The 114490-nt window shown below is 63.7% G+C and carries 102 protein-coding genes, 2 tRNA genes and 3 pseudogenes (1 of these 107 cut by a window edge); 62 read left to right on the plus strand and 45 right to left on the minus strand.

Annotated elements, in window-relative coordinates:
- Positions 1-85: 85 nt before the first annotated feature.
- The 3 genes from VQ044_RS06830 to VQ044_RS06840 form a co-directional block, all read right to left on the minus strand.
- Entirely contained in the window at positions 86-361 is a 276-nt protein-coding gene (locus VQ044_RS06830; protein ID WP_327626294.1) for a helix-turn-helix domain-containing protein, read from the minus strand.
- Positions 354-614 (minus strand): BrnT family toxin, encoded by a 261-nt coding sequence (locus VQ044_RS06835; RefSeq protein WP_327648844.1) that lies wholly within the window; start codon positions 612-614, stop codon positions 354-356. The genes VQ044_RS06830 and VQ044_RS06835 overlap by 8 nt, the downstream gene beginning before the upstream one ends.
- 86 nt (positions 615-700) lie before the next feature.
- Positions 701-1666: a small ribosomal subunit Rsm22 family protein gene (locus VQ044_RS06840; RefSeq protein WP_327648845.1), complete on the minus strand. Its 966-nt coding sequence runs from the start codon at positions 1664-1666 to the stop codon at positions 701-703.
- 183 nt (positions 1667-1849) lie between these two features.
- Between VQ044_RS06840 and VQ044_RS06845 the strand changes: the two genes are divergently transcribed.
- Complete coding sequence (locus VQ044_RS06845) at positions 1850-3295, plus strand: homospermidine synthase (RefSeq protein ID WP_327648847.1); 1446 nt, start codon at positions 1850-1852, stop codon at positions 3293-3295.
- A 114-nt stretch (positions 3296-3409) separates the two neighbouring features.
- Entirely contained in the window at positions 3410-3856 is a 447-nt protein-coding gene (locus VQ044_RS06850) for a nuclear transport factor 2 family protein (protein ID WP_327648849.1), read from the plus strand.
- A 22-nt stretch (positions 3857-3878) separates the two neighbouring features.
- On the opposite strand, the gene VQ044_RS06855 is transcribed toward VQ044_RS06850, so the two are convergent.
- Positions 3879-4646 (minus strand): STAS/SEC14 domain-containing protein, encoded by a 768-nt coding sequence (locus VQ044_RS06855; RefSeq protein ID WP_327648851.1) that lies wholly within the window; start codon positions 4644-4646, stop codon positions 3879-3881.
- An 803-nt stretch (positions 4647-5449) separates the two neighbouring features.
- Here VQ044_RS06855 and hemH point away from each other — a divergent pair.
- The 3 genes from hemH (at position 5450) to VQ044_RS06870 (ending at position 8099) form a co-directional block, all read left to right on the plus strand.
- A complete protein-coding gene (gene hemH, locus VQ044_RS06860; RefSeq protein ID WP_327648852.1) occupies positions 5450-6511 on the plus strand; it encodes a ferrochelatase in 1062 nt (353 codons plus the stop codon).
- Between the two features lie 122 nt (positions 6512-6633).
- On the plus strand, positions 6634-7638 hold the full coding sequence (locus VQ044_RS06865) for an SPFH domain-containing protein (RefSeq protein WP_327648853.1): 1005 nt from the start codon (positions 6634-6636) through the stop codon (positions 7636-7638).
- On the plus strand, positions 7635-8099 hold the full coding sequence (locus VQ044_RS06870; RefSeq protein WP_327648854.1) for an NfeD family protein: 465 nt from the start codon (positions 7635-7637) through the stop codon (positions 8097-8099). The genes VQ044_RS06865 and VQ044_RS06870 overlap by 4 nt, the downstream gene beginning before the upstream one ends.
- A 24-nt stretch (positions 8100-8123) precedes the next feature.
- Here the strand turns inward: VQ044_RS06870 and VQ044_RS06875 are convergent, their stop codons facing one another.
- Positions 8124-9119, minus strand: a complete 996-nt coding sequence (locus VQ044_RS06875; protein WP_327648862.1) for a KpsF/GutQ family sugar-phosphate isomerase — start codon at positions 9117-9119, stop codon at positions 8124-8126.
- Positions 9120-9586: 467 nt separating this feature from the next.
- Between VQ044_RS06875 and VQ044_RS06880 the strand changes: the two genes are divergently transcribed.
- The gene (locus VQ044_RS06880) at positions 9587-11065 is read left to right on the plus strand and encodes an outer membrane beta-barrel protein (RefSeq protein ID WP_327623380.1); all 1479 of its coding nucleotides are present in this window, start codon (positions 9587-9589) and stop codon (positions 11063-11065) included.
- Between the two features lie 22 nt (positions 11066-11087).
- On the opposite strand, the gene galU is transcribed toward VQ044_RS06880, so the two are convergent.
- Entirely contained in the window at positions 11088-11993 is a 906-nt protein-coding gene (galU, locus tag VQ044_RS06885) for a UTP--glucose-1-phosphate uridylyltransferase GalU (protein WP_327623381.1), read from the minus strand.
- Between the two features lie 235 nt (positions 11994-12228).
- On the opposite strand from galU, the gene VQ044_RS06890 reads away from it, so the two are divergent.
- Positions 12229-13449, plus strand: a complete 1221-nt coding sequence (locus VQ044_RS06890) for a lytic murein transglycosylase (protein ID WP_327623461.1) — start codon at positions 12229-12231, stop codon at positions 13447-13449.
- Positions 13450-13474: 25 nt separating this feature from the next.
- Positions 13475-14914 carry an SGNH/GDSL hydrolase family protein gene (locus VQ044_RS06895; protein ID WP_327648857.1) on the plus strand — a complete coding sequence of 480 codons (1440 nt, stop codon included), beginning with the start codon at positions 13475-13477 and terminating at the stop codon, positions 14912-14914.
- A 74-nt stretch (positions 14915-14988) separates the two neighbouring features.
- On the opposite strand, the gene VQ044_RS06900 is transcribed toward VQ044_RS06895, so the two are convergent.
- Together VQ044_RS06900 and gltB are read right to left on the minus strand one after the other, a co-directional pair.
- Entirely contained in the window at positions 14989-16443 is a 1455-nt protein-coding gene (locus tag VQ044_RS06900; protein ID WP_327623383.1) for a glutamate synthase subunit beta, read from the minus strand.
- A gap of 259 nt (positions 16444-16702) precedes the next feature.
- Positions 16703-21325 (minus strand): annotated as a pseudogene (gene gltB / locus VQ044_RS06905) (glutamate synthase large subunit); the annotation flags it as partial.
- A gap of 535 nt (positions 21326-21860) precedes the next feature.
- Between gltB and VQ044_RS06910 the strand changes: the two are divergent.
- Complete coding sequence (locus VQ044_RS06910) at positions 21861-22706, plus strand: PAS domain-containing protein (RefSeq protein ID WP_327648859.1); 846 nt, start codon at positions 21861-21863, stop codon at positions 22704-22706.
- On the opposite strand, the gene VQ044_RS06915 is transcribed toward VQ044_RS06910, so the two are convergent.
- Complete coding sequence (locus VQ044_RS06915; RefSeq protein ID WP_327648861.1) at positions 22698-23525, minus strand: hypothetical protein; 828 nt, start codon at positions 23523-23525, stop codon at positions 22698-22700. The two genes, VQ044_RS06910 and VQ044_RS06915, sit on opposite strands and share 9 nt — an antisense overlap.
- Before the next feature lie 282 nt (positions 23526-23807).
- Between VQ044_RS06915 and VQ044_RS06920 the strand changes: the two genes are divergently transcribed.
- On the plus strand, positions 23808-24236 hold the full coding sequence (locus VQ044_RS06920) for a DUF262 domain-containing protein (RefSeq protein ID WP_331827656.1): 429 nt from the start codon (positions 23808-23810) through the stop codon (positions 24234-24236).
- 72 nt (positions 24237-24308) lie between these two features.
- Here the strand turns inward: VQ044_RS06920 and VQ044_RS06925 are convergent.
- Positions 24309-24455, minus strand: a pseudogene (locus tag VQ044_RS06925) (transposase); the annotation flags it as partial.
- A 17-nt stretch (positions 24456-24472) separates the two neighbouring features.
- Here VQ044_RS06925 and VQ044_RS06930 point away from each other — a divergent pair.
- Positions 24473-25843: a DUF262 domain-containing protein gene (locus VQ044_RS06930; RefSeq protein WP_327646578.1), complete on the plus strand. Its 1371-nt coding sequence runs from the start codon at positions 24473-24475 to the stop codon at positions 25841-25843.
- Here VQ044_RS06930 and VQ044_RS06935 read toward each other — a convergent pair.
- Positions 25833-26234, minus strand: coding sequence for a hypothetical protein (locus tag VQ044_RS06935; protein WP_327646580.1), 402 nt, complete (start codon positions 26232-26234; stop codon positions 25833-25835). The genes VQ044_RS06930 and VQ044_RS06935 overlap by 11 nt on opposite strands.
- Before the next feature lie 64 nt (positions 26235-26298).
- On the opposite strand from VQ044_RS06935, the gene VQ044_RS06940 reads away from it, so the two are divergent.
- On the plus strand, positions 26299-26880 hold the full coding sequence (locus tag VQ044_RS06940) for a sensor histidine kinase (RefSeq protein ID WP_327646581.1): 582 nt from the start codon (positions 26299-26301) through the stop codon (positions 26878-26880).
- On the opposite strand, the gene VQ044_RS06945 is transcribed toward VQ044_RS06940, so the two are convergent.
- A complete protein-coding gene (locus VQ044_RS06945) occupies positions 26875-27963 on the minus strand; it encodes a lysylphosphatidylglycerol synthase transmembrane domain-containing protein (protein ID WP_327623385.1) in 1089 nt (362 codons plus the stop codon). The two genes, VQ044_RS06940 and VQ044_RS06945, sit on opposite strands and share 6 nt — an antisense overlap.
- 200 nt (positions 27964-28163) lie before the next feature.
- Between VQ044_RS06945 and VQ044_RS06950 the strand changes: the two genes are divergently transcribed.
- Together VQ044_RS06950 and VQ044_RS06955 are read left to right on the plus strand one after the other, a co-directional pair.
- Positions 28164-29213 (plus strand): threonine aldolase family protein, encoded by a 1050-nt coding sequence (locus tag VQ044_RS06950; RefSeq protein WP_327623386.1) that lies wholly within the window; start codon positions 28164-28166, stop codon positions 29211-29213.
- Between the two features lie 278 nt (positions 29214-29491).
- Positions 29492-29716, plus strand: coding sequence for a ribosome modulation factor (locus VQ044_RS06955; protein WP_327623387.1), 225 nt, complete (start codon positions 29492-29494; stop codon positions 29714-29716).
- Positions 29717-29776: 60 nt separating this feature from the next.
- Here VQ044_RS06955 and VQ044_RS06960 read toward each other — a convergent pair whose 3' ends face one another.
- Positions 29777-30244, minus strand: a complete 468-nt coding sequence (locus tag VQ044_RS06960; protein ID WP_327646583.1) for an Hsp20 family protein — start codon at positions 30242-30244, stop codon at positions 29777-29779.
- 588 nt (positions 30245-30832) lie between these two features.
- On the opposite strand from VQ044_RS06960, the gene VQ044_RS06965 reads away from it, so the two are divergent.
- Positions 30833-31804 (plus strand): alpha/beta hydrolase, encoded by a 972-nt coding sequence (locus VQ044_RS06965; RefSeq protein ID WP_327646584.1) that lies wholly within the window; start codon positions 30833-30835, stop codon positions 31802-31804.
- Positions 31805-31823: 19 nt separating this feature from the next.
- On the opposite strand, the gene hisN is transcribed toward VQ044_RS06965, so the two are convergent.
- Both hisN and VQ044_RS06975 read right to left on the minus strand, forming a co-directional pair.
- On the minus strand, positions 31824-32597 hold the full coding sequence (hisN, locus tag VQ044_RS06970) for a histidinol-phosphatase (protein WP_327623390.1): 774 nt from the start codon (positions 32595-32597) through the stop codon (positions 31824-31826).
- A gap of 271 nt (positions 32598-32868) precedes the next feature.
- Entirely contained in the window at positions 32869-33768 is a 900-nt protein-coding gene (locus VQ044_RS06975; protein WP_327623391.1) for an N-formylglutamate amidohydrolase, read from the minus strand.
- A gap of 157 nt (positions 33769-33925) precedes the next feature.
- Between VQ044_RS06975 and cpdR the strand changes: the two genes are divergently transcribed.
- The 6 genes and pseudogenes from cpdR to prfC all read left to right on the plus strand — a co-directional run.
- Positions 33926-34291: a cell cycle two-component system response regulator CpdR gene (gene cpdR / locus VQ044_RS06980; RefSeq protein ID WP_327623392.1), complete on the plus strand. Its 366-nt coding sequence runs from the start codon at positions 33926-33928 to the stop codon at positions 34289-34291.
- Between the two features lie 107 nt (positions 34292-34398).
- Positions 34399-34473 (plus strand) — tRNA-Val (locus tag VQ044_RS06985).
- A gap of 184 nt (positions 34474-34657) precedes the next feature.
- Positions 34658-36289, plus strand: coding sequence for a peptide chain release factor 3 (locus VQ044_RS06990; RefSeq protein ID WP_327646634.1), 1632 nt, complete (start codon positions 34658-34660; stop codon positions 36287-36289).
- Between the two features lie 209 nt (positions 36290-36498).
- The gene (locus VQ044_RS06995) at positions 36499-36981 is read left to right on the plus strand and encodes a methyltransferase family protein (RefSeq protein WP_327646585.1); all 483 of its coding nucleotides are present in this window, start codon (positions 36499-36501) and stop codon (positions 36979-36981) included.
- Positions 36878-37507: a methyltransferase gene (locus VQ044_RS07000; RefSeq protein WP_327650750.1), complete on the plus strand. Its 630-nt coding sequence runs from the start codon at positions 36878-36880 to the stop codon at positions 37505-37507. The genes VQ044_RS06995 and VQ044_RS07000 overlap by 104 nt, the downstream gene beginning before the upstream one ends.
- A gap of 12 nt (positions 37508-37519) precedes the next feature.
- Positions 37520-37873: pseudogene (gene prfC, locus VQ044_RS07005) on the plus strand (peptide chain release factor 3); the annotation flags it as partial.
- A 525-nt stretch (positions 37874-38398) separates the two neighbouring features.
- Here the strand turns inward: prfC and VQ044_RS07010 are convergent.
- Positions 38399-38809 (minus strand): tellurite resistance TerB family protein, encoded by a 411-nt coding sequence (locus VQ044_RS07010; protein WP_327646587.1) that lies wholly within the window; start codon positions 38807-38809, stop codon positions 38399-38401.
- Positions 38810-39002: 193 nt separating this feature from the next.
- Here VQ044_RS07010 and VQ044_RS07015 point away from each other — a divergent pair, with 193 nt between their 5' ends.
- Positions 39003-40667, plus strand: coding sequence for a lysine--tRNA ligase (locus VQ044_RS07015; protein WP_442873809.1), 1665 nt, complete (start codon positions 39003-39005; stop codon positions 40665-40667).
- Positions 40668-40715: 48 nt separating this feature from the next.
- On the opposite strand, the gene mntR is transcribed toward VQ044_RS07015, so the two are convergent.
- Positions 40716-41177 (minus strand): manganese-binding transcriptional regulator MntR, encoded by a 462-nt coding sequence (gene mntR / locus VQ044_RS07020; protein WP_327623464.1) that lies wholly within the window; start codon positions 41175-41177, stop codon positions 40716-40718.
- 184 nt (positions 41178-41361) lie between these two features.
- Between mntR and VQ044_RS07025 the strand changes: the two genes are divergently transcribed.
- The 3 genes from VQ044_RS07025 to VQ044_RS07035 all read left to right on the plus strand — a co-directional run bounded on the left by VQ044_RS07025 (position 41362) and on the right by VQ044_RS07035 (position 44009).
- Positions 41362-42513, plus strand: coding sequence for a multicopper oxidase domain-containing protein (locus tag VQ044_RS07025; protein WP_327623395.1), 1152 nt, complete (start codon positions 41362-41364; stop codon positions 42511-42513).
- A gap of 5 nt (positions 42514-42518) precedes the next feature.
- Positions 42519-43673 (plus strand): ZIP family metal transporter, encoded by a 1155-nt coding sequence (locus VQ044_RS07030; RefSeq protein ID WP_327623396.1) that lies wholly within the window; start codon positions 42519-42521, stop codon positions 43671-43673.
- A 102-nt stretch (positions 43674-43775) separates the two neighbouring features.
- On the plus strand, positions 43776-44009 hold the full coding sequence (locus tag VQ044_RS07035) for an MJ0042-type zinc finger domain-containing protein (RefSeq protein WP_327623397.1): 234 nt from the start codon (positions 43776-43778) through the stop codon (positions 44007-44009).
- Positions 44010-44033: 24 nt separating this feature from the next.
- Here VQ044_RS07035 and VQ044_RS07040 read toward each other — a convergent pair.
- The 6 genes from VQ044_RS07040 to VQ044_RS07065 all read right to left on the minus strand — a co-directional run bounded on the left by VQ044_RS07040 (position 44034) and on the right by VQ044_RS07065 (position 49578).
- Positions 44034-44108, minus strand: a tRNA-Gly gene (locus tag VQ044_RS07040).
- 140 nt (positions 44109-44248) lie between these two features.
- Positions 44249-44893 carry a 2-dehydro-3-deoxy-phosphogluconate aldolase gene (locus VQ044_RS07045; protein ID WP_327646589.1) on the minus strand — a complete coding sequence of 215 codons (645 nt, stop codon included), beginning with the start codon at positions 44891-44893 and terminating at the stop codon, positions 44249-44251.
- Positions 44894-45064: 171 nt separating this feature from the next.
- Positions 45065-46243, minus strand: a complete 1179-nt coding sequence (locus tag VQ044_RS07050; RefSeq protein WP_327623399.1) for a cell wall hydrolase — start codon at positions 46241-46243, stop codon at positions 45065-45067.
- A gap of 120 nt (positions 46244-46363) precedes the next feature.
- Positions 46364-47782, minus strand: a complete 1419-nt coding sequence (gene der, locus VQ044_RS07055) for a ribosome biogenesis GTPase Der (protein ID WP_327646590.1) — start codon at positions 47780-47782, stop codon at positions 46364-46366.
- A 167-nt stretch (positions 47783-47949) separates the two neighbouring features.
- The gene (locus VQ044_RS07060; protein ID WP_327646591.1) at positions 47950-48879 is read right to left on the minus strand and encodes a tetratricopeptide repeat protein; all 930 of its coding nucleotides are present in this window, start codon (positions 48877-48879) and stop codon (positions 47950-47952) included.
- A 117-nt stretch (positions 48880-48996) separates the two neighbouring features.
- A complete protein-coding gene (locus VQ044_RS07065) occupies positions 48997-49578 on the minus strand; it encodes an NnrU family protein (protein WP_327650839.1) in 582 nt (193 codons plus the stop codon).
- A gap of 231 nt (positions 49579-49809) precedes the next feature.
- On the opposite strand from VQ044_RS07065, the gene VQ044_RS07070 reads away from it, so the two are divergent.
- On the plus strand, positions 49810-50226 hold the full coding sequence (locus VQ044_RS07070) for an MAPEG family protein (protein WP_327646593.1): 417 nt from the start codon (positions 49810-49812) through the stop codon (positions 50224-50226).
- 47 nt (positions 50227-50273) lie between these two features.
- On the opposite strand, the gene VQ044_RS07075 is transcribed toward VQ044_RS07070, so the two are convergent.
- The gene (locus VQ044_RS07075) at positions 50274-51275 is read right to left on the minus strand and encodes a glycine betaine ABC transporter substrate-binding protein (protein ID WP_327646594.1); all 1002 of its coding nucleotides are present in this window, start codon (positions 51273-51275) and stop codon (positions 50274-50276) included.
- Positions 51276-51508: 233 nt separating this feature from the next.
- Between VQ044_RS07075 and VQ044_RS07080 the strand changes: the two genes are divergently transcribed.
- The 8 genes from VQ044_RS07080 to VQ044_RS07115 all read left to right on the plus strand — a co-directional run bounded on the left by VQ044_RS07080 (position 51509) and on the right by VQ044_RS07115 (position 59221).
- On the plus strand, positions 51509-51859 hold the full coding sequence (locus VQ044_RS07080; protein ID WP_327623404.1) for an I78 family peptidase inhibitor: 351 nt from the start codon (positions 51509-51511) through the stop codon (positions 51857-51859).
- A gap of 152 nt (positions 51860-52011) precedes the next feature.
- Positions 52012-52830, plus strand: coding sequence for a FadR/GntR family transcriptional regulator (locus VQ044_RS07085; RefSeq protein ID WP_327623405.1), 819 nt, complete (start codon positions 52012-52014; stop codon positions 52828-52830).
- A gap of 117 nt (positions 52831-52947) precedes the next feature.
- On the plus strand, positions 52948-54252 hold the full coding sequence (locus VQ044_RS07090) for an ABC transporter substrate-binding protein (protein WP_327646595.1): 1305 nt from the start codon (positions 52948-52950) through the stop codon (positions 54250-54252).
- 78 nt (positions 54253-54330) lie between these two features.
- Positions 54331-55227 carry a branched-chain amino acid ABC transporter permease gene (locus VQ044_RS07095; RefSeq protein ID WP_327623407.1) on the plus strand — a complete coding sequence of 299 codons (897 nt, stop codon included), beginning with the start codon at positions 54331-54333 and terminating at the stop codon, positions 55225-55227.
- The gene (locus VQ044_RS07100; protein WP_327646596.1) at positions 55224-56219 is read left to right on the plus strand and encodes a branched-chain amino acid ABC transporter permease; all 996 of its coding nucleotides are present in this window, start codon (positions 55224-55226) and stop codon (positions 56217-56219) included. The genes VQ044_RS07095 and VQ044_RS07100 overlap by 4 nt, the downstream gene beginning before the upstream one ends.
- Positions 56216-56968 carry an ABC transporter ATP-binding protein gene (locus VQ044_RS07105; RefSeq protein WP_327623409.1) on the plus strand — a complete coding sequence of 251 codons (753 nt, stop codon included), beginning with the start codon at positions 56216-56218 and terminating at the stop codon, positions 56966-56968. Before VQ044_RS07100 ends, VQ044_RS07105 begins: the two co-directional genes overlap by 4 nt.
- Positions 56969-56972: 4 nt before the next feature.
- A complete protein-coding gene (locus VQ044_RS07110; RefSeq protein WP_327646597.1) occupies positions 56973-57623 on the plus strand; it encodes an ABC transporter ATP-binding protein in 651 nt (216 codons plus the stop codon).
- Positions 57620-59221: a class I adenylate-forming enzyme family protein gene (locus VQ044_RS07115; RefSeq protein ID WP_327646598.1), complete on the plus strand. Its 1602-nt coding sequence runs from the start codon at positions 57620-57622 to the stop codon at positions 59219-59221. The genes VQ044_RS07110 and VQ044_RS07115 overlap by 4 nt, the downstream gene beginning before the upstream one ends.
- Before the next feature lie 15 nt (positions 59222-59236).
- On the opposite strand, the gene VQ044_RS07120 is transcribed toward VQ044_RS07115, so the two are convergent.
- From VQ044_RS07120 to mobB, 3 genes are all read right to left on the minus strand, one after another.
- A complete protein-coding gene (locus VQ044_RS07120; RefSeq protein WP_327650840.1) occupies positions 59237-60811 on the minus strand; it encodes a bifunctional aminoglycoside phosphotransferase/ATP-binding protein in 1575 nt (524 codons plus the stop codon).
- 49 nt (positions 60812-60860) lie between these two features.
- Complete coding sequence (locus VQ044_RS07125) at positions 60861-61712, minus strand: universal stress protein (protein ID WP_327623413.1); 852 nt, start codon at positions 61710-61712, stop codon at positions 60861-60863.
- A gap of 247 nt (positions 61713-61959) precedes the next feature.
- Complete coding sequence (mobB, locus tag VQ044_RS07130) at positions 61960-62466, minus strand: molybdopterin-guanine dinucleotide biosynthesis protein B (protein ID WP_327623414.1); 507 nt, start codon at positions 62464-62466, stop codon at positions 61960-61962.
- Between the two features lie 164 nt (positions 62467-62630).
- Here mobB and VQ044_RS07135 point away from each other — a divergent pair, with 164 nt between their 5' ends.
- The gene (locus VQ044_RS07135) at positions 62631-63518 is read left to right on the plus strand and encodes a helix-turn-helix transcriptional regulator (protein ID WP_327646600.1); all 888 of its coding nucleotides are present in this window, start codon (positions 62631-62633) and stop codon (positions 63516-63518) included.
- A gap of 120 nt (positions 63519-63638) precedes the next feature.
- Here the strand turns inward: VQ044_RS07135 and VQ044_RS07140 are convergent, their stop codons facing one another.
- The 3 genes from VQ044_RS07140 to VQ044_RS07150 are packed head-to-tail and all read right to left on the minus strand — an operon-like array spanning position 63639 to position 66006.
- Positions 63639-64466, minus strand: coding sequence for an extracellular solute-binding protein (locus VQ044_RS07140; RefSeq protein ID WP_327623416.1), 828 nt, complete (start codon positions 64464-64466; stop codon positions 63639-63641).
- 33 nt (positions 64467-64499) lie between these two features.
- Positions 64500-65306: an ATP-binding cassette domain-containing protein gene (locus VQ044_RS07145; RefSeq protein ID WP_327646601.1), complete on the minus strand. Its 807-nt coding sequence runs from the start codon at positions 65304-65306 to the stop codon at positions 64500-64502.
- Positions 65284-66006, minus strand: a complete 723-nt coding sequence (locus VQ044_RS07150) for an ABC transporter permease (protein ID WP_327646602.1) — start codon at positions 66004-66006, stop codon at positions 65284-65286. Before VQ044_RS07150 ends, VQ044_RS07145 begins: the two co-directional genes overlap by 23 nt.
- Before the next feature lie 159 nt (positions 66007-66165).
- Here VQ044_RS07150 and VQ044_RS07155 point away from each other — a divergent pair, with 159 nt between their 5' ends.
- From VQ044_RS07155 to VQ044_RS07210, 12 genes are all read left to right on the plus strand, one after another.
- Complete coding sequence (locus VQ044_RS07155) at positions 66166-66906, plus strand: TorD/DmsD family molecular chaperone (RefSeq protein WP_327646603.1); 741 nt, start codon at positions 66166-66168, stop codon at positions 66904-66906.
- A 92-nt stretch (positions 66907-66998) separates the two neighbouring features.
- Positions 66999-67196: a twin-arginine translocation signal domain-containing protein gene (locus tag VQ044_RS07160; protein WP_327646604.1), complete on the plus strand. Its 198-nt coding sequence runs from the start codon at positions 66999-67001 to the stop codon at positions 67194-67196.
- A 58-nt stretch (positions 67197-67254) separates the two neighbouring features.
- Positions 67255-70245: a formate dehydrogenase subunit alpha gene (locus VQ044_RS07165; RefSeq protein ID WP_327646605.1), complete on the plus strand. Its 2991-nt coding sequence runs from the start codon at positions 67255-67257 to the stop codon at positions 70243-70245.
- Positions 70246-70261: 16 nt separating this feature from the next.
- On the plus strand, positions 70262-70858 hold the full coding sequence (gene fdh3B, locus VQ044_RS07170) for a formate dehydrogenase FDH3 subunit beta (protein WP_327623422.1): 597 nt from the start codon (positions 70262-70264) through the stop codon (positions 70856-70858).
- 166 nt (positions 70859-71024) lie between these two features.
- Positions 71025-72185, plus strand: a complete 1161-nt coding sequence (locus VQ044_RS07175; protein WP_327646606.1) for a formate dehydrogenase subunit gamma — start codon at positions 71025-71027, stop codon at positions 72183-72185.
- Positions 72186-72204: 19 nt separating this feature from the next.
- Entirely contained in the window at positions 72205-73590 is a 1386-nt protein-coding gene (locus VQ044_RS07180) for a cytochrome C (RefSeq protein WP_327646607.1), read from the plus strand.
- A gap of 16 nt (positions 73591-73606) precedes the next feature.
- Positions 73607-73732, plus strand: a complete 126-nt coding sequence (locus tag VQ044_RS07185) for a hypothetical protein (protein WP_327623425.1) — start codon at positions 73607-73609, stop codon at positions 73730-73732.
- Entirely contained in the window at positions 73732-74718 is a 987-nt protein-coding gene (locus VQ044_RS07190; RefSeq protein ID WP_327623426.1) for a S1C family serine protease, read from the plus strand. The genes VQ044_RS07185 and VQ044_RS07190 overlap by 1 nt, the downstream gene beginning before the upstream one ends.
- Positions 74715-74906: a DUF6494 family protein gene (locus VQ044_RS07195; protein WP_327623427.1), complete on the plus strand. Its 192-nt coding sequence runs from the start codon at positions 74715-74717 to the stop codon at positions 74904-74906. The genes VQ044_RS07190 and VQ044_RS07195 overlap by 4 nt, the downstream gene beginning before the upstream one ends.
- Positions 74906-75667: a biotin/lipoate--protein ligase family protein gene (locus VQ044_RS07200; RefSeq protein ID WP_327646608.1), complete on the plus strand. Its 762-nt coding sequence runs from the start codon at positions 74906-74908 to the stop codon at positions 75665-75667. The genes VQ044_RS07195 and VQ044_RS07200 overlap by 1 nt, the downstream gene beginning before the upstream one ends.
- Positions 75667-76716 carry a DUF6352 family protein gene (locus tag VQ044_RS07205; protein WP_327646635.1) on the plus strand — a complete coding sequence of 350 codons (1050 nt, stop codon included), beginning with the start codon at positions 75667-75669 and terminating at the stop codon, positions 76714-76716. Before VQ044_RS07200 ends, VQ044_RS07205 begins: the two co-directional genes overlap by 1 nt.
- Before the next feature lie 13 nt (positions 76717-76729).
- A complete protein-coding gene (locus VQ044_RS07210) occupies positions 76730-77029 on the plus strand; it encodes a hypothetical protein (RefSeq protein WP_327646609.1) in 300 nt (99 codons plus the stop codon).
- Positions 77030-77062: 33 nt separating this feature from the next.
- Here the strand turns inward: VQ044_RS07210 and VQ044_RS07215 are convergent, their stop codons facing one another.
- Positions 77063-79102, minus strand: a complete 2040-nt coding sequence (locus VQ044_RS07215) for a 4Fe-4S binding protein (RefSeq protein ID WP_327646610.1) — start codon at positions 79100-79102, stop codon at positions 77063-77065.
- Positions 79103-79212: 110 nt separating this feature from the next.
- On the opposite strand from VQ044_RS07215, the gene VQ044_RS07220 reads away from it, so the two are divergent.
- Together VQ044_RS07220 and VQ044_RS07225 are read left to right on the plus strand one after the other, a co-directional pair.
- Positions 79213-79737: a DUF3305 domain-containing protein gene (locus VQ044_RS07220; RefSeq protein WP_327623431.1), complete on the plus strand. Its 525-nt coding sequence runs from the start codon at positions 79213-79215 to the stop codon at positions 79735-79737.
- Positions 79730-80422, plus strand: coding sequence for a DUF3306 domain-containing protein (locus VQ044_RS07225; protein WP_327623432.1), 693 nt, complete (start codon positions 79730-79732; stop codon positions 80420-80422). The genes VQ044_RS07220 and VQ044_RS07225 overlap by 8 nt, the downstream gene beginning before the upstream one ends.
- A 34-nt stretch (positions 80423-80456) precedes the next feature.
- On the opposite strand, the gene VQ044_RS07230 is transcribed toward VQ044_RS07225, so the two are convergent.
- A complete protein-coding gene (locus VQ044_RS07230; protein ID WP_327623433.1) occupies positions 80457-80747 on the minus strand; it encodes a DUF3144 domain-containing protein in 291 nt (96 codons plus the stop codon).
- Positions 80748-80869: 122 nt separating this feature from the next.
- Between VQ044_RS07230 and VQ044_RS07235 the strand changes: the two genes are divergently transcribed.
- On the plus strand, positions 80870-82036 hold the full coding sequence (locus VQ044_RS07235; protein ID WP_327623434.1) for an Mrp/NBP35 family ATP-binding protein: 1167 nt from the start codon (positions 80870-80872) through the stop codon (positions 82034-82036).
- An 81-nt stretch (positions 82037-82117) separates the two neighbouring features.
- Here VQ044_RS07235 and VQ044_RS07240 read toward each other — a convergent pair whose 3' ends face one another.
- Positions 82118-82366 carry a sulfurtransferase TusA family protein gene (locus VQ044_RS07240; RefSeq protein WP_327646611.1) on the minus strand — a complete coding sequence of 83 codons (249 nt, stop codon included), beginning with the start codon at positions 82364-82366 and terminating at the stop codon, positions 82118-82120.
- Positions 82367-82410: 44 nt separating this feature from the next.
- Entirely contained in the window at positions 82411-83667 is a 1257-nt protein-coding gene (locus tag VQ044_RS07245) for a molybdopterin molybdotransferase MoeA (protein WP_327646612.1), read from the minus strand.
- Between the two features lie 157 nt (positions 83668-83824).
- On the opposite strand from VQ044_RS07245, the gene VQ044_RS07250 reads away from it, so the two are divergent.
- Positions 83825-84718: a formate dehydrogenase accessory sulfurtransferase FdhD gene (locus VQ044_RS07250; RefSeq protein WP_327646613.1), complete on the plus strand. Its 894-nt coding sequence runs from the start codon at positions 83825-83827 to the stop codon at positions 84716-84718.
- Complete coding sequence (gene mobA / locus VQ044_RS07255; RefSeq protein ID WP_327646614.1) at positions 84708-85337, plus strand: molybdenum cofactor guanylyltransferase MobA; 630 nt, start codon at positions 84708-84710, stop codon at positions 85335-85337. Before VQ044_RS07250 ends, mobA begins: the two co-directional genes overlap by 11 nt.
- Before the next feature lie 3 nt (positions 85338-85340).
- Here the strand turns inward: mobA and VQ044_RS07260 are convergent, their stop codons facing one another.
- The 4 genes from VQ044_RS07260 to VQ044_RS07275 form a co-directional block, all read right to left on the minus strand.
- Positions 85341-87311 carry a molybdopterin biosynthesis protein gene (locus tag VQ044_RS07260; RefSeq protein ID WP_327646615.1) on the minus strand — a complete coding sequence of 657 codons (1971 nt, stop codon included), beginning with the start codon at positions 87309-87311 and terminating at the stop codon, positions 85341-85343.
- On the minus strand, positions 87308-88435 hold the full coding sequence (locus tag VQ044_RS07265) for a molybdopterin-binding protein (protein ID WP_327646616.1): 1128 nt from the start codon (positions 88433-88435) through the stop codon (positions 87308-87310). Before VQ044_RS07265 ends, VQ044_RS07260 begins: the two co-directional genes overlap by 4 nt.
- Positions 88436-88589: 154 nt before the next feature.
- Entirely contained in the window at positions 88590-89360 is a 771-nt protein-coding gene (locus VQ044_RS07270) for an SDR family oxidoreductase (protein ID WP_327623440.1), read from the minus strand.
- Positions 89361-89374: 14 nt separating this feature from the next.
- Positions 89375-90088 carry a GntR family transcriptional regulator gene (locus VQ044_RS07275; protein WP_327646617.1) on the minus strand — a complete coding sequence of 238 codons (714 nt, stop codon included), beginning with the start codon at positions 90086-90088 and terminating at the stop codon, positions 89375-89377.
- A 183-nt stretch (positions 90089-90271) separates the two neighbouring features.
- Here VQ044_RS07275 and VQ044_RS07280 point away from each other — a divergent pair, with 183 nt between their 5' ends.
- From VQ044_RS07280 to VQ044_RS07300, 5 genes are all read left to right on the plus strand, one after another.
- Entirely contained in the window at positions 90272-91531 is a 1260-nt protein-coding gene (locus tag VQ044_RS07280; protein WP_327646618.1) for an ABC transporter substrate-binding protein, read from the plus strand.
- Positions 91532-91623: 92 nt separating this feature from the next.
- Entirely contained in the window at positions 91624-92496 is an 873-nt protein-coding gene (locus tag VQ044_RS07285) for a branched-chain amino acid ABC transporter permease (RefSeq protein ID WP_327646636.1), read from the plus strand.
- 9 nt (positions 92497-92505) lie between these two features.
- Positions 92506-95025: a branched-chain amino acid ABC transporter ATP-binding protein/permease gene (locus VQ044_RS07290; RefSeq protein WP_327646619.1), complete on the plus strand. Its 2520-nt coding sequence runs from the start codon at positions 92506-92508 to the stop codon at positions 95023-95025.
- 16 nt (positions 95026-95041) lie between these two features.
- Entirely contained in the window at positions 95042-95989 is a 948-nt protein-coding gene (locus VQ044_RS07295; protein ID WP_327646620.1) for a 3-hydroxyacyl-CoA dehydrogenase, read from the plus strand.
- A gap of 11 nt (positions 95990-96000) precedes the next feature.
- Positions 96001-96930, plus strand: coding sequence for a 3-keto-5-aminohexanoate cleavage protein (locus VQ044_RS07300; RefSeq protein ID WP_327623445.1), 930 nt, complete (start codon positions 96001-96003; stop codon positions 96928-96930).
- A gap of 30 nt (positions 96931-96960) precedes the next feature.
- Here the strand turns inward: VQ044_RS07300 and VQ044_RS07305 are convergent, their stop codons facing one another.
- From VQ044_RS07305 to VQ044_RS07320, 4 genes are all read right to left on the minus strand, one after another.
- Positions 96961-98733, minus strand: a complete 1773-nt coding sequence (locus tag VQ044_RS07305) for a DEAD/DEAH box helicase (RefSeq protein WP_327646621.1) — start codon at positions 98731-98733, stop codon at positions 96961-96963.
- A 169-nt stretch (positions 98734-98902) separates the two neighbouring features.
- Positions 98903-99274 carry a response regulator gene (locus VQ044_RS07310; RefSeq protein WP_327646622.1) on the minus strand — a complete coding sequence of 124 codons (372 nt, stop codon included), beginning with the start codon at positions 99272-99274 and terminating at the stop codon, positions 98903-98905.
- Positions 99275-99278: 4 nt separating this feature from the next.
- Entirely contained in the window at positions 99279-101744 is a 2466-nt protein-coding gene (locus tag VQ044_RS07315; protein ID WP_327646623.1) for a hybrid sensor histidine kinase/response regulator, read from the minus strand.
- Between the two features lie 302 nt (positions 101745-102046).
- Positions 102047-105949: a PAS domain S-box protein gene (locus VQ044_RS07320; RefSeq protein WP_327646624.1), complete on the minus strand. Its 3903-nt coding sequence runs from the start codon at positions 105947-105949 to the stop codon at positions 102047-102049.
- 503 nt (positions 105950-106452) lie between these two features.
- Between VQ044_RS07320 and VQ044_RS07325 the strand changes: the two genes are divergently transcribed.
- The 4 genes from VQ044_RS07325 to VQ044_RS07340 all read left to right on the plus strand — a co-directional run bounded on the left by VQ044_RS07325 (position 106453) and on the right by VQ044_RS07340 (position 110602).
- On the plus strand, positions 106453-107343 hold the full coding sequence (locus VQ044_RS07325; protein ID WP_327646637.1) for a sugar ABC transporter substrate-binding protein: 891 nt from the start codon (positions 106453-106455) through the stop codon (positions 107341-107343).
- A gap of 153 nt (positions 107344-107496) precedes the next feature.
- Positions 107497-108633: an ABC transporter permease gene (locus tag VQ044_RS07330; protein WP_327646625.1), complete on the plus strand. Its 1137-nt coding sequence runs from the start codon at positions 107497-107499 to the stop codon at positions 108631-108633.
- 2 nt (positions 108634-108635) lie between these two features.
- Positions 108636-109415, plus strand: a complete 780-nt coding sequence (locus VQ044_RS07335) for an ATP-binding cassette domain-containing protein (RefSeq protein ID WP_327646626.1) — start codon at positions 108636-108638, stop codon at positions 109413-109415.
- 170 nt (positions 109416-109585) lie between these two features.
- A complete protein-coding gene (locus tag VQ044_RS07340) occupies positions 109586-110602 on the plus strand; it encodes a LacI family DNA-binding transcriptional regulator (RefSeq protein ID WP_327646627.1) in 1017 nt (338 codons plus the stop codon).
- On the opposite strand, the gene VQ044_RS07345 is transcribed toward VQ044_RS07340, so the two are convergent.
- Genes VQ044_RS07345 through VQ044_RS07355 form a run of 3 tightly spaced genes read right to left on the minus strand, consistent with a single transcriptional unit; the run spans position 110568 to position 113789 of the window.
- Positions 110568-111746 carry a Gfo/Idh/MocA family protein gene (locus VQ044_RS07345; RefSeq protein ID WP_327646628.1) on the minus strand — a complete coding sequence of 393 codons (1179 nt, stop codon included), beginning with the start codon at positions 111744-111746 and terminating at the stop codon, positions 110568-110570. The genes VQ044_RS07340 and VQ044_RS07345 overlap by 35 nt on opposite strands.
- A gap of 10 nt (positions 111747-111756) precedes the next feature.
- Entirely contained in the window at positions 111757-112650 is an 894-nt protein-coding gene (locus VQ044_RS07350; protein ID WP_327623454.1) for a sugar phosphate isomerase/epimerase family protein, read from the minus strand.
- 23 nt (positions 112651-112673) lie between these two features.
- Positions 112674-113789 carry a Gfo/Idh/MocA family protein gene (locus VQ044_RS07355; protein WP_327646629.1) on the minus strand — a complete coding sequence of 372 codons (1116 nt, stop codon included), beginning with the start codon at positions 113787-113789 and terminating at the stop codon, positions 112674-112676.
- A gap of 128 nt (positions 113790-113917) precedes the next feature.
- Between VQ044_RS07355 and iolD the strand changes: the two genes are divergently transcribed.
- Positions 113918-114490, plus strand: the beginning of a protein-coding gene (gene iolD, locus VQ044_RS07360; RefSeq protein ID WP_327646630.1) for a 3D-(3,5/4)-trihydroxycyclohexane-1,2-dione acylhydrolase (decyclizing). It continues 1299 nt past the right edge of the window; the window shows 573 of its 1872 coding nt (coding positions 1-573); it begins with the start codon at positions 113918-113920; its stop codon lies off the right edge, out of view.

Raw genomic sequence — 114490 nt, forward strand, 5'->3', positions numbered from 1 at the left:
ACGTCATTGCTTGGTCAACTTGGCGACGCGCCCACCAAGCCGCAGCTCGACAAGCGCATCTCAGATCCAAAGAGCAACTGTAATGTTAGGCCGCGCTTTGCCGTTGCAGGCGCTGCCGCATGCCATCGGGATCGTCGTAGATGATGTTGATCATGTGCTGCGCGAAGGCGTCCGGCTCGGTCCGGCGCTGTTCCCAGTTTTGGAGCGTCGCGCACGGAACGCGCAAAAGCGCCGCGAAGTCGCGCTGGCTCAGGCTCAAGCGCGCGCGCGTCGCCTGAAGTTTCAAAGCGCTGTCCAGGGGCGCGGCATCGAACGCGCTCCAGTCAGGACTTGGATCGGGATACGTCGGATTGTCAGCCAAAGCGTGCTCGCTCCCGTTGGTTTGCCTTGCGTACGGAGATGATCCGGGGACCCTCTTCGCGCACCGTATAGACGCAGACGTAAAGCCGACCATCGATACGGCCGAAACAAACGATTCGACGCTCCCCGTACTCGAAGCGCGTATCCTCAAATTCGATGACACGCCCGGCGATGATGTCGAAGCCGAGTTTGAGAGAAAGACCACGCTCCGTGCGGTTGCGGCGGTCCTTTTTCGGATCGAACGGCTCCGCCATGATCGATCATCATACGCTAACAGCGGACAGCAGACCAGCCCATGCCACGGTTTGTCGATCGTTTCGCCAATCCACGGGTTCCCCCCTCATTCCAGGGCATCGCCCCAGTCGAGGCGGCGGGCGGTGCGGAACATTTCGCCCTCGCGCTTGGTGACGAGCCGCTCCCGCAACTGCCCGTCGGACGTACAGAGTTTCAACTGCACCTTGCCGCTGCCGCTTCGGGGCGAGGCCAGGACGCGGGCGGTCAATGGCACGGCCGGTCGGCGGGCGACCGCCAGATAGGCGAATTTCTCGTCCTCGTAGGGAACCGTCCCGCGCTTGGCGAGACGGTGAGTGCGCGAGCGGGCGACCCGTTGAGCGAAATGGCACCAGTCGGGCGCGGCGACAGGACAGACTTTGGCATGCGGACACGGCGCCAGCAGCTGCGCGCCCCCGGCCAGCAGCTGTTCGCGCGCGGCGAGGACGCGTTGCCAGCCAGCCGGTGTGCCGGGTTCGACAATCACTAGGACATCGCGCGTGAACCGCCACAGCCGCGAGACGAGCGGCCCCCGAGCCTCGGGCGCCAATTCGTCCAGGACATAGGCGAGCGTCACCAGATCAGCCGGCGCGCACTCCGCCAGATTCGCTGTCGCATCGCCGCGCACCCAGCGCGTCGCCACCGCCAATCCCTCTTCCGCGAGCGCCTGGCCAACGGCGAGCGCAGGCGCGCTCGCCTCCACCAGCGTCGCCTCGCGCAAGCTTTCGAAGGCATCGCTGGCGGCCCAAAGCGCCGTGCCCGGCCCGGCACCGATATCGAGAAGCGTGTCTGGCGCGAAATCCGGACGCCGCAGCGTGATCTGCTCCAGGCTGGCCCGGATTGCGGCGAAGGTCGCCGGCATGCGGGCGGCCAGATAGGCGAGCACCGCCGGCTCGCCATCGAGGTGCTGACGCCCGTCGCGGATCTCGGCACGGTAGCGTCCCGACAGCCGTTCGCCCGCGCTCCGCAGATCATCGAGCGCATGGCGGTCGAGCCGTGCGTCGAGCGCCTGTCTCAACGCGGCAGGAAGTTGCATCGTACGACCTGTCGCAATTGTGATCTCGAAGATCTCGCCGCCGTGTCGACAACGGCCGTTTCGCCCCTTCGATCATGCCGCCCGATCATCGCGCTCTCTCACCCTGCTCTTCCATTCGTCGTCGAACTGCTCTAGCGGCTTCGCGCAACGTTCCGGCGCAACAATCATCGAAAGGGATGCCGCATGGCCAAGAAGAACCACCCGGTCCACGCCAAGATCACCGGCCCGGTCGTGATGATCGGTTTCGGCTCGATCGGCAAGGGCACCCTGCCGCTGATCGAACGCCATTTCGACTACGACAAACAGCGAATGACGGTCATCGATCCGAACGACGCCGACAAGCATCTTCTCGACGAACGCGGCATCCGCTTCGTCAACGAGGCCGTGACCCGGAAAAACTACCGGGATCTGTTGACCCCGCTGCTCACCGAGGGCGACGGCCAGGGCTTTTGCGTCAACCTGTCGGTCGATACCGGGTCGCTCGACCTGATCAAGCTCTGCCGGGAACTCGGCGTGCTCTATATCGACACCGTGGTCGAGCCGTGGCTCGGCTTTTACTTCGACGAGTCTCTCTCCAACGCCGATCGCACCAACTATGCCCTGCGCGAGACCGTCCGTAAGGAAAAGCGCAAGAATCCGGGCGGGACAACCGCCGTTTCCTGCTGCGGTGCCAATCCGGGCATGGTCTCCTGGTTCGTCAAACAGGCCCTGGTCGACGTCGCCCGTGAAGTCGGCCTCGATTTCGAGGAGCCGGCGCAGGACGACCGCGACGGCTGGGCCAAGCTGATGAAGAAGGCCGGCGTCAAGGGCATCCACATCGCCGAGCGCGACACCCAGCTCGCCAAGGCGCCGAAGCCGATGAACGTGTTCTGGAACACTTGGTCGGTCGAGGGTTTCCTGTCGGAAGGCATGCAGCCGGCGGAACTTGGCTGGGGCACCCATGAGAAGTGGATGCCGAAGAACGCCAACAAGCACAAGAAGGGCCACCAGTCGGCGATCTATCTGGAGCAGCCGGGCGCCAATACGCGGGTGCGGACCTGGTGCCCGACGCCGGGCGCGCAATACGGTTTCCTCGTCACCCACAACGAGTCGATCTCGATCGCGGACTTCTTCACCCATCGCAACCGCGACGACGAAGTGACCTACCGACCGACCTGCCACTACGCCTATCACCCCTGCAACGACGCGGTATTGTCGCTGCATGAGCTGTTCGGCGCGGCTGGCAAGATTCAGCCGGAGCATCATGTCCTCGACGAAAGCGAGTTGACCGACGGCATCGACGAACTCGGCGTCTTGCTCTACGGTCACGATAAGAACGCCTATTGGTATGGCTCGCAGCTGTCGCTGGAGGAAACCCGCAAGCTCGCGCCCTACCAGAATGCCACCGGCCTGCAGGTGACCTCGGCTGTCCTGGCGGGAATGGTCTGGGCGCTGGAAAATCCCGAAGCCGGCATCGTCGAGACCGACGAAATGGACTACAAGCGCTGCCTCGAGGTGCAGTCCCCCTATCTTGGTCCGGTCAAGGGATATTACACCGACTGGACGCCGTTGACAGATCGTCCGGGCCTCTTCCCCGAAGACCTTGATGAAAAAGACCCCTGGCAGTTCCGGAACATCCTCGTTCGCTGAGCATTTAACGTCCGGGTGCGCTTATGCGCATTCGACTGGCGATGCGGCGTCGGGACGGATGAGGTCTAAGATATGAGGGATCGGGCTTGAATCCGGTCCCTCCCGGAGCAAAGCATGGCTGATACCGACGCGAAGCGCGCGGTCGTCGAAGAGGTGATGGAAACGGTGATGGCGGGAGCGGGCGGGACGATCGCCCGGCATTTCGCTCCCGGCGCCAAAGTTTCCCAGCGTAGCAACGCCGAACAGTCTGACATGCCCTGGTTCGGGCGAATGGAGGGCGAATTCGAGCTTCAGGGAGAGGAACAGGCGCGGGCGTTCTTCGACGAGATGTTCAAGCGCACCACCTATCTCTCCTACGAGTTGCGCGGTCTGGTGTGCGAGATGGACGAAGCGGCCAGCCGATGCGACTGGTCACGCCGGGATGATAAGACCGGGACGCTGATCACCGGGACGACCATGTATTGGTTCACCTTCACCAGCGACGACCGCATACGGTCGATCGAGACGATCGGTTCGATTCATTCCGTCATCCCGTCCCGCAAGGCCGAACCCGTCGGCTAAAGCGACGGCAAAGCACGTTACGCTACAAGATTGGCTCGGCCTCGACCCAGGCCCAGGCTTCGGCCTCCCGCTCCGCCGGAAACGTTCGCATGTCGACATCGAACAGCGGATTCATCGTAGAGATCATTTTGGACATCCATCCGGGCGCGCCGACGATGGCGTAGCGCTCCACCTTCCGCATGGCCGCGAGCTTCATGGGGATCAGACCGCTCTGCATGAGGATGGCCGGATCGAAGCCGCCCAGATGCTTGATGCGGCCGAGCAGGCGGACTTTGTCATGACGGTCGAATAGAGCGTTGATCTCGGCGAGTACGGTCGGGAATTCCGCCTCCGAGATCACGCCGTCGACCTCGAAAGCGAGCACGTCGTCCCGCGATGTCGGCAGGAACCGCACCGCCGGGGTATCGGCCTGTGGCAGCGCGGGAAGCTCGGCGGCCCATTTTAGTGCCTCATCGACCCGTTCCGGAGCGAAGCTCTTCATTTCGAAATTCGGGAACAACGGGCTGAAGAAGCCGATCACCGCACGGGGCCATTCCTTGTCCGAGATCACGGCGCCGCGCCTGAATTGACGGATGTGCGACAGGAATTCCAGGTCGGCTTTCATCCCCTCCAGCAATGCGTCGGCATCCATGTCCGAAAGGCCCGTGACATCGACACACAGGCTGACGACGTCATGCGTGCTCAGCATCGCTTCCAGCAGATCCTTGTAACTCTTGATATCCTCTCCGGTGACCTTGCCACTCAGCCGGAATGCCAAAACATGGCTCGGGGCGGCCAGTTGCGCGAACATCGTAATCTCCTTTGGTGCGTGCGTACGACCAGGGATGATGTCACCGGCGACGCTGCGGCCCTTTGATCGAAAGCAATTCATTTGAACAAAATGCGATAGACTTTTAATCGACGCGTGGAATAGGCTTGCACGACTGGTTTCGTGGTTTGCCCCCGTTGGGGTTCGGTTCGGCAGGTGATCCTCCGCCTGGAGGGTGCCGCACCTAGATTTTTGGGGTTCTTCTGATGCGTCGTCTCGCTATTTCGCTCCTGGTCGCGACTTTTGCTCTCAGCGCCTGCCAGACCGAGCAGCGGGCCGAGGTGGTTTCCCGATTGCCCCAGCAAAACGCCTTCGCACCTGGTGTGGAAGGACGCTGGGCGTCTATCGGTGGACCCGTTGCCTATTCCGCCGTCTTTCAAAACGGCCGGTTTACGTCGGCAGAATCAGCCACTAACGGCCTGCTAGCCGAGGGCAGTTACTTTTCGAGCGGCCCGAATCAGCTCAGTCTGAATTTCAAATCGGTGAAGCGGGGCGTTCAAGTTGCAGCTAATTGCAATCATGGTGGGGGACAGATGGTTTGCACCTCATCCGACGGATCTCGCTTCGAGCTCGCCCGCGCCTGAGGAATTTTGGCGCAGCGGCCGATAGCCTCGACCCGCTTCACCCTCCGGCAAAATTTCCTATATCCGGTCTTAACCGACGGCCTCCGACAAGCCGGAATAACATTCGGGCCGTTGCCGGGTCACACGGTCGCGTCGACCTGTGGCTGGCCCGGCGACGAGCCATGCGAGACTGTGCCCGCGAGACTGTGCAAGGACGCGACGATGACTGCCCTGACCAAGACGATCGCCGAGCGGGCGATCGGCCCCCTCCCCGCGGGCCATCCGCCGGTCAAACAGCCGAAGGTCGGCGTTCTCCTGGTCAATCTCGGCACGCCCGACGGCACTGATTACAAGTCGATGCGGCGCTATCTGAAGGAGTTCCTTTCCGACAAGCGGGTCATCGAGTGGCCGCGCGCCGCCTGGTATCCAATCCTCTACGGCATCGTGCTCAACACGCGGCCGAAGAAGTCCGGCGCCGCCTATGCCCAGATCTGGAACAAGGAGCGCAACGAATCGCCCCTGCGGACCTTTACGCGGGCCCAAGGCGAGAAACTGGCGGCGCGCATGGCCGGCGAAGCCTCGGTCGTCGTCGACTGGGCCATGCGCTACGGCCAGCCCTCGATCGCCGAGCGCACCGACGCCCTTCTGGACCAGGGCTGCGAGCGCATCCTGGTGTATCCGCTCTACCCGCAATACGCCGCCTCGACGACGGCAACGGTGAACGACAAGTTCTTCCAGCACATGATGGGCAAGCGCTGGATGCCAGCCGTGCGCACCGTCCCGGCCTATCACGACGAGCCCGTCTATATCGACGCGCTCGCCCGCTCGATCGAAACCCACCTCGCCGGACTCGATTATGAACCCGAGCGGGTGATCACCTCCTATCACGGCATTCCGCAGAGCTATTTCCGAAAGGGCGATCCCTATCACTGCCACTGCCAGAAGACCTCGCGGCTACTGGAGGAGCGGCTCGGCTGGCAGCCGGGCCGGCTGATGACCACCTTCCAGTCCCGCTTCGGGCCGGAGGAATGGCTGCAGCCCTATACCGACAAGACCGTCGAGGCATTGGCCAAGGAGGGGATCAAGCGCATCGCGGTACTCAATCCCGGCTTCGTCTCCGACTGCCTTGAGACTTTGGAGGAGATCGCTGGCGAGGCCGGCGAGATCTTCCACGAGGCCGGCGGCGAAAAGTTCAGCCACATCCCCTGCCTCAACGACTCCGAACCGGGCATGGACGTCATCGAAGCGATGGTACGGCGGGAACTGAGGGGTTGGATCGACTGAGCCCGATTGTCCGCATCGGCGGAAGATCGCTTGCGTCGCGCACCGCCTGACGCGATAGTCAAACACCGGTCGGTGATACGGGTCCGCGCCGAGCGACACCGTCCCGAGCGAGTGGAGGTGACATGCTCTCGGGCTCTGGAATTTTCGTCCTCGTTCTACTGTTCTTCGCGATCGTCGTTCTGTTCTCGACGGTCAAGACGGTACCGCAGGGCTACAACTACACAGTCGAGAAATTCGGCCGTTACACCCGCACCCTGACGCCGGGCCTCAACATCATCCTGCCGTTCATCGAGCGCGTCGGGCGCAAGCTCAACATGATGGAGCAGGTGCTGGACGTGCCGACCCAGGAGGTCATCACCCGCGACAACGCCTCGGTCGCGGCAGACGGCGTCGCCTTCTATCAGGTGCTCGATGCCGCCGCCGCCGCCTACGAGGTCTCCGGGCTGGAAAACGCCATTCTCAATCTCGTCATGACCAATCTGCGCTCGGTCATGGGATCGATGGACCTCGACGACCTTCTGTCGAACCGCGACGCGATTTCGGAAAAAATCCTGCGCGTCGTCGATCAGGCGGCCAGCAGCTGGGGGATCAAGATCACCCGCATCGAGATCAAGGACATCAACCCGCCGAAGAACCTCGTCGATTCCATGGCGCGGCAGATGATGGCCGAGCGTGAGAAGCGCGCCGAAATCCTGGAAGCCGAAGGTTCGCGCAATGCGGCGATCCTGAGGGCCGAGGGCGAAAAACAGTCGCAGATCCTGCAGGCCGAGGGCAAGCGCGAAGCAGCGTGGCGCGAAGCCGAGGCGCGCGAGCGGTTGGCCGAGGCGGAGGCGACCGCCACCCGCGTCGTCTCCGAGGCGATCGCCGCCGGCGACATCCAGGCGATCAACTATTTCGTCGCGCAAAAATACACCGAAGCCCTCGCCAAGATCGCCTCGGCGCCCAATCAGCGTGTCGTGCTGATGCCGCTGGAAGCCTCCTCGCTGATCGGCTCGATCGCCGGCATCGCCGAGGTCGCCCGCGCCACCTTCGGCGAATCCGGCCAGGCCGCCTCGCGAACCACCCCGCGCGTACCCGCGAGCGGCAACCGTGCGCCTGAGTCGCCACTGGGACGGAGCGAAGCGTGAGCGTCCTCATCGAGGCGCTATCGGACTATGGCTGGTGGATTCTCGGCCTCGTTCTGCTCGCGCTCGAAGTCGTCCTGCCGGGTGTTTATCTGCTTTTCTTCGGCATCGCGGCGCTGATCGTCGGCATGAACACCCTGTTTCTCGGCACCGGCGGCTGGTTCGGCTGGGAACAGCAGGTTCTCGCCTTCGTCGTGCTGTCGGCCATCAGCGTCTATCTCGGGCGGCGCTGGTACGGCTCGAAAAGCGAGGCCGGCGGATCCGGTTTGCTCAACCGCCGAACCCGCCGTCTGATCGGCCGCGAGGCGGTATTGACCCAGGCGATCGTCAACGGTCGCGGCCGCGTCGCCATCGAGGATAGCTGGTGGAGCGTCGAGGGCCCGGATCTGCCCGAGGCCAGCCGCGTGCGCATTATCGGCGCGACGGGATCGGTTCTGACGGTGGAGCCTGTCCAGCCACTCTGACGGGCCGTTTGCCGTGCCCCGCAGTCAGGCGACGCCGATCCGCAACAAATCGTGCAGATGCACGATCCCGACCGGTCGCTTTTGGCGCACCACCATCAAAGCCGTGATGTTGAGGCTGTTGACGATGTCCAGCGCCTTGACGGTCAGGGTTTCCGGCTCGATCGTCTTGGGGTCGCGGGTCATCACCGCGTCGACCGTCTGCCTGAGAAGGTCGTCGCCCAGATGCCGGCGCAGATCTCCGTCGGTGACGATGCCGGTGAGGCACCCATCTGGATCGACCACGGCCACGCAACCGAAACCCATGCGCGACATCACGATGATCGCTTCCGACATCGGCGTGCCGGACGGAACCAGCGGCATCGCCTCGCCGACATGCATGATGTCGCCGACATGCATCAGGCTCGCACCCAGCTGACCACCGGGATGGAAGACCCGGAAGTCGCCCGGCGTGAAGCCGCGACGCTCAAGCAGCGCGACGGCAAGGGCGTCGCCGAGCGCCACTTGCAGCGTCGTCGAGGTAGTCGGAGCCAGGCCGTGCGGACAGGCTTCGGCGACCCGCGGCAATGTCAGCGCCTCGTCGGCCTCGCGTCCGAGCGTCGAATCGGAGCGGGACGTGACCGCGACGAGCGGAATACGGAAGCGCCGTGAATAGGCAACGATCCCCTTCAGCTCGGTGGTCTCCCCGGACCACGACATGGCGAGGATGGCATCGTCCCGACCGATCATGCCGAGATCGCCGTGATTGGCCTCGGCCGGATGGACGAAGAACGCCGGGGTACCGGTCGAGGCGAAGGTTGCCGCGATCTTGGCGCCGATATGCCCGCTCTTACCAACGCCGGTGACGATCAGCCGGCCCTTGATGCCTTGAATGATATCGAGAACGCGCTCGAACGGCGCCGCCATGCCGGTCTTCAACAGACCCGCCAGCGTCATCAGCCCCTCGGCTTCGGTCTCGATCGTGCGCACGGCGGACTGCGCGCCGAGGCGCGCGCCGACGTTGTCAGGCTCGGGTTTGGGAATCACGTTCGTCGCATGCTCCTGTCGGGCTCCGCCATAACGGCTCCATCACCGTCGATCGCAGACCGTTGGGGCCAGATGATGACATGTGCGGGCATTCCAAGTCCACGACGGGATGCGCCCCCCCCCCGGTAACGACTTCTTAACCATGAAAATTTACCAATCGGCAAGCTCGGGTTTTGCCGCGCGTGCTCGCAGAAGGTGCAGACGACGCCGCGATGGTTTGGACATTCCACCGATTCCGATTGACGCTGGCCACCGCCGCTCTTGGCCTTGCCTCGTCTTTCCCATCCGGGCTAGGCCCGGTGGCGGCTTTCGGGCAGACGCTTTCCATGCCGGAACTTCGGACCGATGGGGAACTGCTCGGATCGCGGGGTCTCGATGGCTTGCGAACCAATACCCGCACCCTCGGCAGCGCGTCCCAAGAATTGAATGCCCCGGCTCCAACATTGCGTCCGCGAGACCGTCCGTTGCTCGACGAGGCCTTGGAGCCTCCGGCCAGCGAGCCCCCGAGGTCGATCCGGGAGTTCAACCTGTTCGACGGACCTGCGACCAAGGCGGACGCACTCGACACTACGATCCTTCGCGCGCGCCCGGCCGAACCGGTCAAGCCCGTGGATTCGCGATCCGTCCGCGTTGACGACGCTGCGAAAGATCAAGCCGCGCAAGACGAACTGCGCCGGCAGAACCGCCGTCCGTCGACCCGCCTTCAACCAAGCAACCCGCCGCTCGCCGCGGGCGTCGCCGGCGAAGCTCTGGCCGCTGATTCCAGCCTGCGGACCAACCGGCCGGCCGAGGCCATCGGCCGCATTATCCGCCGCCACGAGGCCGATCCCTTTGCGCCCGTCGGCATCCGCGCCGGCAGCCTGATACTCTATCCCGAGCTGATCCAGACCCTTGGCGCCTCGACCAATCTCGACAAGATCGCAGGCGGAGAAGGCGGCGTTTTCAGCGAGACGACCATCTCGGCGCGGCTCCTGTCCGACTGGTCGCATGACGAGGCGGAGCTGAACTCGCGTCTCACCTTCCGCCGAAATTTCTCCGGCGAGACCCGCGACGACCCGGAGGCGGCGGTCGATGGTCGATTGCGGTTCGACCTCGACCGCGTCACGACCGCAACGCTGAGGGGCGCGGTGGCGTATCGCCGCGAGGATGTTAGCGAAATCGACACCACCCTGCGCAATTCCGACCGCCCCGAGGTCCTCAACGCCTCGGCCTCGGCGCAACTTCAGCGCGATTTCGGCCGGCTGCGCGTCACCGGCACCGGAACCGCCGCCCGCGAGGCCTATTTTGGCCTGCCCTCGGGTTCCCCCGACCAGAGCTACACGACGCTCACGGCGGGGTTGAGAACAGGCTACGAACTGTCGCCGGCGCTCACGCCCTTCATCGAGGGCAGCGTCGGTTGGCGTTTGTTCGACGATTCGAACAACGGGGGGCCGAACGATGTCGAGCGGGATTCGCTGCTTCCCTCGCTGCGCGCGGGTCTGGCGCTGAACCTCACCGAGAAGCTGACTGGTGAGATCGCCGCAGGTTACGCCTGGAACCTGCCGGACGATCCGGCCGTCGAGGCGACCGGCACGCCAACCCTCGACGCCAATCTCGTCTGGTCGCCGCGACGCGGGACGGACATTACGATCGCCGCCCGCACCGCTTTCGATCCTGACACCACAGGCCAGTCCACCACGACATCCTACGAAGGGTCCATCGGCCTGCGGCGCGTGCTGACGGCGCGGGCCGACCTCACTGCGGCCCTGAGCGCCGAATACAGCGATTCGACGCTTCCCCAGGCCGACGAGACCACCCTGACCGGCGAGACCGGCATCACCTACTGGCTCAACCGAACCCTCGCCTTCACCGGCCTCTACAACCATCAGGAAGTCTATGCGCAATCGCCTGGCGGCGACTACAGCGCCGATACGATTCGTCTCGGTGTGAAGCTGCAGCGCTAAGAGGCCAGACGAGCGACATCCACTATTTTGCCGCGACGGCCTCGCCGTTCGGCTCCACCGTATGAATCAGCCGTTCGATATTATCGATCACCTTTTCCCGGATATCCGGGCGCCACAGGGCGAAGGCGACGTTGGCCTCGACAAAACCTTCCTTCGACCCGCAGTCGAAGGTCCGGCCGGCAAACGGATACGCCGAGAATTCCTGGCGGCCCGCCAGTTTCAGCATTGCGTCGGTGAGCTGGATTTCGTTGCCGGCGCCTTTTTCCTGGGTCTTCAGGATGTCGAAGATTTCCGGCTGCAGAATGTAGCGGCCCGAAATGTAGTAATTCGACGGCGCGTCGGCGGGCTGGGGTTTTTCCACCATGCCGTCGACACGGAAACCGGCCCCGACCGCCTCGCCCTCGCCGACGATGCCGTATTTCTGCGTCTCGTTCGGATCGCATTGTTCGACCGAGATCACATTGCCGCCAGCGGTTTCGTAAAGCTCGACCATCGCGGCCAGACAGCCCTTTTCCGCCTGCATGATCATGTCCGGCAAAAGCAGTGCGAACGGCTCGTTGCCGACGAGCTCGCGGGCGCACCAGACTGCGTGCCCGAGGCCGAGCGGGGCCTGCTGGCGGGTGAAACTCGCCGTGCCTGGCTTCGGCTGCAAATCGTCAAGCAGCGCCAGCTCCACCGACTTGCCGCGTTCGGCCAGGGTGTTGGAAAGCTCGACCTGGATGTCGAAATAGTCCTCGATGACCCCCTTGTTGCGGCCGGTGACGAAGATCAGGTGCTCGATCCCGGCCTCCCACGCCTCATCGACGACGTACTGGATGACCGGCCGATCGACGACCGTCAGCATTTCCTTCGGAATGGATTTCGTCGCCGGCAGGAAGCGCGTGCCAAGACCAGCGACAGGAAAGACGGCTTTTCTGACTTTTTTCATGATGGCTTGGTCCTCGGATTCGTGGCGACATGTCGCGAATAGGCCGCTGGGTGGACGCCGTTATTTGAGCATCCCGCCGCCTTTTCGCCGTGAAATAGCGAAACAACTCGGCAAAACCAGTCGACCGCGGGTTCGCGACCCTGCGGAGTGGTGAACGAACTCTTAACGACCTCGCCGTAGTCTTCCAACCTCGCTCAGCCGAATGAAATGACCAAGGAGAAGACACATGCAACGAATGACCGGACCCCGCTTGAGATGGCTCGGATCGGCCCTCGTCGCGGTGGTCGTCTCGATTTTTCTCGCGGCCCCGGCCTTCGCCGATGCCGGTTTCCAGCGGTGGATCCAGAATTTCGAGAGCGTTGCCGCGAAGAATGGCGTCAGCCGCAACGTCTATCGCGCCGCGTTCGCGGGCGTCACGTCGCCCGATCCGGATGTTCTTGAGAAAGCGCGCTACCAGCCTGAGTTCAAGGACACGGTGTGGGACTACGTCGACAACCGCGTCAACGACGAGCAGGTTGCCAAGGGCCATGCGATGCGCGCCAAATATGACAGCTGGCTCGATCGCATCGAAAAGCGTTTCGGCGTCGATCGCGACATCCTTTTGGCGATCTGGTCGATGGAGACAAATTACGGTCAGATTCTCACCCGCGACGACGTAATGAAGAGCTTGCCGCGCTCGCTTGCCACGCTTGCCTATCTCGACAAGCGGCGCGGCAAATTCGCGCGTCAGCAGCTCATCGCGGCGTTGAAGATCGCCCAGGCCGGCCAAGTCGCTCCGGACAAGCTGATCAGCTCATGGGCTGGTGCCATGGGCCACACCCAGTTCATCCCAACCAGTTACCTCGCCTACGCCGCTGACATCGACGGCGACGGTCGCGCGAACATCTGGGAATCGGTCCCCGACGCGCTCGCCACGGCTGCCAATCTCTTGCGCAAGAATGGCTGGCAGCCTGGCAAGACCTGGGGTTACGAAGTGGTCGTTCCGGACCGCTATCAGGGCAAGCTCGAGCGCGACAACCGCAGCCTGGGTGAATGGCAAAGCCTTGGATTTCTGCGGCCGAACGGGAAGGGTTTCCCCAATCCCTCGGACAATGCCAATCTGGTTCGTCTGGCCGGCGACAACGGACCGGCGTTTTTGATGACGAAGAACTTCTTCGTCCTGAAAAGCTACAACAACGCCGACAAATATGCGCTCGCCGTGGGCATGCTCGGCGACCGGATCGGCGGATATGGTGGGCTCTATCGCGACTGGCCGCGTGGTTACACGCCGCTTTCCAGCCAGGAGCGCTACGAACTCCAAAAGCATCTTGCCTCCAGAGGCCTTTATGACGGCAAGATCGATGGTAAGATCGGTTCCGGATCGAAATCGGCGATCATGTCGTTACAAGGTAGGGCCGGCATGGCGCAGGATGGCAATGCGTCCAAGGCACTGTTGGAGTTCCTCCGACGCAACTGACCCCAGAGCGGGAAGTAGAGGCCCCATGATGGCACGGCAGGCGACGATGGCAGGATGGCGGCGGGCGCGCTTGGCCTTCGTCGCAAGCTTGGCCGGTCTCGCGGTCCTGATCACCGGGTTGGCACCCGCAAGCACCGCCTCGGCCCAAGAGCGCCCACGGACCGTCCTGGAGATGCTGTTCGGCGGTGGTACGCGCGCCGTGCCGGAACGCCGTGTCATTCGCAAGAAGGTGATCCGTAAGAAGAAACCCTCGGCGCGCAAACCGGCCACGGCCAGCAGAAAGGCCAAGGTTCAGCGGAAGGCGCAACCGAGTTCACCCAAAAAGCCGCAACGTGCGAGCCAGAAGGCGACGACGCCTGCCAGCATCTCGCAGGTCGCTGAGAGCGAGCAGACACCCAAGGACGCCAATGCCCAGAAGGTGCTGGTAGTCGGCGATTTCCTTGCCGATTCCCTCGCTGATGGCCTCAACGCGATCTATGATGACAACGAAATGGTCACGGTCGAATCCCGGATCAACGGCTCGTCCGGGCTGGTGCGTGACGACTTCTATGACTGGCCGAACAATCTGGGTCCGATCATCGACGAAGAAAAGCCGGCGGTGCTCGTCATGATGATCGGGTCCAACGACCGGCAGCCGATCGAAATGGGATCGGGAACGCTGTCGCCACGATCCGAGACTTGGACGACGGAGTACGAAAAGCGCATCGGTGAAATCGCCGAGATCGTGAAGAACCGCAACGTGCCTCTGATCTGGGCCGGAATGCCGTCGTTCAAATTTGAGCGGATGAGCGAGGACATGGTCTTTCTCAACGATCTCTACCGCAAGGGCGCGACGAAGGTTTCCGGCCAATTCGTCGATATCTGGGAAGGCTTCGTCGACGCGAATGGCAGCTTCGTCTATTCGGGTCCAGGGGTCAGCGGCCAACAGGTGCAGCTTCGCAATTCCGACGGCATCACTATGACCGACGCCGGCGACGACAAGATGGCCTTTTTCGTGGAGCGCGCCATCGCCCGCGTCTTGAAGAACTCGGCCTCTCCCTTGATCAGCCTGTCGGACGAACAGTTGCCGAACATGCAATTGCCGCCGCTCGGCAATGCCGCCAACGCGGTGAGCGCGGCGCCCATGTCCATCGATGACCCGGCGCTCGCTGGGGCCGAAACGCTTCTGGGCGGCGGAGCGACCAGCGGCTTCACGCTGGAGCCATCGCCGCGCGACCGCCTCATCGCCGGCAACGGAACCGGAGACGTGCAAGGCCGCGCCGACAATTTCGCCTGGAACGAAAAGACCCGCGCCGTGGTGCCGGAGGGGCCGCCGATTGCCTATCGCGGCTCGCTGGACCTGAACGCCGTTCGCGCCTCCGAAGGCATCAAGCCGCCGGAAGAAATGCCGTCGATCGTCGATGCGATCATCCAGGATTGGGCCGACGATAACCAGGCCGCCAAGGGCGACGCCCCGGCCAACTGACTGCGATCAACGAAGCGCGGCGCGGCGAGTGACGCGCGCGATAGATCACAGGGTATCGAGGCCATTTTTCGCCGTCACCGCGGCAGGGTTGTCTCGCCCATCAGGTCGAGATCGATCGCCCGCGCCGCCTGCCGGCCCTCCCGGATCGCCCAGACGACCAGGGACTGGCCCCGCCGCGTATCGCCAGCAGCGTAGAGCTTGTCCACCGACGTCAGATAGCGGTCGTCGTCGGCCGCGATCGAGACGTTGCCGCGCCGGTCGGTGCGGGTCGCCAGGGCATCGCCCGCGTCGCGCATGAAGCTGTCCATGAACGGACCGGCGAAGCCGATGGCGATGAAGGCGAGATCCGCCTTGATGACGAACTCGGTTCCGGGCAGCGGCTTGCGTTGCTCGTCGACTTCCGCGCACTCGACTCCGGTCAGAATGCCGTCCTCGCCGACAAATGCGAGCGTCGCGATCTGGAATTCTCGGATCGCGCCTTCCGCCTGGCTCGACGAAGTCCGCATCTTGGTTGCCCAATAGGGCCAGACTTCGAGCTTATTCTCGGTCTTCGGCGGCTGCGGGCGAATGTCGAGCTGCGTCACCTTGACCGCGCCCTGGCGGAAGGCCGTGCCGACGCAATCCGATGCCGTGTCGCCGCCGCCGACCACGACGACATGCTTGCCACCGGCCCAGATCTCCTCGCTGGGCCAGCCGACGCTGGCGATATTCTCATTGGCGACCCGGCGATTCTGCTGCACGAGATAGGGCATCGCATCGTAGATACCGGTCAGCCCCTCGTCGGGAATCCCGGCGTCGCGCGGGCGCTCGGCGCCGCCGCAGAACAACACCGCGTCGTATTCGGCGGTCAGTTCCTCGACCCGCTTGTCCTTGCCGACATTGACGCCGCAGAAGAAGGTGACCCCCTCGCCTTCCATCTGCGCGACGCGCCGGTCGATCCAGTGCTTCTCCATCTTGAAGTCCGGAATGCCGTAGCGCATCAGGCCGCCGGGACGCGATTCCCGCTCGAATACATGCACGTCATGGCCAGCGCGGCCAAGCTGCTGCGCAGCGGCAAGACCCGCCGGCCCGGAGCCGATGATCGCGACTCGCTTGCCTGTCTTGGTCTTGGCCGGTTGCGGCTTGATCAGCCCAAGCTTGTGCGCCTTGTCGGCCAGTGCCTGTTCGACCGTCTTAATCGCCACCGGCACGTCTTCGAGGTTCAGCGTACAGGCTTCCTCGCAAGGCGCCGGGCAGATACGGCCGGTGAACTCGGGAAAATTGTTGGTCGAATGCAGGTTGCGGATCGCCGTCTCCCAGTCGCCCTGGTAGACGAGATCGTTCCAGTCCGGGATCTGGTTGTGGATCGGACAGCCCGTCGGCCCGTGGCAATAGGGAATGCCGCAGTCCATGCAGCGCGCCGCCTGCTTGCCGACTTCCTCGTCCGACATCGGCAGTGTGAACTCGCGGAAATGGCGAATGCGATCGGATGCCGGCTGATACTTGTGCGTCTGCCGATCGATCTCGAGAAATCCGGTTACCTTGCCCATGCCGTCACTCCATTCTTCCAGCTCATCTCAAGCCGGGAGCACTTCCTGGAACGAAGCCCGAGGAGCGCGCTGTCGCCCCACTCCGGACCCGGTTCAATCTGAATACAGGCGCCGCCGAGCCGGAGCCACTTTGCCTGCGCTGATGCCGCATTTCCCGTGGAAAGTCGACCATCCGGGGGGCTGCCGACGGTGCCGTGCGGCTCTGGCACACGCGACAACACCGGTTCGTCGGCTGGATGGAAAGACGCTGAGAAAGTCGCTACTCCGCCGCCACGCCCATGCGCATGCGCTCCATCTCCTGCAGCGCCCGGCGGTACTCGACCGGCATCACCTTGACGAATTTCGGCCGGTGAACCTCCCAGTTCTCCAGCATTTCCGCCGCCCGGCCCGAGCCGGTGTAATGGAGATGATTGGAGATCAGCTGGAACAGCCGCTCGTCGTCATGGCCGGTCATGTCCGAGGAAACGTCGACACGGCCCTTATAGGCGAGATCGCCGCCATGGTGGTGCAGCTTCTCCAGGAGATCGTCCTCCTCGGGCACCGGCTCCAGATCGACCATCGCCATGTTGCAGCGCTCGGCGAAGTCACCGACCGCGTCGTAGACATAGGCAACGCCGCCCGACATGCCGGCCGCGAAGTTGCGGCCTGTCTCGCCCAGGATCACCACGAGGCCACCGGTCATGTATTCGCAGCCATGATCGCCGACACCCTCGACAACCGCGATCGCGCCGGAATTGCGAACCGCGAAGCGCTCGCCGGCGACGCCCCTGAAATAGCATTCGCCCGAGATCGCGCCATAGAGCACGGTATTGCCAACGATGATCGACTCCTCCGGCACGACGCGGGAGTTGGCGCGCGGCTTGACGACGATGCGGCCGCCCGAGAGCCCCTTGCCGACATAGTCGTTGCCGTCGCCGGTCAACTCGAAGGTTATACCGCGCGCGAGAAACGCGCCGAAGCTCTGTCCGGCGGTGCCGCTGAGCTTCACCGTGATCGTATCGTCGCGCAGCCCCTTCAGGCCGTAGCGCCTGGCGACTTCGCCCGACAGCATCGCCCCGGTCGAGCGATCGACATTGGTGATCGGCGTTTCGATCACCACAATCTGCCGCGCCGTCAGGGCCGGTTCGGCCTCGGCGATCAGTTTACGGTCGAGAATATCGATGATCGGGTGCTCCTGACGCTTGGTCCAGCGCAGTTCCTCGGCCGGCGCGTCCGGCTTGAAGAACACCTTGGAGAAGTCGAGCCCCTTGGCCTTCCAGTGGTCGATCATCTCCTTGCGGTCGAGCAATTGCGACTCACCGATCAGTTCGGACAGATGGCGCACGCCCATCTCCGCCATGATCATGCGAACCTCTTCCGCCACGTAGAAGAAGAAGTTGATCACATGCTCGGGCGTGCCCTTGAAGCGCTTGCGCAGGACCGGATCCTGCGTCGCGACGCCGACCGGGCAGGTGTTGAGGTGGCACTTGCGCATCATGATGCAGCCGGCAGCGATCAGCGGCGCCGTCGAGAAGCCGAACTCGTCGGCGCCGAGCAGCGCCCCGACGATGACGTCGCGACCGGTCCTGAGACCCCCGTCGACCTGCAGGCAGATGCGCGAGCGCAGGCCGTTCAACACCAGCGTCTGCTGGGTCTCGGCAAGGCCCATTTCCCAGGGGCTGCCGGCGTGCTTGATCGAGGTCAGCGGTGAGGCGCCAGTACCGCCGTCGTAGCCGGCGACGATGATATGGTCGGCGCGCGCCTTGGCGACGCCCGCCGCGACCGTGCCGACGCCGACCTCGGAAACCAGCTTCACCGAAATATCGGCCGCCGAATTGACGTTCTTCAGATCGTAGATCAGCTGCGCCAGATCCTCGATCGAATAGATGTCGTGGTGCGGGGGCGGCGAGATCAGGCCGACGCCGGGCGTCGAGTGCCGGGTCTTGGCGATGGTCGCGTCGACCTTGTGGCCGGGCAGCTGCCCGCCCTCGCCGGGCTTGGCCCCTTGCGCGACCTTGATCTGCAGCATGTCGGCGTTGACCAGATATTCCGTCGTCACGCCGAACCGGCCCGATGCGATCTGCTTGATCGCCGAGCGCTCCGGATTCGCCGAGCCATCGCGCAGCGGCGTGAACCGGTCGGATTCCTCGCCGCCCTCGCCGGTGTTCGACTTGCCGCCGATGCGGTTCATCGCCCGGGCCAGCGTGGTGTGTGCCTCGCGCGAGATCGAGCCGAAGCTCATCGCCCCGGTGCAGAAGCGCTTGACGATGTCCTTGGCCGGTTCCACCTCGTCCAGCGGCACCGGCGCACGCCCCGCCTCCTCGGCGGCCTTGATGCGGAAGAGGCCCCGGATGGTGGAGTTCTGGACAGCGGACTCGTTCACCATCTTGGCGTAGTCCTGGTACTTCTCCCAGGAATCGGTCCGCACCGCGTGCTGCAGCGTCGCCACCGCGTCCGGCGACCAGATGTGGCTCTCGCCGCGCATCCGGTAGACATACTCACCGCCGATCTCGAGCGAGCGGGCCAGCACCGGATCGTCGGAGAAGGCCCGGGCGTGACGCTCGGCGGTCTCGCGCGCCACCTCGTCGAGGCCGACGCCTTCGATGGTCGTCGCCGTACCGGTGAAATACCGCTCGACGAAGTCCGTCTGCAGGCCGACCGCATCGAAGATCTGGGCGCCGCAATAGGACTGGTAGGTCGAGATGCCCATCTTGGACATCACCTTCAAAAGCCCCTTGCCCACCGACTTGATGTAACGAGTGACGACCTCGTTCGGATCGACCTCCGGCGGGAATTCCTGCCGCCGGTGCATTTCGAGCAGCGTGTCGAAGGCGAGATAGGGGTTGATCGCCTCGGCCCCGTAGCCGGCCAGGCACGCGAAATGATGGACCTCGCGCGGCTCACCGGATTCGATCACGAGCCCGGCCGCCGTACGCAAGCCCTTGCGGATCAGGTGGTGATGGACCGCCGCGCAGGCGAGCAGCGCCGGGATCGGAATCCGGTCCGGGCCGACCTGGCGGTCCGACAGGATGATGATGTTGTAACCGCCGACGACCGCCGCCTCGGCACGTTCGCACAGCCGATCAAGCGCCCCCGCCATGCCCGCCGCGCCGCTTTCTGCCGCATAGGTCATGTCGAGCGTCTTGGTGTCGAAGCGATCCTCGGTGTGGCCAATATTGCGGATTTTCTCGAGGTCGCCATTTGTCAGGATCGGCTGGCGAACCTCCAGCCGCTTGCGGCGCGAGGAGCCTTCCAGATCGAAGATGTTCGGCCGCGGCCCGATGAACGAGACCAGGCTCATCACCAATTCCTCGCGGATCGGGTCGATCGGCGGATTGGTGACCTGGGCGAAGTTCTGCTTGAAATAGGTGTAGAGCAGCTTCGAGCTGGACGACATCGCCGAGATCGGTGTGTCGGTGCCCATCGAGCCGATCGCTTCCTGGCCGGTGGTGGCCATCGGCGCCATCAGCGTTCGGGTCTCCTCGATCGTGTAGCCGAAGGCCTGCTCGCGATCGAGCAGCGAGACGTCGGAGCGCGACGCCCGCGGCGCCACCGGCTTCAAATCTTCCAGGATGATCTGGGTGTTCTTCAGCCAGTCACGATAGGGGTGCGCGCCAGCCATCTCGCGCTTGATCTCGTCGTCGGAGACGATCCTGCCCTTTTCGAGGTCGATCAACAGCATCCGGCCCGGCTGCAGCCGCCACTTGGTAATGATCCGCTCTTCAGGGATTTCCAGCGTTCCGGCTTCCGAGGCCATGATGACGAGATCGTCGTCGGTGACGACGTAACGCGCCGGGCGCAAGCCGTTGCGGTCGAGCGTCGCGCCGATCTGCCTTCCGTCGGTGAAGGCCACGGCCGCCGGACCGTCCCAAGGCTCCATCAGCGCCGCGTGATATTCGTAGAAGGCCTGCGTATCCTTCGCCATCTGCTTGTTGCCGGCCCAGGCTTCCGGGATCAGCATCATCATGGCGTGGGCGAGCGGATAGCCGCCCTCGGTCAGGAACTCCAGCGCGTTGTCGAAGCAGGCTGTATCCGACTGACCCTCGTAGGAGATCGGCCAGAGCTTGGAGATATCGTTGCCGAACAACTCCGAATCGACGGAAGCCTGACGCGCCGCCATCCAGTTGACGTTGCCACGCAGAGTGTTGATCTCGCCATTATGGGCGACCATCCGATAGGGATGCGCGAGCTTCCAGGACGGGAACGTGTTGGTTGAGAACCGCTGGTGGACGAGGGCGAGCGCGCTGGTGAAGCGCGGGTCCGTCAGGTCGGCGTAATACGGGCCGAGCTGATAGGCCAGGAACATTCCCTTGTAGACGATCGTCCGCGAGGAGAGCGACACGACGTAAAAGCCGATGTCCTCGCCCTTGGCCTCCGAATAGACGCGGTTCGAGACGACCTTGCGCAGGATGAAGAGCCGACGCTCGAAATCGTCGGCAGTCACCGATGGGCTCCGCGCGATAAAGATTTGCCGATGCACGGGCTCCGTCGCGACGATCTCGGGCGCCTGGGAAAGCTGATCGTTCGACACCGGCACGTCGCGCCAGCCGAGCACCGTCTGGCCTTCCTCGCGCGCCACGTCCTCGAACACCGTCTCGATGTGCCGCCGCTGTTCGGCGTCCCTCGGCATGAAGACATGACCAACGCCGTATTCACCGGGCTCCGGCAGATCGACGCTCTGAGCCGCCATCTCCTCCTTGAAGAAATCATGCGGAATCTGGACGAGCATTCCCGCCCCGTCGCCCATCAGCGGGTCTGCCCCGACCGCGCCGCGGTGGGTCAGGTTCTGGAGGATCTGCAAGCCCTTCTCGATGATCGAGTGGGACTTTTCGTTCTTCATATGGGCGATGAATCCGACGCCGCAGGCATCGTGTTCGTTGCGCGGGTCGTAGAGCCCCGTCCGTCCGGGCGCCGTGCGCGGTTTGATCGCGGCGGCGACGTCGGTGGTCGAGACCGCTGTCTCGAAGGTTTCGGCGTTGGACAGATTCGTCATCGCGTCGTCTCCCGTCGTCGCGGCGCCGGCGTTCAGCCGCGCCCGTGTCTTCGTCCGGCCATTTGCGGCCGCACTTTTGGGCCCGGTTCGACGTGGCCCTCGGGGTATGTCCCCGCGTCCGGCCGCCGCCCGAGCATTCAATTTCAGCCGGCTTGTCGCACGACCTCTGGCGTCAGGATAGAACCCGGCCGCGTCTTTTAGGCGCGAAGCGCGCGCCCGCACGGCCCATTTGCATCATATTATGACAGCAGTGCTGTCCTATCGGCGGCAATATGGCAGAACGATCGCGGATCGGCAAGAGCCTGTCCAGGTTCCGGGTCAACGGGCCCGGCAAACCGAGGGACATTCGACGTTCAGCCTGCTAACGGTGAATGGAGCTGGCGCGGCCAAGCCTGGACAAGCGCAGACGCGGCAAATGGGAAAGCAGGATTTGCAGGATCTCAATATGGAAGCCATTTCCGCCACCGACATCGTCGATACGATCACCAACGGCCTGCTGGTCCTGGACACCTCCCTGACAATCGCCTCCGCCAATCGAAACTTCTATTCGACATTCCATACGACGCCCGAGCGGACAATCGGACAGCGGCTTTTCGATCTGGGAAACGGGCAGTGGGACATTCCTGAACTACGGCATCTTCTGGAGCGGCTGATCCCCGAGAACCAAGTCGTCGAAGGCTACGAGATCGCGCATGAATTTCCCGATATTGGCCTGAAGAGCATGCGGCTGAACGCCCGCAAGGTCTATCGACCCGGTAACGATGTCGAGTTCTTTCTGCTGGTCATCGAGGATGTCACCGAGCTGCGCGCGCAGCAACGGGAGGCGGAGCGGAATTTCCGACTGGCCCAGAACATCGTCGACACGATCCGCGACCCTCTGGTGATCTTGGAGTCCGACATGACGGTCGTGACGGCAAGTCGCGCGTTCCTGCGACTGTTCGATGCCTCGGCGGATCGGGTCGTCGGGCGTTCGCTACGAAGTCTGGGGCAAGGGCAATGGGATGTGACCGCTTTGACGCGGTTGCTTGATCGCGTGGTGCCGGACGACAAACCCGTCGACGGCTTCCTGCTTGAGGACGAATTTCCCGGCCTTGGCCGACGAATTTTCAAGATCGACGCACGGAAGATCTTTCGCCCCGGCAACCATGTCACGCGACTGCTGGTGATCTTCGAGGATGCGACCGACGCGACACTTCTCGACCGCCACCGCGACATGCTCGCCGGCGAGCTAGCCTATCGCATCAAGAACAACCTTCAAGTCATCTCGTCTTTCGGTAGTGTCCTAATTTGAAGTCGTCGTCTCGACCAGTTCTTGCAAGCTCCAAAGGCGAGCGCTGACGCCCGCCGCCATTGCTGGCGTGGTGCGCAAAGTCCGATGAAGGCGCACAAGGTTATAATGCGCGAAGTGCAGCGCGACCGCTGCTCGATGGTTTTCGACCTTCTTTGAGAAGCCGTTTGTGAGCCTTGTGAACCGACGCATGGACATACGCATGGTCAGGTTCTGGCGCTCGATGAGGCTGGTCGAAATGTGACGCGGGTCCGGTGAACCTGCAATCGCAGTACGTTCGGCGCGCACAACCTTGGGAGGGCTGTAACGACCGGGGCCGATAGGCTCAGCTTCGTAAAATTTAACCGCCTGCCCGTAATCCACATCGGCACCGAATGCCTGTTCGACAGCGTCCACATATGAACTTAGAGCATCGGAAGACAACTGGACGCGATTGGCCAGCCGCTCCGAAAGGTCGGTCATGAAGGCGACAGCGTTCGGCTTGGTGCGCTTCCCGACACGGAATGCCGGAACCAACTTTGTGTCAGGATCGATTGCCACAAAGGTCCATTGGTCGCCAACGCGCAATCGGTCATCCGTCTTCGTGACTTCACGTTGCTTCTTGCCGACATACGCCCAAATTTCGTCAACCTGAATACGCTTGCAAGGTAGCTCTCGCATCTTTTCGTCAAGCAGGTTAGCGCACCCGTTTCCAACCTGAACCATGAGGCGCATGACGGTGTCGCGGTGCGTATCAGTCATGCGCTCGACAGAACGGATCGAGTTTCCCTCAACAAGAGCGCCGATAATCTGAGTTTGGCGGGCGAGTGACAGGCGGTTCACGGGCAAAGCCCCCAATGTGATTACGTTGTCACTACATTTAACGGTTCCGGCTTGCTTTGTCAACACAATGTGATTACATAGTAGTCATTGGAGGCTGAGCGATGAAAACGGACCTAATGCAATTGCGACTTCTGCCGGAGGAAAAGGATGCTTTTCAAGAGGCCGCCACCATGGCCGGGCTGCCCTTGTCAGCATGGGTAAGAGAACGCCTGAGGTGGGCTGCTACCAGGGAACTCGAAGCTGCGGACCGCAAGGTTCCCTTCTTATCAATGCGGAGAGAGCATGTCGGGTAGCAACTTCACATTTCAGCCGATCACGATAGGCCAGTTGCTCAAACGTGGTCGATTGCGAGTTCCTGCAAATCAACGATCCTATGCATGGCGAGAGAAGCAGGTCCGGTATTTGCTAACCGACCTACATGACGCAATCTTCGACGAAGATGGCGATGACTATTTCCTTGGAACCATTGTCATTGTGGAGGGTGCTGGATTGCCATCAATCGTTGACGGGCAGCAGCGCCTCGCAACAACTTCAGTCCTTCTGGCGCGAATCCGTGATATTTTGGTAGAACTCGGTCGAGACAAAAGCGCTTTATCCATCGAGCGAGATTATCTTGAAACAATAGACATTAGTTCAGAGGAATCTTCCGTGCCTATCCGCTTAACGCCCATACCCACAACATGTAGGGTGCTGCCACTCTCCCGAATATAACCCCGCTGCGGTCGGCGCAGTCGTGCTTCCGGCCATTCCGAGGAGCGAGCGGAAGGCATTGAACGGATAGAAACGGCGATTGAAGCGGAAAGGGTCGCCGACAACGCCGCAGTGCGGACAAGCGAAACCGTCAGGCCATCGAGATTTTTCCAGGTAGGCCGCGCAGGCTGCATCGTCAGGAAAGAGCCGTTGGAAACTCGGAAGAGATTCCGGTANAATCTTCGTCCAGAATTCAGATGAACGAGGAGAATAATTCTGTATATAACCAATATATTCTTCCGCGAGGATTTTTAGATTACTCTGCCAATATGAAAAATGACGGATTGCGCCCTACCAACAGGCGTTTGATAGGGGCTTTTAAGCAAATAGATACGTACCTGCGTAGTGGGCTAGCCCAGAACGCACCGGAGCGACAGGTCGAAACCCTTATACGTTGGCAGAAGTTCATAGACACAAAGGCACGAATTCTAGCCGTCTTTGTTTCTGACGAATTCAGTGCCTACAGGATGTTTGAAACGCTGAACGACAGAGGCTTGCGGGCCTCACAGGTAGATATATTGAAGAACTACCTTTTCAGCCGCTGCGACACTCGACTGGACGAGGCGAAGGCGTTTTGGCGGCAAATCGATACGATCATTGAACCTTTGGGCGGACGGAGAGAGCCGGATGAGGATGATGACCAGGACGAATCCAAATCAGGCGATCCCCTCATCCATTTCTTCCGTCATTTATGGGTGACGCTGCACGGTGCGACGAAGTCCAAGAATCTCGCTGAAAAAATTCGCCTGGAGCTAACGAACGAAAGCCGCGTGATGAAGTTCCTCGCCGAAGCAGCAGATGCGGCTCGCAGTTATGTAGCCAGCTTTAGGGGTGATGACCCAAAATGGAAGGGCTACCCGCCAACCGCGAAGCAGGATATTGAAACCCTAAACGAACATCTGCGAATAAACCAAATTCGGCCGCTGCTGTTTGCTATCGCCCACTACCTCGAGCCGAAGGAAGCAGCCAAAGCTCTGAGGCTTTGTGTTAGCTGGTCGGTTCGATTCTTGATTGTTGGCGGGCGTGGCGGAATGCTGGATGTTCAATACTCGCGCCGCGCGGAGGAAATTGGCACTGGCAGCGTCTCCAAAGCGAGGGAACTGCGGGAAAACATGAGCTCATATGTTCCCTCGAACGAAGAGTTTGAGCAGAATTTTGCTGTTGCTAGGGTTTCTCGCGGTTGGTTGGCGCGGTACCTGATTAGAGCGATCCAGAAGCACGTCAGCGAACTCCCCTATCCTGAATACGTCGCGAATGATGAAGTGTCGCAAGTGAACCTAGAGCACTTTATGCCAAAAAACCTTTCGTCAGAATGGAATGTTGATCAAGACGTTGCTGAGGCTTCCATTAATCTGCTCGGCAACCAGTTCCTACTTCCAGCTGATAAAAACAAGGATCTAGGAAACGCCGGGTTTGAGCGTAAAAAGGCCATTCTTGCCAAATCTGCATTTTCCACGACAAACATGATCTGTGATTACACCAGCTGGGGGCGAGAAGATATTCTGCATAGGCAGAAACACCTTGCATCCCATGCTGTCGCCACATGGCCGGTGACGTTCAATGATTGAGCGAACCGACACCAGGCAACTGGCGGGTGCTATTGAACGTCAGCACGGCGGCAGGGCGACGCACATGCAATCTGTCCCCATTGACGAGCGACACAACGGTAAGCCGGTTTGGCAAGGCGTGGTTCATGTCTTTGACTTGGCCTGCCACCCGAAGGCTACGCGCGCATTCGCCTGGTCGTCCCCCATTGAAGGAAGCACCAAGCGGCGCTTCTTTGCCGTGCTCCAGATGGGCGCGATCAAGACGCCAGTTGATGCTGTAAGGGCGGCTATCGTGGCGGAACATAGGAGCCGGGCATGAACTAAAAATGGACCAAGGCGGCGTCCGAATTTGAGCCGGAACTGCGCAAGCTTCTGATCGAGTTGAAGCAAGATTACGAAACTGCTTCAGCAATCCATGTCCCCTCCTGGAAGGGCGGCCCCAATCCGGGCATCCTTTCGGAATTAATCCGCATGGGTTGGAGAAAGACGACGACTTCAAATTAGGACACTACCCGTCTTTCGTGGCCTTCGAGCTACGGCGAGCAGCCGAGCCCTGCCGGGAAGGCTATCGCGCGATGCAGACCCGCATCAGTGCTGTGGCCGAACTCTATGACGTGATCGCCCATTCGAGCGCCTTCGGCCCGGTATCGATGCCGGACTACCTGGGCGGTATCGCCACGAGTATTCGAACGAGCCTGCTCGCCGAGGGTTCTGAAATTCAAATCCGGATCGATGCCGAGCCGCTCTCCATCCAGTCCGATCATGCCGTGCCGCTGGGCCTGATCGTCAACGAGCTGTCGACCAATGCGATCAAACACGCCTTTCCAGCCGGGAAAGGCGAGTTGACGATGGAGTTCCGGCTGCGGGACGGCGAAGCGGTCATGACCGTTCACGATAACGGTGTCGGCATAACCCCAGCGGGTGAAAGTTCCGGGCTCGGCTCGCGCTTTGTCGAAGCGTTCGTCAAGCAGATCGGCGGCACCATGGCTGTGGGCTCCGGCTCGAACGGAACGACTGTGACCGTGCGCCTGCCAAAGTCCATCCTGGCCGATTCATAGAACCGGCCGAAGCTTATCGTTGTCGACAACGGGAGCGCATGAGACGATCTCCTCGACCTTCGACTCAGCCTCTCGCGCCTGCCGAATATCGATTCCGCTCCGCCACAGAAACCACAGGCCGATCACGACCATCAACGCGATGGTGAGAACGTGGTTGAACAGGATCATCGCCAGCGCCTGCTCGTCGGGTACCCCGAGCAGCTTCAACGCGAAGCCGGAGCCGATGACGAAACCGCCGGGGACGCGGACGAACCGGGCCAGCACCAGAGCAAAACCCGCGAAAATCATCAGGAAAAGATAGTCGAGCGGAGCCAGCACGATACCGACCGCCAGACCGGCCCAGAGGAAATGCGTTGCCGCGATGAACTTCATCACCACGCTGGCCAACACCGCCCCGATCTGGCGGTTGCGATCACGCGGCCAGACGATGCCGTCGCGAATCGCCTGCCTCAGCCCGTCAAGCCGCCCCCGCCCCCTCGCGGCCAGCCAGTCGACGCAGCGGCTGACCCGGGCGTTCTCTCGCCCCAGCGGCGAGCGCCCGATGAAAAGCAGGTACAACAGCCCGGAAAACAACAGGAGGTTCAAGCCGCCCGCGACCGCCAGCCCCGTCCTCACATCGCCGTCGACATCCGGAATTCGGACGGCCAGCGCCACGAAAGCGGCGAGCAACGCGAAGACGATTCCGTCCAGAAACCGCTCGATCGCCGATGTCATGAGCACGCTGGCCATCCGCAGCCCCTCCAGCCGCGCGATCAGCCATGAGCGCACAAGCGGGCTGATGCCGAGCGGAACGACAATCGCGACCCCGTAGCCCGCCATGATCGCCCCGAACAGCCTGACGCTCGAGATCGGCTTCAGATCGAACAGGATCTGGCGCCATTTCCAGCCGCGGGTCAGTTGCTCGAGCAGGATCGTTGCCACCAGCATGACCAGCCAGCCCATGTGGGCGGTCGCGATCGCCGACAGAAATCGGCCGACGTCGAGGCCCCGGTAAAGCCAGAACAGGGTTGCCAGCGCGACGGCGGCCCCGATTGCCGGAAGCACCCACCGGAAAAATATGCCCGGGCCATTGTCGGTCGTCATGGATTTCGCGATCGCCATTCGGTGCTGCTAGCATTCCGATGTGAACTTCGACACGACAAATTCGACTTCGCGGATATCGGACACGCGAAGGTGAGCGGATGTCATCGCCACCGGCAAGCCAGGGGAAGCGGTCGCCGCCCTCTCCAGCTTCGTCATGACCCTGCCTTGCCCTCGGCGACGCGGCGCGATACGGCACCGCCATGATTTTCGCTTCCGACAACTGGTCCGGCGCCCATCCGGCGATCAACGCGGCTCTTTCCACCCATGGCGACGGCATGGCCGCCGCCTATGGCGCCAGTGACCTCGACAAGACCGTCGAGCGCCGCTTCGACGAGATTTTCGAACGCGAGGTGGCGGTGTTTTTCGTCGGCACCGGCACGGCCGCCAACTCATTGGCATTCGCCGCCGTGAACCGGCCGGGCGGCGTCGTGCTCTGCCACCGCGAGGCCCATGTCATCGAGGACGAGTGCGGCGCGCCGGAATTCTTCACCCATGGCGCCCGCCTGGCACCGATCGACGGGGCCGACGGCAAGATCGATCCGCTCAACCTCCAGCGCGAGATTGCCCGCTTCAAGCCGGATTTCGTCCATGCGGGTCAGCCGATGGCCGTGACGATCAGCCAGCCGGGCGAAGCAGGCACACTCTATTCGGGCGACGAGATCGAGACGATCGCCCGCATCGCCCATGCCCGCGGCCTGACGCTGCACATGGACGGCGCGCGCTTTGCCAACGGCCTCGTCGCCACCGGTCTGACGCCGGCCGAGATGACCTGGAAGCGCGGCGTCGACATCCTGTCCTTCGGCGCCACCAAGAACGGCTGCTGGTGCGCCGAAGCCGTCGTCTTCTTCGATCCGGACAAGGCTCGCCAGTTTCCTTACATCCGCAAGCGCGGCGCCCAGCTATTTTCCAAGACGCGCTTCGTCGCCGCCCAGTTCATGGCCTATCTCGAGGACGATTTGTGGCTCGACCTTGCGGGCCACGCCAATCGCATGGCCGATCGCCTGCGCGCCGGAATCGACGCGAGCCCGCACGCGCGACAGGCGTGGGAGACCCATACCAACGAGAGCTTCGCCATTCTCGATTCGGGTCTCGCCGAGACTTTGCGCGGCAAAGGCGCCGTGTTCTACGACTGGAATCCGCCACATGGGGTGCACGACCTCGTCGGCGATGACGAGACCCTGGTTCGCCTGGTGACCAGCTGGTCGACCGCGGAAGCTGAGATCGACCGCTTCTGCGATCTGATCGCCTAGTGGTCCGGTTTCGACATTTGCATCCCGCTTGGAGCACCCTGGCAAGCAAATGTCGAAATCAAAGGACCACTAGCAACTTTATGACTCTCGTGGATTTTTCAAATTTGACATTTGATTTCGAGTCCGCCGCACGTGGGTATCAAATGTCAAATTTAATCCACTAGATCACCGGACGCGGAAAACCCGTTCCATTTTTGCTCAACGCGCGCTCGCGTCGGCGGGTTGACGGACCGGTGCGAGAGGGTCAGATTCGGTCACCTGCAACGAAGGAGATCGTCATGTCCACAGACGCTACCGAGCAAGGCAGGCTCGCCTTCCGCAACAACTTTCCGATGTCGTCCTGCCAGTATCCCGTCGGCTCGTCCTTGCGGGCAGCCTGGATGAATGGCTGGACCGAGGCGCGCAACGCTGCGCCAGAGAGTTCGGTCGGCCATCCCAGCATGATGAAGGACGCGCGGACCGCCGTGAATCTCGGCCGGATCGACGCACCACACGAATCCTGAGTTCCCGACAAGAAAACGGCGCCCTTTCGAGCGCCGTTTTCATTTACCAGGAAAGCAGGGTCAGGCGGCATTCGCCTCGAGCTGCTTGGCGTTGCCGTTATCGGCCGTCGCGATCTCGATCTTGCGCGGCTTCATCGCCTCCGGAATGACCCGGACGAGATCGATGTGGAGCAGGCCATTCTTTAGGCTCGCGCCCTTCACCTCGACATATTCGGCGAGCTGGAACCGGCGCTCGAAGGCGCGGCCCGCGATGCCGCGATAAAGGGTCTCGTTTCCGGACCCTTCCTCGGCCTCCGCCTTTTCGCCCTTCACCGTCAGCACGTTCTCGCGCGCTTCGATCGACAGCTCCTCGTCGCCGAAGCCGGCGACGGCGATGGTCACGCGATAGGCGTTCTCGCCGGTGCGTTCGATATTGTAGGGCGGATAGGTCGGGCTGTTGTCCGCGACACTCTGGCTGTCGAGCAGCGAGAAAAGCCGGTCGAAACCGACGGTGGAGCGGTACAGCGGAGCAAAGTCTACGTGACGCATGGTGTTCTCCATTCAGAAGCAACGATGTTTGCGTTTGGCGCGAAGCGTGCATCCCAAATCTGGCGATGCTGCCCGGCCAGCGGCCCCATATCGGCGACCGCACAAATAAAATGGTGAGCCGGATTTTGCGGTTCAAGGGTTTGTGGAGGGCTCGGATTGCGCCGTTCGGCAGAGCCGAAGGGCTTGCATCACGAAATATAACCCTTTGATTCGTCGCAATTTTTCTCCTGAACTGAAAATGAACGTTGCCTTCCGCAACCGTTCAGGTGGCTCTGGGCATAGTGGCGCTCATGGTTCGGTCGATCAGCCCAGCCGGCCCCCGACGGGAACGGGGTGCGGCGCCAAGATCATTGAGCCGGACAGTTTTCCACCGGACTCCGGTGGAACCGAAACGGTCGCAGCGTCCCGTCCCTTCCGCTGTGGCCGCTCCAGCCGGGAGCCTCGAAGGGGGCTCCCGGTTTTTTCATGCTCTCTCGCCGTTCGGTTAAATTTTGACCGGCTCCGCCTGCGACTCTACAAGCCGAATCGTCCATGCTGTTCGGGATGCGCCCGTGGCGGCGCGAAACGTTATTTGTAGGCCGAGTGGCGATGAACGAAGCCTTCGATCCAAGCGAACTGGTCAGCAGCGCTGGCAATCCCGCCCCGCCGGGGATCAGCGCGTCGAGTTTTCGCACTCCGGACGGCAAGCGCCTGCGCTATGCCATTGCGCCCAGTCAGCTGCCACGCACCCGCGGCACGATCATCCTGCTGCAGGGGCGCAACGAGGCGATCGAGAAATATTTCGAGACCATCGGCGACCTGACCGGTCGCGGCTACATGGTCGTGACCTTCGACTGGCGCGGCCAGGGCGGCTCCCAACGCCTGATTCGCAACACCCGGCTCGGCTACGTCCGCAAATTCCGCAATTACGTCAACGACCTGGAAAGCTTCGTCCAGGACGTGGTGCTTCCCGATTGCCGCGGCCCCTACGCGATCCTCGCCCATTCCATGGGCGGCCTGATCGCGCTGCAGGCCTCGCCGCGGCTGATGAACGTCATCGAACGGATGGTCCTCAGCGCGCCGCTGATATCCTTCCCGCCCGGCCGGATCGGCCTGCGTGGACTGAACCGCGTGGCGCGGCTGGCACAACTGGTCGGGCTGGGCCGCCTGCCGACGCATCCCTTCCAGAATCGCAACCACTCACCGAGCCCGGCGACCAGCGTGCTGACCAGCGACCCGCGCCGCCTCGAACGCAATCAGGCCCTCGCCCAGGCCGCCCCCCAGCTGTTTCTGGGCAGTCCTACGATTGCCTGGCTCGCCGCAGTCTCCGGCGCAATGGTGCGACTGACCGATTCCGACTGGATCGCCCGGCTCGCCATCCCGACCCTGATCATCGGCGCCGGCGACGACCGGGTGGTGGCAACCCCCGCGGCCGAGCGGCTGGCCTGGCGCATGCGTTCCGGCTCCAGCCTGACGATTCCCTTCGCCCGCCATGAATTGCTGCAGGAGGCCGACCGATTCCGCGAGCCCTTCCTCGAAGCGTTCGATGCTTTCGTGGGCGGCGCTCTGCCGCTGGATTGATCGGGACCGGCGAACGCCGTCAGCCGTTGAGAATCGCCAGCGCCGCCGCATGCAATTCCGGTGTCGCGGCGGCGACGATATCGCCGCCCGCTTCAGGCCGGCCACCATCGAAGGTTGTCACCACGCCGCCCGCCTGCTCGATGATCGGCACAAGCGCCACGATGTCGTAGGGCTTCAGATCCGACTCGACCACGAGATCGGCGTGACCGGCCGCGAGCATACAATAGGCGTAGCAGTCGACGCCAAAGCGGGTCAGCTGCGCCCCGGCTTCCAGTTTCTCGAAGCGGCGGAGTCCCTCACCCGAAAACATCCGCGGCGAGGTGGTGAACAGAGTCGCCTCGTCAAGCCTGCGCGTCGGCCGCACGCCGAGCCGGCTTCGCTGGCCCCGATGCTCGCACCAGGCGGCTTCACCGTCGGCGAAATAGCGCTCTCCGGTAAACGGTTGCGACATTAGCCCCATCCGCGCCCGGCCCGCCTGACAATAGCCGATCAGCGTGCCCCAGACCGGAACGCCGGATATGAAGGCTCTGGTGCCGTCGATGGGGTCGATCACCCATAGATGCTCGCTGTTTCCTTGGGCGCCGAACTCCTCACCGAGCACCGCATGGTCCGGGTAGCGCGCGCCAATGGCCGCAACGATCGCCCGCTCGGCGGCCCGATCGGCCTCCGTCACCGGATCGAAAGCCGCGGCCAGCTTGTTGTCGACGCTGCCACCGGCGCGAAACCGGGGCAGCGTCTCGGCGTCGGCGACATCGGCGAGATGGAAGAGCGACGCGATCTCGGGCAGTTCCATGGCACGGACTCGCTGCTGGACGGTGAACGGCTGGAAGGATCCCAACTCGCTAGGACTCACACGCCTCGATATGCGGCAATTTTACGCATCGCCTCGAAATGTGTCAAAATGGGATTGACAGATTTCGCACTGCAACATAAATCCTGCCGTGCGGCTTTGATTTGCCGCCGCCCTGATGGGCGTTTCCTCCCTAGACTCTTGACCGCACTGTTTCAACGCAGTGCGGTTTTTTTGTCCGCGCATCGCCACGCGATCGGAGATCGCGAGCGCGCTATTCGGCGGCCGCGGGCCAAGCGTAGTCCGACGCGACCTCTGCGGCGAACCCGGCCACAAACGTTGTGAGTCGCTGACGCAGGGCATCGAACCCCGCATGGGGACGGAATTGGCGTTCGTCGGCGTAAAGGCCGCGATTGATCTCGATCTGCAAGGCATGAAAGCCCACCGGCGGGCGGCCGTAGCGTTCGGTGATGAAGCCGCCGGCATAGGGCTTGTTGCGCGCAACGTCGTATCCGAGCGCGACGATGCGGCTGGTCGCGATGGAGACCAGCCGGCCGGCCGCACTGGTCCCGAATCGGTCGCCGATCACGATATCGGGCCGGCGCCCCCCCGGCAGCGCGCGCACGCTCGACGGCATCGAGTGACAGTCGATCAGGATCGCCAGGCCGAAGCGCTCCCGCGTCCGCTGCAGGGCCTCTTCGATTGCTTGGTGAAACGGCTTGTAGAGCTCCTCGATCCGCCGCAACCCCTCTGCCAGCGGCAGGACGTCACGGTAAATCTCCTCGTTCTCGGCGACGATACGCGGAATCGTGCCGAGGCCCCCCGCCACGCGAATCGAGCCGGCATTGACGAAGGCGGGCAGCGTCTCGGCGAACATCTTGGGATCGAGTTCGTAGGGTTCGCGGTTGACGTCGAGATAAGCCCGGGGAAAACGGGCCGCCAGAAGCGGAGCCCCGAGCTCGGGCACGAAGTCGAACAGCCGATCAACGTAAAGATCCTCCGACCGCCGAATCGATTCGCCCGACAGGCGCGTCGCCGCCATGAAATCCGACGGATAGTCCCGCCCGCTATGGGGCGAGCAGAAGACGAAGGGGATGGTCGGCTCGTCGGGTTCGAGGATTTCGAAGGCCGGGATCGTTCCGGCTGCGGTCTCGATTGTCGGGGTTTTCGCCAAACTGAGCCTTTCCAGCCGGGTGACGCATCATATTTTTTCGTACAGGTTGGCCAGACGTTCATTCCTTTTAGAAAATCTTGGGCCATTCTGCTATGGAATTGTCCCTAGAACGAACCAGCCGCCGGGATCGTTGCCCGACCGTATCCGGATAACATGAATGCCAAAGATACTACTCGCCGAAGACGACAACGATATGCGCCGTTTCCTCGCCAAGGCGTTGGAAAAAGCCGGCTACGAGGTCGTCAGCTACGACAATGGCGGCAGCGCCTACGAACGGTTGCGCGAGGAGCCGTTTTCGCTGCTCCTGACCGACATCGTCATGCCGGAGATGGACGGGATCGAACTCGCCCGCCGGGCGACTGAACTCGACCCGGACCTCAAGGTGATGTTCATCACCGGATTCGCGGCCGTCGCCCTCAACCCGGATTCGAAAGCGCCCAAGGACGCCAAGATCCTGTCGAAGCCGTTCCACCTGCGCGAGCTCGTCGACGAAGTCAGCAAGATGCTGGAAGACGCGGCCTAGCAGAGTTGTCGGGGGGTCTCTGGGCCCGGCTCGAAAACAGTCTTTCGGCCGGCCGTGATCCTATTGACGCGGGCTCAAATCTCGTGTTCTAAGCCGCCTCGTCGGATGGGCGTGTAGCTCAGCGGGAGAGCACTTCGTTGACATCGAAGGGGTCACAGGTTCAATCCCTGTCACGCCCACCATCCGCCTTCAACTCTTTGACTGAGCGATAGACAGGCCGGATCGTCCGGCAATGTGCGGGCTTATGCTTCGCGGGGACCGAGAGCCTGACGCTCCGCCGCCGCCAAGGCCTGTCCGGGACATCGGCACCGACCACGGCAGATGCGGCCGCCGACCGACAACACGGAATACGCCAATATGCCCGCCATGGATGACCAAGCCGACGCAGATCGCTCCACCGCGCCGGTGGACCCCGAGCGCGTCGGGCAGGCCGAAACGGGCCACCGCGCCCGGCGAACCTTCGCCATCATTTCCCATCCGGACGCCGGCAAGACCACGCTGACCGAAAAGCTGCTTCTGGCCGGCGGCGCCATCGAAATGGCCGGTGCCGTCCGCTCGAAGGGCGACGGGCGACGGGCCAAATCCGACTGGATGGACATCGAGAAGAGCCGTGGCATCTCGGTGACCTCCTCGGTCATGACCTTCGAAAAGAACGGCATCACCTTCAACCTCCTGGACACGCCCGGCCACAGCGACTTTTCCGAGGACACCTACCGGACCCTGACGGCGGTGGACAGCGCCATCATGGTGATCGACGCCGCCAAGGGCATCGAGACCCAGACCCGCAAGCTGTTCGAGATCTGCCGGCTGCGCGACATTCCGATCGTCACCTTCGTCAACAAGATCGACCGGGAGGGCCGCGATCCGTTCGAGCTGCTCGACGAGATCGAGGAGATGCTGGCGCTATCCGTCGCGCCGGTGGTCTGGCCGGTCGGCCAGGGTGGCCAGTTCAAGGGATGCTACGATCTCGCCTCGAACGACTTCCTCGCCGCCGGCGGCGCGCGTGACGTGACGCACACCGAGGGGCTCGACGATCCCGCCTTGGCAGCCCTGATTCCGGCCGACATCCACGCGCCGTTCCGTGACGCCGCTTCGCTGGCCAGCGAAGGTTATGCCGATTTCGACCCGGTCGCCTATCGCCAGGGCCATCTGACGCCGGTGATCTTCGGCAGCGCCCTGCAGAACTTCGCCGTCGACCGGCTGCTCGACCTCATCGCCGCACACGCGCCCTCGCCGCGTCCGCAACCCTCCGACAAGGGGCCTGTCGATCCGGACGGCGACCGGGTCTCCGGCTTCGTCTTCAAGGTCCAGGCAAACATGGACCCCAAGCACCGCGACCGTGTCGCCTTCGTGCGGTTCTGCTCGGGTCATTTCAAGCGCGGCATGAAGCTCGACCATGTGCGCTCCGGCAAGGCGCTGGCCGTGTCGAACCCGATCTATTTCTTTGCCCAGGAGCGCGCCCGCACAGAGGAAGCCTTCGCCGGTGATGTCATCGGCATCCCCAACCACGGGACGCTACGCGTCGGCGACACCCTGAGCGAGGGCGAGAGCTTCCGCTTTACCGGTCTGCCAGCCTTCGCGCCGGAGGTGCTGCGGCGCGTGCGCCTCGAGGACTCGATGAAGCTCAAGCAGCTCCGTCGGGCGCTCGACGATCTGGCCGAGGAGGGTCTCGTCCAAGTGTTTCGGCCGTCGATCGGCTCGACCTGGATCGTCGGCGTCGTCGGCCCGCTGCAGCTCGACGTCCTCGCCTCGCGCATCGCCGCCGAATACAAGGCGGACGTCACCTTCGAGCCGGTGACCTCCAGCGTCGCCCGCTGGATTCGCTCCGACAGCGAGAGTGCGCTTGCCGCGTTCATCAAGGAGAACATCACCCATGTCGCGCGCGATCGCGACGAACGGCCGGTCTTCCTGTGCCGCGACGATTGGGATCTGCGCTTCACCATGGAGCGCAACAAGGACATTATCTTCGACGCCACCCGCGAGATCGTCGGTCAGTAATGGCCGACGGGCAGAAGCCCGGAGCGGCTGCTCGTAACCTGCGGAGATGCCGGGACTCGTCTATCCGACAGAACGATCGCCTACGGACATCACAATGACAAAACCGGACGCACCTGCCTCTGCCTACGCAACGGAAAGCCTCCAACCAGTCACGACGATTCCTTTGTGATAGTATTCTTCCGCACCTAACTCTGGGGAGGATGGCATCCATGACTTTCGCGCCTGACAACATCATGAAGCTTGGAATGGGGTTCTGGGGATCCAAGGCCCTTTTAAGTGCGGTCGAACTGGGCGTGTTCAGCGTTCTGGCAAAAGCTCCGGCTGATCTGCCGACCTTGCAAAGGAAGCTCGGTCTCCATCAGCGTGCATCTCGCGATTTCCTCGATGCTCTGGTCGCGCTCGGTGTGCTCGACCGGGAGAACGGGGTTTATCGTAATGCCCCTGACGCCGACCTTTTTCTCGACAAGGCCAAGCCGTCCTATGTCGGCGGCATGCTGGAAATGGCAAACGCCCGACTGTTCGGATTCTGGGATTCCCTGACCGAAGCCTTGCGGACCGGCGAGATGCAGAACGAAGGAAAGCGCGGCGATGCCGACCTGTTCGATTCGCTCTACGCCGAAACCCAAGCGGCTGGAATCCTTCCTGCAAGCCATGAGCGGGCTCAGCGCCGGAGCAGCCCAGGTTCTTGCTGAGCGGTTTCCTTGGAGCGACTACAGCAACATGATGGACGTCGGCACCGCGCAGGGCATGGTTCCTGTCACGCTGGCGCGGACGCATAGCCATCTCACGGGGGTCGGCTTCGACCTCCCGCCGGTGCGACCGATCTTCGAAGCGTTCGCGGCGCAGAACAGACTGTCGGAACGCGTAAAGTTCCACGCCGGTGATTTCTTTCAGGACGAGTTCCCGGCCACCGACGTGATCGTCATGGGACATATTCTGCACGACTGGGATTTGGCCACGAAGAAATCACTCATCGAAAAAGCCTTCAGCGCAGTTCCGAAGGGCGGCGCGCTGATCGTCTACGACACCGTAATCGACGACGATCGCCGCGAGAACGCATTCGGCCTTCTGATGAGCCTGAACATGCTGATCGAGACCCGTGGCGGCTTCGACTATACCGGCGCCGACTGTCAGGAATGGATGCGCCAGGTGGGGTTCTCGGCAACCCGCGTCGAGCCGTTGGCCGGCCCGGATTCCATGGTAATCGGCATCAAGTAATTCCGCCGGGCGCTCGACGATCTGGCCGAGGAGGGTCTCGTCCAGGTGTTCCGGCCGTCGATCGGCTCGACCTGGATCGTCGGCGTTGTCGGCCCGCTTCAGCTCGACGTCCTCGCCTCGCGCATCGCGGCCGAATACAAGGCGGACGTCACCTTCGAGCCGGTGACCTCCAGCGTCGCCCGCTGGATTCGCTCCGACAGCGAGAGCGCGCTTGCCGCGTTCATCAAGGAGAACATCACCCATGTCGCGCGCGACCGCGACGAGCGGCCGGTATTCCTGTGCCGCGACGACTGGGACCTGCGCTTCACCATGGAGCACAACAAGGACATTATCTTCGACGCCACCCGCGAGATCGTCGGGCAGTAAGCCCACCACGGTCGGCGTGAACGGCTGCTTCAACGAGCGCCAAGGTCGCGAGCGCCTCGGCGAATTTCCGATGCTTTTGCAATGAGAGCATCGGATGCAGCTATCAGACTCGGTGAAACCAGGTCTTTTTCTTGTGGCCGACTGCCCACTCGGGAATAAAAAAATTCTCTGCCATTTAAAATCCCATCCCCATATATTCGAATGTTTTCGTAGCGATCAGAAAAGCCCATAACCAAACAACAAAAAACACAGCGACAACTCTGTTGAGGACGCGATATTTCCGCGCAACACAATCAGGACATCTCGGGTCATGAACATCGATCGATGTAAAGAATGTTATTGGATTCATTTTTGCGAATCTCCCCCATCCGTTATTTTTTGTAACAATGCGAATTTTCCTATATTCGCAATACAAAGGAACAATAACGAATGAGAAAATCAATATTCCCAATATTAATTGTCTTATCATCGATTTATTCCCTCAATTGAGGGTCTCTGGTAGAGATTTTGCCCGCTCGCCTCTCTCTAAAGCCGCCGGTAGCGCACCCGCGCCGAATGCTCGATCGCCCCGCTCACCAGCCGATCGAGTTCGAGCCCGTCGCGCAGCATTTCCAGGAATCGCAACTCCGCCTGCGTCGCGTGAACGTCGGAGGCCGCCACCTCGATCGCCAGCGCATAGGCGGTTTCGTACATTTTGACTGGCAGCACCTGCTTCACATTGGCGATAATCGTATCGAGGCCGTCCTCGCGCTCCAGAATGTCGCTGCAATGGCGCTCCATCTCGGCGAGGCTCGCCATGTCGAAGCCTTCGAACACCGGAAGCGTGTGCAACAGGGCCTCCAGCTCGCGCATTTCGTTCTCGCTAATCGCGCCGTCGGCTGCGGCCATCGAAACCATGAGATGGACGAGGGCTTCCTGCGGTTCGAGGTCGGCCATGATGCGCTGCTCCTTCAGACTTGCGATTGGTCGAAGCTAGCCATCGACCGGCACCGCAACAAGGCGTAAGCGGGTTTTGTTGACGGCCCCCCCGCTTCTTTCTAGACCGGGCGCGACCTTCCCTGCCCGCAATGCCTTCTCTTACGATGAGGAGCCGGGCGCAGCGGAAAAGCCAACCATGCAAGGACGCACCATGCAGACCCCGGAGACGGACACGGTCGCCGAACGACCATTGCGCGAGGAAGCTCTGGCCTCCAACGCCTGGCCCTTCGAGGAGGCGCGCAAGCTCCTCAAGCGCTTCGAGACCAGCGGCATGCCGGCGACGGTGCTGTTCGAAACCGGCTATGGTCCGTCCGGCCTTCCGCATATCGGAACCTTCGGCGAGGTTGCTCGCACCTCGATGGTGCGCCACGCCTTTCGCGTCCTGACCGAAGATGAAGTGCCGACGCGCCTCCTGTGCTTCTCCGACGACATGGATGGCCTGCGCAAGGTGCCGGACAACGTGCCGAACCGGGAGATGATGCTCACCCATCTCGGCAAGCCGCTGTCGCGGGTGCCGGACCCGTTTTCCAATGAGCATCCATCGTTCGGGGCGGCGAACAACGCCCGTCTGATGGCATTTCTCGACCGCTTCGGCTTCGACTACGACTTCGCCTCGGCGACCGATTATTATGCCTCAGGGCGCTTCGACGCGACGCTGATGAAGATGCTCGGCGCCTATGACGAGGTGATGGAGATCATCCTGCCGACGCTCGGCCCCGACCGTCGCGCGACCTATTCGCCCTTCCTGCCGGTCCATCCGAAGACCGGCATCGTCCTCCAGGTGCCCATGGTCGATCGCGACGCCGACGCCGGCACCATCACCTATCTCGATCCCGACAGCGGCGAGCGGATCGAGACGCCGGTAACCGGCGGCGCGGTCAAGTGCCAGTGGAAGGCGGACTGGGCGCTGCGCTGGGCGGCGCTCGGCGTCGACTATGAAATGGCGGGCAAGGATCTGATCGATTCCGTCACCCTGGCGTCGAAAATCTGCCGGGCGCTCGGCGCGACACCGCCGGAGGGCTTCAATTACGAGCTGTTCCTCGACGAGAAAAGCCAGAAGATATCCAAGTCGAAGGGCAACGGCCTGACCATCGACGAGTGGCTCGCCTATGCCTCGCCGGAGAGCCTCGCCTTCTACATGTTCCAGAAGCCGAGGGCGGCCAAGCGGCTGTTCTTCGACGTCATCCCGAAAGCAGTCGACGACTATTACCAGTTCGTCGCGGCCTATCAGCGCCAGGAACCGCGCCAGCGGCTGCAGAACCCGGTCTGGCATGTCCATGACGGCCACCCACCGGAAAAGGCCGTCGCGGTACCCTTCGCGATGCTGCTCAATCTGGTCTCGGCCTCCAACGCCTCGAACACGGCAACGCTTTGGGGCTTCATCACCCGCTACGCGCCGGGCGTCACCCCCGAGACCGATCCGGACCTCGACCGGCTCGTCGCCTATGCGCTGCGCTATTTCGAGGATTTCGTCAGACCTTCGAAGACGTTTCGCGCGCCCGACGAGGTCGAGCGCGAGGCGCTGGAGGCACTCGACGCCAAGCTTGCCGCCTTGCCGAAGGATGCCGATGGCGAGGCGATCCAGAACGCGCTGCTCGACGTGGCGCGGCCGATCGAGCGCTATCAGGACCATAAGAAGACCGGACCGCAGGGCGGCCCCGGTGTCTCGGTCGAATGGTTCCAGGCGCTATACCAGATCCTGATCGGGCAGGAACGCGGACCGCGTTTCGGTTCGTTCGCGGCCCTGTATGGCCTCGACGAGACCCGGAAGCTGATCCGCGACGCGCTGAACGGGCGGCTGATCGCGGAGGGCTGACGCTCCACGAAGGCGCAGCGTGGCTCCCGACGGTCTCATTATCCGGCCTTAAGCCGAGTCGGCCGCCTTGGCGCGCACGACCCGCTCGAACGCCGCCAGCGTCTCCTCGCTGACGTGATGCTCGATGCCCTCGGCATCGCGCTGGGCGGTCTCATTGCTAATGCCGATCGCGCGAAGGAAGCTGACGACGAGTTCGTGCCGTCGCCTTGAGCGGACCGCCATTTTTCGGCCGGCCTCGGTCAGAAACACCGCCCGGTAGGGCTGGCTCGAAACCAGTCCGTCCCGCTGCAATCGCGCAATGGTCTTGACGACGGTGGTGTTGGCAACGCCCAGCCGCCGGGCGATATCGACCGCGCGGGCCTCCCCGGTGCTGTCGATCAGGTCGGCGATCAACTCGACGTAATCTTCCGCCACCTCCTGCTGATGGACTTCTCGCACCCGCTGGAAATTGGCCGCCTGCTGATCCGCATCGGGCAAGGCGGGAATGGCGCTCGTTTGAACCTTCGTCATTACCGTCATGCATAGCCAATCGGGTTGGCATCGCCAACCGCGAAATCGGACACCTTTGTTGGTTGACAAAACTCCCGCTTCAAAGTCATTTGTAGCCAAGGCTATATTTTATAGCATCATGCAATTATGACGAATGCCGAGATTCCTTCAACGGCCAAGGAATCGACACGGGAGCAGCTACGCAATGCCATCTTGGTTCGAATATCCCACCACACGCCGCTTTCTGCTGGGGGCAGGAGCGCTTCTCGGTGGATCGTCGGCGGTTCGCCTGGCGTTGGGCCAGGCGTCGACATCGCCTGCCGCCCCGCAGGCCGCGGCTGACAGCGAGCAACATGCTGGCCACCAGACATCGGAGGACGCACACAACACCCATGACGGCATGACCACGGTCGGCGAGGTGGATTACGAGCGCAATGGCTTCGACCCGCATGACATCCTGACCGACTGGGACACCGGGACCGCGTCGCGTTTGCCGGACGGCCATACGCTCCGAGAATTCGATATCATCGCCGAAGACAAGGAGATCGAGATCGCGCCGGGGATCTTCTTCCCCGCCTGGACCTATAATGGCCGCGTGCCCGGCCCGACCTTGCGGGTCGGCGAAGGCGATCGCGTTCGCGTCCGCTTCCGCAATTTCGGCTCGCATCCGCACACGATCCATTTCCATGGCATCCATGCGGCACGGATGGACGGCGTTCCCGGTGCGGGAAACGTGCTGCCGGGCGGCGAGTTCACCTACGAGTTCGACGCCTTTCCCTTCGGCTGTCACCTCTATCACTGCCATTCGGTCCCGCTGAAGCGGCACATCCACAAGGGGCTTTACGGCGCCTTCATCATCGATCCGGACCCGGCCCGTCACCTCGAGCTAGCCGATGTCGCCCGTTCGCGCGTTCTCGGCTCCCCCGAAAACGCGCTCTGGCAGGAGTTCGTTCTGGTGATGAACGGCTTCGACACGAACTTCGACGACGAGAACGAGATCTACGCGGTCAATTCGATCGCGCACGCTTATTCCAAGCGCCCCATCGTCGTCGACCGGGCGCGGCCGATCCGGCTCTATCTGATCAACATCACCGAGTTCGACCCGATCAACTCGCTGCACCTGCACGCGAATTTCTTCGACTATTTCGATCACGGAACGACGCTAACACCGACGCTGAAGACCGTCGACACGATCATGCAATGCCAGGGCCAGCGCGGCATCGCCGAGATCAGTTTCAAGGACCACGAGCCGGGTCTCTACATGTTTCACGCCCACCAGTCGGAATTCGCCGAGCTTGGCTGGATGAGCCTCTTCGATGTGCAAGACGGCACAACGAAGCCGGCACGGGAAGGTTGATCGCGATGACCCGAACCATTCTTCGTATTGCCCTGCCCCTCGTGTTGATCCTCGCGGTCGCGGCGGCTTTTCTGGCCAGCGATCCCTTTCGCTATTTGAACGGAGGGACACCGCCCACCGAAGAGCTGACGGTCGAGCGGACCGTCCTCGACAGCGATGGCATCGCGCTACACGTCCGCGCTGGCGGGTCCGAACCGATGACCATCGCCCAATTACAGGTCGACGGCGCCTATTGGACCTTCACCCAGGAGCCCGCCGGGGCATTGGAGCGTATGAGCGACGCGTGGCTCCGCATTCCCTACGCCTGGGTGCAAGGTGAAACTCACCATGTGACCCTGCTGACGTCGACCGGCGTCACCTTCGATCACACCATCGATGTCGCGATCGCCACCCCCGTCGCCACGGCGGGCATGCTGGGTGCCTTCGGCCTCATCGGATTGTTCGTCGGAGTGGTTCCCGTCGCGCTGGGCATGCTGTTCTACCCCGCGCTTCGCTCCGGCGGCAGGCGGACGTTTCAGTTCGCCTTGGCGCTGACGATCGGACTGCTGGCGTTTCTGCTGATCGATACACTGGAGGAAGCGCTGGAACTGGCGGGCGAAGCCGCGCCGGGCTTCCACGCGGGCGTTCTGGTCTGGCTGGTCGCCGCGCTGACATTCGCGGTGCTGATGATCGTCGGCAGGCGGAAGGGCGGCACACTGGAGGGCGTTCGCCTCGCCACCGCGATCGCGCTGGGGATCGGTTTGCACAATTTCGGCGAGGGATTGGCGATCGGCTCCGCCTTCGCGACGGGCGCGGCGGCGCTCGGTTCGTTCCTGGTGCTCGGCTTCACCCTGCATAATCTGACCGAGGGCATCGGCATCGTTGCGCCAATGACGAAAAAACGGCCGAGCCTGTGGGTCTTCGTCGCCCTGGCGGCGTTGGCTGGCTTACCTGCCGTCGCCGGAATATGGATCGGCAGCTACGCCTTCTCCCCGCATTGGGCGGCCCTGGCCTTCGCCGTGGGAGCTGGCGCGATCCTTCAAGTCATCGTCGAGGTCGGCGCCCTTTTGATCCGGCAGGCGCGCGCCGAGGGGCAGCCTTGGCTGTCGGCCACCGCGCTGTCCGGCATCGGCGTCGGCGCGGTGGCGATGTACGCAACTGCGCTACTCGTCCAGGTTTGACGGTGCCGCTCTCACCCTTGGTGATCGGGCAGAGGCCGCTAGATGGTTCGGCACGGATGGCAGGCCGAGGCGACATCGAGGGCCATAGCAAAGGTGAACGAAATGAAGAACGCGATGACGATGCGCTGCGACAAGTGCGGAGCCGAGAATCGGATCAATCTCGACGAGAGCACGCCCGATCATGAAAAGATCGCGTGCAGCGCGTGCGGCCATGCTCTCGCGACGGTGGGGCAGCTCCATGCGAAGATCGCCCAGGAGGCGCTTGGGCTCGGTGCGGATGATCTGTCCGACGACCACGTCCCGCTCGGCGGTCCGCCCTTCGGCGAGACGACCTAGCAGCACCTGCGAGAGTCCGGAGGCTGGAGCGGGCGATGGGGATCGAACCCACGACATCAAGCTTGGGAAGCTTGCGTTCTACCGCTGAACTACGCCCGCGCTCCGGCCGGGACCATGACCGGGAGCCGTTGCCGCGTCAAGATGCTTGTGCGCCGTGACCGGCTTCGCCCCGACAAGGGTCTGAACCGTGCCGCGAAGAGCGTGCCCCCGGATCGGGGCACGGCGCGAGGGACCGCGGCTCAGCCGCCGCCGCGAAGCGCCACGGCCTCCCGCGCGAGGCGGGTGATCTCCGCCCAGTCGCCGGCCGCAACCGCGGCCTTCGGCGCCACCCATGACCCCCCGACGCAGATGACGTTCGGCAGCGAGAGATAGTCGCGTACATTGCTCATGGAGACGCCGCCGGTGGGGCAGAAACGCAAGGCGGGAAATACCGGAGCGATCGAGCGGAGGAAGGCGGCACCGCCGATCTGTTCGGCCGGGAAGAATTTCAGCACCTCGTAGCCCTCTTCCAGCATCGCCATCAATTCGCTGGCCGTTGCCGATCCCGGCAACAACGGAACGTCCGAAGATCTCGCGGCGTCGAGAAGTTCCACCGTCGCGCCGGGCGATACGATGAACTTCGCGCCGGCCTTCGCCGCGCGGTCGAATTGCTTCGGCTCGAGAATGGTGCCAGCGCCGCAGGCCGTCTCCGGCACTTCGCTGCTGATCGCCCGAATCGCGTCGAGGGCGGCCGGCGTACGCAGCGTGACCTCGATGGCCTTCAGGCCGCCGGCGGCCAAGGCGCGCGCCAGTTCGACGCCTTCCGCGGCGCTGTCCACCGCAACGACGGGGATGACCGGCTGGGCGGCCAGGATATGGAGCAGGTGCTTGGTTTTCTGAGCCATGTGTCCGACCGTTGCAAATGAGGAGCTTTGGGCTCTAGCGCATTTTTCGGCGGCGGCAAAATGACCGGGTCGCGCGATCCGACCGATACAGCCGAATGCGGAAATATTTCACGCGGGAATGAGCGCTCGAAATTCGGCCAAAGCCGGGGGATTCGCGATGGCGCGTGCTACTTACCAGCCGCCGTTGAAGGTACGGTAGAAGATGTGCTTGCCGATCTTATCGACCTTTTCCATGGCGCGCGCCCAGCGCGGCCGAACGTAATTGGCGTGATAATGGGTCGCCGAGCCGACCGCGTTGATCCAGAGTTCGCCCTTGGTCACCTGTTCGGCGACGCGCGACACGCGCGCCCAAGCGCCGCTGTCGGCGATGCGATCACGCGCGCCATCGCAGGCGAAGGAGAACTGGCAGCGATTGCGCCAGCTCTTGTTCTGGTAGACGACGCCGCAGATCGTGTTCGGGAATGCCGGGTTGCGAACGCGGTTCAGGATAACCTGCCCCACTGCCGCCTGCCCCAGCGTCGACTCGCCTCGCGCCTCGAAATACAGGCCATTGGCAAGACACTTCTGCTCCTTCTCGGAATAGGCGGTCGCCGGCAGGGGCGTCGCGGCCCAGGCATGATCATTCTCGCCGATCGGCGGAATGAACGCCTGCGGCGTATCCTTCAGGATTTTCTCGAACAGCGAGGAAGCGCGGCCCGACTGCGGTCCCGAAGGTGCATAGCCGAGCGCGGCGGTCGCGGCGTCCGAAGGCTTCAGGGAAGCCAGCATTAACATGTCGTTGGTCGCCCTCTCCTTGCCCGGCTTGATCGTCGGCGGACCCTTGAGCTGGAAATTCATGGCGACGGTCATCGCGTCCTTGGTGGACTGCGTCACCTTGGAGAAGGCGCTCCGAATGCGCTCTTGGCCGCCGGTGACCCGCGATCCGAGCAGCGACTGCCGCTCCAGGATCGAGCCGGCGGAGAAGCCGCGCGGCGGCAGTTGGGCGGCAGGCATGAGAGAAATGACCCGGCGCCCCTTCTCTGCTCGCGCCACCCGGTTCTCGTCGGGCGTGTCGAGCGCCTGCTGAACCGTGTCGATGGTGAAGAGGTCGCCATTGCCGGCCTTTACGCCGCTACCGGCCGGCAGGCGGCTGTTCTTGCCGGAATCGGCGAATGCGATCTTGGCGGTTTCCACCGAGCCCGCCGGCGATGGAACAAAATACGACTGCCAGCGGTTTGCTTCTCTGGAACCGCCGAGCAGGCTTGTCATATCCTGATAGGCGAGTTGACCGGTAAACGCGGTGAGAGTCGCGAAGCTGCCGGCCGCGACGACGATAGCGCGTGCGGCGCGTTTCGACGAACGGCGTTGCATGCGTCCCCCTGCTACCAAATCAACAGCCGTCATTACGTCCCCAAAACAGTCTTCATTCGATGGACTTCCACCGAATTTCCCCCATTAACCTTGTTTCTTGGTTAACAGATGATGGTGATTTCATGACCGCCGCTTCGCTTTTGCGGCGTAAGGATTGTCCGGTTTGCGCAATCCGAGACGGATCGGCACGCCGAGAAGCCCGAAACTGTCCCGTAACCCATTGATAAGATAGCGCGTATACGACGCCCCGAGCGCTTCGGGACGAGTTGTGGACAACATGAAGGTCGGCGGGCGCGATTTGACCTGGGTCATGTATTTGATCGTCACCCGCCGGCCCGCCACCGCCGGAGGGGGATGGTGACCGACCATCCGATCGAGCCACTGATTCAATTTCGCGGTCGAGACGCGGCGGTTCCAGATTTCATGTGCTTCGGCGATCCCGCGCATCAGCCGGTCGATTCCTTCGCCGGTTTCGCCCGACACCGTCACGGCCTGTATGCCGCGCGCCTGGGGCAAGAGACGACCGGTCTTCTCGCGCAAATCGGCGAGCACGGCCTGCCGATCCTCCACGAGGTCCCATTTGTTGAAGGCGATAACCGGCGCCCGGCCCTCGCGCACGACGAGGTCGACGATCGAAAGGTCCTGACGCTCGAAGGGGATAGTGACGTCGAGCACCACGACCACGACTTCGGCAAATTTGATCGCACGGAGCGCATCGGCGACGGAGAGCTTTTCGAGTTTTTCCTGGATGCGCGCCTTGCGCCGAAGGCCGGCCGTATCGAACAGCTTGATCTTGCGCCCGCGCCATTCCCACTCGACCGAGATGGAATCGCGCGTGATGCCGGCCTCGGGGCCGGTCAGCATACGATCCTCGCCGATGAAGCGGTTGATCAGCGTCGACTTGCCGGCATTCGGCCGGCCGACGATGGCAATTCGCAGCGGCTTGGTCGCATCGTAGGCCGGCTCTTCCGTTTCATCCGTAAAGGCCGCCTCGCTCTGCGCGTCTCCGCTATCGTCGCTGTCCTCGTCCGCATAGTCCAGGACCGCGTCGCCCAATGCCTCGACAATGGCGTCGCGAAGCTCCGCCATTCCGACGCCGTGCTCGGCCGAAATGCCGATCGGCTCGCCGAGCCCGAGCGAATAGGCGTCGATAAGGCCCGACTCGGCGCCCTTCGCCTCGGCCTTGTTGGCCACCAGCACGACCTTTGCGGCGGTCCGCCGCATCAGATCGGCGAAGGCGAGATCTTGCGGATTGAGACCGGTTTTGGCGTCGATCATGAACAGGGACAGGTCCGCCGCCTTGATCGCCGCCTCCGTCTGGGCGCGCATCCGCCCCTCCAGTGTCTCCGCCCCGGCTTCCTCCAGACCCGCCGTGTCGACGATCTCGAACTCGAGATCCATCAGCGACGCGTCACCCGAGCGCCTGTCGCGGGTGACGCCCGGCCGGTCGTCGACGAGCGCCAGCCGCTTGCCGACGAGGCGGTTGAACAGGGTCGACTTGCCGACATTCGGCCGGCCGATGATGGCGATGGTGACCATGACGGTCTCCGCGCTCCTCCGGAGCGATGGGGCGCCCGGCGGTTCGCCGGACGCCAATTGGGATCAGTTCGCGCCGGCTGCTGGCGNATGGCGATGGTGACCATGACGGTCTCCGCGCTCCTCCGGAGCGATGGGGCGCCCGGCGGTTCGCCGGACGCCAATTGGGATCAGTTCGCGCCGGCTGCTGGCGCCGGTTCGCTCACCGCCTGGGAGCGCGTCGAGGACGGCGCGGCCTGCGAACTCGTCTCGTCCACCGGCGCGGCGGCGCTCGCCGGTTCGGGCGCATCGGCGGACGTCCTGTCGGCGGATGCCGGCTGGCTTGTGCTGCTGTCTGTCACACCGGAATCGGTGGCCGGTTGTCTTGCCGGCGCTGCGTCAGCAGCCTCTCCAGTCGGAGCTACGATGTCCGCGGGCTCGGCCGGTGCTGCAGCGGCCGCCATCGGGTCGCTGGCGGCGATCACTTCGAGCATCATGCGCGCTCGCCCGGAAATGCCGCTCGGCGCCCCCGCATCGTCGAGGAGTTGCTGGAAGAGCTGGCGTGCGGTTTCCCGATCCCCCGCCTTCCATGCCGCCAAGGCGATCGCCTCGCGCGCCGGAAAGCGCAGCGCTTCGCTGTCGCCGGTCAGACGTTCGACACGGCTGCGGACGTCGTCGAGCGTACCGCTGTCGACAAGAATGTAGGCCGCCCGGACGGCGGCCATATCGCGGATCGGCTGCGGCACGCCCGAATCGTTCGCAACGCCGTCGAAGGCGGCGACGGCTTCATCGGGTTTGTCCTGTTCATGCAGGACGCCGCCGATGCTCATCCGGGCAAGGTCGGGATAGGCTCCGTAGCCGTCCGCCGCGATCGCTTCGAGGGCCACCACGGCTTCGTCCCGTTTGCCATCCCGGGCCAGATCCAGCGCGGCGAGATATGAGTCTCCGGAGGCATTGGCCTGCGCGGTCCGGTAACGATCCCAGCCGACGACACCGGCCGTAATGGCGACAGCGAGAACGACGGCGGCGAAGATCCACGTACCGAACTTCGTCCAGACGGCCTTGACCTTGTCCTGGCGAAGCTCGTCGCTGACCTCGCGGAAGAAACTGTCGTCGCTCATTCACCCACTCTTCGAAAAATCATCGCGGCACACCATCCGTCGCAGCTGACGCACACAACGGACATGGCGTCTTCTAACGATTTTTCGCGTCTGTGAAAGGGCAAGCTCTTGCCGATCCTATCCAAGCAGCGGCACGCCGATGAGCCAGCCATGCAGTCCGAACAAAAAGGCCGCGGACAGGATAAGGCCGATGACCACCGCGATAATGTCGCCCCGAAGGCTTTTGACGGCGGCCGCTTGCGCGGCGCCCGTCGTGGTTCGGCGAAGCGCGCTGGCGTAGTCGACGAGCGCCCAGGCCAAGAAGCCGCCAAACAGCACGAGGTCGGCGTCGGTGCCGTTGACCAGGAGATGGGCCAAGGCCCAGACCGCAACGCCGAGCACCATCGGATGACGAACCATGGCCTTGATGTGACCGGCCGGGGAGTAGGCGCTGGCGACAAGGATGAACGCCACCGGCACGAGAAGGAATGCCAGATGGCGAAGGCCGGTTGGCGGCGACCAGAGCAAACTGGCGCCCGCCCTCGCCTCACTGTAGCCGAAGATGATCAGCAGCAGCCCGACGAGGGACAGCGCTGAATATGTCATTTTGAACTGGCTCTCGCCCAGGCGAGCGATCAGCCGGCCCCGCCCATCGTCAGCGAAGATCTGCAGCGAGTGAACCCCGAGGAAAACGATCAGTCCCAGCAGCAGTGGCATCATAGTTTCGCCCCTTTGGTTCGCACACGCATGACATCAGCCGAAGTCCTGCCGACAAAACGAAGACTAGCTGAAAGATGCAATGAACGCGCCTCCCTCCATGACGGGACGGGTCTGCCGGTGGGTAATAGATGGGGACAACCTGGCGTTACGACCCGGATCGACATCCCAGCGGCACCGCCTTAAACCCGACGGATCAGGCCGCGAACGCGCCACCGGTACGGGATGAACACCATGTTGGAAGCGACCACCGACGCGATCGGGGCTCTCGCGATCTACGCGGGCCTCAACACGCTGATTCTCGTCTGGCTGGCGTTCCAGACCGGGCGCGTGCGCCAGAGCGAGAAGGTGTTAATGGGCGACGGCGGCAATCCGCGCATGATCCGGATCATGCGCGGCCACGCGAACGCCATGGAATTCATCCCGGTGACGCTGATCACGCTGCTTGCCGTGGCCCTTCTCGGCGGGCCGGCCTGGGCGATCCACGGGTTCGGCCTGCTTCTGACCGCCGGCCGTTTCCTGCACGCGCTGCATTTTACCGCCGCGGATGCGCCCGGCTGGCAACGCTCGGCGGGCACAGGCCTGTCGCTGCTGGCGATGGTTGGCGCCGCGTTTTGGGCCATTGCCGCCGGGCTTTCCACGATCATCTGACGAATGTCGCTTACGGCAGCCCCGGCGTATCGATAACGCGCGAGAAGTTAGAGCGCTTCCTTGACCTTCTCGGCGACCTCCGGCGAGACCCACTTGGTCCAGACCTCCGCCTCGGTGTCGAGGAAGTAGAGCGCGGTGTCCTTTCCCGTTGCCTGGTTCTCGTCCTTCCAGGCCAACATCTTGTTGACGGTCTCATTGCCCCAGGCGCGCTGCTCGAGATAGGCGGCGGCTTCCGGCGAATCCTCGGCAAGCTTCGGCGTCATCAGCGTGTAGACCTCGGCTTCCGTCCAGGCGTTCAGCTTGGGGTCCTCGCAATCCGCCTGGGTCGTGCAGTTCAACCACTCGGCGTCGTCGTAAGGAACGTCCCACTCAAGCTTCTTCATCGGATACCGCGCGATGATCGCGGTGGGGGACCAATAATAGCCCAGCCAGCCCTGCCTGGCCTCGAAGGCGTTGGCGATGGAGCCGTCGAGACCGGCGGCCGATCCGGTCGGCACGAGTTCAAACCCCTTTTCCTCGGCATCATAGGCCTTGAAGAAGTTGTGGAGGACGATCTGGCAGCCCCAGCCCGCCGGACAGTCATAGAACGCGCCCTTGTCCGACGATTGCGGCGACGGGAACAGCTCGGGACGCTTCAACGCGTCCGAGACCGTGACGATGTCCGGATTCGCGTCGGCGAGATATTGCGGAATCCAGAATCCCTCTTCCGACCCATCCTTGAGCACCTTGGCGCCATAGGCGATCCGGCCTTCCTTCAGTGCCGTCTCGATCTGCTCCTTGAACTGCTTGACGTAGATCTCCGGGGCGACGTCCGGCTCGCCCTTTTCGGTCATCGACGTGAAGGTCGGCATCGTGTCGCCGGGCACGAGTTGCGCGTCGCAGCCGAAACCGTTCTCGAGGATGAACTGGTCGATCGCGGCCATCACCTCGGCCGAGGCCCAGTTCATCGAAGCGATCTGGATGGTGCCGCAACCTTCTTGAGCCTGACCGGCGGAGGGTATCGCGACGAGTCCGGCAAGGGCGGCGGTGACGGCGAGAACGGATTTCATGGCAATGGCTCCAAGGCACGGCGTCGGGGGGCAGGAATTGGTGTTGGGGCTATGACATAGGCGCCGCTCCCGCCGGGAAAAGGACCGCCGATTCTCACGGATTCGTGGCTGGCTTTCGTCTTTTGCGGACGGTGCGCTAATCTGCGCCCGGACAACGAGGATGCACCTCAATCCCGGCGGTGATTCCGCTAGGGTCGAATGCCTGCATCACGGCGGATCATGAAGGAAGCGGCATGCAACGAACCCTTTCACTGGCTATCCTTTCGGGTGTGGCGATCATCACGGCCGGCTGCACCGCGAGCAACCGCGCCGAGCCCGTACCGCCGCCGCAAAGCTTGCCCATGCCGGTCGGTGGGCCGAGCATGCCCGCGCCTGAGCTGGAAGCCTGCAACGCCAACGCAGCCCGCGGCGTCCTCGGCCGAATCGCCAATGTCGAAGCCACCGAGGCCGCAAAGGCGGCCTCCGGCGTCGAGGACGTGCGCGTGCTTTATCCCAACCAGCCGATTACCCAGGAATTTGTCGAGACCCGGCTGAACCTCGAAACCGACGCGGAGAACCGGATCGTCAAGGTTCGCTGCGGATAAGGCCGACGGAGCGTCGCGAACCACATTCCTCGGTTGACGCTTCCCTGATCCTCCGCTTAGTCTGATTGTCGGACAATGAGAAACGTCGACGGCCGGAAGAGCCGCGGCACTCATGGGAGGAGGCCCGGCCTTTGTCGGGACGTGTGTTGCCAATGGCGGATCGAACGCCGGGGGCGGTATCGAGTGTTGCCGCGCCCCAGCAGACCCAGGACACCGCGACGCATTTTGCGGCGATCGAGTCCGCGCCGGCCTATCGGCTGGTGTTCGAGACGATCGAGCGGGAGATTCTCGACGGCCGTCTCGCGCTCGGCGATCGGCTGCCGACCGAGACCGAACTGGCGGCGCGCCTCGGCGTCCATCGCTCTACCACGCGGGAAGGCTTGCGGCTGCTCGAAGAGAGCGGCCTGGTGCAGCGCCGCACCGGCCGGCGCCTTTATGCCTCGGCACCACGCGCCGAGGATCTAAGCACCCGCGCCAGCCGCGCTCTGGCGCTGCAGCGCGTCAGTTTCGACGAACTCTGGCAGTTGCTGCTGGCGCTGGAGCCGGCGGCGGCGGCGCAGGCGGCGCTCGCGATCCAACCCGAGCAGATCGAAGCGCTGGAGGACAACCTCGCCCGCACCCGCGTGGCCGTGGCCGAGGGAAGCATCCTGACCACGCTGGATCTCGAATTCCATGCGCTGATCGCCGAAGCAACCGGCAATGCCACCTGGCAATTGGCGCGTGAACCCGCGGCGATGCTGCTGTTTCCGGCAAATGAACGGATGCTGCCACGCCTGAGCCAGGCCGGCGCGCGGCTGATCGAGGCGCACGAACACATCATTGCAGCCTTTAAGAAACGCGACGCGACCCTGGCGGCGGATTGGATGCGCCGGCACATCAACGACTTCCGGCGTGGCTACGTCCTTGCGGGCTGCGATCCGGACGAGCCGGTGCATCTGTCCGCGACGCAAAAGGGAGGCGCCCGCCGTTAACGACAGAGCTGGCCGACCGGTATGGGAGACCGGCGGCCCTGAACACCCACCGCAAACCGATAAACAAGGTCCGCCGCGGTCTGCGCGAAACGGACCTCCAAAGAGGAGGAAACGTCAATGAAACAGAAATCTTCACACGCCGGCATCGCCGCCGCGCTGATGGCCACCACGGCCGCCTTCGCCTTGATCGGCGCAGCCGCGGCGCAGGAAACGTTCAAGATCGGCGTGGTCACCTTCCTGTCCGGCCAGGCCGCTCAGAGCTTCGGCGTCCCCGCTTGGGACGGCGGCAAGATGCTGATCGAGAAACTGAACGCCGGCGAGGCCCCCGCCCCTTACGACACCAAGGGCTTCGGCGGATTGACGATCGAGCCGGTGGTGATCGACGAAGCCGGCGGAGCCACGGTGCAGGTGCAGGAATACCGCAACCTCGTACAGCGTGAGAATGTCGACGTGGTGGTCGGCTATGTCGGCTCCGGCGACTGTTTGGCGGTCGCACCGGTGGCCGAGGAACTCAAGCAGTTCACGATCCTCTATGATTGCGGCACACCACGGGTCTTCGAGGAAAATGACTACGAATACGTCTTCCGCACCGCGGCTCACGCAACCCAGGACAACGTCGGGCTGGCCCGCTACCTGAAAGCACTGGATATCAAGGTCGAGACGTTCTCCGGCATCAACCAGGACTACGCCTGGGGTCAGGACAGCTGGGGCGACTTCAAGGCCGCGATGGGACAGATCTATCCCGACGCGACCGTGACCGCCGAGCTTTTCCCCGCCTTCGGCGCCGGCCAGTACGGCACCGAGATTTCGGCCCTGCTGCAGGGCAAGGCCGACGTTGTGCATTCGTCGCTCTGGGGCGGCGACTTGCAGGCGCTGATCCTGCAGTCACTGCCGCGCGGCCTGTTCCAGCGCAGCCAGGTAGCATTTTCCGCGGGCGATCACTCGCTGCCGCCTCTCGGTAAAAACATGCCCGAGGGGGCGATCGTCGGCGCCCGTGGTGCCTACGGTTTCATGGCGCCAGAATCCGAGCTGAACACGTGGTGGAAGGACAACTACGAGTCCACCTACAACGTCATGCCGGTGCAGGCGCCTTATCGCATGGCCCAGGCGATCCTCGGCCTGAAGACCGCCGTCGAAAAGGCCATGGCTGAAAACGGTGGCAAGAAGCCGAGCAGCGAGGAACTCGCCGCGGCGATGAAGGGGCTCAGTTGGGAAAGCCCGGGCGGCCTGATCGAGATGGTCAACGGCAACGGCCACCAGGCGATCCAGCCGATTGGCTTCGGCCGTTCGAAGAAGGATGAGAACGGCGAGATCATCCTCGACGACATCATTCGGTTCGACGCGCGCTGCGTGAACCCGCCGGCCGACATGAAGGGTCTCGAATGGATCAACGCCGGCTTCCCCGGCGCCACATGCGAATGATGATCTGACACGGCAAAACGACCGGGCCGCTCGGCGGCCCGGTTTACCGCAATCCTGCGACGGGTGGACCACGCCGCGATGGACATCGTTCTCACCATCATTCTCGACGGACTGATCTACGCTTCCTGGCTGTTCATCGTCGCGCTCGGGCTGACGCTCGTTTTCGGCGTGTTGCGCATCCTCAACTTCGCCCATGGCGGCCTGTACGCCCTCGGCGCCTATGCCGCGGCGGTCGCCGTGCCCTTGTTCGCCGGCTGGGGCCTGCCCGAATGGTTCAGCCTCGTTGCGATGTTCATCGCCGCACTGGCAGTCGCCATCGTCGTCGCCCCGCTCATCGAGCGCGGGCTGCTACGGTTTTTCTACGGCCGCGACGAGGTTCTCGTCCTGCTGGTCACCTACGCGGTGTTCCTGATGCTGGAGGACATCACCAAGATGGTCTTCGGGGTCGACCCCTATTACGTCTTCGAGCCGCGCAATCTGTTCGGCAATGTCGAGGTCGGCAGCCTGTTCTATGTCGGCTACGACATCGCGCTGATCGGGCTGGCAATCGTCTGCGGCGTCGGCGTCTGGCTTGGCCTCACCCGCACCCGGATCGGCAAGATCACCGTCGCGGTGATCAACGAGCCGGAGGTGAGCGCGGCGATGGGTGTCAACGTCACCCGCATCTATCTTCTCGCTTTCGGCCTCGGCGTTTTTCTCGCCGCCCTCGGCGGGGCCTTCACCAGCCCGCTCATTTCGGTGCAGCCGGGCATCAGTGTCAGCGTGATCATCGTCAGCTTCGCGGTCGTCATCATCGGCGGCCTCGGCTCGATTCCCGGTGCCGCGATCGGGGCGCTGATCGTCGGACTGGCGCGATCCTTCGCGGTCTATGAAATACCGGAGGCGGAGATTTTCATCATCTATCTGGTCATGGTCGTCGTGCTGATCTTCCGGCCCGAAGGCCTGTTCACCCCGGTTCAGGCACGCAAGATATGAGCGCGCCCATGCGAACCCTCGCCATCGCCGTCCTCGGCGCCATCGTCTTCATCGCGCTGGGCTGGATGCTGCCGCTCTGGCTGCTCTTCACCATGACCAAGGCGATCGCCTTCGGGCTGATCGCGCTCGGCATCGTCGCCCTGATGCGCGGCGGTCTCGTCTCCTTCGGCCAGGGGCTCTATTACTGCGTCGGCGCCTATGTGTCGGGCATGTTGGCCAGCCGGCTCGGGATCACCGACGTCTTCGTCCTGCTGATCGTCGGCGGGCTTTCCGGCGGCCTCGTCGCCGCCCTCGTCTCGCCGCTGATCGCGCGCTATCGCGGCATCTTCTTCGCCATGCTGACCATGGCCCTGTCGATGGTGCTGTACGGCGTTCTCGCCAAGGTCACGGCGATCGGCGGTTCGGACGGCTTCAACGTGCCGCAGCCCACTTTCCTCGGCTTTCTGCCGGGCACCGGGTCCGCCGATTTCGCGCTCTACGCCGTGGCGGTGGGCGTCGCCGCCATCGCCGCCGCGGTCTGCCGGATCTATTTCGATAGCGGTCCGGGGCTGATCTCGCTGGCGGCGCGGGAGAATGAACTGAGAGTCGAATATCTCGGCGCCTCGGTCTTCGCCCTCACCGCCCGCAATTTCATCCTCGCGGGCGTTCTCGCCGGCCTCGGCGGCGTGCTCAACGGCGTCGCGCTGGGGCATATCGACCCGTTCTTCGCCTACTGGACGACGTCGGGAGAAGTCGTATTCATTGCCGTCCTCGGTGGCTATGCCAGCGTCGTCGCGGTGTTCGGCGCGGCGCTGGTCACCGAACTCGTGCGGTCCTTCGCCAACCAATATTTCCCCGACAGCTGGCAGCTGGCGCTCGGCCTGTTCCTGCTGCTGGTCATCCTGTTCCTGCCGCGCGGCTTCGGATCGCTGTGGGCCGGCGCTACGGGCGGGCGGGCCGCATCGAAATGGCGGGCGCGGAACACCACGCCGGACGAGGAGCCAGCCGAATGAGCGAAGCCGTTCTCGAGGCGCGCGGCCTCATGAAATCCTTCGGCGCGCTAGTCGCGGCAAACGACATCAATATCTCCGTCACCCCGACGGCGCGGCTTTCGCTCATCGGCGCGAACGGAGCGGGCAAGACGACCTTCGTGAACATGGTCACCGGCTATCTCAAGCCCGATTCCGGGCAGGTGCTGCTCGACGGCCAGGACGTGACCGGCCTCGCGCCACGGCACATCACCCGGCGCGGCATGTGCCGCTCCTTCCAGATCCCGCAGCTTTGCGAAACCATGACGCCGGTCGACAACATTCTGGTCGCCATGGACATCGCCAAAAAGGACCGCCCGTCCTTCTTCCGTCCGGCCCATACGGAGGAGTCGCTCGACCGGGCGCATGAAATGCTGGGCCGCTTCGGCCTGTCCGACTACGCCGATCAGCCGGTCGACGAATTGCCCGGCGGCGTGCGCAAGTTGATCGACATCGCCATGGCGCTGGCGAGCCGCCCCAGGGTACTCTTGCTCGACGAGCCGACCTCCGGCGTCAGTTCCGAAGAAAAGTTTCCCCTGATGGACCGGGTAATGAAAGCCCTGTCGGGCGAGGACGCCGCGGTGATCTTCGTCGAGCACGACATGGATATCGTGACCCGCTACGCCGACCGGGTGCTCGCCTTCTACGCCGGCGAGATCATCGCCGACGACGCACCCGACGAGGTGCTCTCGGACCCGGCGGTGCAGAAATACGTCACCGGAACGGCGAGGTAGACCGATGCTCAGCCTGAAGGACGCCCATGTGAAGATCGGCTCGGTCGAGGCCGTGCGCGGCTTTTCGCTCGAGGTCGGCGCCGGCGAGATGGTCGGCCTTGCCGGCCGCAACGGCGCCGGCAAGACGACGGTGATGCGCACCATCATGGGCATCACCAAGTTGACGCGGGGACGTCTGCATTTCGACGGCACCGATATCACCGGCCTGGAAGTGCATAAAAGGGCCGGTCTGGGCATCGGCTACATGCCGGAGACGCGTGGACTGATCCCGGATTTGACGGTGGAGGAGAATATCCTTCTGCCCACCTGGGTGACCTCCGTCGATGGCGCAGCGCGCCTCAAGGTGGTCTACGAGATCATGCCGGAACTGGCGAGCATGTCGGACCGCAAGGCGCTGCTGTTGTCCGGCGGACAGCAGAAGATGGTGGCGCTGGGCCGAGCGCTGACGGTCGGCACCCGCCTCCTTCTGCTCGACGAGCCATTCGAGGGCGTGGCACCAGCACTGGCGCAGCGCCTGTCCGACGTGATCTCGGCCTTGAAGAGCGACGAACTATCGATCGTCATGAGCATGTCGGAACTCACCCATTCGCACACCGTGCTCGACCACGTCTGGGGCATCGAGCGCGGCGCCAATGTGGTGGCCGAGGCCGCATGACAGCCTCCCGGCGCTTATGGAAAGACGCGCCTGTCACGCGCGCCGAGGCGCATTTCGGCGACCGCGTCGTCACCTGTTTCGTGGATCGTCCGGCCAACGCCGACGCCATGCTTCGCGCTGCCGCCGCCGCCAATCCGCGAGGCGACGCCGTCGTGGATGGGACCGTCCGGATCTCTCACACCCAGCTTGACGCGATGAGCGATGGCGTGGCTGGCGGTCTGGCGCCGCGCGGCATCGCAAAGGGCGACCGGGTCGGCCTCCTGGTGCGTAACCGCTGGCAATTCGTCGTGGCACTGACCGGCATTGTGCGCGCAGGCGCCATCGCGGTCCCGTTGAGCGTCAGGGCGAGCGCGCGGGAAATCGCGTTCATTCTCGACAATTGCTGCGCCGGCCTGACCATCTGCGACGCCGAAAAGGCCGAGTTACTACCCGACACCATGGCGCGCGTGGTGATCGACGGGCCGGCGGGCGACAGCTTCGAAGATCTCCTCGCCGCGGCACCGGTGACGACACCGCCGGACCTTCGCGAAGAGGATATCGCCGTCATCCTCTACACTTCCGGCACCACCGGAACGCCCAAAGGCGCGATGCTGACCCATCTCAACATCGTCCACTCATGCCTGCATTATGCTCATTGCTTTGCCCTGACGGCCGCCGACCGCTCGGTGGTGGCAGTTCCCGCGAGCCACGTCACCGGGCTCATCGCGAGCGTCTATGCACCGCTCGCCGCCGGGGCAGCGGTGGTCATGATGGAAAAATTCGACGCCGACGCCTTTCTCGCCCTCGCCACCGACGAACGGATGACAGTGACGATCCTCGTCCCGGCGATGTACAATCTGTGTCTGCTGCGCGCCGACTTCGCCCGGCACGACCTCGGCGCCTGGCGCATCGGCGCCTTCGGCGGCGCCCCAATGCCGGTCGCCACGATCGAACGCATCGCCAAGCTCTTGCCGAACCTCGACCTGATCCAGGCCTATGGATCGACCGAAACCACGTCGCCGGCCACGATCATGCCGCCCGGCGGCCAGGCCGCCGCTCCCGCCAGCGTCGGCGCGCCCGCGCCCTGCGCCGAGATCCGCGTCATGGACGCGGCGGGACACGAGGTCGCGACACGGGAATCCGGCGAGGTCTGGATCGGCGGGCCGATGGTCGTGCCGGGCTATTGGAACTTGCCGGAAAAGACCGCCGAGAGTTTTCACGCGGGGTTCTGGAAATCCGGCGATGTCGGGCGTTTCGATGGAAACGGGCTGCTTTATATCCACGACCGGCTCAAGGACATGATCAATCGCGGCGGCTACAAGGTCTACAGCGCCGAGGTCGAGAACGTCCTGTCGTTCCATCCCGGCGTCGCCGAAGCCGCGGTCGTTCCCCGGCCCGATCCGGTGCTCGGCGAAAAGGTCCACGCCTTTGTCCACCGGTCAGATCCGGACCTCAACGAGGCGGCCCTCAAAACCTTCTGCGGCGAGCGCCTGTCCGACTACAAGGTGCCGGATTTCTTCACCTTCACCAGTGAGCCCCTGCCACGCAACGTCAACGGCAAGCTGATGAAACAGGCTCTTCGCACCAGGGCGGCGGCGGCCGATGGGGACGGCGACTGATCGCGAGCGTGCGATTCAGTCGTCGCGCCGATCTCTGGCCACGCGGTGGATCGGACCGTCCGAAGCCCCCTCGACGACGCGGCGCGCCGCGTCGGCCACCGCACTGATCTCGGCCTCGCTCGACAGATGCGTCCAATCGGCCGGCGCACGCGACCGGCTCACCTGATCCCGCACAACCTCCGGCGTGGCATCGGAGGGGTCGCCGCGACGGGCGGCGACCCGCTCGACCAGCCGCTCGGGCCGGGCTTCGAGCCACAGCCCAAGGAAGGGGAGCGACCCGCCCTCACCAATGCCGGCGATCCGCTCCCGGTCGGGCGGGCGGTCGAACACCGCGTCGGCGACGACGCCGTGCCCAAGGGGCAGGATCGCGCCGGCTTGTTCGGCCAGCCGCGCGTAAACGGTTTCGGAAACCTGCGGCCGGTAGCACTCGGCCGGCAGCGGGGTTTCGGCGGCAACGCCGAACAGGTGCTTGCGGATTCGGTCGCTGGCAAGGATGCGCGCGCCCGGCGGCGGCCCGATCCGCGGCGCGATCGCCGCCGCGACGGTGGATTTTCCGGAGCCCGACAGTCCCCCGACCGCCACCAGGCGACCGGCGCGGGGCCGCAGGAGATCGAGCGCGAGATCGAAATAATCATGCGCCTCGGCTCTCAGTGTCGACCCGTCGGGCCCGGCATCGGCGGCCCGCGTCGCGGTGACATGGGCGCGAACCGCGGCACGCAGCGCCATTAAGAACGCCAGCAGCGGCAGACCGTCCGTCTCGTCGCTCTCGTCCAGATAGCGGTTGAGGACGAGGTTCGCGCGTTCCTCCAGCCCGCGATGCCAGAGATCCATCAGCAGGAAGGCCAGGTCATAGAGGATGTCGGTGGTGGCCATGGCCTCGTCGAATTCGAGGCAATCGAACAGCGTCGGCTCGCCCTCGAAGACGCAGATATTCCGCAAGTGCAGATCGCCATGACAGCGGCGGACCTTGCCCGCCGCGCCGCGCGCGTCGAAGAGCGGCATCAGGCGAGCGAAACCCTCGCGGAACCGGCGATTGAAATCGGCGACCGCCTCTTCGGGAAACACCTCGGTGGTCGCCAGCGCGCGCTCGTTGATATCGAGGACCAGGGCCACCTGAGCCGAGCCGCTGACGCTGCGATCGGGCGCGATGCCGGCATGGAATGCCGCGATCCGGTGAGCGAGCCGCGCCATCAGAGGCGCCGTCAGCGTGCCCTCCATCGCCATGCGATCCAGCAGGCAATCCTCGTCGAAACGGCGCATCTCGACAAAGGCGTCGACGAGCTGCCCTTCGCCGTCGATGGCGAGACTGCCGTCCGGCTCGCGCGTCACCCGGCGCACGGCGCGGTAGAGCTTTGGTGCGGTGCGCCGGTTGAGCACGAGTTCCCGCTCGCAGGTCGCGAGCCGGCGCTCGGGCGTCGAGAAATCGACATAGGGCAGATGCACCGGCCGTTTCAGCTTGATCGCCCGCTCACCCGAGAGAAGGACAGTGGAAATATGCGTGACGATCGTTTTGACCGTCGACGCATCGCCGTCGTCGAAGGCCTCAGACGTCAGGAAGGTGATCGTTTCGTCCTGGCTATGGGCGGGCATCGTGCGTCACCGGTGATCGTTCTGCCGAGCGGCCATTGGGCGGGAGGCGTCAGTGCGCCATGAGCAACGCAATCGTGCTGCGTTCCAGGAGTTCGCGGGTGACGCCACCGAACAGCATTTGGCGAAGCCGCGTACGCCCGTATGCGCCGACGACGATCAATTCCGCGCCGAGGCTCGAGGCCTCGTTCAAAAGAACAGCGGCCGGATCGTCCGACTGCGGCAGGTGCCGTATCTCGACGGCGACGCCGTGCCGCGCGAGATGCCGGGCCATATCGGCCACCGACTCCCGATGCCGTTCCTCGTCCGAGGACGTCTCCGCGACCGAAACCAGATACACCCCCTTCGCCCGTTGGAGAAACGGGAGGGCCGCCTTGATGGCATGGGAACACTCGGTCGCATCCTTCCAGGCGATGAGAATGGTCTCCGGTTCCCTGGCATTCACCGCATTCGGCGGAACGACATAGGCGGGAGCTCCGGCATCGAAGATCACGGCCTCGAATATCTCCGGCCACTGCCCGCCGTCGCCATGCGGGCGTCCGACGACCACAAGATCGACAGAGCGCGCCGGCGGTCCGATCCATGCCCCGAGTTCCTGGTAGGCATAGTCGATCCGTCTGATCTCGCTGGGCGCGCGCAACCCGGCCAGACGCTCCCGCGCGCGTATTTCCGCGGCATCGCCCTGTTCCACGCCACGCTTCCGGAGCTCGGCGTTGAGCCATGAACGGCCGGGCCCGGGCGGGATGGGAGCCGCCTGCAGATAATTCATCAGGAGAGCGATGAGGGGAGCGTCGAACATCGTCGCGATCATGTCGGCATGGCTCGTCTTCGCCGCATCGCCGTCCGAACCGTCGACATGGACGGCAATGTCCCGGATCGCCTGGGAAGGCATGGCAAGGTTCATGGATGACGACCTTTCGATTCTGCGGACACGCGACCGGCATCATCTTTGTCGGCGAATCCCGTTGTCGCCCTTGATCCCGGTCAATCGTGCTCACGCTATCAGGAATCGAACGGACAACGGTCACCCTTCCGCCCAGCACCCTATAGACGCTGCTGCCGTTCCTCGCCGAGCGGTCAACCGTGCCGGATGCCGGAACACGCGCGCTCGTCACGGTGGCACGCAGGGGTGGCCACCAAATCATGGCCCGTCAGGCCAAGCCTTGTTGGCTGACGATGAACGTCGCGATCGCGGCGACATCATCCAGATCGAAAACCGGAACGACGGCCTCGTCCACCGGGTGATCGGCGGCGATGGCGGCAATCGCCGGAATGGTGCCGAGCATCGGCGTGCGCTCCTTCGACGCCGTCCGGCGGCATTCGATCTTGGGATGCGGCGCGGCCTTGAACCCTTCCACGAGCACGATGTCGCACGGTTCGAGCCGGGCGATAATCGCGTCGAGCGTCGGTTCGCTCTCGCCGCGCAATTCGTGCATCAATGCCCAGCGCATGGATGAAACGATCGCCACCTCGCTCGCGCCGGCCGCACGATGGCGAAAGGAATCGGTGCCCGGCGTATCGATCTCGAAGGCATGATGCGCATGCTTGACCGTCGAGACGCGATATCCGCGCTGGGTCAGTTCGGTGACGAGACGCTCGGTCAACGTCGTCTTGCCGGAGTTCTTCCAGCCGGTGATGCCGAACAGGCGCTGCGTCATGGTCGAAGCAATTCCAAACAGGTTTCTGCCCGCCGGGCGATGTGCGGTCAGGACCGTGTAAACGTCGGCTCGGTGTCGTCAACTCCGGGAGGCCCGCTTTTCTCGGCGCGCTATCCTTCGCGTCGCGGTTTGCCGCCACCGCCCCGACGCGGCTAAATGCGGTGATGGCCGAATCGACGCCCCCCTATCTGACGACCCGCGAACTCGCCGATCTGCTGCGCATCAAGGAACGCAAGGTCTACGACCTCGCCGCGAATGGCGAGGTCCCGTGCGTCCGCGTCGTCGGAAAGTTGTTGTTCCCGGAAGATGAGGTGGCGGCCTGGATAGCGGCGTCCCGCTCCGGCCCTGTCGTGGCCAGCCGCCAATTGCCGTTGATCCTGGCCGGCAGCCATGATCCCCTTCTGGAATGGGCGCTGCGCCAGTCCGGCAGCGGATTGGCTGCCTTTTTCGATGGAAGTCTGGACGGGATCACGCGGCTTGGACGGGGAGATGCGGCAGCCTGCGCGACCCATATCAGGGAAAGCGACGGCTGGAACGTCGACACGGTTCGCCGAATCCTCGGCGAAGCGCCTGTGGTGCTGATCGAATTCGCGCGGCGCCAATGCGGCCTGATCGTCGAGTCAGGCAATCCCAAGCAGATCGCCGCAATCGCCGATCTCAAGCCGCTTCGGTTCGCCCGCCGCCAGCCGGGCGCCGGCGGCCAGCGCCTGTTCGAGATGTTGGCGCAGGAAGCCGGCGTCGACATCTCCGCTCTCGCCGGTCCGCAAGCGCCGGCGAAAACCGAGGACGACGTGGCCCGCCTCGTGCTCGACGGCAAGGCGGACGCGGCTTTCGGCCTCGCCGCGATGGCCGAGCAATATCGACTGGGATTCATCCCTCTGGCGGAGGACCGCACCGACTTGCTGGTCTGGCGTCGCGCCTATTTCGACCCGCCGTTTCAGCGACTGCTGCGGTTTCTGGCCTCCGACGAATTTGCCGACCGCGCTTCCGAGATGTCCGGCTACGACATCGGCGGAACCGGGACCGTCCACTACAACGCGCCCACCCCATAGGACCCCGTTGTTTCGTTCCGCCGGGGGCAAGATTTTCGCCCGACGGAACGGCTTCGGCGATGATGGGCGGGCCGCCAAATCAACCCGAAGGTTTGCGCCCCGGCGTCGCCGTGTCTGCCGTCACTTGGCGTTCGGAAAGAACAGCTGCTGGCCGTCGACCTTGTAGTTGGCGATCGCGGCTTGCCCCTTTTCGCCCGTCAGCCAGTCGATGAACGCTTGTCCCTCGGCGACCTTGACGCCCGGATGCTTCTTCGGATTCACCAGAATGACGCCGTATTGGTTGAACAGCTTCGGGTCGCCCTCGACGGCCACGGCGAAGTCGCCCTTGTTGCCGAACGAGATCCAGGTGGCGCGATCCGTCAAAATGTAGGCGCTCATGCCGACGCCGGTGTTCAGCGTCGCGCCCATGCCCGACCCGGTCTCTCGGTACCAGTCGCCAGAGGCGGCGCCGACATCGATGCCCGCTTGCTTCCACAACCGCTGTTCGGCCTTGTGGGTCCCTGAATCGTCGCCGCGAGAGGCAAACGGCGCCTTGGCTTCGGCGATCTTCCGCATGGCGGCGACGGCGTCGTTCATACCGCTGACGCCGGCCGGATCGCTCGGCGGTCCGACGATGACGAAATCGTTATACATCACGTCGAAGCGCTCGACGCCGCCGCCCTCGGCGACGAATTTTTCCTCCGCCGGTTTGGCGTGGACCAGGAGGACATCACCGTCGCCGTTTTCGGCGTTCTTGATCGCCTGCCCCGTACCGACGGCAACGACACGCACCTCAATGCCGGACTCTCTCGAGAATTCAGGAAGAATGGCGTCCAGCAAGCCGGAATTCTGTGTCGAGGTCGTCGACTGGACGACGATGAACTTGTCCTGCGCTAGCGCCGAACCCGGCCCGGTGGCGATCAGTGCGGCCAACGCGATGGCGAGGGAAATATAGATGCGTTTCAACATGTGGTCTGTGTCCTTGCTGGTTGTTGTCTTGGTTCAAAACAGAAGTGCGCCGGCGAGAAACGCCCGCGCCGGCTGGGTGCTCGGTTGCTTGAAAAACGCGGCCGCCGACGCCTGCTCAACGACCCGCCCTTGGTGCAGGAAGACGATTTCGGCGCCGAGCCGGCGGGCCTGGCCGATATCGTGCGTGACCATGACGACCTTCACACCCCGCTCCACCGCCTGGAGGATCAGGGCCTCGATCCGGTGCGTCGCCGTCGGATCGAGGCTCGACGTCGGTTCGTCGAGAAACAGGATGTCGGGCTCGGTCGAGATGGCGCGTAGCAGCGCCAGCCTCTGCTGCTCGCCACCGGAGAGGGTTCGAGCCGGCTGCCGGGCCTTGCCCGCGAGATCTCCGATCTCGAGCAGCGAGCGAATGCGGTTCGCCCGCTCGCGGCGGCAAACACCGTGCGCCTGGAGCGCGAAACTGATATTGGCGGCGACCGAGCGACGCAGGACGACAGGCCGCTGGAATACCATCGCCTGACGGCGGCGTATGCGCGCGCACATCGGCTGACCGCCATACAGCACCTGCCCTTCCTCCGGATCAATCAGCCCGTGGAGCAATCTGAGGAGCAGGCTCTTGCCGGCGCCGTTCGGTCCCATGACCATGGTCGGCCCGCGACCCGACAGGGTCAGAGCATCGATATCGACGAGACGCTTTCCGGATGCGCTGAGCACCAGCCCCTCGGCATGGATCGGCAGGACCGACGCCGAGGCCTCGTCCAGGGAGCGCAACGGCGTGTCCAGCCCGCCATCGCGTGCATGCGGGATCGCCCGATCAGGCATTGAAGCGATTGGCATAGGCCGCTCCCTTCGTCGTGCTGTCGAGCAGGGCAACCGACGCGTTCACCGCGACTGCGAGGAGGATCAGAATGGCCCCGAGCGCCAGGGCCAGCGCCAAATTGCCCTTCGATGTCTCAAGGGCGATCGTCGTCGTCATGACCCGGGTAACATGATTGATATTGCCGCCGACGATGATGACGGCGCCGACTTCCGCGATCGCCCGCCCAAAGCCGGCGAGGAAGGCGGTCATCAGGCTGGCTCGTCCGTCCCAAAGCAGCGTCGGGATGGAGGCAGCGCGCGAAACTCCCAGCGAACACAGCTGTTCGGCATATTCCGCATGCAGGTCTTCAACGGCCTGACGCGTCAATGCCGCGATGATCGGCGTCACCAGCACGAACTGCGCGATGATCATAGCCGTCGGCGTATACAACAGTTGCAGCACGCCCAGCGGGCCGGCGTTCGACAACATCAGATAGATCACCAGACCGACCACCACCGGCGGCAAGCCCATGAGCGAATTGATCACGATCACGGCGGCGCGCTTGCCCGGAAATCGGCCGACTGCCAGCGCGGCGCCGAGGGGCATGCCGAACAGCGCGGCAAGGGCGACAGCGCTCAGCGAGACCCGCAATGACAGAAGAACGATCGCCCAAAGCTCTCGATCGCCCCCGACGATCAAGCTCGCCGCATGGCTAAAGCTTTCTGCAAAATCCTGCATTTTTTACATTTCAACACGGATATTCGGATATTTCGCAGGACTTATGTCAAGGACAACGCCGTAAGTCCACCCGTACCAAGCCACGCGCCGTCGAAAGCCGCCTCTCTTGTACGGCGCTGCGCGTTACCAGCCACCGCTAACGCGCTGTAAACCGGTCGTGTGGGAAGCCGCGGGCTGGCGCAGAAAAAAGCCGAATCACCGGCCCGGAAACGGCGCTTATACGTCTTTAGTCTTATGCAAATCGCGTTGCCGAATCCCGGATTTGCTGGTTTAGTTGCGCTAGGGAGAATCCGGTTGCCACAGGAAAACGTCGCCATTTCGCACGGACTGCCAGAACCGGAACAATTGCGCGTCAATCTCTACCGTTTGATGGCTCGCCTCTTGGCATTGCCGGCCGATCGCAAGTTGCTTGATATGCTGGGCGCCCTGTCGGGCGACGACACGGACTTGGGCGCCGCGATTGGCGATCTGTCCATGGCGGCGCAGGCGCTATCCGAGGATGCTGCGCGCGAAGAATATCACGATCTATTTATCGGCGTCGGCCGGGGCGAGTTGGTGCCCTTCGCCTCCTACTATCTGACAGGCTTTTTGAACGAGAAGCCCCTGGCCCGCCTCCGCGACGATATGGCGCCGCTCGGCATTGCGCGCTCGACCGGCGCCAAGGAGCCCGAGGATCACATCGGCGCCTTGATGGACATGATGGCCGGCCTCATCGACGGATCGTTCGGTCAGCGCCAGCCGCTAGAAACGCAAAAAGCTTTCTTCAAGAAGCATATCGGCTCTTGGGCCGGACATTTTTTCGCCGATCTGGAAAAGGCGCCATCGGCGCGATTGTTCCGGCCGGTCGGCGCGATCGGCAGGCACTTCCTGGAGGTCGAGGAAGCCGGCTTCGACATGTAATCGACGACGTTATGCCGACTGACCGGGTGGGTGAGGCTCGCAACGGTTTTTGGGAATATTGGAAACGGGTCTCGCGAACAGAGGAGATACTCATGAGCGCCAAGGGCAAAGACGCCAGGACAGATCGCCGCGCTTTCCTGAAATTCGCCGGCTTGGGGACCGTCGCGACCGGCGCGGCCCTCGTGACGGGCGGGCAGGCCGATGCCGAGGTCGCGGATGCAAAATCCGCGGCGCCCGGCTACCGGGAAACCGATCATGTAAAGACGTTCTATCAGACCGCGCGTTTCTGACGCGAACCACTAACAGGCCAGTTTGCAGGCGACTGCGACGGAGGAAACGGAGACAACCATGCTCAGGAAGAAGGCTGTAGGGACTGCGAGAAGTCCCCGGGTGTCATCTGCGCTGTCGGAATTCGGAAACCGAGCGGTCGATCGCCGCACGTTTCTGAAACGATCCGGGCTCGCCATCGGCGGCGCGGCCGCGATTTCGTCGCTATCCGGCGGGATGGTGCGCCGGGCGGAAGCCGCGACAGACGCGGCTAACGGCAACATCGAGATCAAGAAATCGATCTGCACCCATTGCTCTGTCGGCTGCACGGTCATCGCGGAGGTTTCCAACGGCGTCTGGATCGGCCAGGAGCCGGGCTTCGATTCCCCGTTCAACCTCGGCGCGCATTGCGCCAAGGGCGCTTCGGTGCGCGAACACGCTCATGGCGAACGCCGGCTGAAATATCCGATGAAGCTCGTCGGCGGAAAATGGCAGCGCGTCAGTTGGGACGAGGCCATCAATGAAATCGGCGACAAGATGCTCGAGGTTCGCGAATCCAGCGGGCCCGATTCCGTTTATTGGCTGGGTTCGGCCAAGCATTCCAACGAGCAGGCCTATCTGATCCGCAAATTCGCCGCCTATTGGGGGTCGAACAACATCGATCACCAGGCGCGTATCTGTCATTCCACCACTGTCGCGGGTGTTGCCAACACCTGGGGCTATGGCGCGATGACCAACTCCTACAACGACATCCACAATTCCAAGGCGATCTTCCTGATCGGCGGCAATCCGGCGGAAGCCCATCCGGTTTCGCTGCTGCATCTGTTGAAGGCCAAGGAAGAAAACAACGCCCCGCTGATCGTGCTCGATCCGCGCTTTACGCGCACCGCGGCGCATGCCGACGAATATGTCCGCTTCCGGCCGGGCACCGACGTGGCGCTGATCTGGGGCGTCCTCTACCACATCTTCGAGAACGGCTGGGAGGACAAGCAGTTCATCCAGAGCCGCGTCTGGGGCATGGACCAGATCCGCGCCGAAGTGGCGAAATGGACGCCGGAGGAAGTCGAGAGGGTCACGGGCGTGCCAGGTTCGCAGCTGAACCGCGTCGCCCGCACGATGGCGGAAAACCGTCCCGCCACGCTGATCTGGTGCATGGGCGGCACCCAGCACAGCAACGGCAACAACAACACCCGCGCCTACTGCATCCTGCAGCTGGCCCTTGGCAACATGGGCACGGCCGGCGGCGGTACCAACATCTTCCGCGGCCATGACAATGTGCAGGGCGCGACCGATCTGGGCGTGCTCGCCGACACGCTGCCCGGCTATTACGGGCTCAGCGATGGTTCGTGGGCCCACTGGGCGCGCGTCTGGGAAGAGGAACTGGACTGGCTAAAGGGTCGGTTCGCGGTGATGCCGGGCGCAGGTGCCGACGGCAAGGACCGCATGATGATGAACGAGACCGGTATTCCCGTGTCCCGTTGGATCGACGGCGTTCTGGAAGCCAAGGAAAACCTGCAGCAGCCGGACAACACCAGGGTGATGGTGTTCTGGGGCCATGCCCCGAACTCGCAGACCCGCTTGCCGGAGATGCAGAAGGCGATGGGCATGCTCGACCTTCTGGTCGTGATCGATCCCTATCCGACCATGACGGCGGTTCTGCAGGATCGCACCGACGGCGTCTATCTGCTGCCGGCGGCCACGCAGTTCGAGACCGTCGGTTCGGTCACCGCGTCGAACCGCTCGCTGCAATGGCGCGAAAAGGTGGTCGAGCCACTGTTCGAGTGCCTGCCCGACCACACGATCATGTACAAGTTCGCGGAAAAATTCGGCTTCGCCGATCGCATGTTCCGCAACATCGAGGTCAAGGACGGGGAACCCCTCGTCGAGGACATCACCCGCGAGTTCAACCGCGGCATGTGGACCATCGGCTACACCGGTCAGTCGCCGGAGCGGATGAAGTCGCACATGGAAAACCAGCAGACCTTCGACAAGACCACCCTGCGCGCCGTTGGCGGCCCGCATGACGGCGAGTTCTACGGCATGCCCTGGCCGTGCTGGGGAACGCCGGAGATGAAGCACAGCGGCTCAGCCAATCTCTACGACACGTCGATCCCGGTGGCCCAGGGCGGCATGGGTTTCCGTGCCCGCTTTGGCGTCGAGCGCAACGGCGACAATCTACTGGCCGAAGGCTCGTGGCCGGTCGGCTCGGAGATCGAGGACGGCTATCCCGAGTTCACCATGGCGATGCTGAAAGAACTCGGCTGGGACAAGGACCTGACGCCGTACGAGCGCAAGTATATCGACTATGTCGCCGGTTTCGCCGACCAGCGTCCGACAGCGGGTCAGGAGGTCGGAGAAACTTCCGATCAAGGCGAACTCCCGTCCGACTACGAGAAGAAGATCGGCGGCGTGAACTGGAAAACGGACCTCTCCGGCGGCATCCAGCGGGTCGCCATCGCACACGGTTGCACGCCTTACGGCAATGCCAAGGCGCGGGCGGTCGTGTGGACGTTCCCCGACCCCGTCCCCATCCATCGCGAGCCGCTCTATACGCCGCGCCGCGACCTGGTCACCGACTATCCGACCTATGAGGACAAGACCTTCTGGCGCGTGCCGACGGCCTATGCGTCGATCCAGAAGAATGACTTCTCCAAGGACTTCCCGATGATCATGACGTCGGGCCGGCTGGTCGAGTATGAGGGCGGCGGCGACGAGTCGCGGTCGAACCCTTGGTTGGCCGAACTGCAGCAGGACATGTTCGTGGAGATCAATCCGTCGGACGCCAACGATTTGGGCCTTCGGGATCGCGACACGGTCTGGCTGCACAGTCCGGAAGGCGGCAAGATTCGCATTATGGCGATGATCACCGAACGTGTCGGCAAAGGCGTCGTCTTCACGCCGTTCCACTTCGGCGGCTATTTCCAGGGTGTCGATCTTCGCTCGAAATATCCGGAAGGGGCGGATCCCTACGTTCTCGGCGAGGCCTGCAATACCGCGCAGACCTACGGCTACGACTCGGTGACCCAGATGCAGGAAACCAAGACGACCCTGTGTCGGATCGAACGGGCGTAAAGGGAGGAATAAGACAATGGCTAGAATGAAATTCCTTTGCGACGCCGAGCGCTGCATCGAGTGCAATGCCTGCGTGACAGCATGCAAGAACGAGAATGAAGTGCCGTGGGGGGTCAACCGCCGGCGTGTCGTTACCATCAATGACGGCAAGCCCGGCGAGCGCTCGATCTCGGTCGCCTGCATGCATTGTTCGGACGCGCCGTGCGCGGCGGTGTGCCCGGTCGACTGCTTCTACACGACAGACGACGGCGTAGTGCTGCACTCCAAGGATCTGTGCATCGGCTGCGGATACTGCTTCTACGCCTGCCCGTTCGGCGCGCCGCAATATCCACAGGCGTCGAATTTTGGTTCGCGTGGCAAGATGGACAAGTGCACCTTCTGCGCTGGCGGCCCCGAGGAAGACAATTCGGCGGTCGAGTTCCAGAAATATGGCCGCAACCGCCTCGCCGAGGGCAAGCTTCCGCTCTGCGCGGAAATGTGCTCGACCAAGGCGCTTTTGGCCGGCGACGGTGACACCGTTTCGGCGATCTACCGCGAGCGTGTCGTTGCCCGGGGCTTCGGCGCCGGGGCTTGGGGTTGGGGCACCGCCTACGGTCAGAAGACCGGCGGCTGAGCCAGCCATCGTCTGTTACCGGCGGGCGGCTCCGGCTGCCCGCCGTTTTGTCCGAACAGTAAGGCGCGGTGTTTGCCGTCTTGCCCGGCAGTCTATGCTGGGTTCGGTGTTTTCGATCCGCTCAGGAGAACAGCAAATGCCCAGCTTGAGGATGCTCCGCGCTCGCTTGACCCGGCTTGTGTCGATGCGTTTGCTGACGGCGATCGCACCCGTCATTGCCGCGGCATTATTCATGACATTGGCGGCAACCAGTGCAGGAACCGCGCAAAGTTCGGTCAGACCGCCTGAGAGCGCGATCTCCGCGACCGGGTCGCCGACCGGCGGCGCGGTGCCCGGAGACGCCCTGGGCACGACCTCGGATGCGGAAATCTGGCGGGCTGTCCGCCAAGGCGTGTCGGGCAACGTCTCGATCCCGGACAAGAAGGCCGGGGTGCTGGTCCAGTCTGAAGGCGAGTCCTGGCGCTTGCTGCGCAACGGACCGATGTTCGACTATCTCGGCCTCGCCATGATCGCCACGCTGATCCTGCTGGCGCTGTTCTTCGCCATTCGTGGCCGCATCCGCGTCGAACACGGCCTGTCTGGCGTCAAGATCAAGCGTTTCTCGACCGTCGAGCGCACCGGCCATTGGCTGATGGCGCTGTCGTTCATCATCCTGGCGATCAGCGGCCTCAACGTCTCGTTCGGGCGAAGCGTCATCATTCCGCTGATCGGCAAGGAGGCGTTCGGGCCGATCTCCGAATTCCTGAAGCTGTCCCACAACTACGTCGCCTTCGCCTTCATGCTTGGTCTGGCGATCGCATTCGTCACGTGGATCGCGCACAATCTGCCGAGCCGGCACGATCTGGTGTGGCTCGCCCATGCCGGCGGCTTGTTCTCCGAAGGCGTCCATCCGCCAGCAAAGAAATTCAACGCGGGACAGAAGATTATCTTTTGGCTGGTCATGCTGGGCGGGCTTTCGCTCGCCGTCTCGGGCTGGGCCTTGCTGTTTCCGTTCGAGCACAGTTTCTTCGGCGACACTTTCACCGGCCTCGCCTCGATCGGCCTTGATATACCGGCGCTGTTGGGACTACCGCAGCCACCTTATTCGGCAATTCTGGAGCAACAGTTCAACACCGTCTGGCACGTCGTCATGGCCGTCTTCATGATCTGCGTGATCTTTGGTCACATCTATATCGGCAGCATCGGCATGGAGGGGGCTTTCGGTGCTGTCGGCAGTGGCAAGGTCGACCTGAACTGGGCCAGAGAACACCACTCGCTTTGGGTCGATGAGCTCCGCGAGAAGGACGCCATGCCCCCGGCCGCGGCCAATCCCGAGCCCGCGGAATAACAATCGGAAAGCAGGCGCGATGGACCGGACGCTCCGGCGGGTGACATTGGCAGCGCTCCTCACCTTCTTTGCGCCGGCGCAGTCCGCTTCGAGCGAGCAGGAATGGCCTGAGAAGCTCGTCGGCCATGGCGGCCCCGTCATGGCGATCGCCCTGTCCGATGATGGCTCCGAGGCGCTGACCGCATCCTTCGACTATTCGATCATTCGTTGGCGAATGCAGGGCCCGGAGGGCACGATCGTCGCGCGGCTGGTCGGACACAACGCCGCCGTCAATGACGTCGCCTTCGTCCCCGGCACCGAAAAGGCTGTTTCCGTCTCCGATGACGGCGCGTTCGCGATCTGGGATCTGCGGGAAAACCGTCTCGAAACCCTGATCGAGGATACCAAGGACAAGGTCCAGGACGTCGCAGTGAGTCTCGACGGGCGGTTCGCGGCCGCAGCCCGCTGGGACGGCACGGCGCGGATCTTCGATATCGCCGCCGGGCGTGAAATCGCCCGTGCCGAGGGCCATCGCGGCAATGTAAATGCCGTTGCCTTTTCGTTGGACGGCCGGCAGCTCTTCACCGCCGGTTACGACGGCACGGTTCGCGAGTGGCCGCTCGACGACGGGCTGATCGCCGGCCCCTCGCGCCTGCTTTACGCCCATGGCTGGGGCGTCAACGTGTTGACCGCCCTGCCCGGCGGTTCGCTGCTGGCCTTCGGCACGCTGAACGGCGTCACCGGCGTCATCGATCTTCCAACCGGCGAAGTCGCCGAACTGGCATCGAACGAGCACCCGATCCTGTCGATCGCTTCGTCGCCGCGCGCGGGGTGGTTCGCCACCGGCAGCGCCAAAGGGCATATCCGCGTCTTCGATGTGGATTCGGGAAACCTCGTGGAGGAGTACGGGGATATCTACGGCCCCGTATGGGGGCTCTCGTTCACGCCCGAAGGCACGCAACTCTATCGCAGCGGGCTGGACGATTTTGCGATCCGTTGGCAGGTCGCGCCGCGCCATCCTCGCGAGCCCATCCAGTCGGTCTATCCGCGCCGGTTTCAAACCGTTAACCGGGCCGGCCCGGGCGAAATCGAGTTCTTGCGCAAATGCTCGGTCTGTCACACGCTGACGTCGGATGACGCCAATCGCGCCGGACCGACGCTCTACGGCCTGTTCGGCAGGGTGGCCGGGACGGTACCGGGCTACAAATATTCTCAGGCCTTGGTAGAATCGGATATTGTCTGGACTCCGGAGACGGTTTCGCGGCTATTCGACGATGGACCGGATATCGTAACGCCGGGGACCAAAATGCCGGTCCAGCGGCTCAAGAGCGTCGAACGGCGGGACGCACTGATCAACTACTTGCTGCAAGCCACAGCGGCGGACGAAACAACGCCGCTGCCGGGCGAACGGCAGAACACGAACTGACGGAGTCGAACTGACGATGAGAGCCTTTCTGTTGAGCATCGTAATCCTGCTGGTCGTGGCGATCGGCGCTGGCTATCTCTTCGATTCCCAGCTTGAAACCCCGGCGAGCCAGGCCTATTCGACGGAGAACGTCCGGCTGTAATGGCGATTTCCCGCGGCCTCGCAGCTCTCCTTGCGCTGGCTTTAGCGGGGTTTGCGGCTGGCGCGGGCACGGCGGACGCTCTTGAAGCCGGCAATTGGCGCACGGCCATCGCAACCGTCGCGACGCAATCCGTGGTCGCCGTCCTTCCGGTGTTGCCGACGCACGAGATCAACCAGGAAGAGCCCGAGGGCACCGGGTTCGCGATCCGCGACGGCCGCACCATCGTGACGGCGGACCACGTGCTCGGACGTGCCAATGCGGTGCGGTTGCGGCTGTCCTCGGGAGCCGTCCGGAGCGCGGACATCGCTCTGCGTGACGCCGATACCGATATCGCCTTGTTGCATGTCAGCGATGCCCTTCCGCCCCTGGCCTTCTCCGCCGACGCGCGGACAGGCGCCGATGCTTGCGTCCTCGGAAACGCATTCGGCCTCGGGATCAGCCTTGCCTGCGGCGTGATTTCGGCGACCGAGCGACGTGGCGTCGGCTTCAACCGTATCGAAGATTTCATCCAGACCGACGCGGCGATCAATCCTGGCATGTCTGGAGCGCCGCTCATCACCGCGGACGGCAACGTCGCCGGTATGGCCAGCGCGATTTTCACCAAGTCGTCCGACGGCAATCTCGGCGTGAATTTCGTCGCCTCCGCGCGGTTGCTCGAAGCGGTGCTGGATGACGCCGAAGATGGCCGTATCGACCGGCGCGCGGCGGGCGTCATCCTGCGCCCGCTTCCCGCGCCCGGCGAGACCGGAGAACCCGGCGCCGAAGTCGTGCGCGTGGCACCGGGATCGCCGGAAGATCGGGCCGGAATCACTGCGGGAGACCGAATCCGAGCCATCGGCGATCTGCCGGTGCGGGGCCAACCCGACTATCTCACCGCGCTCGTCCTCGACGCCGGGCAAGAAACGCTCACCTTTTCGATTGAACGGGCCGGTGAATTGTTGGACATCCTCGTCCACGACAAAAGCGAAAAGGGAAAAAACCGATGAGCGAAGAAGCCTTCAACATGTCGCTGAGAAAATTCCTGAAACAGGTCGGGGTGACCTCGCAGCACGAAATCGAGGATCTGGTGCGCACGGGAAAGGCGGGCTCGGGCTCCCTAAAGGTCAAGATCGTCCTGACCGCCGAGGGCGCGCCGCTCAATCATGTGGTCGAGGGCGAAATCCAACTCCCGTGATGACCGCAGCGCCTGAGGTCCAGCAACTGGCCGATCCGGAATTTCCGCCTGTCTTCGCCGGTCACGCGGTCGCTGCGGACGCGGATCCCTTCGCCGTCGCGGTGGAGGGTGCAGCGTCCGGTTCGTATGGAGCTGGAGATGTCGTCTGGAGCGAGGATCGACGCCGCGCCGCGGCTGCGTTCATTCTCGAACCGGAGACGCCTCTCGTCGTTGCGGCGCAGATGGTCCCCGTCATGATGGTTGCGCTCGGCGACGCGGTGGGCGCCATCGGCCCGCCCAATCTGGCATTGACCTTCCGCTGGCCCGGCACGATTCTGGCCAATGGCGGGATCGTCGGCAAGGTCGCGTTCCGCGCTCCGGACAACGCTGCCGCTGCCGATATTCCGGACCAAATCGTTGTCGGTTTCGAGCTGGCGCTCGACACGTCGGCCAATTCGCGCGGCGAACCCGGCCTCGACCCGAATGTGACCGCGCTTTACGAGGAAGGTTGCGGCGAATTGGACCGAACCAGCATCATCGAGGCCGTGGCGCGGCACTTCCTGTCATGGATCGACGGGTGGACGCATGATGGATTTCGCACCGCGCACCAGTCGTGGTTGTCGCGCGCCAACGATCTGGATCAGCAGATCGACGTGGCCGTCGACGGCGGTAATCGCTCTGGCAAGATGGTCGGCCTCGATGAAGAGGGCGGCCTGCTTGTTCAGGCGGAAGGGCAGACGGTGCTGGTCCCTCTTTGCACAGCGTTGGGAGTCGGCGCGTGATGGACGCTCAACCTGCTCATGCCCATAACGAGCAGCGGATTATCTGGAAATCCGCCGGGCTGCATTTGACGCACCGGCTCGAAAGCGGCTGGCTGGCCGTGACTCCGGACTTCCTGCGCGCCTATTATACGCGCCCGGAAATCCATCCGATCGAGGAGAGCTGCGAGAACGAACACCGCCTGTTCGAAAAGCTGATGGAGAGCCCGACCGCGCCGATCCTCGACGCGGAGCTCGCCGCGATCGCCGATACCGACGCCGCCGACAATTATCGCCTGGTGCTTGGATATCGCGATCACTTGTTGAAGCATGGCTCGATCGAAGCGGGTTATCTGGCGCTGTTTCAGCCGGGCGCACCGCAAGTGCCGCCGGTCTTCATCGAACAGATGGTTCATCTCGTATTGTCCGGCCTGTTGGCGGATGAGCGCGATCCCTTCGTGCTGCGCGCCGCCGAATTGTTCTTCCGCGACCAGAAAGCGACGACGAGCGATGGGCAACTCATGCTCGCGGACGCGGAAGTGGTCGAGATGTATTCGGAGTCCGGGGGGTTTGGTGGCCTTGGAGCCTTGCTGGCCGAGGCCGGAACGCCGATGCGCGAGGTCTCACTCGACGTGATGACCGAGGACAATGCGGCCGCCTATTGGGAGCGTGCCGATCAGTTCAACTTCGCGCTCGACTTCCGCTTTACCCAACCGGGACAGGACGCGCTGGCGCGCGTCATCGAACGATGGGTCGGTCATTTCATGCGGCTGCCGGTGCGCGTGCAGGCCATGCAGGCGATCAGCGACGAGCGCTGGACCTGGCATATCGGCCTCGACGCGGAAGCAACGCTGATACTGAACGGGCTCTACGAGGGGGAACCGGTCGACGAGAACCGCCTCAACCGCATCGCCGCGCTGTATCGCATGGAGTTCCTGGAATCCGACCGCCTGATCGAGACGATGCGGGGCAAGCCGGCTTATCTGGGCCTCGCGGCGTCGGGCGATAATCTCATTCGACTGAAACCGCAAAACCTGTTGACGAACCTTCCCCTGACACCGGGCATACAGTGAGCAAGGAAACGATATGACGACCTCATCGACAAAGATCGTGAATACCCCGTGGATGCGGCTCGTGGCGTTGCTGCTCGCGGTCCTGCTCGCAATCGGTGCCTATTTCCTCTGGCTGAACACCGAGGGATGGGTGTCGACCGTCGGAGAACGGGCCGAGCGACTTCAGAAACTGACCGTCTCCGACGAGGTAGCCGCCTGTATCGACAAACGGAGCGCCGATATCGACGCGATGGTCGAGCAAGGTATGATCAGCGCGGACGCCGCCGAGCAGTCCCGCTCGCAGGCGCGCTCGCTCTGCTACGACCGCAACTGAGGAATCCCGAGGCGCACCAACCTGCGGTTGATATCAGTCCTCGCTGAAGAAATCGTCGATCGACAGTCCGCGCTTGCCGGCCTCGAGATAATCGTCGGTGGTGCGAATTCGGGACCGGTGGGCGATCGCGAAGGGATCGCCACCGTCGGCGGCCAGGGCTTCGAGCCGACAGCTTTCGCACATCTGCAACAGCGCGACACGCTCCTCGCTCTGGAACATCCAGTGCTTGCCGCCGAGTTTCTCCTTGACCTTGTCAAGCATGCCGCGCGCCGCGAATGGTGTGCCGCAGCGGATGCATTCGGCCGGCTCGTCCTCGTTCAACGTCACTGGCTGCATGACGGTCGGCGCGAAATTATAGCGCGGCTCCAACGAAATCGCCGTCTCCGGGCAGGTGGCCGCGCAGATGCCGCACTGGACGCAGGCCGATTCGACAAACCGCAATTGCGGCTTGTCAGGATTGTCGCGCAGCGCGTCGGCGGGACAGGCCGAGACGCAGGCCATGCACAGCGTGCAGCGTTCCTGGTCGACGTTGATCGCGCCATAGGGGGCGGATTCGGGCAGCTGGATGAGGTCGGACTCCGCATGCCCCGCCTTGGCGAGGATCGCGATGGCGGCCCGTGCCACCTCCCGCTTGCCGCCCACCGGCGCAAAAGCCGTACGCGCGATTTCCGCTGCGGGTTGCAGGTCGTACAGAGCCGATTCCACGAGATCGGGATCGCCTGCGTCGAGGACCAGGACGCGACCGTCTCCGAGCGCCATCCCGCCGGTCAATGCGTCGATAAGAGTGATTTCCTCGTTCAGCGCATCCAACTCGCCCGCCTTACGCGGATCGACCAGCACCACCAGAGAGCGGAACCCGGTGGCCAGCGCCGAGGCCATCAGATCATGTCCGACGCCGGTAGCCGAGTGCAGTTCGAGCGGAATGACGTTGGCCGGCAGGCCGCGGCCGAGCCGCGCCATGGCATTGATCAGCGACGCGCCATGTCCGCGATCGTGAACCAAGAGGACCGGCGATTTTCCACCTGCGGCGAGATAGGTCTGCGCCAGCGTCTGGACGCGCTCGACCAGTTGGGTGCGCGCCGGATAATCGTAGGAGACGGCGCCCGTCGGGCAATGGGCGGCGCAATTGCCGCAACCACCGCAGATATCGGCGTCGATCAGGACCTCGTCGCCCGCCGGCGTGATCGCGCTCGGCGGACAATTGTCGATGCATTTCGTGCAGCCGGTCTTTTTCGACCGCTCATGGGCGCAGATCGAGGCGTCGTAGGAGACATAGATCGGCTTTTCGAACTCGCCCTCATAGGCGCTCGCCTCGAAAACGGCGCGCATGACGGCGGCCGGATCACGCGGCTCAGCTCGGAAGTAGCCGTCGCGACCCGTCGGCCGCGGAAACAGGGCGGCGTCGCCGGTCATGTCGAACAGGACGCTGCAATTTGATTTGGCGCCATCGCGGGCGAGGCCGAACTGCGGCTCGCCGCGCGAAGAGGGCAGCATCGCCGCATAGCCATCGACGACGACGTCGAACGCGCCGAGCGAGCCATGCGCCATGGAGACCTTGCCGCGGAACACGGGAAAATCGAGAACGGCCGGCAGCAGAATATCGTCGGCTCCGGTCAGGAGCAGCGTGACCGAAAGGGACCGATTGAGCATCGCGGCGGCGTCGAAGGCCGCCTGCCCCTCGCCCATGACGAGGCACAACCCGTCGCTGGCGATGGTGCGCAGACGGGCCGGCTTGATCGGCAGGGAGGCAGCGGCGATCAGCGCGGCCATCTTCGGCGCTGTCGTCGTCTTGTCCGTCGTCCAGCCGGCGGTCTCGCGAATATTGACGAAGGCCGCGACCTCGCGTCCTCCCTCTTCCGCGACTTCGGCAAAGAGCGGGCTTTCCTGTGTACACGCGACGACAATTTCGTCGCCGGACTCCAGTGCGCCTTCGAAAACGCCGATCTGGCTGCGACAAAGATTGGTATGAACGGTCAGTTCCGTCTCGCCAAACGCGCGCGCAATGGCTTTCCCATCCATTTTCATGGACTTCTCGCAATTGCAGATCAGGACCCGTTTACTCTTTGCAGACATGGCTTCTCCCTTGTGAGCGAGCCTTAACACGTTATTCTATCGGCGGAAGCGCGCAAATGCGCCCGTCTCATACGAAAGGATGACCCTGTTTGGCCCGGGAGTTGACGATCATGTTGGGAGTGCTCGCCGAGAAGCGGCGATCGGTCTCGAAATGGGCGAAGGAGTACTGGATTCCGGTCGGTGTGACGCCCGCTTCCGGGAACTTTTCGGCCGGCGATGAACTTCTGCGCGACGACACCATGACCCGCTATTTCATGGGCGTCCACAATCTCACATGCCACGCCGCCGACACCGAGGCCTATGTCCATAATTTCAACAGCCAGACACCGGCCTTATTCGTCATCTTGCGGCGCTCTGAGGACGATACCCACCCATTGCCGTGGTTTGTCCATTCGGTGACCGCCTCGCCCTATCTGGCGCAGGACTACGACGACAGCGCCGAGGACATCGTCGAGCGGGTCGCGATGCCGCCTGAAATTGCCGGGGCGATCATGGATTTCGTCGATCGCTATCACAAGGAAGAGGTGTTCAAGAAGCGGCGGCGCGACAAGCTCGATACGGACGCGCACAAATTCGGCCAGGAGCCGATCTTCCTTCATCGCGAGCGACCGGCTGGAGGCAAGTACGATGGTTGACGACGCCGGCAAGACAGAAGGCTTCTTGTCGCGCTGGTCGCGGCGCAAGCGCGAGCCCGACGAGATCGAACCGGCGGTAGAAATCGCGCCCGACGATGTCACGCCGGTCGTCGAAGCCGACTCGCCCGATCCGGAAGCGGAGGAGAACCGCATCGCCGCCGAAGCGGTCGACATCGATTCGCTGGTTCAGGGCGACGATTTTTCGCTCTTCCTTAGGCGCGGCGTTCCAGAGCTTTTGCGCAAGCAAGCCTTGCGGAAGCTATGGCGAACCAATCCCGTTTTCGCCAATCTCGACGGTCTTAACGACTATGACGAGGATTTCCGCAATCCCGCGCACAATGCCTACAAGTCCCTCTGGCAGGTCGGGCGCGGTTTTCTGAGCGTCGAAGAGCAGGAGATTCAGCAGGCGACCGGCCGCATGTCGCGCGACGTCATGGTTGACGAGCCGGTCGCCGGTGAAGCCGATCCCGTGGAGGAGATGCGCGACGCCGAAGCTCCAACGATTGCTGGCGACGAAGAAGGCGCAACGGCGGCGTCAACGGGCGAAGAAGAACCGCCCGTCGAGATCGCCATCGAAAGCGATGAGGCGGATGAACTCGCGTTCGCGCCTGTGCAATCTATCGAGCCGGAAGAGGCGGAACAGCCGCGACGGCGCGTGTCTATACGCAGCCGCCTGGAGGGGTAGGACTGAGGCTTCGGGGCCTCGGTCGGCCCTCCATTCACACGTCCGGATCGGCCAGATGTGTCCGCAGCATTTCCTTGTAGATGCCCGCCATTTCCTCGACGTACACCTCGTGGTCTGCGACATCGCGGACATTGCGCCCGACATGGGCATTGTAGCGCGCCGCGGCATAGAGAAAGGCCATGTGAATGTCAGTCGCGGGGACCTTGCGATTGGCGCGGTTGGCGACATCGATGAATCGGTCGGCCAGCCTGACGAACGCCTCCGGGCTACTGGTTTCCAGCGGTTCGCTCGCTTGCCCTTGCGTGCCATTTCCCTGCGACGGCATATCCGTGTCTCCTCCTGGCGCGTCCCGGCGGTCGGCATTATCTGCAATCACGAAGCGCGATTGGCCGCGCACCGCATTTGCCGTATGTGACGGTCCAGACTTCCATAACAGCGAGAGTTCAGTTGGCAATCAGCAAGGACAACATTCTGGAGCAGCTCAAGCGGGTCAAGGGACCCGACCTGAGCGGTAACATCGTCGATCTCGGCCTGGTCTCGGAAATTTTCCTCGCCGACGGCAAGGCGTTCTTTTCGCTGACGGTCCCGGCCGACCGTGCCGAGGAACTGGAGCCTCTGCGCGCCGCCGCCGAAAAGGCGGCGATGAACGCCGAGGGCGTCGAGAAGGCGGTCGTCGCGCTGACCGCCGAGCGCAGCGGCTCCTCCTCCGCGTCGGCTGTGCGTCCGGCACCGAGCGCCCAGCAAGCCGCCGCCGTGCCCCCGCCAATGGCGGCCCACGCCGCTCACGCCAGACCAACCCCGCCGGCAAAGGCCGGAGTTCCCGGCATCGGCGCGATCATCGCCGTCGCCTCGGGCAAAGGTGGCGTCGGCAAGTCGACCACTTCGGTCAATCTGGCCCTCGGCCTTCAGGCGAACGGGTTGAAGGTCGGCATTCTGGATGCCGACATCTACGGTCCCTCCATGCCCCGTCTGCTGCATATTTCCGGCAGGCCGCAGACGGTGTCCGGCCGCATTCTCAAGCCGATGGAGGGCTACGGCCTGAAGGTCATGTCGATGGGTTTCCTCGTCGATGAGGAAACCCCGATGATCTGGCGCGGGCCAATGGTCATCTCCGCGCTGACCCAGATGCTGCGCGAAGTCGAATGGGGCGAACTCGACGTGCTCGTCGTCGATATGCCGCCCGGCACCGGCGATGCCCAGCTGACCATGGCCCAAAACGTGCCGCTGGCCGGCGCGGTCATCGTCTCGACGCCGCAGGATCTTGCTCTGATCGACGCGCGCAAGGGCCTCGCCATGTTCCGAAAGGTCGATGTCCCGATCCTCGGCATCGTCGAGAATATGAGCTATTTCATCTGCCCGAGTTGCGGCAGCCAGCATGACATTTTCGGCCATGGCGGAGCGCGCAAGGAAGCGACACGAATCGGTGCGCCGTTCCTCGGCGAAGTGCCCCTCGACATGGCCATCCGCGAGACGTCCGACGGCGGCACGCCGATCGTCGTTTCCGATCCGGACGGCGCACATGCGAAAATCTATCGGGAGATCGCCGAGAAGGCATGGACCAGGGTGTTGGAGGAGCGCCAGATGAGCGGCGGGCCGTCGATCGTCTTCGAGTAAGGCCTCCGCGCGGCGCCTGAGCTGAGCCGGGCCGGGCCGGAAGCGGGCAAACCCCCGTCCGACCGGTTCGGTTTTCGCGCCCTACCCCGGTACAGCGGCTTCCTGGCGCTTTTCGATCAGGAAAACCACGCGGTCTTTGCCCCGATTGGTGATCTCGACGCTATCGCCGGTCTCGCGGATCAGATTCGGGATGTCGATCGTCGCCAGCGGATCACTGCAATGGACTTCGAGGCGATCGCCCGCGGCGAGACCGCCGAGCGCCTTGCGGGTTTTCAGGGCCGGCCAGGGGCATTTCAGACCGACGAGATCGAGTTTGGTTGTAACGGGCATGGCGGGCAAGTTGGCCGAGGCGGCCGGCGTCGTCAATCGCTTTGTCAGTAGAGGCTCGAATAGGGAATGAAGCCCACGATATCGCCCTGCTGGATCTGCGTCACGTCCTCGGCAAGCTCGATGAGCCCGTCCGTCTCGACCAGCGACGACAGCAGGCCGGCACCCTCGCGGGGAAACTTCACGGCTTCCACCGATCCATTTGCGGCAGGGCGCAGGTTGACACGCACATATTCGCGGCGGTCCTTTTTCTTCTTATAGGAAAACGCTGTCCGGACCGGCGTCGAGACGATCGGCTTGCGCCCGGCTCCGGAAAGCGCCAAAATCGCCGGTCGCGCGATATAGGCGAAGGTGACGAAGCTCGCCACCGGATTGCCCGGCAGCCCAATGAACGGCGTCCCGTCAATAACGCCCATCGCCACCGGGCGTCCCGGCTTGATCGCGACGCGCCAGAACACCAGCGACCCAGCGCTTTCCACTGCGTCTTTGACGAAATCCGCCTCCCCTGTCGACACACCACCGGAGGTCAGGATCAGATCGTGCGCCGATGACGCCTTCCTCAGTGTGTCCGTGATCGCGGCCCGATCATCCGGCAGAATACCCAGGTCGGTGATCGCACAGCCGAGCCGCCCGAGCATCGCCATCAGCATGAACCGGTTGGAATCGAAAAGCTGCGTCGGTCCACGCGGTGTACCGGCGGCGACGATCTCGTTGCCGGTCGAGAACACCGCGACGCGGACACGGCGGCTGACGTCTACCCGGATCTCACCCAGCGCGGCAGCGAGGGCGATGTCCTGGGGACGCAGGCGACGGCCGGCTTTCAAGACGACCGCCCCCGCTTCGACGTCCTCGCCCACGGGCCGCATATTGGCGCCGATCGTCAGACCGGCGGGAAGGGTCACCTCGCCGGAATCGCCGAGCCGCACATCCTCCTGCATAAAGACCGTATCGGCGCCGGCCGGCATCGGCGCACCGGTGAATATCCGCACGGCCTCACCGGGCGCTACGGTGACCCTCGCCCCCGAACCCGCCTGAATCCGTCCGCTGACCTGAAAGCCGCGCTCCCCTGTCGCCGGAAGGTCGACGCCACGCATGGCATAGCCGTCGACCGCGGAATTGGCATAAGGCGGCAACGCTATCGACGCGATCAGGTCACGGGCGAGAATCCGTCGGTCCGCGTCACAGAGTGGAATCGATTCGGTTTCCGCAAGCGGTAGCACCCGCGATGTGATCAGTGCGACCGTCTCGGCCACCGTCATCATCGGTCTGCCGAATGCGAAGCAATCGTCCGAAAGTTGAGCCATCGTCTAAAACCCGTATTCGTCGCGCCATCGCCGGGAATGACCGGGCGCCCTGTAATGCGCACTATATGACATGGTAACAACACTCTAACCTTATGCCGCAATCTTCCGCGGCCGGCGACGCCGCCCACTCACATCATAGACTGGCAATAGGAACACCATGCAGGAATTGAAGGATCGCGCCTCGGTCGGCGTCGTCATGCCGGATCCCGGCAATTCGCGCCTGACGGAGCGGGTGACGGGCATCGACCAGACCGGCGCGCCGGTGGAACTCAGCGTCCCCGTCGAGCGCGCCCTGACGCTCTATCTCAACGCCCAGGAGATCGTCACGATGATGACGATCAACGACTATCCGGATTATCTGGCGCTCGGCTATCTGTTGAACCAGAACATGCTGAAGCCTGACGATGTGGTCACCAGCGTCGAATATGACGAGGATCTCGAGGTGGTGGTCGTCAGGACCGAGCGCGGCACCAATTACGAGCAAAAGCTGAAAAAGCGGACCCTGACATCGGGATGCGCGCAGGGCACCGCATTCGGCGACCTGATGGAGGCGCTGGATGACATCGAGCTGCCGACCGCGGAGCTCCGCACCTCGTGGCTCTACGCGATGACGAAAACGATCAACACGACCCCCTCGCTGTATCTGGAAGCCGGAGCGATCCACGGCTGCGTCCTTTGCGTGAAGGGCGAGCCGGTCTGCTACATGGAGGATGTCGGGCGGCACAACGCAGTCGACAAGATCGCCGGCTGGATGTTCAGCCACAAGATCGATGCGGCGGACAAAATCCTCTACACCACCGGCCGGCTCACCTCGGAAATGACAATCAAGACCGTGCGGATGGGCATCCCGATCCTGGTTTCGCGCTCCGGCTTCACCGCCTGGGGCGTGGCGCTGGCGCGGCAGGTCGGCCTGACGCTGGTCGGCCGTGCGCGGGGCAAGCGTTTCGCGGCGCTGTCGGGCGATGACCGGATCGTCTTTGACCAGGACATCGCGACCGTCGAGGACGAACCCTCGCGCAGCAAGCGAAAAGGCGCCGGCTATGACGAGTGATGCGACATTGCCGATCGGCGTCATCCTCGCCGGCGGTTTGGCGCGGCGTATGGGCGGCGGCGACAAGCCGATGCGGGCGATCGGCGGACGCACCATCCTGTCGCATGTCGTCGATCGCCTCGCGCCGCAATGCGCCGAACTGATCCTCAACGCCAATGGCGACCCGGCCCGCTTTGCGGCCTTCGACCTGCCGGTGGTCGCCGATACACTCGAAGACTTCCCCGGACCGCTCGCCGGCATTCTGGCGGCGCTCGACTGGACCGCGGAGAATCGGCCCGGCGCCGCATGGGTCGTAAGCGTGGCGGGCGATTGTCCGTTCCTGCCGCGCGATCTCGTTGCCAGTCTTGAGGAGGCTCGGGAGGCCGAGAACGCCGACCTAGCGGTCGCCGCGTCCGGAGGCTGGTCGCATCCGGTGATCGGTCTTTGGAAGGTGGCGTTGCGCGACGAATTGCGCGACGCCCTTGTCCGCGAGGACATGCGCAAGATCGACCGATGGACGGCGCGCTATCGCCTGGCGACGGTCGCCTGGCCGAACGAGCCGGTCGATCCCTTCTTCAACGCCAATACGGTCGAGGATCTTGGCGAAGCCGAGACTCTGGCGGCTCTGCTTCCCGATTGACAATCAGGCGGGCCGGAAACCCGCCTGTTTCAACGCCTCGCGGCCTTCCGGAGCGTGGAGCGCCGACAAGAACGCCTGGACCGCGCTCCGCTGCTTCCGCGCCGAGACCAGCACGAAATCGTAAGACTCCTCGGTGAGCGGGATGAAGCCGAGCCCCGCTGCTGTCGCCACCGGCTCGATCGTCACGCCCCAGTCGGCACGCTTCTGCGCGATGGCGGCCGCCACCGCGTTGTGCGAGCGCGGCTGGTTCCAGTAGCCGCCCGGGCGGTGCTGGCCCAGCAGCCGGTCGATCAGAATGCGCGTACCCGCGCCCTGATTGCGGTTGACCATTAGGCATCCCGGATCCGCGAGTGCGTTGGCAACGGCCTCGTTCGCGCCAGCGCCCTCGAAACGCGGGTCGCCGATGCGAAACGCAACCCCCTGCATGCGCCGCCAGCCGGGAACCAGTTCCAGACCTTCGACCAGGAACGGCGTGTTGTAACTGTCGGTTTCAGGATCATAGAGGTGGATCGGCGCAAGATCACACTCGCCGCGCTTGGCCGCAGCAAGGCCGCCCAGACTGCCGACCGCGAGGGAGCGGACCGTCAGCCCGTCGCGGGCCAGCGGCGCCAGGATCGGGTCGAGGCCGGTACAGTGGCTGCCGATGATGACCAGATCGGGAATCCGCACATGCGGCGTGAACAGCGTGACCTCGGCTTGCGCCCCCGCGGGCAGATGGTCGGCCAGCGCTTCGATGCGCAGAAACCCGTCCGCCTGGGAAAACGACGTGATGGCGCCCGATCCCTTGCCGGTCGGATAGGCGACCAGCCCATCGCCGCCTTCGATCAGCGATACCATCGCGAATTCAGTGCGTCCGAGCTCGGAGGCGATCCGCACGGGAACGCGCGCTGATACCCGCGTCTCGGCGCGCGGTGGCAGCCCGGCCATGCGCCGCAGGATCGGCGCGATCATGTCGTGAAAGGTGAACATCGCGGATGTCGGGAACCCCGGCAGGATCACCACCGGCTTGTCGTCGCAGACCGCCAGACAAAGCGGCTTTCCCGGCTTCAGCGCGACGCCATGCGCGATGATCCCCGGTTCGCCCAGCCTACCGACGATGCGATGGCTGACGTCGCCGGCACCCTTCGAGGTGCCGCCGGACAGGATGACCATGTCGTGGGTTTCCAGCGCCGCGCGCATCGCGGCCTCCAGCTTGTCCTCGTCGTCGGGAAACGCGCCAAGGAAATCCGGCACCCCGCCGTTCTCGAAAATCGCCGCGGCGACGATCGCGCCGTTGGTATCGTAGACCGACGCTGGACCGAGCGGCTGTCCCGGCTGCACGAGTTCGTCGCCGGTCGACAGGACCGCCACCTTGACCTTCTGCACCGTCTCGACGCGGGCAATCCCACAGGCGGCGAGCATACCGATTTCGCGCGAGCCGATGCTGATCCCGGCACGCAGCAGCAATTCGCCGCGCGCGATGTCCGAGCCCGCATAGGAAATGAACTGGCCGGCCGAGGCGGCGCGGCGGACTTCGACCGCTCCGTCTTCAAGGGGCTGCGTGTGCTCGACCATGACGATCGCGTCGGCCCCGCGCGGAACCATCCCGCCCGTCGAGATCGGCGTGGCCGTGCCGCTGGGCACTGGCAATTTCGGAGCAATGCCGCAAGCGAGCGTTTCGGGATTGAGAGCCAGACGCGCAGGCTTGGCCTGGCCGCAGGTCGCCAGATCACCCGACTGCACCGCGAACCCGTCGACATTGGACCGATCGAACGACGGCACGTCGACGGGCGAGACGATATCGGCCGCAAGCACTCGGCCCAGAACGTCCTGAAGCGCGCATTGCTCTCTCGCCAACGCGCGCGGGAATACAGCCGCTTCGAATCGTTGAAACGCCTCTTCGCGTGACAGGATCGACAGGAACTGCTCCTGCTCCACGCCCCCGCTGCGGGCGGTGGTCGGGGCGTTCGACGCGATTGTGAAATTCTTCGTCATGGCTCCTCATGGAGAGAAAATCCGGCAACCGGCGTACCAGCGGCATGGCCTTCGCTCATCGCGGGAATCAGGCACCATGCGTCGGCCGACACAAGCTGCGCCGGCGACAGGGCGCCGACCGAAAGCGGCGTCCAGGCGCGTTCCGTCTGCTTCAGTAAAACGATCTCCGTGACTCCGATTCCCGACGATATCTTACGCGCCAGCGGCATGGATACCGGGTCTCGCCGTCTCGCTCCAGTCAACACGCGAAGAATCGGCTCGACAAGGGCCAGCCAGACCGCCAGCCCCTGATCCGGCTGCCCCGGCAAGGCGATCACCGGAATATGCCCGGCCCTGCCGAAGGCGGCGGTGCGCCCAGGTTGCAGCGCGATCCCGTGGGCGAAGCGTTCGCCGGCCTGAGCAATGGCGGCCGCCGTGTGGTCGTTCCGGCCCGCGCCCGTTCCACCGACGAGGACGATCAGGTCCGCAGGTTCGTCCAGAATGCCGTTCGCGGTGGAGGCCACATCGCGCTTGCACGAGACGCGCGCGACATCGGCGCCTGCCGCTCTGGCCCGCGCCGCGGCGAAATCGGCGGTGAGGCGCGCGGCATGGGCGGATTCCAGATCGATCAGGCGGACCAACGGCCGCCGCACGGGTAAACTCGCGAAACCGCCCCGCCGCGCGCAAAGAATGTCGAAGGCAGAGATCCTGCGCCCAGGGGTTGCCGGCAACTGCCCCACCGCGATGTCCTCGCCGGCGCGGCGCAGACCCTGTCCCGGAATGGCGTCGGTGAGGACCTGGACGAGCGGCCCTTGCGTATCGACCCCGTGAGCGTCGACAACGCAGTCGCATCCGTCCGGCAGGGCGTCGCCAACCTCGACCCAGACCGGGGGAACCGCCGGAACCGCGGGCGCGAAAGACGAGGCGCCGATCAGATCCCGCGCCACCAGTGCCCAGCCGTCGACCGCCGCTTCATCGCGCGGCGGACAGGCGTGCGCAGCCGGTGCGGGCTCCGCGGCGATCGCGCCGATCGCGTCATCAAGCCGCAGATCGACCGGCGCGACTGGCGCCAGCCCATCCAACAGCCAGTCCCGGACCACATCGAAAGCGGCCAGAGCCCCGCAGGTTTCCTCGAAAGACGTCATTTTCCCCGCGTCTCAGATAGCGACCCGCCCCATATAACAGCGATCGTTTGCAGGCATATCCCAATCAACGGCGATTTCCGGAAAGCGCGGACGGAGGACGTGGGCGGTCGGTTCGAGACAGGGCGCCGTCGGTGTCTGGCCCGAAGCTCAGGCGTCAGACCATCATCTGCGCGTCGCCGTCGATGCTCAGGGCCTGTCCGGAAATACTCGAACCTTGCGCAGATGCCAGGAACACCGCCATCGCCGCGAGGTGCTGCGGCGGAATGAGCTTTCTGAGCGACGTCACCGCGAGAGCCGCCGCCTCGACCTCCTCGTAACTCTTGCCGAGCGCGGCCGCCTTGTTGGCGAACACCGATTGGATGCGCGGTCCATCGACGGAGCCGGGCAGGATCGCGTTGACGCGAATGCCGAACTCGCCGAGCTCGATGGCCAACGACTTGGTGAAGCCGACGACGGCCCATTTCGACGCGGCGTAGGGAGTGCGCATGGAAAACCCCAGCCGCCCCGCCAGCGACGCCAAGTTGACGATACTGGCGTTCGAACTCCGCTTGAGCAGCGGCACGGCCAGCCGGGTGCAGTTGAACTGGCCGGTGATGTTGACGTTAAGGGTCTGGTCCCACGCCTCGGGATCGATGCCCTCGACCCGCCCCGTCGGCCCGGCGATGCCGGCATTGTTGACCAGAACGTCGAGCCCCCCGAGCGTCTTCTCCACTTCCGCGAACAGCCGCGCAACATCGCCGCGATCCGAGACGTCGGCCCGGCTGGCGGTGACGCCCTCGAGGTCGGTTCCGGCCCCCTCCCCGTCGCTGATGTCGCAGTAATGCACGCGCGCGCCCCCGGCCTGGAAGGCTCGCACCATCTCCAGCCCGATGCCCGACGCGCCCGCCGTCACCAACACCCGCAAACCGGTAATGTCCGATACCATCGTCACTCTCGTTCTCAGATTGAGGCAGACGGCAGATTGCCGTTCGCCAGGATGAAATCCGCCGCGTCCCGGATATCCGCCGCCACGGCGGCGCGGGCCTCATCGGCCTGCCTTGCCTTCAGCGCCGCGATGAGCCGGGCATGGTGCTTGTGGGCCTCGACCTCTTTCAGCCGGCGCCCGCTAGCGCGCAGATCGAGGTTGATGACCGGCCCGACCTGCAGCCACAACCCATCGATGATCTGCTGCAATTGCGGCATGCCCGCCGCCGCATAGACGGCGAAATGCAACTCCTTGTTGGCCTTCAGCGCGACCGCCCCGTCGGGGTCGCGGTGCCGGCTCTCGGCGGCAAAGCGTTCGTGATGGGCGCAGGCGACGGCGATCTGCGCGGCGTCGGCCCGTTCCGCCGCGAACTGAGCGGCGAGACCTTCCACTTCCATGCGGATGATCGTCAATTCGCCGAACCGCTCGCGGGTCATGATCGGCACCCGGATCGCCCGATTCGGCAGGATTTCCAGCGCCCCTTCCGCCGATAGCCGGCCGACCGCCTCGCGCACCGGCATCGGGCTGGTGCCGACCGCCTCGGCCAGGCCACGCAGCGTGAACTTCTCGCCGGGCGCCACCTGCCCCGCCAGAATCAGCTCCCGCAGATCCCGGTAGACGTGCTCACCGAGCGTCACCCGCGACACCCGCAGCACCTTGTCGGCGATACCCGTCTCGACGACGCTCATGAAATAAATTCCTCGTTCACCAACCTTACCGCTGGACTCAGACACGAAAGCACGTTTTCCTAGATGTGTCATGTGTGATCACAAATGACAATCTGAGTGAAGGGGCAGCAGGCCGTCCCCGCGGGTCCCGCGGATCACGAGCCGAGGGAGCCCCTTCAGACGGATCCATTGGGAGGAAGAAGAATGTCCAGTTCGCATATCCGGCCCCACCGCAGACAGGTCATCAAGGGAATCGGCACGGCGGCACTCGTCGCCGGTCTCGGAACACCCTTTATCGCCCGGGCACAAAGCGAGGTCGTCAAGATCGGCCATTTAACGCCGCTGACCGGCTTTCTCGGGCCCCTCGGCGAATACGCCCAGCTCGGCGTCCAGCTGGCGGTCGAGGAACTCAACGCCGCGGGCGGCATCGACGGCCGCCAGATCGAGCTCCTGATGGAGGACAGCGTCAATCCGGCCACGGCGTCGACCAAGGCCGAGCGCTATATCACCCGCGACAACGTCGCCTGCATCATCGGCGAAATCAGCTCGGCGTCCGGCCTCGCGATCGCGCAGGTCGTCGAACGGAACAAGAAGCTGTTCTTCAACACCGGCTGCAACTCCGATGCCCTGCGCGGCAGCGACTGCAGCCGCTACATGTTCCACGTCGAGGCGTCGAACTCCCAATATGTGAAGGGTGTCGGCTCCGCCTTCCTGCGCGACGGCCTCATCGACGGCAAGAAAATCTACTTCCTCACCGCCGACTACGCCTACGGCCAGGATCTTTCCCGCGTCGGCAAGAACTTTATCGAGGCCAACAACGGCACGGTCGCATGGGAGGATCTGGTTCCGACCGACGCCACCGATTTCAGCGCCTACATCCTGAAGATCCGGCAGGCGAAACCCGATCTCATCATCTCCAACCTCGCCGGAAATCAGATCACCAATTTCGTCAAGCAGTATACCGAGTACGGCCTCGACTTTCCCTATGGCGGTTTCGGCTTCGACACCGCCGTCGCCTGGGGCGCCGGCAAGGGCAATTTCGGTGGCGAATGGCCGGTAGTCTGGCATCACAAGCTGGAGAATCCCGGCGCGCAGGCTTTCGTCCAGGCCTTCACCGCCAAATGGGGCAAACCGCCAGACAACCAGGCCTGGGGCGATTATCTCGCCACCAAGCTGGTCGCGCAGGCGATGACCGAGACCAAATCGACCGAGACCGATGCCGTGTTGGAATATTTCGAGGGCGAGCCGAAGCTCGACATCCTGAAGGCGCGCGAGGGCTATTTCCGCAAGCGCGACCACCAGCTCATCCAGGAAATGTACACAATGACGGCCAAGCCACTCGACCAGCTGGAGGACGAGTGGGATCTGATGCTGCTCGGCGCGGCGGTGCCGGGCGAAGGCGACGATCTGGAGGCGATCGCGCCGACCGAGGCCGAGAACGCCTGTAGCTTCGACGCCGCATAGGTTCGTCGTATCGGGTTCGTCGGCGCGGCGCCGCTCGTCGCGCCGACGGGTTTTGAAGTCTTCCGATCATCGCTGAGGGTCGTACCTTGCCCCTGGAAGCCATCTTTGTCCTCGAACAGGTCGTCAACGGCCTGTTCGTCGGCGTCAATTATCTGCTGATCGCACTCGGCCTGTCGCTGATCTTTTCGCTCGGCGGCATCGTCAATCTGGCGCATGGCGGTTTCTACGCGATCGGCGCCTATCTGGTCGTCCTGCTGTTCGACACACTCGGTTATTCCGCCTTCGTGGCCGCGCCACTCTTGGTGGCCGTTATCGGCGTGGGGGTCGAACGGGTGTTCCTGCGGCCTTTCTACAAGGCCGATCCGGCGTTGAGCCTGCTGCTGACCTTCGGGCTTGCCATGGTCATCGAGCAGTCGCTCCGCATGATCTTCGGCGCGAGCCCCCGTCCCTTTTCGATCCCGCAATTTCTCAGCGGCCAGATCTTTATCGGCGACTTCATCTATTCGCGCTATCGCTTCGCCATCCTGATCGTCGCCACCGCCGCCGTAGCAGGCCTCTGGCTGCTCCTGCAGCGAACGCCGTTCGGCCGGATCGTGCGGGCCGGCATCCAGGCGCCCGACATGGTCGGCGCGCTCGGCATTTCCCTGAAGCCGTATCTCACCGCCGTCGCGGCCCTCGGCCTCGGCCTCGCCGGACTGGCCGGAACGATGATGGCCCCCATTACCGGCATTCACCCGGCCATGGGAGCCGAGATTCTCATCCCCGCTTTCGTGGTCGTGGTGATCGGTGGGCTAGGGTCGTTCTGGGGCGTGATCGTCGCGGCGCTCCTCGTCGGAGTGGTCCGGGGGCTGACCATCTATTTCTATCCGCCGGCCGCCGAAGCCTCGATGTACATTTTGATGCTGCTCGTGCTGCTCGTCAGGCCTCGCGGCCTGTTCGGCGAGCGGATCGCCAGGTTCGAGTAGGGCGCTCCCATGCTGTCACGGTCTCTCAACATCGTCATCGCATTGACGGCGCTTGTCGTCCTGCCATTCTTCATGGAAGCGATAGGCCTGACGGTCGATTCCGCCATCGACGTCATCGTCCTTGCCACTGCCGCGCTCGCCCTGAATCTTCTGTTCGGCTACACCGGGCTGATCTCCTTCGGCAACGGGCTGTGGTTCGGCATCGGCGTCTACGCCGCCGCGCTGGCCCATCTCCACTGGTTTCCCGACCAGATGCTGCTGCCCGCGCTGATCTCGATCGCCACCGTTGCGGTCATGGCCACCGTCCTCGGGTTCCTCATCTTGCGGCGCAAGGGCGTCTATTTTTCGCTTCTGACCCTGGCTCTCACGGCCCTCGGCTACGCCATCGCATTTCGCTGGACGGAGGTGACCGGCGGTGAAAACGGCCTCGGCGGCATTACCCGCCCGGCCCCGTTCGGCCTCTCGACGGTGAACAGCGACTCCTATTACGTGCTCGCCGCCATCGTGGTCTTCGCCGTATTCTTCGGACTGCAGCGCTTCGTCCGCTCGCCGATCGGCACGGTTCTCGTCGCGATCCGGGAAAACGAGGAGCGGGCGCGCTTCCTCGGCTACGCGACACCGTCCTACAAGCTGATCTGTTTCGTCGTCTCGGCGACTGTCACCGCCCTTGCCGGCGTCCTGTTTCTCTTCCATCACCGCTTCGCTTCGGCCGACCCCGTGTCGCCGGCCTTTTCCGGCGAACTCCTCGCGATGGTGCTGATCGGCGGCTCGCGCAGCTTCCTCGGCCCAGCCCTCGGCGCGCTGTTCTACGTCCTGTTCCGCGAATTCCTGTCGCAATGGACCGGCGATTGGCTGTTCTATTTCGGCCTGCTCTTCGTCGGTTTCATCATGTTCTCGCCCTCCGGTCTCGTCGGCGTGGCCGGGCGCATCATCGGCCCGTTCCTGCCGAAGCGCACGGGCGCCGCCGCGATGGCCAACCGCAGCATCGCCGAGGGCGAACCGCTCCCCGCCTTTCTGCGCCGCAAGGATGCCGACCGCGAGCCGCTGCTTCGCGTCGCCGGGTTGGCCAAGAATTTTGGCTCCGTCCAGGCGGTGCGCGACGCAAGCTTCATCGTCCGCAATCGAACCCTGCATGCGCTGATCGGTCCCAACGGCGCCGGCAAGACCAGTGCGTTCAACCTCATCTCCGGCATGTTCGCGCCCAGTCGCGGCAAGGTGACCCTTGGCGATGAGAGCATTGCGGGCCTGCCGCCCGAGGCCGTGTGCCGCCGGGGTCTGGCCCGCTCGTTCCAGATCACCAATCTCTTCCCGACCCTCAGCGTCGAGGAGAACTTGCGACTGGGTGTCCAGGCGACCCACGCCAGCCGGTTCAATCCGTGGATCGGCGCGAAAGGGATCACGGCGATCAATCAGGAGACCGCGGAGATCATCCGTTTTCTCGGCGTCCGCGGCATGGAGACGGCCGAGGCCGGCGCGCTGTCCTATGGCGGACAGCGGGTGCTCGACATGGGACTCGCCATCACCTCGAAGCCGCGCATGCTGCTGCTGGACGAGCCACTGGCGGGCCTGGCCGCGGCAGAGCGCGAACGGATCGGCCGTCTGATTCGCCAGATCGCCGACGACATCCCGGTGCTCCTGGTCGAACATGACATCGACCGCGTCTTCGACCTGGCGGATGCGGTTACCGTGATGAATGGCGGCGAGGTCCTCGTCGACGGAAGCGCGGAAGAGGTTCGCACCGACAAGCGCGTGCAGGACATCTATATCGGCTCGGGCGTCGCCGCGCTTGCCGCGCGCGAACTGGTCTCGGCCGCCCGGCCGGAACTGCTGCTCGGCCTCAAGGGGATCGACACCTTCTACGGCAAGAGCCAGATCCTTTCGGACGTCTCGCTGGACGTCCATCACGGCGAGATCGTCGCTCTGCTCGACCGTAATGGGGCGGGCAAGACCACCTTGCTGAAGACCTTGATCGGCATCGCTCCGCCCGCGACGGGCGAGGCGACCTTGGCTGGCGAGAACATCGCAGGCCTTGCCTCCGCCGAAATCGCGCGCCGTGGGGTTGGATACGTCCCGCAGGGCCGGGGACTGTTTTCCGGCATGTCGGTGCGCCAGAACCTCGAATTGGGACGCCTGCGGCGGCTGACCGGCAATGGCCGCCACTGGACCGAGGAACGGGTGCTCGAATTCTTTCCGCGGCTTCGCGAACGGCTCGACATCGATGCCGACCGCCTGTCGGGCGGCGAACAACAGATGGTCGCGGTAGCCCGCGCGCTCGTCGGCGACACCCGGCTGTTGCTGCTGGACGAACCCTTCGAGGGATTGTCCCCGGCGATCACCGAAGAGCTGTTCGATGCCTTCGACAAGCTGCGCAGCGAGGTTTCGATCCTGATCGTCGATCATCATCTCGATCTCGTGCTCAATCTCGCCGATCGGGTGACAGTGCTCGAACGCGGTCGCGTCGTGCATGAAGGACCCGCCCGGCCGCTGGCGCGCGATCTCGATCTGCGCCGGGAGGTCCTTTGGCTCTGAACGGCAGGGAGAATCCATGACTAAGATCGCCATCGTCGGCTGCGGCCTGATCGGCCGCGCCTGGGCCATCACCTTCGCCCGGGCCGGCCACGACATCGCGCTGTTCGACCGCCAGGACGGCGCTCCCGAAAGCGCGCGGGCCTATATCGCCGAAATCCTGCCGTCATTGGCCGAATTCGACCTGTTGAACGGCGCGAAGCCAGAAGCCGTGCTTCGCCGCATCGATCTGGCGACCTCCCTGCCCGCCGCGCTCGACGGCGCGGTGCATGTGCAGGAGAACACGCCCGAAGATCTCACGATCAAGCGCGCCGTCTTCAGCGAACTGGAAGAGCATGCAGACGCCGACGCGGTGCTTGCCTCGTCGACCTCGGCGATCCTGCCGTCCTTGTTCAGCGAGCATCTTCGCACCCGCGAGCGCTGTCTGGTCGCCCATCCGATCAACCCGCCCTATCTCGTACCGGCCGTGGAAGTCGTTCCGGCGCCCTGGACCAGCGCCGACGCGCGCGATCGGACCGCGAGTTTGATGCGCGAGGCCGGCCAGTCGCCGATCGTGATGAAGCGCGAGATCGACGGCTTCGTCATGAACCGCATGCAGGGGGCGTTGCTCGAAGAAGCGTTTCGCCTCGTTCATGACGGCTTTGCCGATCCAGAGGACGTCGACATCGGCATTCGGGAAGGCTTGGCGCTACGCTGGAGTTTCATGGGGCCGTTCGAGACCATCGACCTCAACGCCCCCGGCGGCGTCCGCGACTACGTGACGCGCTACCAAGGCATCTACGAAACCATCGCGCCATCGCAGCGCCGGCGCGTCGATTGGGCCGGCCCGGTTATCGAGACGGTCGAAAAGGACCGCCGCGAGCGCTTGCCTGAAGACGAGTTAGGCGCCCGGCAGCAATGGCGTGACCGGCGCCTGATGGCCCTTGCCGCGCACAAGCGGCAATCCGACCGCGACATCAAATCCTGAAGGAGACGGCTATGGCCCAACGCAAAGTCATCATCACCTGCGCCGTCACCGGCGCAATCCACACGCCGACCATGTCGCCGCATCTGCCGATCACGCCGGATGAGATCGTCACCGATGCCGTGGCCGCCGCCGAAGCCGGCGCGGCGATCCTGCATCTCCACGCCCGCGATCCTGAGACCGGCAAGCCGGATCAGACGGTCGAGGCTTTCGCGCGCTTCCTGCCGCGCATCAAGCAACAGACCGGGGCGGTCATCAACATCACCTCCGGCGGCAGCCCCTACATGAAGGTCGAAGAACGCATCCTGCCGGCGGCGCGGTTCAAGCCGGAGGTCGCATCCCTCAACATGGGGTCGATGAATTTCGGCCTGTTTCACCTGCTCGACAAATACAAGGAGTTCCAGCATCCGTGGGAGAAGGAACACCTCGCCAACACGCGCGATCTCGTCTTCCGCAACACCTTCAAGGACATCGAGTACATCCTAGAGACCTGCTACGATAACGGCACGCGCTTCGAGTTCGAGTGCTACGACATCGGGCATCTCTACAATCTGAAGCATTTCCTCGACCGGGGTCTGGTGAAGCCGCCGCTGTTCGTGCAGTCCGTCTTCGGCCTGCTCGGCGGGATCGGGCCGCACCCGGAAGACGTCATGCACATGAAGCGGACGGCCGACCGGCTGTTCGGGGATCAGTATCGCTGGTCGGTACTCGGCGCCGGCCGTCACCAACTGGCCATCGCCGCACAGGCCGCGGCGATGGGTGGAAATATCCGCGTCGGACTGGAGGACTCGCTATGGGCCGGTGCCGGCAAGCTGGCGACCTCGAATGCCGATCAGGTTCGCCTGGCCCGCTCCATCATCGAGGGCCTGGGGCTGGACGTGGCCTCGCCCGACGAAGCCCGCGAAATCCTGCAGCTCAAGGGCGGCGACAAGGTCGACATCTGATCCCTGCACCCGCCCGGGACGGCCTGGCGTTCAGACCTTCGGGCGTTTGGGGCGGCGCGGCTTGCCCTGGGGCTTATCCGAGGTTGGGGCGCCGTCCTGGCGCTTGCCTTGATAGGGCTTCTTGCCGCGCGGCTTGCCCGACGGCCCCCTGCCCGCGCGCGCTCCGCCATCGCCGGGTGAATCGGTCATCGAGATCGTGATGTCGTCGCCGTCGCTGACCTCGGCCGCGGCGGCGAATTTTTTGGCGACACTCTCGCTGATCTCGACCTTGGTCTCGCGGTCGAAGATCTTGATCGCACCGATCTCTTCGCGGGTGATCTTGCCGCGCCGGCACAGCAGCGGCAGAATCCATTTTGGATCGGCATTGTTGCGCCGGCCGACATCCATGTGGAACCACACCGTGGGGCCGCCGCGCACGTGCTCCTTGCCGCGCCCCGGCGTTCGGTCACGACCGGCCGCGTAGTCCTTGCCGGCCTTCGGATCGGGGCCGAAGCCGGGATCGAAGACGTCCTCCGGCGACGGCAGGCGCGAACGATAGAGCCGCGCCAATGCCGCAGCGATCTCTTCGGGCGATCGTGTCGCCAGCAAATTGCGGGCGGCGGCCAGATCGTCCTCGCTGGCTTCCTGGGTCAGGATCGGATCGGACAACAGCCGCTGTTCGTCCAGCCGGCGAATGTCGTCGGCGGAGGGGGCCCCGCCCCATGTCGCCTGGATCCGGGCCTCGGCCAGAAGCCGCTCGGCTTTGCGGCGTCGCGAAATCGGCACCAGCAGCACCGACACGCCCTTGCGGCCGGCGCGGCCGGTTCGGCCGCTGCGGTGTTGCAGGGTTTCGGCGTCGCTCGGCAGATCCGCGTGGACGACGAGGCCGAGGCTCGGCAGATCGATGCCCCGCGCCGCGACGTCGGTGGCCACGCAAACCCGCGCCCGCCCGTCACGCAACGCCTGCATGGCCTGATTGCGCTCGCTCTGGCCAAGTTCGCCGGACAGCGTCACGGCCGAGAAGCCGCGCTCCAAAAGTCCCGAAGAGAGATGGCGCACCGCCTCACGCGTGTTGCAGAAGACGATCGCGCTCGGCGCGTCTGCCAGACGCAGCACATTGACGATCGCGTGCTCCATCTCGTTCGGCGCGATGCGGATGGCGCGATACTCGATATCCACATGGCCGGCGGCACCGCGCGTCGCCTCGATGCGCAGCGCGTCGCGCTGATAGCGCTTGGCCATGGTGGTGATCGTCTTCGGCAGGGTCGCCGAGAACAGCAAGGTGCGGCGCTCGCGCGGCGTCGCCTCGAGCAGGAATTCCAGATCCTCGCGGAAGCCGAGATTGAGCATCTCGTCCGCCTCGTCCAGGACAAGGGCCTTGAGCCCGCCGATCCGCAGCGCGCCGCGCTCCAGATGATCGCGCAGGCGGCCGGGCGTTCCCACCACGATGTGGACACCATGGGCCAGCTTCCGTTTTTCGGCACGCGGGTCCATGCCGCCTACACAGGTCACGATCTGCGCGCCGGTTTGCGCATAGAGCCAGGTCAGCTCGGTGGTGACCTGCATCGCCAATTCGCGCGTCGGCGCGACGATCAGCGCCAGCGGCTCGCCGGCCGGCCCCAGCCGCTCCGCGTCACCGAGCAGCGTCGAGGCGATCGCCAGGCCATAGGCGATGGTCTTGCCCGATCCGGTCTGCGCCGAGACGAGGAGATCGCGCTCTGCCGCCTCCGTCTCCAGAACCGCATCCTGGACGGGCGTCGGGTCTTCGTAGCCGCGTTCCGCGAGAGCGCGGGCCAGCGGGGGGCTCGTTGGGCGAAACGCCATGGGGCAGTCCTTGCATAGTGTCGGTCGCGGCATCGCATGGAGCATGCGACGTGCGCCCCGGCGCGTTTGCGCGCTTTGCTATGGCACAGGCCGTTACCAGGCTCAATCGACGCGGTATTCGCTCTTCCGCACAATCAGGCAGGAAGCGGCCGGCTCTCGGACGATGCGATCAGCTCAGATAGCGCTTGACGTCCTCAGCCAGCGACATTGGATCGAACGGCTTGGCGATCAGGCCGGCCGCCCCGAGCGAGAGAAAGCGCTCGACCTCGTAGCTCTGGGTTCTGGCGGTGATGAACACGACCGGGCACGAGGCCGTCCTGTCGTCGCTCCGGAGGGCCTTGAGGGTTTCGGGACCGTCCATTCCAGGCATCATCACGTCGAGCAGGATGAGGTCGGGCTGCCACGCCGGCGCCGCCATGAGCGCATCGGCCCCGGAGGAACAGGTTCTCACCTCGAATGCCGGATCCAGCTCCAGCGACATTTCCGCGACTTCGCGGATATCCGCCTCGTCATCGACATAAAGGATACGGTATTTCGACATAGGCTCACGCGGCCCCCTGCTTGATGAGATCATTTTGCTTCGACCGCTTGAAGGTCAGGGATTTGATCAATCTAGCCATCGATACCTCCGACGTCTTCGTTTTGGTCATCGCGGCATGCACTCTCGACGCCAGATCGTCGTCGATCTCGTAGGCCGAGAAGATGACGATCGCCGTATCGGCGGGGATGTCGCTCAGCAGACTTGCCCCCGTGCCGTCCGGAAGGGAAAGATCGAGAATGATGAGATCGAAGTGCTCGGCACCGAGTTTCTGTCGCGCTTCCGCGACCGTCCGGGCGCCGGTGATATCGACCCCGTCGCCAAGGCTGGCGGAAATCACCTGCAAAACTCCCTCATCGTCTTCCACATGCAGGATTTTAGGGCCGGCTCTCAAATCGTCCGCCGCGATATCTCGGATGACGGACGTAAGGCGATCGGAGTCGATCGGCTTCGCAAGCCAGTCCACGATGCCGACTGCCTGGCCATTCAGTGTTTTCCGTGTCTCGTCGGCGATGGCTGAAACGACGATCACCGGCAGATCGGCGCAGCGATGCATCGATCGCAGTTCATCGTAGAGCGCAATGCCGGACCCTCCGCCAAGCTTGATGTCGAGGGTCATTGCCATGTAGTGGTTCTTGGTGAGATAGGCCCGCGCTGTTGCCACATCGGGCGCGATATCCGTCGCGATTCCCAGTTCGTCGATCATATGCGCGATCACCGCCGCGACATCGGCGTCGTCTTCGCAGATGAGGATGCGCTTTCCCCCGGTGACCCGGCTGAAAACCTGGACAACTTCCTCGCCGCTGGTTTTGGCGCCTCGCGCCTCCGGCAGATCCACATGGAAGATGGTGCCGACACCAACCTCGCTGTCGAATGAAAGCTGACCGCCAAGGCGTTCGACGATCGCCTTGGCAATGCTGAGCCCCAGACCTGTGCCGCCCTTCGCGCGGGTGTCGGAGGCGTCGGCCTGCTCGAACTTGCCGAAAATCCGCTCTCGGAATGCTTCGGGAATTCCGGCTCCCTCGTCCTTGACCGAGATACGAAGATAATCCGTCGAACGGGTTAGGCGCACCTCGATCTGGCCGTTCTGCGGCGAAAACTTGATGGCGTTGGAAAGTAGATTGGCAATCAATTGATGGAACCGGTCCGGATCGACGACGGCCACGGCTCCAGGTGCCTCGTCCTTGATCTCGATGGAAACGCCGCGATCGCTGAGATAGTCCCGGCTCGCTTCCACGGCTTCCTCGGTCAGCGAGCGAAGCTGCAACGGGCGGGGCGCGAACGGCATGTTACCGGTTTCGATCTTCTCGATGTCGAGGATGTCGTTGATCAACCGGACGAGGCGTTCGCTGTTCGAATGGGCGATCGCGATGAGCTTTGTGGCCTTGGACGACATTTCGCCGGCCGCTCCGGCGGCGACCAGGCCGAGCGAACCGCGAATCGAGGTTAGGGGTGTGCGCAATTCGTGACTGACGGTGGAAATGAAATCGTTGCGGAGCTGCTCGTTACGCTTTTCTTCGGAGATGTCGAACAGCGTTCCGTCCCACACCAAGGTTCCGGTCTGGTCCCGGCGCGGTTCGGCCGAGGCCCGCATCCAGAGCATCCGGCCATCCGGCCGGGTGAATTCGGTCTCGATCGTCCAGGGAGCACCGCTTTCCGCCGATTGCGCGAGCAACAAGGAGAGACGCTGCATGGTCTTGGGAGGAACCATCCCGGTCAGCATCTCCGGCTTGGCAAGCGCCTCTTCCGCGGAGATTCCGATCACGCGCTTCGCGCCGCCCGACAGGTATCTGAGCTTCGGCATTTTGGGCGAGGCAAGCGACATTTGAAAGAGAACGCCAGGCGCGTTGTTGGCCACCGCCTTCATCTGGGCTTGGCTATCGAGCAGCGCCGCCAGAACCCAACGGCGTTGCTGTTCCCTCAGAAAGAGGATGCCGAAGACGATCACGCCTAAAAGATTGGTCGGCACGACGTAGGAGAGGATTTTGACGGCAATTTTCGGGTCGCTGATGGGCAGGAGAAACGTAACGCTAAACACCGGCACCGCAGCTGCCACGGTCGCAACGGCAAGAATAATCGTGAAATCGAGACGACCCTTTTTCCTGAAGTGAATCCAGAGCCATCCGAGAGTTGCGAATACGGCGACCAGCGTGATGCTAGCCACCCCGGTTAAAGCCCCTGCTCCGCCTTCCGATATACGGAAGATCGACAGCGTGAGCACGGTGAAAACGACGCTGACCGGCCCGCCGATGATCGCGGACAATGCGATCACGACATTCCGGGCATCGATGAAAATGCCGGGCGCGGGACTGACCGGCGATAACATGCTGATGAGGCCGGTCAGGCTGAAAACGATGCCCAAGAGTATGCCCTTAAGCCAGAACATTCGGTCGAGCCGATCGCCGACGAAGTTGACGCACAAAACCGCAAGCGTGATGACTGAGGCGCTTTCGATCAGGTTCACGACTGGCATTGTGACGGTCTCATGTACTTGGTGGTCGAAGGAGACGTAAACGCCGTCGGTCTTGCGGAACGATCGGTCATTTAGACCGCGTCGCCGGAAGGTTGGTGTGCCGCCCGGCATTCAGGCGCGGCATTGGGATAAGCGATAAGCGATGACTGGCTCTGCTTGATCGCGCGGTGCCATTTCTACCACGAGCCAATTCACCGACGATCGTGCAGCCCCATCGTCCATGCGGTCTTGCAGAGCGGTCGCTCATCTCTGTCAGCGACTGCGGAACCGGTGGCGCGGTGGGCAAATTCCATTGCTGTCGATCACGCTCTGGCGCCGCCGTAATGCACGACTTCCGGATCTTTCCCACCTTCCGCGATCATCAGAATCGTGTCCACGATCTGATCGTCCGGCGTTCTGGATTTCACCAGGCTCTGCCGTATGCGCGGATCCTTCTTGGAAAGATCGCTGGCCGACAAGACGATAACCGGCACGCCGGTGTCGGCCAGGCGCTCGTGATCGAGCAACCCGAGGCCATCCCCGTCCGGCAGCTCCAGGTCGATGATCACGAGATCGAATTCCTGGTCGTCAAGCCGCTGCCTCGCGCTAGCACAAGTTGCCGCGTTTATCAGCATCACGCGATCCTTCAGTGAGGCGGCCAGTACCTCGCTGAAGTCCTTGTTGTCTTCGATATGAAGCGCTTTCGGCAGGTTCCGAGTGGCGTCGGTCAACGCGCTGTTCTCAATAGCCAAGACATCCGCATGCGACCGCATATCGAGAGCGGGAAGTTCGATCCAGAAGGTGGAACCCTCGCCGGCTTGACTGTCGAACCCGATGGTTCCCCCCATTTTTTCGATGAGCTGCTTGGAGATGTGCAAGCCCAGGCCCGTGCCCCCCTTCTCGCGCGTCGCCGAGCCATCGGCCTGTGAGAATCGGCTGAAAATCCTCGACCGGAACTCCGGCAAGATCCCGGTGCCATGATCGACGACCGAGACGCGCACGGTCTCGCCGAGGACCTCGAGGCGCACATCGACCGTGCCGGAGCGCGGTGAGAATTTGGCGGCGTTCGACAGGAGATTGGACAGGACTTGCTGGAGCCGCGCCTGATCAACATCGACAAAAAACTCGGCTTTCGGCCGCTCGAACTCCAGGGAAACGTCGAACTGTTCGGCGTAGGCCTCGTTCGCCTCGACCGCCTGAGCGACCAGGGATCCAAGCTCCTCGGCCTTCCTTTCGATATGCATGCTTCCGTCCGCGATCTTTTCGAGATCGAGGATGTCGTTGATGAGAAAGATCAGCCGCTCACAGTTTTTATGCGCGATCGTCAAGAGTCGCAGCACGTTGGTGGGAAGATCTTTTGACATCGCGCCGACGACGAGACCGAGAGAACCGCGGATCGAGGTCAGGGGCGTTCGCAACTCGTGACTGACCGTGGCGATGAACTCGGTCTTCACCCGGTCCATCTCCTTGCGATCGCTGATGTCCTGGATCTGGGAAATGAAGTATTCCGGCTTGCCCTCGGCGTCCTTCGGCAAGGAGACGCTCAGCAGCCCCCAAACGGAATGGCCATCCTTGTGGATATACCGTTTCTCGAGCTGAAAGGTCTCGATATCCCCATTCAGAAGCTGATCGACGAGCATAAGGTCGGCTGCCAGGTCGTCGGGATGAGTGATGGACTGGAAATCCAGTTGTCGGAGTTGATCTTCGCTATAGCCGAGCATCTTGCAGAGCGCCTCGTTGACCCTGAACCATCGTCCATCGAGGTCGACCAGGGCCATCCCGACGGGCGCATGCTCGATGGCCGAGCGTAGCTTTTCCTCGCTTGCACGCATGGCGGCTTCGGCGGACTTCAATTCCGTGATCTCGGTCTGGGTGCCGATCATCCGCAAAGCGGTTCCATCGGAAGCGCGTTCGATAACGATCGCATCGGACCGCAACCAGATCCATTGACCGTCTTTACGGCGAATCCGGTACTCGGACTGGGAGCGCTGCGCCCGGCCCTCGATGCAGGCGTCGTCGGCGGCCTTCACCGTAGCGATGTCGTCGGGATGGATGCGGGACAGCCATTCCCGCTGAGCATCGATTTCTTCTTGGCGATCGAAGCCAAGCATCGACTTCCAGGTATCGGAGACGAAAGACGTCCCATGCGTCAGATCGATATCGAAAACGCCGATACAGGCGCCTTCGAGCGCAAAGTTCCAGCGTTTCTCGGCTTCTTCGAGCGCCAGGGTGACGCGTCGCTGCACGGTGACGTCGCGGATGATGGCGGTGTATCGCAATTCGCCGGCTTCGGTGAACCAGTCATTGAGTTGCACATCGAGAAACAGTTCGGCGCCATCCTTCCGCCTGGCTTCCACCAGATTGGGGAGACGGTCGGTTTCCGGCTCCTGTTCGCCACGCTTGTGGAACTGGGCAAGGCTGCTCGCGTCGAAGCCATCGAGCAAGCGCGCGATCGGACCCCCGACGACTTCGTCGGCGGGAAAGCCAAAAATCAGCTCGGTGGCGCGATTGGCCGAGCGCACCTCGCCATTTCGGTCAAGCAGGATGATGGCGACGACGGCGGTATCGACGATGGACCGGTTCTCATGTTCGCGGGCAGCGATCTCCCGCGTCTTCAAGGCGACAGTCCGCCGGATGGACGCTTCGCGACGGACGTAGGAAATCTGCAACGCGCCGAACAGCGCCGACAGAGCGATGCCGCCGAGAAGGACCAGCAACGGTTCCCCGCGGGTCACGCTCGCCTCGAACGCCGGCGTGCTTTCCCAGACCACGGTCCAGCGTTGCTCCATGGCCGAAATCACCTTCGTGATCTTGTAGGCCGCCGGCGCCGCGGTGCTGTCGCCGGCTTTGCTGGAGAAGATAAGCTGATCGCCGTCCGCGACCTCGCCGTCATAGACCGTCAGGTGAAGGTTGGTTCCCTGGCTCGACGTCAATTCGCCGAGAAACCGATTGCTGATGAAGGGAGCGTATATCCAGCCTCGAAAAGCTTGCCTGCGGGCCGCCACTGAATCGAGGCGCGCCCCATTGCGATAAAGCGGTCGCAGCAGTAAAAATCCGGCGCTTCTGGTCGAATCCTGAACCAGGAAAATCCGTTTGGTGATCGTCGCCTTCCCGGTATCGCGAGCGGCGGCCGCACCGTTTCGGCGATTGTCCTCGAAGGCGATGTTCAGACCGAGCGCCTTTCTATTCGGCGCAAGCGGCTCGATGAAAGTGATCGCGAAAACGTCCGGTGACGGCGTATCCGGATGGACAGCGAATTCGGGCACGCCCTCGAGCCGCATACGTGCTTCGAAGGAAGCGACGTCGCCCAGGCCGATCGGCTCGATATAGCCGATCCCGTTGATGCCCGGCAGAGTCCTTTCTATATCGAGTTCGTCGACATAGGTCCGCCATTCGTCGAGAGAGACTGCTTCGGATGCTGCGAACAGGCCGGCGCCGCCGTCCAGACTGCGTTTGTAGGATTCCAGCCGATCCCGCAAAGCGTGGGCGCTGTCCTCCGCCAGCGTTTCAAATGCCGCGTGATTGCGTTCGAAGGTGATCTCGCTCGTCAACTTCCACGCGTAAAAGGTCACGCCCAACGGTACGATCAGGCTCAGCATCGCAACCATCGTAAAGCCGGCGACCGGACCACCCGACCACCGCACACTCCACGGGCGCCACGGATTGAGAAGCCCGATCGGCACGAAAATCAGAACGCCGAGGATGTCTCCTACCCACCATGTCAGCCAATTGCCGAACAGCGCATCCGCTGAGAGGACGCCACTGACATAAAGCGTCGCGACGCCGACGCTGGCGGCGACAAGACAAGCGAGCGGACCGCCGATCGCGCCGAAAAGCATGAGGTCTTTAAGACCTGACAATTTCACCGGAATGCCGAAAAACCGACGCACCAAAGTTGCCGCCAGCAATGCCTGCAATGTCGATCCGACCGCGACGAGCCCTGCGACGGTCATCGCCAGAAGGTCAGGGCTGCTTTGATGGATCCCGCCACTCACGACGGCGTTCAATACGAGGGATCCGAGGAAGACGCCTGGCCAAAGCGCTCGTCCATAGAGCAACAGCCCCACCGTCGCGATTCCGGATGCCGGCCAGATGATGGTTGCGTATCCGGGTGGAACGGCAAGTTGGAGACCAAGCGCCCCGCCGAGAACATACAGCAGCGCCATGAGCGCCACGCCGCCCAATTTTCGCCTGCTCAAGATCGACATGTCACGTAGCGCGGGCATAAGCGGGTACTCGATTGCAATGGGCGCCAACCGTATTCCTACAATACTTAAAGACTTCTCATCATAACGCGACGATCATAATCATACCGCTTCGATCGTGAATGTTCGTATGCTTACGTTACGAATAAACCGCAATTTCACCTTGAATATTACGTGAACCGTCGCGAATTCGCGGGGTCGGCTTGAATCGCTGTCATGCGGACGGCCTGGCCAAACCCTGACCTGCCGGAGGGCCGCTCCCCGCCTTCTCCGCGCGGCGGCCGGACGGTTGATCTGAAGGGAGCCGCGCCCCTCTGCATTCACCTCGCCGCCGAGCGAAGTTTTGCACGTCAGCAAGTTTTGCAACCGGTTGCAAAACTATCTCGCTTGTGTTTGTCTTGGATCAGCGACCCGAACCGGTTGGCCGTTTCCGTTCGCGAAAAACAGGGAGGACGATCACAGTGAAAAAACTCATCTCGAAATTCCTTGGCGCGACCTTCGCCGCTTCGCTGGCGGCGACCGCCATGGTCGGAGCCGCGCAGGCGGAAGGCGAGCGTTTTGTGCTGGTCAGCCACGCGCCGGACAGCGACAGCTGGTGGAACACCATCAAGAACGCCCTCGCCTTGGCCGGCGAGCAAATGGGCGTCGAAGTCGAGTACCGCAATCCAACGACGGGCGACATCGCGGACATGGCCCGGATCATTGAACAGGCCACGGCCACGAATCCCGACGGTATCATTACCACGCTGGCCGACGCCGACGTCCTGAAGGGGCCGATCGAGGATGCCGTCGCCAAGGGTATTCCGGTCATCATCATCAACTCCGGCACACCGGAGCAGGCAGCGGAACTCGGCGCGCTGATGTATGTCGGCCAGCCCGAATACGATGCCGGCCTCGCCGCAGGTCAGCGGGCCAAGCGGGACGGCGTCGCATCGTTCCTTTGCGTGAATCATGTGGTGTCGAACCCGGTCGTGGGCGAACGCTGTCGCGGCTTCGCCGACGGCCTCGGGGTTGACCTCGGCGATTCGATGATCGATTCCGGCCAGGACCCCGCCGAGATCAAGAACAAGGTCATGGCCTACCTGTCGGCCAATCCGGACACCGACGCGATCCTGACCTTGGGGCCGACGTCCGCCGACCCGACGATCGAGGCGGTCAAGGAAAACGGCATGGCCGGCCAGATCTACTTCGGGACGTTCGATCTCGGCACCGAGATCGTGAAGGCGATCAAGGACGGCACGATCCAGTGGGGCATCGATCAGCAGCCCTTCCTGCAGGCTTATCTGCCCGTGGTCGTGCTCACCAACTACAAGCGCTACGGCGTTCTGCCGGGCAACAACATCAATTCCGGCCCGGGCTTCGTCACCAAGGACGCCTTGGAGATGGTCGAGAAATACGCTGGCGAATACCGGTAGAGCTTAGGCCGGCGCGGCCCTCGGGCCGCCTCGCGACACACCGCATCGCGGCGCCGAAATCGGCGCCGCGATCTCACCAGATCGAAGGAACAATGGGACGCACGCCATCCGTGCTCCATCGGTTCGACCGCTGACGCGGTTGGGAGGAGAGACATGGCCGATCAACCGTCGCCTCAAGTGCAAGCCACCCCGGATGTGGACGAGCGGATCCGCAAGCGCTCGCCGCTTCGAACGGCCCTCATGCGGCCTGAACTCGGCGCGATCTGCGGCACCATCCTCGTTTTCTTCTTCTTCATCGGCGTTGCCGGCGACAGCGGCATGTTCGCCCCCGAGGGCATCGTCAACTGGGGCGTCGTCTCGGCCCAGTTCGCCATCATCGCCGTCGGCGCCTGCCTGTTGATGATCGCCGGCGAGTTCGATCTCTCGGTCGGCTCGATGATCGGCTTTTCCGGCATCGTCATCGCGTTGGTCTCGGTGACGGGCGGCTATCCGCTGTGGCTCGGTATTCTGGTAGCCTTCGCCTGCGCAATCAGTATAGGCGCGCTGAACGGCTATCTGGTCGTCAAGACCGGCCTGCCGTCCTTCATCGTCACTCTCGCCTCACTCTACATCCTGCGCGGCCTGACCATCTTCGCGGCCATCGTCACCACTCGCAAGACCATCATCGGCGGCATCAGGGACGTCACCGAGGGGGACCCGTTGGCGTGGCTGTTCGGCGGAACGCTATTCAAGGGCCTGTTCGTCTGGTTGGCCGATATCGGAATCGTCGGCAAGTTCGTCGCCGGCAGCCGGGCCGGCCAACCCATCGTCGACGGCGTCCCGATTTTGATCGTCTGGGCGCTCGGCCTGATCCTCTTCGGCCATATCCTGCTCACCCGCACCAAATTCGGCAACTGGATCTTCGCGTCCGGCGGCGATGCCCAGGCGGCACGCTATGTCGGCGTACCGGTGAACCGGGTGAAGATCCTGATGTTCATGTTCTCGGCCTTCTGCGCCACGGTCTTCGCCACCTTGCAGGTGATCGAGTTCGGGTCGGCCGCCGCCGACCGCGGCCTGTTGAAGGAGTTCGAGGCGATCATCTCGGTGGTGATCGGCGGCGCGCTTCTGACCGGCGGCTACGGCTCGGTGGTCGGCGCGGCGCTCGGCGCGCTGATCTTCGGCGTGGTGCAGCAGGGCTTGTTCTTCGCCGGCGTCGAGAGTTCGCTGTTCCGGGTCTTCCTCGGCGGAATCCTGCTGATCGCTGTGATCCTCAACACCTACATCCGCCGCATGATCACGGGGGAGCGCTGACCATGTCCACACCATTGATCGAACTCGTCGATATCGAAAAGCACTTCGGCCCGGTCATCGCACTGGCCGGCGTGTCGCTGTCGATCATGCCGGGCGAATGCCATTGCCTTTTGGGCGACAACGGCGCTGGCAAGTCGACCTTCATCAAGACGATGTCGGGCGTCCACAAGCCGTCGGCCGGAAAGATCCTCGTCGGCGGAAAGGAAGTTCATTTCACCAGCCCGCGCGACGCCATGGCCGCCGGCATCGCCACCGTCTACCAGGATCTGGCGATGATCCCGCTGATGTCGGTCACCCGCAATTTCTGGATGGGTCAGGAGCCCGAAAAGAGCGTCGGGCCGTTCAAATTCTTCGACTTCGACAAGGCCAATGCCATCACCATGCAGGAGATGGCGAAAATGGGTATCCGCCTGCGCGAGCCGACCCAGGCGGTCGGAACGCTCTCGGGCGGCGAACGCCAGACGGTGGCGATTGCCCGCGCGGTCTATTTCGGCGCCGAAGTGCTGATCCTCGACGAGCCGACCTCGGCGCTCGGCGTGCGCCAGACCTCCAACGTTCTGGCGACGGTCGACCGGGTCCGCAAGTCGGGGATCGGCGTCGTTTTCATTACCCACAATGTCCGCCACGCCATGGCCGTCGGCGATCGCTTCACGGTGCTCAATCGCGGCAAGACGCTCGGCACCGCCAAGCGCGGCGAGATCAAGGCCGAAGAGTTGCAGGACATGATGGCGGGCGGCCAGGAACTGGCAGAACTGGAAGGCACGCTGGGCGGGACTGTGTAAGATCGCGAGCGCCCCGACCCCGCGTCGACGGCCCAGACGATGGTAGCTCGCGCCAGCCTGCCCCAATATAAGGGCCGTCCATCGACATTTGCGGGAGTCGGGGCGGCGACGTCGAGCCGGTCCCCGGCCGGCTGAACTATTCCGCCTGGGATAAGGGAAACAACCGCTGAATGGCAGTAACCCTCAAGGAAGTGGCGGAACGCGCCGGGGTCTCGCGCTCGGCCGTGTCGCGCGCCTTCACGGAAGGCGCCTCCGTCTCCGTCAAGACCCGTCGCAAGGTCGCCAAGGCAGCAGCGGAGCTGGGCTACAGCCCGAATTTGTTCGCCAGCAGTCTGACGACCCGGCGCACCAAGCTGATCGGCCTGGTTTCCAACAACTTCCACAACCCGATCTTCCTGCAGGTCTTCGATCTCTTCACCCGCGGGCTTCAGGATCGTGGCCTCCGGCCGTTGCTCGTCAATCTGACGGACGAGACGGACCCGGAGAACTCCGTCCGGATGCTGCGGCAATATTCGGTCGATGGCGTAGTCGTCGCCTCCTCCACATTGCCGCCCCGCTTCGCCCATGCGTTTCGCGAAGCCGGCGTGCCGGTGGTTCATTCCTTCGGCCGCTATTCGAGCGCGCCCGAGGTGCACGTCGTCGGCATCGACAACCGCTACTGCGGCAAGATGGCGGCAGATTTGCTGGTCGCCCGGGGCTATCGCTGGATCGGATTCATGGGCGGCCCGGCGACCGCCACATCCACACAGGATCGCCTCGCCGGCTTCATCGCGGCGATGCAGGCCCATCCGCACGTTGCCGTCAGCCACAGCTACGCTGCCGCCTATTCCTTCGACGCCGGGCGGCAGGAGATGGCCCGGCTGATCCGGGAAGGACCGGCGGAGGCCTATTTCTGCGGCGACGACGTCCTGTCGATCGGGGCGTTGAGCGCGATCCAGTCCGCCGGCCTGTCCGTGCCCGACGACATCGGCATCATCGGCCTCAACGACATGGAAATGGCGCGGTGGGAGAACATCAATCTCACCACCATCCACCAGCCGATCCGCCAGATCATCACCTCGTCGATCGAATTGATCGTGGCGATGCTCGAGGAGCCGGACCGCTATCCCGAGTCACGGCTGTTTCCCTGCCGGATCGTCGAGCGGGGAACGCTCAGACCGCCTGCGGCAGAGGCACACGAAACATAGGCGGCCGCGCGTCGACCCAGGCGCCCTGCCGGCCGGAAGAGGCGACCGCGCCATGCACGGCGGCCATGGAACGCAGCCCGTCCTCGGCACGCGGGTAGAGACCAGCGGCCGGATCGGACGACCGGCCTTCCTTCTCGGCGCGGATGATTTCCGCCAGATCCGAATAGATGTTGGCGAAGGCCAGCGGCATTCCTTCGGCATGGCCGATCGTCACCCGCGACGCGCGATCGGCTTCCGGCGACAATCCGGCCTCGCCGCGTTCGATCGTCTGCACCCGGCCGCCGAGCGGCGTCCAATAGAGCTGGTTGGGTTGCTCCTGCGCCCAGCGAAGGCCGCCACTCTCGCCGAATACCTGCAGTGTCAGGCCGTGCTGGCGGCCGATGGCGACCGACGATGTCCACAACCGGCCGACCGCGCCGCCATCCATGCGGAAATTGACCATGGCGTCGTCCTCGAGCGTCCGGCTATCGATACAAGAGGCGAAATCCGCCGACAGCGTCTCGACCTCCTGGCCGGTGACGAAGCTTGCCATGTGCAGCGCATGGATGCCGCAATCGGCGAACTGCGCCGACACACCGGCCTGCGCCGGATCGTAACGCCAGCGCACGCGCGGATTGTCGGCATCGGCCGCGTTGGCGTGATGGCCGTGGGCGAATTCGGCGACGACGAGGCGCACCCGGCCGAGATCGCCGCGCGCCACCATCGCCCGCATGTGCCGCACCAGCGAATAGCCGGTGTAGCCGTAATTAACCGCACAGATCCGTCCGGTTCGACGGGCGACCGCAACGATCTCCTCCCCTTCCTCGACCGTCATCGTCATCGGCTTTTCGCACAACACGTGGAAGCCGGCTTCGAGGAAGGCTTTGGTGATCTCGTAATGGGCGGCATTGGGGGTCGCCACGGTGACGAGGTCGACTCGGTCGTCGCGATCGCGCTCACCCGCCAACATCTCCCGCCAATCGCCATAGGCGCGGTCGGGAGCGATACCGAGGGTCCGCGCATAGGCCCGCCCGGCATCCGGCACATGGTCCAGCGCCCCGGCGGTGAAGGCGAAGGCGCCGTCGAGCCCGGCCCCCAGCCGGTGTGCCGGCCCGATCTGACTGCCCGCGCCGCCGCCGACCATGCCCCAGTTCAGCTTGCTCATGGCGTGTTCCTCAATTGAAACCGATCGATTCCAGATAGGCGCGGTTGGCCGCCGCGTCGTCGACCGGCGAGGTATCGCCCGCCGGGTCGCAGTCCTGCTCGACCGTGCACCAGCCTTCGAAGCCGGTATCCAGGAGAACCTGGCGCACGGCGGGAAAATCCACATCGCCCTCGCCAAGATTGCAGAAGATGCCCTGCCCGCAGGCGTCGTAGAAGCCGGTGCGGTTGGCGATCGCGGCGGCCTTCACCTTCGGGTCGATGTCCTTGAAATGCATGTAGGAGATGCGGCCGATATGGCGCCGCATGAAGGCCACCGGATCGAAACCGGCATAGGAATGATGGCCGGTGTCGAAGCAGATCTTCAAGATGCCCTCGTCCACCTCGTCGAGGAGACGCTCCAGTTCCGGCTCGAAGTCGATGAAGCCGGCCGCATGGGCGTGCATCCCGACGGTCAGGCCGTATTCCTCCGCGCCCATTCTGGCGATGGTGCGGATTCGGTCGACGAATGCCTTCCACTCGGGGGCGTCCATCTGCTCGGCCTCGCTCGCGCGGCCGGCGGTCGGCGCCCGGCGCGGCGAAATCGAATCGATCAACACCAGATGGCGCGCGCCATGGGCGCTCAGCGCCTTGCAGGTTCGCACGGCGCCGTCGCGCACATCGTCCCACTGATCCGGATCGTGAAACGCCCGGAACACGACGCCGCCGATCAGTTCCAGATCGTGCCGCGCGAGCCCCTCGGACAGCAAGGCCGGGTCCTCCGGCATGAAGCCCACCGGGCCGAGCTCGATGCCCTTGTAGCCAGCCTCCGCGCATTGGCTGAGCACCGTCTCCCAGGCCGGATTGCGCGGATCGTTGGCGAATTCCACGCCCCAGGAACAGGGGGCGTTGCCGATACGGATGGTCATGGTCGGATAAGCCTTTGCCAAACTCAGAAACTATCGAGCGACTGCCAGGATTTCGCCTGACTCGACGCCATTGCAGCCGCGACGACGCGGTTGACGTCCATGCCATCGCGAAAGGTCGGGAAGACCGGTTCGCCCGTCGCGATCGCGGTGAGAAAATCCTTGGCCTCGATGATGATCTGGTCCTGATAACCGGTGCCGTGCCCCGGCCCTTGGCAGAACCCCGCATAGTCGGGATGCTCGGGACCGGTCAGGATCTTCGTGAACCCGCGCCGCTCCTCCGGGCCGTCCATGCGATAGAGCCAGAGCGCGTTCTGGTTCTCCTGATCGAAACGGATCGCGCCCTTGGTGCCCGTGATCTCATAAGCGTAGCCCATCTTGCGACCGGTCGCGACGCGGCTGAAGAACAGATGCCCCATCGCACCGTTCTCGAACCGGCACATGATCTGCGCCTGATCGTCATTGGTGACGGCCTCGTCACCGCCCGGACCCGGACGGGTGGCATGGACGGTCTCGACCTCGGCGATCAGGTCGCGGATCGGACCAGCCAGCGCCAGCGCGCCATTGATCATATGCGGCGCCAGATCGCCCATCGTGCCATTGCCCGCACCGCGCGTGCGCCAGGTCGCCGGAGCCTTGGGGTCGGCGTAGAAATCTTCCGTGTGCTCGCCCCGGAACCAGGTGGTGTCGCCGATCTCGCCGGCGTCGATCAACTGGCGGGCAAATTGCGAAGCCGGCGTGCGGATGTAGTTGAAGCCGACCATGTTCGCCGCCCCGCAGGCCTCCGCCGCCGCGACCATGGCCCGGCTGTCCGCCAGCGACGCGCCGAGCGGCTTTTCGCAGAACACCGGCTTTCCGATGGCGAACGCCGCTTCCGCTATCGCCCTGTGAGTCTCCTGCGGCGAGGCGATGACGACCGCCTCGACCGCCGCGTCCGTTACCAGCGCGCGCCAATCCGACGTGCAGCGCGCGAATCCGAACGCCGCGCGATAACGCTCCGCCGATTCAGGGCTCGTGGCGCAGACCATCTCCAGCCGTGGGCGCAGCGCCGTCTGGAAAACCGCGCCGGCGGCCTGCATGGCGACCGCGTGCGCCTTGCCCATATAGCCGCCGCCGACGATACCGATGCCAATTGGGGTCACGGGTGATCCTGCCTCAAAAAGAGGTTTGCAACCGGTTGCAAAACACGTAACCTCAATAGCGGTTGGCCGGTCGTTCGACAATCGGCTTCTGAAGAAAATTTCACGCCGACCCACCAACGGAGGAAAGCATGAGCGCAGGAAGCGAAACGGTCCGTCTGACCACAGCGCAGGCCGTCATCCGCTATCTGGCCAGCCAGTACATCGATATCGACGGCAGCGAGAAACGTCTGTGCGGCGGTGGTTTCGCCATCTTCGGCCATGGCAACGTGACCTGCCTCGGCGAGGCGCTGTACGACCACCGCGACGAACTGCCGGTCTATCGCGGCCAGAACGAGCAGAGCATGGGCTTTGCTGCGGCCGCCTATGCCAAGCAGCAATTGCGCCGGCGCTTCATGTTCTGCACCGCCTCGGCCGGGCCGGGAACCAGCAATCTGTTGACCTCGGCCGCGCTCGCCCACGCCAACCGCCTGCCCGTGTTGATGCTGTGCGGCGATACCTTCATTACCCGCCTGCCCGATCCGGTGCTGCAGCAGCTGGAGCATTTCGGCAATCCGTCGCTGGGGCTCAACGATGCGTTCAAGGCGGTCTGCCGCTATTGGGACCGGATCACCCATCCAGCCCAGATCATCCAGTCGCTGCCCGCCGCCATCGCCACCATGCTCGATCCGGCCGATTGCGGCCCGGCCTTCCTTGCCCTGCCG

This window comes from Aurantimonas sp. C2-5-R2 (assembly GCF_036549495.1).
Taxonomy (GTDB): domain Bacteria; phylum Pseudomonadota; class Alphaproteobacteria; order Rhizobiales; family Rhizobiaceae; genus Aurantimonas; species Aurantimonas coralicida_A.

Excerpts from the sequence above, each read along its gene's own strand:
- VQ044_RS06835 (WP_327648844.1), bottom strand. The coding sequence starts at position 614 with ATGGCGGAGCCGTTCGATCCGAAAAAGGACCGCCGCAACCGCACGGAG.
- VQ044_RS06840 (WP_327648845.1), bottom strand. The coding sequence starts at position 1,666 with ATGCAACTTCCTGCCGCGTTGAGACAGGCGCTCGACGCACGGCTCGAC.
- VQ044_RS06845 (WP_327648847.1), top strand. The coding sequence starts at position 1,850 with ATGGCCAAGAAGAACCACCCGGTCCACGCCAAGATCACCGGCCCGGTC.
- VQ044_RS06850 (WP_327648849.1), top strand. The coding sequence starts at position 3,410 with ATGGCTGATACCGACGCGAAGCGCGCGGTCGTCGAAGAGGTGATGGAA.
- VQ044_RS06855 (WP_327648851.1), bottom strand. The coding sequence starts at position 4,646 with ATGTTCGCGCAACTGGCCGCCCCGAGCCATGTTTTGGCATTCCGGCTG.
- hemH (WP_327648852.1), top strand. The coding sequence starts at position 5,450 with ATGACTGCCCTGACCAAGACGATCGCCGAGCGGGCGATCGGCCCCCTC.
- VQ044_RS06865 (WP_327648853.1), top strand. The coding sequence starts at position 6,634 with ATGCTCTCGGGCTCTGGAATTTTCGTCCTCGTTCTACTGTTCTTCGCG.
- galU (WP_327623381.1), bottom strand. The coding sequence starts at position 11,993 with ATGAAAAAAGTCAGAAAAGCCGTCTTTCCTGTCGCTGGTCTTGGCACG.
- VQ044_RS06890 (WP_327623461.1), top strand. The coding sequence starts at position 12,229 with ATGACCGGACCCCGCTTGAGATGGCTCGGATCGGCCCTCGTCGCGGTG.
- VQ044_RS06895 (WP_327648857.1), top strand. The coding sequence starts at position 13,475 with ATGATGGCACGGCAGGCGACGATGGCAGGATGGCGGCGGGCGCGCTTG.
- VQ044_RS06900 (WP_327623383.1), bottom strand. The coding sequence starts at position 16,443 with ATGGGCAAGGTAACCGGATTTCTCGAGATCGATCGGCAGACGCACAAG.
- VQ044_RS06910 (WP_327648859.1), top strand. The coding sequence starts at position 21,861 with ATGGAAGCCATTTCCGCCACCGACATCGTCGATACGATCACCAACGGC.
- VQ044_RS06920 (WP_331827656.1), top strand. The coding sequence starts at position 23,808 with ATGTCGGGTAGCAACTTCACATTTCAGCCGATCACGATAGGCCAGTTG.
- VQ044_RS06930 (WP_327646578.1), top strand. The coding sequence starts at position 24,473 with ATGAACGAGGAGAATAATTCTGTATATAACCAATATATTCTTCCGCGA.
- VQ044_RS06945 (WP_327623385.1), bottom strand. The coding sequence starts at position 27,963 with ATGACGACCGACAATGGCCCGGGCATATTTTTCCGGTGGGTGCTTCCG.
- VQ044_RS06950 (WP_327623386.1), top strand. The coding sequence starts at position 28,164 with ATGATTTTCGCTTCCGACAACTGGTCCGGCGCCCATCCGGCGATCAAC.
- VQ044_RS06955 (WP_327623387.1), top strand. The coding sequence starts at position 29,492 with ATGTCCACAGACGCTACCGAGCAAGGCAGGCTCGCCTTCCGCAACAAC.
- VQ044_RS06960 (WP_327646583.1), bottom strand. The coding sequence starts at position 30,244 with ATGCGTCACGTAGACTTTGCTCCGCTGTACCGCTCCACCGTCGGTTTC.
- VQ044_RS06965 (WP_327646584.1), top strand. The coding sequence starts at position 30,833 with ATGAACGAAGCCTTCGATCCAAGCGAACTGGTCAGCAGCGCTGGCAAT.
- hisN (WP_327623390.1), bottom strand. The coding sequence starts at position 32,597 with ATGGAACTGCCCGAGATCGCGTCGCTCTTCCATCTCGCCGATGTCGCC.
- cpdR (WP_327623392.1), top strand. The coding sequence starts at position 33,926 with ATGCCAAAGATACTACTCGCCGAAGACGACAACGATATGCGCCGTTTC.
- VQ044_RS06990 (WP_327646634.1), top strand. The coding sequence starts at position 34,658 with ATGGATGACCAAGCCGACGCAGATCGCTCCACCGCGCCGGTGGACCCC.
- VQ044_RS06995 (WP_327646585.1), top strand. The coding sequence starts at position 36,499 with ATGACTTTCGCGCCTGACAACATCATGAAGCTTGGAATGGGGTTCTGG.
- VQ044_RS07000 (WP_327650750.1), top strand. The coding sequence starts at position 36,878 with ATGCCGACCTGTTCGATTCGCTCTACGCCGAAACCCAAGCGGCTGGAA.
- VQ044_RS07010 (WP_327646587.1), bottom strand. The coding sequence starts at position 38,809 with ATGGCCGACCTCGAACCGCAGGAAGCCCTCGTCCATCTCATGGTTTCG.
- VQ044_RS07015 (WP_442873809.1), top strand. The coding sequence starts at position 39,003 with ATGCAGACCCCGGAGACGGACACGGTCGCCGAACGACCATTGCGCGAG.
- mntR (WP_327623464.1), bottom strand. The coding sequence starts at position 41,177 with ATGACGAAGGTTCAAACGAGCGCCATTCCCGCCTTGCCCGATGCGGAT.
- VQ044_RS07025 (WP_327623395.1), top strand. The coding sequence starts at position 41,362 with ATGCCATCTTGGTTCGAATATCCCACCACACGCCGCTTTCTGCTGGGG.
- VQ044_RS07030 (WP_327623396.1), top strand. The coding sequence starts at position 42,519 with ATGACCCGAACCATTCTTCGTATTGCCCTGCCCCTCGTGTTGATCCTC.
- VQ044_RS07035 (WP_327623397.1), top strand. The coding sequence starts at position 43,776 with ATGAAGAACGCGATGACGATGCGCTGCGACAAGTGCGGAGCCGAGAAT.
- VQ044_RS07045 (WP_327646589.1), bottom strand. The coding sequence starts at position 44,893 with ATGGCTCAGAAAACCAAGCACCTGCTCCATATCCTGGCCGCCCAGCCG.
- VQ044_RS07050 (WP_327623399.1), bottom strand. The coding sequence starts at position 46,243 with ATGCAACGCCGTTCGTCGAAACGCGCCGCACGCGCTATCGTCGTCGCG.
- der (WP_327646590.1), bottom strand. The coding sequence starts at position 47,782 with ATGGTCACCATCGCCATCATCGGCCGGCCGAATGTCGGCAAGTCGACC.
- VQ044_RS07060 (WP_327646591.1), bottom strand. The coding sequence starts at position 48,879 with ATGAGCGACGACAGTTTCTTCCGCGAGGTCAGCGACGAGCTTCGCCAG.
- VQ044_RS07065 (WP_327650839.1), bottom strand. The coding sequence starts at position 49,578 with ATGATGCCACTGCTGCTGGGACTGATCGTTTTCCTCGGGGTTCACTCG.
- VQ044_RS07070 (WP_327646593.1), top strand. The coding sequence starts at position 49,810 with ATGTTGGAAGCGACCACCGACGCGATCGGGGCTCTCGCGATCTACGCG.
- VQ044_RS07075 (WP_327646594.1), bottom strand. The coding sequence starts at position 51,275 with ATGAAATCCGTTCTCGCCGTCACCGCCGCCCTTGCCGGACTCGTCGCG.
- VQ044_RS07080 (WP_327623404.1), top strand. The coding sequence starts at position 51,509 with ATGCAACGAACCCTTTCACTGGCTATCCTTTCGGGTGTGGCGATCATC.
- VQ044_RS07085 (WP_327623405.1), top strand. The coding sequence starts at position 52,012 with ATGGCGGATCGAACGCCGGGGGCGGTATCGAGTGTTGCCGCGCCCCAG.
- VQ044_RS07090 (WP_327646595.1), top strand. The coding sequence starts at position 52,948 with ATGAAACAGAAATCTTCACACGCCGGCATCGCCGCCGCGCTGATGGCC.
- VQ044_RS07095 (WP_327623407.1), top strand. The coding sequence starts at position 54,331 with ATGGACATCGTTCTCACCATCATTCTCGACGGACTGATCTACGCTTCC.
- VQ044_RS07100 (WP_327646596.1), top strand. The coding sequence starts at position 55,224 with ATGAGCGCGCCCATGCGAACCCTCGCCATCGCCGTCCTCGGCGCCATC.
- VQ044_RS07105 (WP_327623409.1), top strand. The coding sequence starts at position 56,216 with ATGAGCGAAGCCGTTCTCGAGGCGCGCGGCCTCATGAAATCCTTCGGC.
- VQ044_RS07110 (WP_327646597.1), top strand. The coding sequence starts at position 56,973 with ATGCTCAGCCTGAAGGACGCCCATGTGAAGATCGGCTCGGTCGAGGCC.
- VQ044_RS07115 (WP_327646598.1), top strand. The coding sequence starts at position 57,620 with ATGACAGCCTCCCGGCGCTTATGGAAAGACGCGCCTGTCACGCGCGCC.
- VQ044_RS07120 (WP_327650840.1), bottom strand. The coding sequence starts at position 60,811 with ATGCCCGCCCATAGCCAGGACGAAACGATCACCTTCCTGACGTCTGAG.
- VQ044_RS07125 (WP_327623413.1), bottom strand. The coding sequence starts at position 61,712 with ATGAACCTTGCCATGCCTTCCCAGGCGATCCGGGACATTGCCGTCCAT.
- mobB (WP_327623414.1), bottom strand. The coding sequence starts at position 62,466 with ATGACGCAGCGCCTGTTCGGCATCACCGGCTGGAAGAACTCCGGCAAG.
- VQ044_RS07135 (WP_327646600.1), top strand. The coding sequence starts at position 62,631 with ATGGCCGAATCGACGCCCCCCTATCTGACGACCCGCGAACTCGCCGAT.
- VQ044_RS07140 (WP_327623416.1), bottom strand. The coding sequence starts at position 64,466 with ATGTTGAAACGCATCTATATTTCCCTCGCCATCGCGTTGGCCGCACTG.
- VQ044_RS07145 (WP_327646601.1), bottom strand. The coding sequence starts at position 65,306 with ATGCCAATCGCTTCAATGCCTGATCGGGCGATCCCGCATGCACGCGAT.
- VQ044_RS07150 (WP_327646602.1), bottom strand. The coding sequence starts at position 66,006 with ATGCAGGATTTTGCAGAAAGCTTTAGCCATGCGGCGAGCTTGATCGTC.
- VQ044_RS07160 (WP_327646604.1), top strand. The coding sequence starts at position 66,999 with ATGAGCGCCAAGGGCAAAGACGCCAGGACAGATCGCCGCGCTTTCCTG.
- VQ044_RS07165 (WP_327646605.1), top strand. The coding sequence starts at position 67,255 with ATGCTCAGGAAGAAGGCTGTAGGGACTGCGAGAAGTCCCCGGGTGTCA.
- fdh3B (WP_327623422.1), top strand. The coding sequence starts at position 70,262 with ATGGCTAGAATGAAATTCCTTTGCGACGCCGAGCGCTGCATCGAGTGC.
- VQ044_RS07180 (WP_327646607.1), top strand. The coding sequence starts at position 72,205 with ATGGACCGGACGCTCCGGCGGGTGACATTGGCAGCGCTCCTCACCTTC.
- VQ044_RS07185 (WP_327623425.1), top strand. The coding sequence starts at position 73,607 with ATGAGAGCCTTTCTGTTGAGCATCGTAATCCTGCTGGTCGTGGCGATC.
- VQ044_RS07190 (WP_327623426.1), top strand. The coding sequence starts at position 73,732 with ATGGCGATTTCCCGCGGCCTCGCAGCTCTCCTTGCGCTGGCTTTAGCG.
- VQ044_RS07195 (WP_327623427.1), top strand. The coding sequence starts at position 74,715 with ATGAGCGAAGAAGCCTTCAACATGTCGCTGAGAAAATTCCTGAAACAG.
- VQ044_RS07200 (WP_327646608.1), top strand. The coding sequence starts at position 74,906 with ATGACCGCAGCGCCTGAGGTCCAGCAACTGGCCGATCCGGAATTTCCG.
- VQ044_RS07205 (WP_327646635.1), top strand. The coding sequence starts at position 75,667 with ATGGACGCTCAACCTGCTCATGCCCATAACGAGCAGCGGATTATCTGG.
- VQ044_RS07210 (WP_327646609.1), top strand. The coding sequence starts at position 76,730 with ATGACGACCTCATCGACAAAGATCGTGAATACCCCGTGGATGCGGCTC.
- VQ044_RS07215 (WP_327646610.1), bottom strand. The coding sequence starts at position 79,102 with ATGTCTGCAAAGAGTAAACGGGTCCTGATCTGCAATTGCGAGAAGTCC.
- VQ044_RS07220 (WP_327623431.1), top strand. The coding sequence starts at position 79,213 with ATGTTGGGAGTGCTCGCCGAGAAGCGGCGATCGGTCTCGAAATGGGCG.
- VQ044_RS07225 (WP_327623432.1), top strand. The coding sequence starts at position 79,730 with ATGGTTGACGACGCCGGCAAGACAGAAGGCTTCTTGTCGCGCTGGTCG.
- VQ044_RS07230 (WP_327623433.1), bottom strand. The coding sequence starts at position 80,747 with ATGCCGTCGCAGGGAAATGGCACGCAAGGGCAAGCGAGCGAACCGCTG.
- VQ044_RS07240 (WP_327646611.1), bottom strand. The coding sequence starts at position 82,366 with ATGCCCGTTACAACCAAACTCGATCTCGTCGGTCTGAAATGCCCCTGG.
- VQ044_RS07245 (WP_327646612.1), bottom strand. The coding sequence starts at position 83,667 with ATGGCTCAACTTTCGGACGATTGCTTCGCATTCGGCAGACCGATGATG.
- VQ044_RS07250 (WP_327646613.1), top strand. The coding sequence starts at position 83,825 with ATGCAGGAATTGAAGGATCGCGCCTCGGTCGGCGTCGTCATGCCGGAT.
- mobA (WP_327646614.1), top strand. The coding sequence starts at position 84,708 with ATGACGAGTGATGCGACATTGCCGATCGGCGTCATCCTCGCCGGCGGT.
- VQ044_RS07260 (WP_327646615.1), bottom strand. The coding sequence starts at position 87,311 with ATGACGAAGAATTTCACAATCGCGTCGAACGCCCCGACCACCGCCCGC.
- VQ044_RS07265 (WP_327646616.1), bottom strand. The coding sequence starts at position 88,435 with ATGACGTCTTTCGAGGAAACCTGCGGGGCTCTGGCCGCTTTCGATGTG.
- VQ044_RS07270 (WP_327623440.1), bottom strand. The coding sequence starts at position 89,360 with ATGGTATCGGACATTACCGGTTTGCGGGTGTTGGTGACGGCGGGCGCG.
- VQ044_RS07275 (WP_327646617.1), bottom strand. The coding sequence starts at position 90,088 with ATGAGCGTCGTCGAGACGGGTATCGCCGACAAGGTGCTGCGGGTGTCG.
- VQ044_RS07280 (WP_327646618.1), top strand. The coding sequence starts at position 90,272 with ATGTCCAGTTCGCATATCCGGCCCCACCGCAGACAGGTCATCAAGGGA.
- VQ044_RS07290 (WP_327646619.1), top strand. The coding sequence starts at position 92,506 with ATGCTGTCACGGTCTCTCAACATCGTCATCGCATTGACGGCGCTTGTC.
- VQ044_RS07295 (WP_327646620.1), top strand. The coding sequence starts at position 95,042 with ATGACTAAGATCGCCATCGTCGGCTGCGGCCTGATCGGCCGCGCCTGG.
- VQ044_RS07300 (WP_327623445.1), top strand. The coding sequence starts at position 96,001 with ATGGCCCAACGCAAAGTCATCATCACCTGCGCCGTCACCGGCGCAATC.
- VQ044_RS07305 (WP_327646621.1), bottom strand. The coding sequence starts at position 98,733 with ATGGCGTTTCGCCCAACGAGCCCCCCGCTGGCCCGCGCTCTCGCGGAA.
- VQ044_RS07310 (WP_327646622.1), bottom strand. The coding sequence starts at position 99,274 with ATGTCGAAATACCGTATCCTTTATGTCGATGACGAGGCGGATATCCGC.
- VQ044_RS07315 (WP_327646623.1), bottom strand. The coding sequence starts at position 101,744 with ATGCCAGTCGTGAACCTGATCGAAAGCGCCTCAGTCATCACGCTTGCG.
- VQ044_RS07320 (WP_327646624.1), bottom strand. The coding sequence starts at position 105,949 with ATGCCCGCGCTACGTGACATGTCGATCTTGAGCAGGCGAAAATTGGGC.
- VQ044_RS07325 (WP_327646637.1), top strand. The coding sequence starts at position 106,453 with ATGGTCGGAGCCGCGCAGGCGGAAGGCGAGCGTTTTGTGCTGGTCAGC.
- VQ044_RS07330 (WP_327646625.1), top strand. The coding sequence starts at position 107,497 with ATGGCCGATCAACCGTCGCCTCAAGTGCAAGCCACCCCGGATGTGGAC.
- VQ044_RS07335 (WP_327646626.1), top strand. The coding sequence starts at position 108,636 with ATGTCCACACCATTGATCGAACTCGTCGATATCGAAAAGCACTTCGGC.
- VQ044_RS07340 (WP_327646627.1), top strand. The coding sequence starts at position 109,586 with ATGGCAGTAACCCTCAAGGAAGTGGCGGAACGCGCCGGGGTCTCGCGC.
- VQ044_RS07345 (WP_327646628.1), bottom strand. The coding sequence starts at position 111,746 with ATGAGCAAGCTGAACTGGGGCATGGTCGGCGGCGGCGCGGGCAGTCAG.
- VQ044_RS07350 (WP_327623454.1), bottom strand. The coding sequence starts at position 112,650 with ATGACCATCCGTATCGGCAACGCCCCCTGTTCCTGGGGCGTGGAATTC.